The sequence below is a fragment of the Roseovarius aquimarinus genome (assembly GCF_043661195.1).
Classification (GTDB): Bacteria; Pseudomonadota; Alphaproteobacteria; order Rhodobacterales; family Rhodobacteraceae; genus Roseovarius; species Roseovarius aquimarinus.
The window spans coordinates 1445661-1539572 of sequence record NZ_JBIHMM010000001.1; the positions used below are offsets into that span (position 1 = coordinate 1445661).

Annotated in this window: 68 protein-coding genes (1 of these 68 cut by a window edge); 25 read left to right on the forward strand and 43 right to left on the reverse strand. The window is 63.5% G+C overall.

Features of this window, described 5'->3' with window-relative positions; translation table 11 throughout:
• The 4 genes in view from ACGRVM_RS06950 to ACGRVM_RS06965 are tightly spaced (at most 3 nt apart) and all read right to left on the reverse strand, a layout consistent with a single transcriptional unit that may run on beyond the window.
• Positions 1–110, reverse strand: the beginning of a protein-coding gene (locus tag ACGRVM_RS06950) for an LLM class flavin-dependent oxidoreductase (protein ID WP_377172754.1). The gene continues 925 nt to the left of window position 1, outside the view; the window shows 110 of its 1035 coding nt (coding positions 1–110); its start codon is at positions 108–110; its stop codon lies off the left edge, out of view.
• 3 nt (positions 111–113) lie between these two features.
• Positions 114–1040, reverse strand: coding sequence for a flavin reductase family protein (locus tag ACGRVM_RS06955; protein WP_377172753.1), 927 nt, complete (start codon positions 1038–1040; stop codon positions 114–116).
• The gene (locus ACGRVM_RS06960; protein WP_377172752.1) at positions 1037–1816 is read right to left on the reverse strand and encodes an alpha/beta fold hydrolase; all 780 of its coding nucleotides are present in this window, start codon (positions 1814–1816) and stop codon (positions 1037–1039) included. Before ACGRVM_RS06960 ends, ACGRVM_RS06955 begins: the two co-directional genes overlap by 4 nt.
• A complete protein-coding gene (locus tag ACGRVM_RS06965; protein WP_377172751.1) occupies positions 1788–2387 on the reverse strand; it encodes an amino acid synthesis family protein in 600 nt (199 codons plus the stop codon). The genes ACGRVM_RS06960 and ACGRVM_RS06965 overlap by 29 nt, the downstream gene beginning before the upstream one ends.
• A gap of 94 nt (positions 2388–2481) precedes the next feature.
• Here ACGRVM_RS06965 and ACGRVM_RS06970 point away from each other — a divergent pair, with 94 nt between their 5' ends.
• Together ACGRVM_RS06970 and ACGRVM_RS06975 are read left to right on the forward strand one after the other, a co-directional pair.
• Positions 2482–3357, forward strand: a complete 876-nt coding sequence (locus tag ACGRVM_RS06970; RefSeq protein WP_377172750.1) for a LysR family transcriptional regulator — start codon at positions 2482–2484, stop codon at positions 3355–3357.
• Positions 3354–4832: a M81 family metallopeptidase gene (locus tag ACGRVM_RS06975; protein WP_377172749.1), complete on the forward strand. Its 1479-nt coding sequence runs from the start codon at positions 3354–3356 to the stop codon at positions 4830–4832. Before ACGRVM_RS06970 ends, ACGRVM_RS06975 begins: the two co-directional genes overlap by 4 nt.
• Positions 4833–4841: 9 nt before the next feature.
• On the opposite strand, the gene ACGRVM_RS06980 is transcribed toward ACGRVM_RS06975, so the two are convergent.
• A complete protein-coding gene (locus ACGRVM_RS06980) occupies positions 4842–5498 on the reverse strand; it encodes a LuxR C-terminal-related transcriptional regulator (protein WP_377172748.1) in 657 nt (218 codons plus the stop codon).
• A gap of 462 nt (positions 5499–5960) precedes the next feature.
• Between ACGRVM_RS06980 and ACGRVM_RS06985 the strand changes: the two genes are divergently transcribed.
• A complete protein-coding gene (locus ACGRVM_RS06985) occupies positions 5961–7592 on the forward strand; it encodes a hypothetical protein (RefSeq protein ID WP_377172747.1) in 1632 nt (543 codons plus the stop codon).
• Between the two features lie 21 nt (positions 7593–7613).
• On the opposite strand, the gene ACGRVM_RS06990 is transcribed toward ACGRVM_RS06985, so the two are convergent.
• The 3 genes from ACGRVM_RS06990 to ACGRVM_RS07000 all read right to left on the reverse strand — a co-directional run bounded on the left by ACGRVM_RS06990 (position 7614) and on the right by ACGRVM_RS07000 (position 12494).
• Positions 7614–8927, reverse strand: a complete 1314-nt coding sequence (locus ACGRVM_RS06990; RefSeq protein ID WP_377172746.1) for an HlyD family type I secretion periplasmic adaptor subunit — start codon at positions 8925–8927, stop codon at positions 7614–7616.
• A gap of 1 nt (position 8928) precedes the next feature.
• Entirely contained in the window at positions 8929–10653 is a 1725-nt protein-coding gene (locus tag ACGRVM_RS06995) for a type I secretion system permease/ATPase (RefSeq protein WP_377172745.1), read from the reverse strand.
• A gap of 227 nt (positions 10654–10880) precedes the next feature.
• Positions 10881–12494: a GMC family oxidoreductase gene (locus ACGRVM_RS07000; protein WP_377172744.1), complete on the reverse strand. Its 1614-nt coding sequence runs from the start codon at positions 12492–12494 to the stop codon at positions 10881–10883.
• 304 nt (positions 12495–12798) lie between these two features.
• Between ACGRVM_RS07000 and ACGRVM_RS07005 the strand changes: the two genes are divergently transcribed.
• A complete protein-coding gene (locus ACGRVM_RS07005; RefSeq protein ID WP_377172743.1) occupies positions 12799–14418 on the forward strand; it encodes a Hint domain-containing protein in 1620 nt (539 codons plus the stop codon).
• The gene (locus ACGRVM_RS07010) at positions 14415–14609 is read left to right on the forward strand and encodes a hypothetical protein (RefSeq protein WP_377172742.1); all 195 of its coding nucleotides are present in this window, start codon (positions 14415–14417) and stop codon (positions 14607–14609) included. Before ACGRVM_RS07005 ends, ACGRVM_RS07010 begins: the two co-directional genes overlap by 4 nt.
• 115 nt (positions 14610–14724) lie before the next feature.
• Here ACGRVM_RS07010 and ACGRVM_RS07015 read toward each other — a convergent pair whose 3' ends face one another.
• The 6 genes from ACGRVM_RS07015 to ACGRVM_RS07040 all read right to left on the reverse strand — a co-directional run bounded on the left by ACGRVM_RS07015 (position 14725) and on the right by ACGRVM_RS07040 (position 19030).
• Positions 14725–15063 (reverse strand): hypothetical protein, encoded by a 339-nt coding sequence (locus tag ACGRVM_RS07015; RefSeq protein ID WP_377172741.1) that lies wholly within the window; start codon positions 15061–15063, stop codon positions 14725–14727.
• On the reverse strand, positions 15060–15659 hold the full coding sequence (locus tag ACGRVM_RS07020; protein WP_377172740.1) for a sigma-70 family RNA polymerase sigma factor: 600 nt from the start codon (positions 15657–15659) through the stop codon (positions 15060–15062). Before ACGRVM_RS07020 ends, ACGRVM_RS07015 begins: the two co-directional genes overlap by 4 nt.
• Positions 15660–15677: 18 nt before the next feature.
• The gene (locus ACGRVM_RS07025) at positions 15678–15896 is read right to left on the reverse strand and encodes a hypothetical protein (protein ID WP_377172739.1); all 219 of its coding nucleotides are present in this window, start codon (positions 15894–15896) and stop codon (positions 15678–15680) included.
• A gap of 132 nt (positions 15897–16028) precedes the next feature.
• Positions 16029–16838: an ABC transporter permease gene (locus tag ACGRVM_RS07030; RefSeq protein ID WP_377172737.1), complete on the reverse strand. Its 810-nt coding sequence runs from the start codon at positions 16836–16838 to the stop codon at positions 16029–16031.
• Positions 16839–16881: 43 nt separating this feature from the next.
• On the reverse strand, positions 16882–18330 hold the full coding sequence (locus tag ACGRVM_RS07035; RefSeq protein ID WP_377172735.1) for a capsule biosynthesis protein: 1449 nt from the start codon (positions 18328–18330) through the stop codon (positions 16882–16884).
• A complete protein-coding gene (locus ACGRVM_RS07040; protein WP_377172734.1) occupies positions 18320–19030 on the reverse strand; it encodes an ATP-binding cassette domain-containing protein in 711 nt (236 codons plus the stop codon). Before ACGRVM_RS07040 ends, ACGRVM_RS07035 begins: the two co-directional genes overlap by 11 nt.
• A 442-nt stretch (positions 19031–19472) precedes the next feature.
• Between ACGRVM_RS07040 and ACGRVM_RS07045 the strand changes: the two genes are divergently transcribed.
• The 3 genes from ACGRVM_RS07045 (at position 19473) to ACGRVM_RS07055 (ending at position 22469) form a co-directional block, all read left to right on the forward strand.
• Positions 19473–20222: a hypothetical protein gene (locus ACGRVM_RS07045; RefSeq protein ID WP_377172733.1), complete on the forward strand. Its 750-nt coding sequence runs from the start codon at positions 19473–19475 to the stop codon at positions 20220–20222.
• Between the two features lie 336 nt (positions 20223–20558).
• Complete coding sequence (locus ACGRVM_RS07050) at positions 20559–21692, forward strand: collagen-like domain-containing protein (RefSeq protein WP_377172732.1); 1134 nt, start codon at positions 20559–20561, stop codon at positions 21690–21692.
• Positions 21693–21905: 213 nt separating this feature from the next.
• A complete protein-coding gene (locus tag ACGRVM_RS07055) occupies positions 21906–22469 on the forward strand; it encodes a hypothetical protein (RefSeq protein ID WP_377172731.1) in 564 nt (187 codons plus the stop codon).
• 32 nt (positions 22470–22501) lie between these two features.
• On the opposite strand, the gene ACGRVM_RS07060 is transcribed toward ACGRVM_RS07055, so the two are convergent.
• Complete coding sequence (locus ACGRVM_RS07060; protein WP_377172730.1) at positions 22502–22795, reverse strand: MarR family transcriptional regulator; 294 nt, start codon at positions 22793–22795, stop codon at positions 22502–22504.
• A gap of 134 nt (positions 22796–22929) precedes the next feature.
• Positions 22930–23604 carry a cysteine hydrolase family protein gene (locus tag ACGRVM_RS07065; RefSeq protein ID WP_377172729.1) on the reverse strand — a complete coding sequence of 225 codons (675 nt, stop codon included), beginning with the start codon at positions 23602–23604 and terminating at the stop codon, positions 22930–22932.
• A 71-nt stretch (positions 23605–23675) separates the two neighbouring features.
• Here ACGRVM_RS07065 and ACGRVM_RS07070 point away from each other — a divergent pair, with 71 nt between their 5' ends.
• Positions 23676–24533 carry a MurR/RpiR family transcriptional regulator gene (locus ACGRVM_RS07070; RefSeq protein WP_377172728.1) on the forward strand — a complete coding sequence of 286 codons (858 nt, stop codon included), beginning with the start codon at positions 23676–23678 and terminating at the stop codon, positions 24531–24533.
• Between the two features lie 9 nt (positions 24534–24542).
• Here ACGRVM_RS07070 and ACGRVM_RS07075 read toward each other — a convergent pair whose 3' ends face one another.
• From ACGRVM_RS07075 to ACGRVM_RS07090, 4 genes are read right to left on the reverse strand one after another with little or no spacing between them, the layout of a single operon-like run.
• Positions 24543–25430, reverse strand: coding sequence for a branched-chain amino acid ABC transporter permease (locus tag ACGRVM_RS07075; protein ID WP_377172727.1), 888 nt, complete (start codon positions 25428–25430; stop codon positions 24543–24545).
• Between the two features lie 3 nt (positions 25431–25433).
• Positions 25434–26150 (reverse strand): ABC transporter ATP-binding protein, encoded by a 717-nt coding sequence (locus tag ACGRVM_RS07080; RefSeq protein ID WP_377172726.1) that lies wholly within the window; start codon positions 26148–26150, stop codon positions 25434–25436.
• A gap of 6 nt (positions 26151–26156) precedes the next feature.
• A complete protein-coding gene (locus tag ACGRVM_RS07085) occupies positions 26157–27311 on the reverse strand; it encodes an ABC transporter substrate-binding protein (protein ID WP_377172725.1) in 1155 nt (384 codons plus the stop codon).
• A complete protein-coding gene (locus ACGRVM_RS07090; protein ID WP_377172724.1) occupies positions 27308–29194 on the reverse strand; it encodes a branched-chain amino acid ABC transporter ATP-binding protein/permease in 1887 nt (628 codons plus the stop codon). The genes ACGRVM_RS07085 and ACGRVM_RS07090 overlap by 4 nt, the downstream gene beginning before the upstream one ends.
• 140 nt (positions 29195–29334) lie before the next feature.
• Between ACGRVM_RS07090 and ACGRVM_RS07095 the strand changes: the two genes are divergently transcribed.
• Both ACGRVM_RS07095 and ACGRVM_RS07100 read left to right on the forward strand, forming a co-directional pair.
• The gene (locus tag ACGRVM_RS07095; protein ID WP_377172723.1) at positions 29335–30174 is read left to right on the forward strand and encodes an N-formylglutamate amidohydrolase; all 840 of its coding nucleotides are present in this window, start codon (positions 29335–29337) and stop codon (positions 30172–30174) included.
• Positions 30161–31459 carry a type I glutamate--ammonia ligase gene (locus ACGRVM_RS07100; RefSeq protein WP_377172721.1) on the forward strand — a complete coding sequence of 433 codons (1299 nt, stop codon included), beginning with the start codon at positions 30161–30163 and terminating at the stop codon, positions 31457–31459. The genes ACGRVM_RS07095 and ACGRVM_RS07100 overlap by 14 nt, the downstream gene beginning before the upstream one ends.
• Positions 31460–31546: 87 nt before the next feature.
• Here ACGRVM_RS07100 and ACGRVM_RS07105 read toward each other — a convergent pair whose 3' ends face one another.
• Entirely contained in the window at positions 31547–32770 is a 1224-nt protein-coding gene (locus ACGRVM_RS07105; RefSeq protein WP_377172720.1) for a BamA/TamA family outer membrane protein, read from the reverse strand.
• A gap of 84 nt (positions 32771–32854) precedes the next feature.
• Here ACGRVM_RS07105 and ACGRVM_RS07110 point away from each other — a divergent pair, with 84 nt between their 5' ends.
• Positions 32855–33622 carry a hypothetical protein gene (locus tag ACGRVM_RS07110; protein WP_377172719.1) on the forward strand — a complete coding sequence of 256 codons (768 nt, stop codon included), beginning with the start codon at positions 32855–32857 and terminating at the stop codon, positions 33620–33622.
• Here ACGRVM_RS07110 and ACGRVM_RS07115 read toward each other — a convergent pair.
• The 7 genes from ACGRVM_RS07115 to ACGRVM_RS07145 form a co-directional block, all read right to left on the reverse strand.
• Positions 33612–34337, reverse strand: coding sequence for an efflux RND transporter periplasmic adaptor subunit (locus ACGRVM_RS07115; RefSeq protein ID WP_377172718.1), 726 nt, complete (start codon positions 34335–34337; stop codon positions 33612–33614). The two genes, ACGRVM_RS07110 and ACGRVM_RS07115, sit on opposite strands and share 11 nt — an antisense overlap.
• A gap of 9 nt (positions 34338–34346) precedes the next feature.
• Positions 34347–36287, reverse strand: a complete 1941-nt coding sequence (locus ACGRVM_RS07120; protein ID WP_394624031.1) for a preprotein translocase subunit SecA — start codon at positions 36285–36287, stop codon at positions 34347–34349.
• Entirely contained in the window at positions 36284–38401 is a 2118-nt protein-coding gene (locus ACGRVM_RS07125) for a biotin/lipoyl-binding protein (protein ID WP_377172717.1), read from the reverse strand. Before ACGRVM_RS07125 ends, ACGRVM_RS07120 begins: the two co-directional genes overlap by 4 nt.
• Positions 38398–40200 carry an efflux RND transporter periplasmic adaptor subunit gene (locus ACGRVM_RS07130; RefSeq protein WP_377172716.1) on the reverse strand — a complete coding sequence of 601 codons (1803 nt, stop codon included), beginning with the start codon at positions 40198–40200 and terminating at the stop codon, positions 38398–38400. The genes ACGRVM_RS07125 and ACGRVM_RS07130 overlap by 4 nt, the downstream gene beginning before the upstream one ends.
• A gap of 24 nt (positions 40201–40224) precedes the next feature.
• A complete protein-coding gene (locus tag ACGRVM_RS07135) occupies positions 40225–66942 on the reverse strand; it encodes an LEPR-XLL domain-containing protein (protein WP_394624032.1) in 26718 nt (8905 codons plus the stop codon).
• 138 nt (positions 66943–67080) lie between these two features.
• Complete coding sequence (locus tag ACGRVM_RS07140) at positions 67081–67866, reverse strand: SapC family protein (RefSeq protein WP_377172714.1); 786 nt, start codon at positions 67864–67866, stop codon at positions 67081–67083.
• A 97-nt stretch (positions 67867–67963) separates the two neighbouring features.
• Positions 67964–69322, reverse strand: coding sequence for a TolC family protein (locus ACGRVM_RS07145; protein WP_377172713.1), 1359 nt, complete (start codon positions 69320–69322; stop codon positions 67964–67966).
• Between the two features lie 521 nt (positions 69323–69843).
• On the opposite strand from ACGRVM_RS07145, the gene ACGRVM_RS07150 reads away from it, so the two are divergent.
• From ACGRVM_RS07150 to ACGRVM_RS07170, 5 genes are all read left to right on the forward strand, one after another.
• On the forward strand, positions 69844–71142 hold the full coding sequence (locus ACGRVM_RS07150) for a tyrosine-type recombinase/integrase (protein WP_377172712.1): 1299 nt from the start codon (positions 69844–69846) through the stop codon (positions 71140–71142).
• Between the two features lie 179 nt (positions 71143–71321).
• On the forward strand, positions 71322–71912 hold the full coding sequence (locus tag ACGRVM_RS07155) for a hypothetical protein (RefSeq protein ID WP_377172711.1): 591 nt from the start codon (positions 71322–71324) through the stop codon (positions 71910–71912).
• Between the two features lie 84 nt (positions 71913–71996).
• Entirely contained in the window at positions 71997–72281 is a 285-nt protein-coding gene (locus ACGRVM_RS07160; protein ID WP_377172710.1) for a helix-turn-helix transcriptional regulator, read from the forward strand.
• Positions 72278–72655 (forward strand): hypothetical protein, encoded by a 378-nt coding sequence (locus tag ACGRVM_RS07165; RefSeq protein ID WP_377172709.1) that lies wholly within the window; start codon positions 72278–72280, stop codon positions 72653–72655. The genes ACGRVM_RS07160 and ACGRVM_RS07165 overlap by 4 nt, the downstream gene beginning before the upstream one ends.
• 47 nt (positions 72656–72702) lie before the next feature.
• Complete coding sequence (locus ACGRVM_RS07170) at positions 72703–73158, forward strand: GntR family transcriptional regulator (protein ID WP_377172708.1); 456 nt, start codon at positions 72703–72705, stop codon at positions 73156–73158.
• A 188-nt stretch (positions 73159–73346) separates the two neighbouring features.
• On the opposite strand, the gene ACGRVM_RS07175 is transcribed toward ACGRVM_RS07170, so the two are convergent.
• Positions 73347–73580 carry a rhomboid family intramembrane serine protease gene (locus tag ACGRVM_RS07175; protein WP_394624033.1) on the reverse strand — a complete coding sequence of 78 codons (234 nt, stop codon included), beginning with the start codon at positions 73578–73580 and terminating at the stop codon, positions 73347–73349.
• A gap of 145 nt (positions 73581–73725) precedes the next feature.
• Here ACGRVM_RS07175 and ACGRVM_RS07180 point away from each other — a divergent pair, with 145 nt between their 5' ends.
• Entirely contained in the window at positions 73726–73956 is a 231-nt protein-coding gene (locus ACGRVM_RS07180) for an HGGxSTG domain-containing protein (RefSeq protein ID WP_394624037.1), read from the forward strand.
• 184 nt (positions 73957–74140) lie between these two features.
• On the opposite strand, the gene ACGRVM_RS07185 is transcribed toward ACGRVM_RS07180, so the two are convergent.
• From ACGRVM_RS07185 to ACGRVM_RS07235, 11 genes are all read right to left on the reverse strand, one after another.
• The gene (locus ACGRVM_RS07185) at positions 74141–74332 is read right to left on the reverse strand and encodes an HNH endonuclease (RefSeq protein ID WP_377172706.1); all 192 of its coding nucleotides are present in this window, start codon (positions 74330–74332) and stop codon (positions 74141–74143) included.
• Positions 74333–74362: 30 nt separating this feature from the next.
• Positions 74363–75010: an aspartate/glutamate racemase family protein gene (locus ACGRVM_RS07190; protein ID WP_377172705.1), complete on the reverse strand. Its 648-nt coding sequence runs from the start codon at positions 75008–75010 to the stop codon at positions 74363–74365.
• Complete coding sequence (gene hydA / locus ACGRVM_RS07195; protein ID WP_377172704.1) at positions 75007–76458, reverse strand: dihydropyrimidinase; 1452 nt, start codon at positions 76456–76458, stop codon at positions 75007–75009. The genes ACGRVM_RS07190 and hydA overlap by 4 nt, the downstream gene beginning before the upstream one ends.
• Before the next feature lie 20 nt (positions 76459–76478).
• The gene (locus ACGRVM_RS07200) at positions 76479–77780 is read right to left on the reverse strand and encodes an NAD(P)/FAD-dependent oxidoreductase (RefSeq protein ID WP_377172703.1); all 1302 of its coding nucleotides are present in this window, start codon (positions 77778–77780) and stop codon (positions 76479–76481) included.
• 15 nt (positions 77781–77795) lie between these two features.
• The gene (locus ACGRVM_RS07205) at positions 77796–78554 is read right to left on the reverse strand and encodes a DUF1028 domain-containing protein (RefSeq protein ID WP_377172702.1); all 759 of its coding nucleotides are present in this window, start codon (positions 78552–78554) and stop codon (positions 77796–77798) included.
• Complete coding sequence (locus ACGRVM_RS07210; protein WP_377172701.1) at positions 78551–79945, reverse strand: amidohydrolase family protein; 1395 nt, start codon at positions 79943–79945, stop codon at positions 78551–78553. The genes ACGRVM_RS07205 and ACGRVM_RS07210 overlap by 4 nt, the downstream gene beginning before the upstream one ends.
• Position 79946: 1 nt before the next feature.
• Positions 79947–80699, reverse strand: coding sequence for an ABC transporter permease (locus ACGRVM_RS07215; protein WP_394624034.1), 753 nt, complete (start codon positions 80697–80699; stop codon positions 79947–79949).
• Positions 80700–80731: 32 nt separating this feature from the next.
• Positions 80732–81574: an ABC transporter permease gene (locus ACGRVM_RS07220; protein ID WP_377172699.1), complete on the reverse strand. Its 843-nt coding sequence runs from the start codon at positions 81572–81574 to the stop codon at positions 80732–80734.
• 64 nt (positions 81575–81638) lie between these two features.
• Positions 81639–82781 (reverse strand): extracellular solute-binding protein, encoded by a 1143-nt coding sequence (locus ACGRVM_RS07225; RefSeq protein ID WP_377172698.1) that lies wholly within the window; start codon positions 82779–82781, stop codon positions 81639–81641.
• Between the two features lie 101 nt (positions 82782–82882).
• On the reverse strand, positions 82883–83959 hold the full coding sequence (locus ACGRVM_RS07230) for an ABC transporter ATP-binding protein (RefSeq protein ID WP_377172697.1): 1077 nt from the start codon (positions 83957–83959) through the stop codon (positions 82883–82885).
• A 144-nt stretch (positions 83960–84103) separates the two neighbouring features.
• Positions 84104–85006 (reverse strand): LysR family transcriptional regulator, encoded by a 903-nt coding sequence (locus tag ACGRVM_RS07235; protein ID WP_377172696.1) that lies wholly within the window; start codon positions 85004–85006, stop codon positions 84104–84106.
• A 102-nt stretch (positions 85007–85108) separates the two neighbouring features.
• Between ACGRVM_RS07235 and ACGRVM_RS07240 the strand changes: the two genes are divergently transcribed.
• The 7 genes from ACGRVM_RS07240 (at position 85109) to ACGRVM_RS07270 (ending at position 90750) form a co-directional block, all read left to right on the forward strand.
• Entirely contained in the window at positions 85109–86044 is a 936-nt protein-coding gene (locus ACGRVM_RS07240; protein ID WP_377172695.1) for an N-carbamoyl-D-amino-acid hydrolase, read from the forward strand.
• A complete protein-coding gene (locus tag ACGRVM_RS07245) occupies positions 86041–86727 on the forward strand; it encodes a DUF1028 domain-containing protein (RefSeq protein ID WP_377172694.1) in 687 nt (228 codons plus the stop codon). The genes ACGRVM_RS07240 and ACGRVM_RS07245 overlap by 4 nt, the downstream gene beginning before the upstream one ends.
• A gap of 435 nt (positions 86728–87162) precedes the next feature.
• Positions 87163–87339 (forward strand): hypothetical protein, encoded by a 177-nt coding sequence (locus ACGRVM_RS07250; RefSeq protein WP_377172693.1) that lies wholly within the window; start codon positions 87163–87165, stop codon positions 87337–87339.
• Positions 87327–88184, forward strand: a complete 858-nt coding sequence (locus ACGRVM_RS07255; RefSeq protein WP_377172692.1) for an amino acid ABC transporter permease — start codon at positions 87327–87329, stop codon at positions 88182–88184. The genes ACGRVM_RS07250 and ACGRVM_RS07255 overlap by 13 nt, the downstream gene beginning before the upstream one ends.
• Complete coding sequence (locus ACGRVM_RS07260) at positions 88181–88969, forward strand: amino acid ABC transporter ATP-binding protein (protein WP_377172690.1); 789 nt, start codon at positions 88181–88183, stop codon at positions 88967–88969. Before ACGRVM_RS07255 ends, ACGRVM_RS07260 begins: the two co-directional genes overlap by 4 nt.
• A gap of 52 nt (positions 88970–89021) precedes the next feature.
• On the forward strand, positions 89022–89858 hold the full coding sequence (locus ACGRVM_RS07265; protein WP_377172689.1) for an ABC transporter substrate-binding protein: 837 nt from the start codon (positions 89022–89024) through the stop codon (positions 89856–89858).
• 58 nt (positions 89859–89916) lie between these two features.
• The gene (locus tag ACGRVM_RS07270) at positions 89917–90750 is read left to right on the forward strand and encodes a polysaccharide deacetylase family protein (protein ID WP_377172688.1); all 834 of its coding nucleotides are present in this window, start codon (positions 89917–89919) and stop codon (positions 90748–90750) included.
• Positions 90751–91027: 277 nt separating this feature from the next.
• Here the strand turns inward: ACGRVM_RS07270 and ACGRVM_RS07275 are convergent, their stop codons facing one another.
• The 3 genes from ACGRVM_RS07275 to ACGRVM_RS07285 all read right to left on the reverse strand — a co-directional run bounded on the left by ACGRVM_RS07275 (position 91028) and on the right by ACGRVM_RS07285 (position 93816).
• On the reverse strand, positions 91028–91597 hold the full coding sequence (locus ACGRVM_RS07275) for a rhomboid family intramembrane serine protease (protein WP_394624035.1): 570 nt from the start codon (positions 91595–91597) through the stop codon (positions 91028–91030).
• Positions 91598–92289: 692 nt separating this feature from the next.
• Positions 92290–93153: an ASCH domain-containing protein gene (locus ACGRVM_RS07280; protein WP_377172686.1), complete on the reverse strand. Its 864-nt coding sequence runs from the start codon at positions 93151–93153 to the stop codon at positions 92290–92292.
• Positions 93154–93177: 24 nt separating this feature from the next.
• On the reverse strand, positions 93178–93816 hold the full coding sequence (locus ACGRVM_RS07285; RefSeq protein WP_377172685.1) for a helicase-related protein: 639 nt from the start codon (positions 93814–93816) through the stop codon (positions 93178–93180).
• Positions 93817–93912: the final 96 nt, after the last annotated feature.

Consider the following 93912-nt stretch of genomic DNA (forward strand, 5'->3'; position numbering starts at 1 on the left):
ATGCCGCCCTCGTCGGCCATCTGCGCGAGCGAGATGAGCTCGCGCCGGAGCGATGCGTGATCCTGCTCAGGGCCGAGGCGCTCCATATGGGCGAATAGCGAAAAATCCATGGCTCAGACCCTTTCCATCATGTCATGTACCGCCCCATCATCGGCATCGCCGAGATAGAGCCCGAAGCTGCGTGTTCCCGCCTCGAGCGCGAAGCGCGTCATCATCGTGGCGATGGCGGGGCTTGCGTAGCTCTGCGCGGCAAGCTCGGAGACGGGAATGGCGACCAGTCCCTCGGGCAGCGGCGCGCTTTCGTCCTGGCGGGCAAGGAAGTAGCTGTAATGCGTGCCGCTCCTCGCGTCGGTGAAGACGGAATAGGCCCGTCCGATGCGGGCACACAGCCCTAACGCCTCGAGCGCGGTGCGCAGCTGGTCGAGCACGGTGCGCCGGTCGGTCGGCACCATCTGCGGCGGGCGCAGACCGCTCGGCGTCCGCTCGAGCAACACCGCGCCACCCGCTTCGACAATGGCGCCGCACACCGCGCCGCCACCCATATTCGCCAGCGCCTCGCGCTCGGCCCCGAGGCTGAAATAGCGGCCCGCGACATAGCCGAGGCCGCGCGTCTTGGCATGTTCGAACGCATCGACGCGGCCGATGAGGATCGAATGGTCGCCCGCCTCGATGCGCTGATGCAGCGTGCAGGAGAAATGCGCCGCGGCGCCGTAGATCAGCGGATTGCCGTGCAGATCGCTTCGGTGCGCCACTTCGGCGAAGCGGTCACCCTTGAAGCGCGCGAAGATGTTCGAGACATCCTCCTGCCCCTCCGCGAGGATGCTGACCGCGAACCGCGTGCAGGCGGCAAAGCTTTCGTAGCTCGACAGGAACTTGCCCGGACAGACCGACAGAAGCGGCGGGTCGAGCGAGACCGAGGCGAAGGAATTGGCGGTAAAGCCCACAGGCGTGCCATCGGCCTCGCGCGTCGTGACCACCGTCACGCCGGTCATGAAGCTGCCGAACGCGTCGCGGAGCGCGCGGGGATCGGGCGGTGTCATAGGCTGCACTCCTCCAGAAATCGCGCGAGGGCGGCATTCACCGCTGGCGCGTGGGTCATCGGCATCATGTGGGCGGCCCTCTCGATGATCTCGGCGCGGCCCTTGGGCGCGAGATCGGCCATGGCGCGCGACATGTCGGGCGTCGAATTCGGCTCCTCTGCGCCCGTCAGGAAAAGCGCGGGGCAGCGGAGCGCGGCGAGACCCGCATCGCTCGGGCCGTCCTCGCGCGCGAAGACCTGATAGGCGGCCTTGTATCCTGCGGGATCGACCGCGCGCAGCCAGCGCTCGCAGGCATCCCGTGCCGAGGAGGGCGCATCGCCGAACCAGCGCGCGATGGGCTGCGCCGGATCGGCGGGCGTGTGCCCGTCGAGACCGCCAGCGCGGGCCATGACGCTCGCGCGCGCCTCGGGGCTGCGGCGATGGACGGCGTTGAGCGCCGCGACGCCGCGCACGAGGCCAGGATGACGGATCGCGCAATCGAGCGCGATCATTGCGCCGAAGCTGTGACCGATCACCACCGCGCCCTCCCCGAGGCAGGCGGCGACCGCCTCCGAATATTCGGCAAGGCTGGGCGCTCCGGGCAGGGCCGGGCTTTCGCCATGGCCGGGCAGATCGAGCGCGAGACAGCGCGCGCGCGGGCTCAGCGCATCGAGCTGGGCATTCCACGCCTCGGCGCGCAGCCCCACCCCGTGCAGCAGCACGATGGGCGGGCCCTCGCCCGCGGCGATACCCGAAAGCGCGCCCGCCTCAGACCGAGGCCGGGTTGTCCAGGTCATGGCCCAGATCCTTCAGGTCCTGGTAGCGATCCCCGATGCGGTGATGCGGGCGCCCTCCGGTGGCCGCGCCCAGCACGACGACGATCTCGTCATGGCGCGGCGCATCGGGAATGGCGAACTGGATCGTGAGATAATGCGAGCGGCGGCCCGCATCGTTCTTGTCCATCAGCGGCACCATGATGGGCGCATTGGCCCCGCCGCGCGTGTTGGTGAAGGCCAGATAGGACTTCGCGCCCACCGCCTGGCGGTAATGATTGCCGAAGCGCAGCGTGTGGATGAGGCCCGAGGCATGCTCGATCTCGCCGTCGAGGCCGACCACGGCGGCTTTGCCATAGGCCTCGATCGCCTCGCCCGATCCGGCCAGCGCGATCATCCGCTCGGTCATCATCTCGCCGAGCACCGGGCCATAGGCGTGGATTTCCGGCTTGAGATCTTCAACATAGCGGCCGGCCCAGGGATTACGCACGATCGCGGCCACGGCGAACATGCGCCACGGTTTCTCGGCAGCGCGAAAGCCTTCGATGAAGACTTCCTCGTCATAGGTCACGATCTTCCTTATTTCCGGCTGCATCTTGGTCCCCTTTCCGGCTCCGTTCGGGCACATTCCCCGCCACGCCCGAATTTGACAAACGCGGAAATCGTGGTCTTAGGTATTAGCAAAACTGATGGATCGCTTGACCATGGCCAAGGCCCTGCCCCCGCTCACCTGGTTCCGCGCCTTCGAGGCGGCGGCCCGCGCGCTCAGCTTCACCGCCGCCGCCGAGGAGCTGGGCATGACGCAATCGGCGGTCAGCCAGCACGTCAAGGCGCTCGAGACACGGCTTGGCGTGCGTCTCTTCATCCGGCGTCCGCGCGGCCTTGCGCTCACCGATGACGGACGCAAGCTCCTGCCGCAGGTGGGCGCCGCGCTCGACACGCTGGCCGCCGCCGCGCGCGGCTTCGAGACGGGCCCGGCGGAGGATCTTCTGACGATCGCCAGCTCGATCAGCATGGCCGAGTGGGTAATCGCGCCGCATCTATCGGAGTTCAAGGCGCGCGCGCCCGGGCTGCGGATCCGCTTCATCAGCACGATCTGGCCAGACGATTTCCACGCCGTGCGCGCCGATGTCGAGATCGCCTTCGGCTCGGCCAAGCAGGTGGGGCGGAACGCCACCCTGCTCGAGCCGAACCGGCTGATCGCGCTCAAGGCGCCGGGACTCGACGGCGGGCCGGCCGATCTGCCGCTTATCGAGGCGGTCGGCACCTCCGATGGCTGGCACCGCTGGCCCGAAAGCGCGGGCGGCGCGCTGCGCCCCGAAATATTCGTCGATTCCTACGGCGCGGCGCTCACCATGGCGCGGGCCGGAAACGGCGTCGCGCTCGTGACCGAGCTTCTGGCGCATCACGCGCTGGCCGCCGGCACCCTGGTGCGCGCGCATGCCGCGCAACTTCCCTCCGCCGAGGGGTATCATCTGCGCGTCAGCCTCGGCGATACCGCCGCGCAGCTCTTTCGCGATTGGCTCATCGAACGGCTGGACGCAGCGGCGGCGGCGGCGGCATGAGCGGCGGTGCTCCGAGAATTCTCGTGGGGCAGATCTTCCACGAGGCCAACAGCTTCAACGCGCGGCTGACCACCGAAGTCGATTTCGCCATCCATCGCGGCGCGGAACTGATTACCCAGGCGACCGGCACGGGCACCACTCTGGGCGGCATTCTGGACGCGCTCGGCGCCGCAGGCGCGACGATAATCCCCGCCCTTTCGGCCTGCGCCAGCCCCGGCGGGCCGGTGGCCGAACCGCTCTGGCAGGCGATGCTGGCCGAGATGCAGGAGGCCGCGCGGCAGGCGGCGCCCAATGCCATCGTGCTCGATCTGCATGGCGCGATGGTGAGCGAGAAGACGGACGATCCCGAAGGCACGCTCCTCACGGCGCTGCGTGAGATCGTGGGGCCGGACGTGCCGATCGCCGTGGGGCTCGATCTGCATGCGCATGTGACGGATGCGATGTGCGAGAGCGCCGACATTCTCGTCGCGTGCAAGAACAACCCGCATGACGACTATTTCGACGCGGGCCAGCGCGCCGCGCGGCTGTGCCTAGACGCTTTGGCGGGCCGCATCGCACCGGTCCTCACGCGGCTGCGCCTGCCCATGATCCTCTTCGGCAATGACGAGACCACGTCCGGGCCGCTTCGCGATCTGAACGCGGTCGCGCGGCGGCGCGAGGCGGAGGGCGCGCTCGACGTGTCGATCCACACCGTTCAAGCAATGCTGGACGTGCCGGACATGGCGCAGGTCATCACCGTGATGACCGACAGCGCCCCGGACACGGGCGCCGCGATCTGCACCGAGCTGGGCGCGGCGCTTCTCGCACGCGCGGCCGAGTTCCGCACGGATCATCTGCCTCTGGACGCCCTCTGGCCGCTGCTGGGCAGCCCTGAGGCAGGCCCTTATGCCGTGTCGGATTTCGGAGACCGCGTGCTCGCGGGCGCGGCGGGCGACAGCGTGGAGGTTCTGCGCGCCGCGCTCAGGCGCGACGGCATCCGCGCGGCCATTCCCGTGACCGACCCCGCCGCCGCCCGAAGCCTCCGCGCCCATGCGCCCGGCGAGACGGTGCGCCTGTCCCTGGGCGGCGCCTTTTCGGGCGCGGCGCCCCTCGCGCTCGAGGCGAGGGTGCTGCGGCATCACGACGGGCGCTTCACGCTGGCCGGGCCGTGGCTCGGCGGGGCGCGCGGCGATCACGGCAAAACGACGGTGCTCGAGCTCGGCGGGCTACGCGTGATCGTGACCGAGCGGCCCGCCTTATCTCAGGACGTGAATTTCTTTCGCGCGCTCGGCATCGAGATCGAGCCGCTTCACTTCGTGCTCTGCAAGTCGGGCTTTCACTTCAAGCTCTCCTTCGAGGGCATCGCGGCGCCGCTCATCCTCGGCACGAACGGACCGGGACGATATGATCCGGCGCGCAAGGGCCTGCGCCGCGCGCCGCTCTGGCCCGAGGGGCCGGCCTTGCCGCCGCTGGGCGCGCCGCGCCATTTCGGCTGAGCCGCGCGCTCAGATGAGCGCCCTTTCGCGCGCGATCATCACCGCATGCGCCCGGTTGCGCGCCCCGAGCTTCTGGCAGATCGTGCGCATGTACATCTTGACCATCGTCTCGGTCGCGTCGATCTCGGCGCCGATTTCCTTATTCGTCATCCCCTGCGCGATCAGCTTCAGGATGCGGATCTCCCTGTCCTCGATGCCGCTGTCGCTCAGCCCCGCTTGCTGGCGCTCGCCCATGGCATAGCCCGCGGGCAGGAACGGCTCGCCCGTCATCACGTATCGGATCGCGGCCAGCGTCGCCTCGAGCGAGAAGGTCTGCGGAATGAACCCCTGCGCGCCGCGCGCCATCGCCTGCCGGATGAGATCGAAACCCGGATCGCCCGAAAAGAGGATCACCCGCCCCGGCGCGGCGGCGTCGATGACGCGGCCGATGGCGTCCATGTCCCGCATCTCGGGCAGGGCGGCATTGAGCAGGACCAGCGCATAGCCGTGCCCCTCCCCGAGCGCGGCGAGGATGTCGTCGGGCCGCGTCATGATATCGACCTCGACCTCATCCGCGAGCGTCGCGAGGCCGCGCGCCACGGCCTCGGCGATCAAGGACTTCTGGTCGGCGATGAGGATCTTGCCGGGCGCCTCGGCTTGGCCCGGGCCTTGGATGTTGCTCGTCATGTGGTGTTCCAAATCCATATGGGTGAACGCGGCCGGCACGCAGGCCGGAAAGGCCCGCTGCTCCGGGCGATCCGCTGGGGAAATCGGGGGGTGGCGAGGGGCACTGGGCCTTACTGGGCGCCCTTGGGAGGCGCCGCTCGGCCCTCACAGGGGCCCCTCGCCGCTCCGGGCCCCCCTGGGGGACTGGTTCGACCCGAAGCGATCGGGCGCTGCGGGGTATCTTTCGCCGCGCCGTCTCTGTCGAAAGACCTATCGCCCGATTTCGGCCCCCGGAAGGCTCGGGGGGTCACATCGGGGCCTCGTGACAGATACGCGGGGCGCGTTACACGTCACATGCGCGGCGGAGCGGGGCCCGCCCCGCCGAAAAGAGTCACGCTCGCGCAAGGCATGCTGTAGGTTTGCGCGCGAGGGCAGGCAGCGGATGACGGTAGGGCCATTTCGACCGAGACTGACATAGACGCCGTGGCGCGCGAGGTAGCTGCGGCCATCGCCGCCGAGCCTCTGGTGCGCTCGCCCGCGCTGCGCCAGCTGTTGGTCTATCTGGCCAAGCGGTATCCCGAGCGCGAGAGCGCGCCGACGACGGAATACGCCATCGCGCAGGACGTGCTGCAGAAGGGCGCGGGCTTCGATCCGAGCAGCGATCCGGTGGTGCGCATGCGCGTCCGGCGCCTTCGCGCCGCGCTCGATCAGATCTACGCGGATCGCGGCACGGCCCAGCGCCTCGTCATCCCGCCGCGCAGCTACGATCTGGAACTCGCGCCGGGAAATGAGACGGGCGAGAAGACGGGCGCGAGGCGCCCCCCGGCGCGCCGGGGGCTTGCCGCATTGGCCGCGGTGTTCGCGGTCGCGCTCGTAGCACTCGGCTTCGGCTGGGGCTGGCTCGAAAAGCCGCAGCCCGCAGGTTATCCGCTGGTGCGCGTGCTGCCGATCGAGAACCTGACGGGCGATCCGGCCAAGGACATCTTCCAGCGCGGGTTGCAGCGCCAGCTCGCCTCGGATCTGCAACGTTTCAGCATCCTGCGCGCCTATGCCTCGGGCGACGAAGACGAGTCGGACGCGGATTTCACCCTCAAGGGCCAAATTCTCGCCTTCGACGAGGATATCGACCTCACCTTCTCGGTCGAGGCGGGCATGGGCGGCACGGTGATCTATTCGGGGCGAGTGCAGGACAAGGTGATGGGCGGCGACTATTTCGCCGCCATCTCCGAGATCACCGCCCAGATCAGCGGCCGCATCGCCAGCCGGGGCGGCGGCCTGCGCGAGGACGCGGACGCCGTCGCCGAGATCCGCGAGGCGCTGCTTGCGCAGGACGGCATCACGCCCGATGTGTTTCGCTGCGTCGTGCTCGAGGATCGCTTCTTCGCGGACTATCAGCCGGCGCGCTTCACCGAGGCGTTCGAATGTTTCGAGCCGCTTCTGCCCCGGATGCAGGATTACGCCTTCGCCATGTCGAGCTGGGGTACGCTCATTCAGCATTCCGTGCCCGAGTTCGACATGATGCGCACCGAGGGTTTGCCCGAGCGCATGCGCCACACGGCGCCCGAGGCGCTCGCGCTCGCGCAATCCATCGCGGACCGTTTTCCCTATTCGTCCGAAGCCTTCCTGCTGCTCGGCTCGGTGGAAAGCGCGATGGGCCGGTTCGAGCAGGCCGATGTGACCTTGCGGCAGGCCGCGCGGCTCAACCCGGGAGATGCCACGACGCGCGCGGTGCTCTCCTATCTCGTGCTGGCGCAGGACGATTTCGATCCGGCCATCGCGCAGGCCGAGGAGGCGATCGCGCTCAGCGCCAATCCGCCCGGCTACATTTTCCTGCCCATCGTCATCGCGGCACTGGCCGAAGAGGATGCGCCGCGCGCGATGGAGGCGGCTCGGGACTATCTGGCACGGCGCGGCGGTCCCGAGACCGCTCCGATGCGGCTCATCCTCGCCCGTCTCGAGGGCGACGACGAGGCGGTGCGGCGCCTCTCGCCTCAGGTTGCGGCGATGGAGCGCCCGCTGGCCGGCTTCAGCCGCTACGTTCAGGGGCCGAGTGCCTGCAGCGCGCTCGACAGGGTTCTGCCCGAAGCACAGCTCGCCTGCCCGGCGACGCCCTGAGCGCCCGCCTTCGGGCGCGCATCACTCCTCGCGGAAGGCCTGGTTGAGCTGCTCGGTCAGCGGCTTGGTCAGATAGCTGAACACCGTCCGCTTGCCGGTCTGCAAGAACGCCTCGACCGGCATGCCCGGCACAAGCTCCAGCCCGCCGAGGCGCCCGAGCTCCTCGGGCGGGATCGTGACGGTGACGCGGTAGAAGAATTGCCCCGTCGCCTCGTCCTGCACGCTGGTGGGCGAGAGTGCGGTCACCTGCCCCGTCAATTCCGGCGTCGTGCGCTGGTTGAAGGCGGGAAAGCGCATCGTCGCCTCCTGCCCGGGATAGACCTGATCGACATTCGCCGGATCGATGCGAAGCTCGAAGACCATGTCGTCGTCGCGCGGGATGATCTGGAGGATCACCGCCCCCGGCGAGACGACGCCCGCGATGGTGGAGAACTGAAGCTCGTGGATGCGGCCCGCATCGGGGGCGCGGATCTCGACCCGCTCGAGCTGTTTGCGGGTCGAGATGATCTGTTGCGACAGCTCCTGGATCTGCGTGGTCGCATCGCGCAGCTCGGTCACGACACCCTCGCGGAATTGCCGGTCCGATTGGAGAATCTCGAGCTCGGTATCGCGGATCGAATTCTCGATCCGCGCGAGCTCGGACGAATGCTCGGCGATCTGGCCCAGCATGTCCGCCTGCCCGCGCAGCAATCCCAGCAGCTGGTTCTCGCGCGCGAGACCGCGGTCGAGCAGCGTCTGCATCGTGGTGATCTCGGCCTCCATCAGGCGCAACTGCTCGCGCTTGGACGCGACCAGCGCCGTCACGCCTTCGGTCTGGTTGTCGAACTGGAGGATCTTCTCCTCGAGCTGCTCGCGCCGGCCGTCCTGCAACTCCCTGCGCGATGCGTGGATCTCTTCCTCGCCCGAGCGGATGAGGTCCAGATCGATGTCCCCGATATCGAGCGGCGGCGGCGTCCATGTGATCGTCTCGAGCGCCTCCTGCTCGGCGATCAGCCGATCGCGCCGGGCGGAAGTTTCGGCAAGGCGGGTCTGATAAATGTTGAGATTGGCCGCCAGAAGCGTGCTGTCGAGCCGCATGAGCACGTCGCCCGCCTCGACCGTGTCGCCATTGCCGACCAGGATCTCCTCGATGATGCCGCCGTCGAGATGCTGCACGGATTTCGGACGGCTCGCCACCTCGACGCTGCCCATCGCGATGACCGCGCCGTTGATCTCGGTCAGCCACGCCCAGAGCGCGCCGCCTCCGAAGAGCCCGACCGTGGCGAGAACGCCGAGGATGGCCGGCCAGCGAAAGCCGGTCTTGACCTCGGGGGCGCCGCCGGACATCGCGACCATCTCAGGCTCCTTCCCGCGCGACGGGGCGCACCGATTTTTGTAGGACCTCGGACTTGTCGCCGAATCGCGCGACGCGGCCCGCATGCAGGACCAGCACCTTGTTGACGGCGGCGATGGCGCTCGGGCGGTGGGCCATCACGATCACGGTCGAGCCCGCCTCGCGCAGGGCGAGAATGGCGCGGCTCAGCGCCTCGTCGCCGCTCGAGTCGAGATTGGCGTTCGGCTCGTCCAGCACGACATAACGGGGCGTGCGGAAGACCGCGCGGGCGAGGCCGATGCGCTGCACCTGCCCGCCCGAGAGCGGCGACTGGCCGAAGCCCAGCTCGGTCGCGTAGCCTTCGGGAAGGTGCAGGATCATCTCGTGCACCCCGGCAAGCTGCGCCGCGGCGATCACATCCTCGTCCGCGGCCTCGGGATCGAAGCGGGCGATGTTGTCGCGGATCGTCCCGGCGAGCAGTTCGAGATGCTGCGGAAGATACCCGATATGCCGGCCCAACGCCTCGGGCGGCCATTGATCGAGCGTCGCCTCGTCGAGCCGGATCTCGCCCGCCTCGAGGGGCCATGCGCCGACCAGAACGCGCGCGAGGGTGGACTTGCCCGACGCGCTGGGACCGATCACGCCGAGACCGTCGCCCGGCTCGAGCCGGAAGCTGACCTGATCGAGGATCGGCGGCCGGTCGCGGCGCCGCTCGCGCGCGGGCGCGAATTTGGTGGCGCCCATGACCGCGAGATGACCGACCGGATCGGGTAGGTTGATGGGCATGCTCGGGGCGGGGAGCGTGTCGAAGGCGGCCACGAGCCGCTTTTGCGCCTCGCGCGCGCGCACGACGTTGCGCCACGCGCCGATGACCTGATCGACGGGCGCCAGCGCGCGCCCCGCGATGATCGACGCCGCCACGATCATGCCCGCCGTGATCTCCTGCTGGAGCGCGAGATAGCCGCCGAGCCCGAGGATCGCCGATTGCAGCAGCAGGCGGAACGCCTTCGAGGCGGCGGTGAACCCCTCGGACCGGTCGCCGCCGCGCTGGCCGGTGGCCAGCCCGCTCGCATGCATGCTCGACCAGCGCGAGGCGATGGGACGCGCCATGCCGAGCGTCATGATCGTCTCGGCGTTGCGCCGCGATTGCTCGACGAGGAAACTCTCGGCCCCGTCCATACGCATCGCCTCGGCCACGTGCCTTTGCGTGAGCCACTGGTTCGCCAGAGCGAGCACGACGACGACGAGCGTGCCCGCGATCGCCAGAATGCCGAGCCACGGATGCACGATGAAGACGATGGCGAGATAGAAGGGTATCCAGGGCGCGTCGAAAAAACCGAGGATCGCCGGGCTCGACAGAAAGCCGCGTACGACGGCGAGATCCGAGAGCGGCCGCCCGACCGGCCCCGCCCCTTCCATGCCCGAGCGCACCCAGAGATCATAGGCCGCGCCGCCCACCTCGCGGTCGAGCCGGTAAGCGCCGCGCGACAGAACGCGCACCCGCAGGAAATCGTAGATCCCGAGAAAGATGTAGGCCACGACCATGATGATCACGAGACCCTGAAGCGTCGCGACCGAGCTCGAGGACAGCACCCGGTCATAGACCTGAAGCATGAACATCGGCCCGGTGAGCATCAGGATGTTCACCGCCGCGCTGAAGAGCCCCACCATCACGAAGGAGCGCTTGAGCCGCGACAGCGCTCTTCGGTAGAGATTGGCCTTCTGAAACAACCTGGTCCGTGCCTTCACCTATTGGCCGGGGCGGCGCCGCCCCTCAACCAGTTCGGCACCAGGGTAGATCAGCAAAGCTTTCTATTCCGTCAATGCCGGACCGGATCCAATCGCGCGAAGGACCGACGCGGCGCACTGAAGCCATCGAGCGTAGTCCCTAACCGTTTGACGATGCTGGTTTCTGGCTGCTGCTTGGGAATGGATCGGCCTAGGAGTTTGCTCGTGCGCGCAACCTTGGAACGCGCTCACGCCCGCGCGTCGGCCAGGATCATGTCGGCGGCCTTTTCGGCAATCATGATGACCGGCGAGGCGGTGTTGCCGGATACGATGCGCGGCATGATCGACGCGTCGATCACCCTCAGGCCGTCCATGCCGCGCAGCTTGAGATCGGGGGCGACGACCGCGCCCTCGTCCGTGCCCATGCGGCAGGTGCCTGCGGGGTGAAAGATCGTCGTGCCGATATCGCCCGCCGCCGCCGCGAGATCCGCATCCGAGGTCAGGTGCGGGCCGGGCAGATGCTCCTGCGGCGCGTATTTCGCCAGCGCGTCCATCCGCATCAGCTCGCGCGCCTGGCGCATCGCGCGCACGGCCGTGTCGCGGTCTGCCGGAGCGCTCAGATAGCCCGGACGGATATCGGGCGCGCCCTCTTCCGCTCCGGGAACGATATGGGTGCTGCCCCGGCTCTCGGGCCTCAGATTGCAGACCGACACGGTCACCGCCGGGAAGGGATGGAGCGGATCGCCCAGCTTGTCGGTCGACAGCGGCTGGATGTGATATTCGAGATCGGGGGTTTCCAGCCGTGGATCGCTGCGGGTGAAGATGCCGAACTGGCTCGGCGCCATCGAGAGCGGGCCGCGCCGCGTCAGAAGATATTGCAGACCGATGCGCATCTTGCCGAGCGCCGTCCCGGCGAGCTGGTTGAGCGTCACGGCATTCTCGAGCTTGAAGATAAGGCGCAGCTGAAGATGGTCCTGGAGGTTCTCGCCCACCTCGGGGCGATGAGCGAGCGGCGTGATGCCCGCGTCCTTGAGGCGCGCGGCATCCCCGATGCCAGATTTCTCGAGAAGCGCGGGCGAGTGGATGGCGCCCGCGGCCAGCAGCACCTCGGCCCGCGCGGCGGCGTGGCTCTCGCGCCCTTGCCGCCTGAAGGCGACGCCTGTGGCGCGCCCTTCGGTGAAAGTGACGCGCCGCGCCTCCGCGCCTGTCAGCACGCGCAGGTTCGGGCGGCGCTCGGCGGGCTTGAGAAAGGCGCGCGCCGTGCTCCACCGCCATCCGCCGCGCTGGTTCACCTCGAAATAGCCCGAGCCTTCATTGGTGCCGCTGTTGAAATCCTCGCTTCGCGGCACGCCCATCTCGTCGGCGGCGCGCTGAAAATCGTCGAGCAGATCCCATTTCAGACGCTGTTTCGTCACGATCCATTCGCCGCCCTGCCCGTGCAGATCGCTCGCGGGGCCGGCGCGATCCTCGGAACGTTTGAAGTAAGGCAGAACATCGTCCCAGCCCCAGCCGGTATTGCCGAGTTGCCGCCAGCCGTCGTAGTCCGCGGCCTGCCCGCGCATGTAGATCATGCCGTTGATCGAGCTGCACCCGCCCAGAAGCTTGCCGCGCGGATAGGCGAGGCGGCGCCCGTTCAGACCCGGCTCGGTGGCGGTGCGCATCATCCAGTCCGTGCGCGGATTGCCCATGCAATAGAGATAGCCGATCGGCACATGGACCCAGTGATAGCGGTCAGTCCCGCCCGCCTCGAGCAGCAGAACCCGCGTCCCCGGATCGGCCGAAAGCCGATTGGCCAGCACGCATCCCGCCGTGCCGCCCCCGACGATGATGTAATCGAATTGGCCTTCCGAAAGGGTCGTCATGCGCGGGCCTGCATCGAAATTATTGTCACCCGGCCACGGCTCGCGCGCCTTGGCGAAGTGTAGGCCGATCCGGCCGGGCGCCACAAGACGCGGCGCAGGGGAAGATCGAACCACGTCACGCAAAAAAATTCTCATTTTTATAATTTCGCCTGCAACAATTCCCCTGCGTCATCCGTATCTCCCCCGACAGTCGCAGGAGGGAAGATCGCATGCGGATGGGAACGTGGTGGAAGGAATGGAGCACAGGGGCGGAACGGCTCCGTGAGACGGCGTTCGGTCGCGCACGGTTTATGGGTGCAGCGCGATGAGCGTGAGTTTCGGCGCGGGCGCCACCTTCTACGCGTATGGCGGGTCGGCGGAGGATCTGGAGGATGGGCTGGAGACCCGCCTTCTGAGCGGTGCGAGCGGCCCGATCCCGGGGGTCATCACAGACACAGACGGCGTCGTCACCAATGACGAGGAGCCGCCCGCGACCCTCGCGCTCGACGGTGCACCGCCCGAGGATGTCGCCTTTCTCGGATCGGGAACGGCCTTCATTTTGGGCTTCTTGGGCATCCAGCTCTTTCCGCGCGACATCTCGGTCTTTCAATCTCTCGATACCGGCCAGCTCTACATCTATGCCCCGGACGGCCTGCCGCCGCTCTCGGGCGTATCGCTTCAGCTTTCCATCGATCCAAACGCCGAATTCGTTCTTCCGGTGGCCCCCGACGGCAAGGTCGACGGGCGCGATGCAGGCGAGCGGATGGAGTTCGGTTATGCCGACGCGCAGGGCGACCGCATCACGGATGGCGCCGACAGCATCTTCGGCAACGCGGGCGACGACACGATCGACGCGGCGGGCGGCGATGATCGGCTCTCCGGCGGCGCGGGCGACGACGTGTTGCAAGGCGGAGCGGGCGCGGACACGATCGAGGGTGGCGCCGGCGAGGACGTTCTCACCGGAGGCGCGGGCGCGGACCTTTTCCTCGTCGATGGCAGCGCGGACACGATCACGGATTTCGACGCCGGCACGGGTATCGGCAACAATGATCCCTCGGACAACGATGCGGTCGATCTGACGGCCTTCTACAACGCGGACACGCTCGCGGCCTGGAACGCCGCCAACCCGGATTCGCAATTCGCGACCCCCTTGGGTCTACTTAGGGCGGATCAGGCTGATGACGGTGTCCTCGATCTGGCCGGGGGGCTGCGCGTCAATTCAGGCGGCGCGCCCGTCGCGTCCTTCGATCTGAACACCGAGAATACCGGCGTCGTCTGCTTCGCGACGGGTGCGCGGATCATCACGCTGAACGGCACGGTGCCGGTGGAGGATCTCAAGGTGGGCGACCGGGTGCTCACGCATGACCACGGCTTTCAGACGATCCGCTGGATCGGGGTGCGCGAGGTCTCGCAGCGCGAGATCATCAACAACGATCTGCTCAAACCCGTTTGCATCCGCGCCGGCGCCCTCGGCAACGGCCTGCCCGAGCGGGATCTGAAGCTGACGCGCCAGCACCGCGTGCTGGTCAAGTCCAAGGTGGCGGAGCGGATGTTTGGCCAGCGCGAGGTCTTCCTGCCCGCGAAGGATCTGCGCGATCTCGATGGGGTCGAGACGGTCGGCGCGCGCTTCGGGATCGAATACTGGCATATCCTCTTCGACGATCACGAGGTGATCTTCAGCGAGAACACTCCGACCGAGTCCTTCTTCGTCGGACCGCAGGCGATGAACATCCTCGACCGGCAGGCATCGGACGAGATCATCACGCTCTTCCCCGACATTCAGAACATCGAGCGCAGGCTGGCGCGGCCCGAAATTCGCGGACCGAAGGCCCGCAAGCTGGTCACGCGTCTTTGCAAGAACGGCAAGGCCGTCGTGGAGGATAGCGCGGCCCAGGCAGCGCACCTGCCCGAGCCGGAACAGACCAGATGGAGGGTCAACGCATGACGCACCACAGATCGCTCGAGCCGCATGGCAGCACCCGCATCGAAGCCGCGTCCTACCCCGCGAGCGGAAAGGATTTGTTTCTACCAACCCACGACCGAAGCGACGAGAGCGTGGCACCCGGCTGGTGGATCATTCCGGCGGGTCTCGCTGGTGGGATGGTCTGGGCCGTCATCATCGCCGCCTTGTTCTGAGCGGCTGCCTCGCGGAGTTACCGCACCTCTGCCCCTGCGATTCAAGCGTGCCTTCGCGTCGAATCGTGGGTGTCTTCTTTTGTCGCTCCATCCCGCGCGCGACAGGTTGGGCGCTCTACCAGATGCTGAAAATGTCGATCATCACGAGCGCCTTGAGGATGAGTATGGCAAGGAGCGCCATGACGAGGCCGAACGGTCCGACGCCCATCGCCCGCTTGCGCTGCGGGGCGCCGAAAAGGCGGCGTTCGATCGCCGGCAGAAGGTGCGGTGCGCGCCCGGTCCAGTCTACATCGAGCGTGCCCGATACAACATCGATCCAAGCACCTTCCAACGCGGCGAGTTCCGCATCCTGCGCGATGCGGTGGGCGATCTCGGCGGCCTCGGCCTCGGATAGAAGGCCCAGAACATACTCGCCCATCTTCATGTTCGCCGAAAAGCCGTTCGCCCCGGTCATGCGCCCGGCCCACCACGGCCCATGCAGCTTTGCAATTGCAGGAGGCTGCGGCGCAGCCAGCTCTTGACGGTGTTGAGCGGCGCGCCCGTGCGTGCCGCCATGTCCTCATATGTCCGCCCCTCGAGATAGACCTGATGGACGAGCGCGCGCTTGTCCTCGTCCAGCTCTCCCATGCAGGCGCCGAGCGTGATGCGCTCCTCATGTCCCAGCCCGGCCTCGTCCGGATAGACATCCTCGAAGACCGTCTCGCTCTCGTGGCGTCTGCGCGCGCGCAGGCGGTCGATCGCGGCGTTGCGCACGATCATCTTGATCCAGCTCATCGGCGCGGCGCCCGTCCGGCGATAAAGATGCGCCTTGGTCCAGATGCGGATATAGGCTTCCTGAAGCACGTCGCTCGCCTCATCGCGGTCGCGGAGCATCACCATCAGAAGGCCGAAGGACGCGCCATAGGTGCGCTCGTGAACCGCCGCGAAAGCCTCGCGCGAGCCTTGGGCGGTCCACTCGAGGAGGCCGCCGAGATCGTCCGGCAGGGCCTTTCCGCGCCCACCGGCGCGCTGCACCTCGAGGCCGAAGAAGTGGCGCGCGGCGCTACCCATACCTGATGCCGCGCGGGTTTATCTCTGCCATGCTTGACGCGCGGAAGGTCGGCCTGGGCGCGGCAAGGCAATATGAAGTATGACGAGCGTCAGGGCCACCGTGGCGAGCGTCGACGCGAAGGTCAGACCGAGAAGCGCGCGCGCCTGCTCAATCTCCATCACCTTCGTGGCCGCGAAGATCACGACCAACGGAAAATGCGCGGTCAGGCCCGCCGCAAGCATCGTCCAGGCACGCATCTCGGTCTCCTTCTTGCTTGAATCGACGTGCCCCCGCACGACGTGCAACAGCGGGCCCACCCAACCAACTAATTATCGTTTTGATATTTAATTGGGAACGTCCCTCACCGTCAACCCTTGGGTCACCCTCCGCTAGAATTTCGGGCGGCGGCTTTGGGAGTAGCGCTTGCGGCTCAGGTACTCAAACGCGAGGCCGAGAAGCAGGACGACCGCCGAGACCAGCACGGCAAAGACCAGGTTCGAGTTCTGCGGCGCGTAGTTGACGAAGACATGGCCGCGCGCCTGGTCGATCGTATGGAAAAGGGGGTTCCAGTCGAAAAGGACCAGCACCGAGGACGGCAGCGTGTTGGCGACGAACATCTTGCCCGAGGCGATCATGCTGATGCGCGCATAAACCGTCGCGGCCAGCATCGTCGTCGAGGGTGCCCAAGGCTTGCCCGCCAGAAGAACGAGGCCGATGCCGCATCCCGAGAGCCACGCGAGGCCGAGCGCGGCGAGCGCCATCGCGGGCGCATGTATCTCGATCGGCGTGATCGCCAAGTGACAGACCGAGAGGATGACGCCGAGCGCGACGAGCTGCTTGTAGAGCGAGCCGAGGGCGCAGGCAGCGAGCAGGACATGCGCGGTGACGCTGTGGTGGCGCAGCATGGGCGAGGCCGCGCCTTCGCAGGCCACGACGGCGCTCACCGCCTTGGTATGCACCAGAAAGAGGAACACTCCGGTCATGGTGTAGAGCAGGAAATCGCCGCGGATCGCGCCGCCGCCCATGCCCATCAGCATGAAGAGCACCCAGAACGCGCCGATGAGCGCAATGGCCTGAAGCGTCTCCATCACGAGACCGACAAGGACGTTGGAATGCGGCTTGCGCACCTCGCGGGTGGCGAAATGAACGATGGCGCGACCGGTGCGAAACTCTGGCCTCGGCAGGATGGCGCCCGTCATGCGCGCCCTGCCACGATGCTGCGCGTCACGGACGAGGCGTCAATCACGCCGACACCAGTTCGCGCACGATGCTCACCGTGATGGCGCCCATCACATAAAGCCCGCTGAAGATGAGAAAGGCGATCAGCGTGCCTTCGATGACTTTGGGGTAGGCCGCGATTTCGGGCCGCACCGGCTGAACCGCGACGGTCAGATAACGCGCCTGCGCATCCGCCTCGATCCGTGCCGCATCGAGGCGCTCGATGGCGGCCTGAAGCATCCGGTCGCGCGCCTCGAGATCGGCGGTGGCCAGCTGAATCTGCCCGGAAAGCTGCGCGAGCGAGGAGCTGTCCCCGGTCTGGCGGTTGGTCTCGTCCAGAAGCCGGTCCAGCGCATCTTGCATGCGAGCGAGCGCGGCGGTCGAGACATCGACACGCGCCTGCTGCGGTCGCGGATTGTCCAGAAGAGCGGCAAGGCGCAACTCCTCCTGCTGCATCTCGACCTCGAGCGAGGTGATCTGGCTGCGCAGCGACGCGACGCGGCCATCGGGATCGAGCATCTCGCCCGATTGCTGCAATCGCAAAAGCGCGGTCTGCGCGGCCCGGCGCTGCGCTTCGGCGTCCCGGACGGCCGCTTCGGCGCTGGCGACCGCATCCGCGCGCTTTCGGGCCGACAGGCTATCGACCCGCTCCTCCGCATAGGAGATCAGCCGTTCCGCAAAACCCTGGGCGCTGGCCGCATCCGCCGCGCGCACTTCCATGCGGATCACTCCTTCGGTCGGATCGAAGCCGACGGTCACGTTCCGCGCGTAGAGATCGAAGAGATCCTCGAGCGGCGCATCGGGCGCCACGCGGGTGAAATAGTCGAGATCTGGCCGCGAGAAATGCGCGCGGTAGCCGGCATCCGCGTCGAGCCGCAGCATCGCGTCCTTCGACATGAGATAGGATTGCACGGCGATCGCATCCGGGCTGCCGGCAGGCGCGAGCGCGCCGAACATGCCCGAGCCGCCGGCACCGCGGGAGTCGGCGCCGATGATGAGAAACTCGGCATCCGTCGCATAGAGCGGCGTCGCCACATGACCGAGATACCCCCATATCACAAGCGTCGGCAGCAGGATGAACCCGCCGAGGCGTGCGGCGAGGTCGAGGGCGCGGCGCCGCCCTTGCTCGGCCAACTCGCCGCGCAGCATCTCGATCTGCGCCGCATCTTCCGCATCCTCGCTGCGTCCAGTCTGGCCAAGGGCATTCGGCTCCGGTTGGGGGCGGCGCGGCAAGGTCTCTCCAGCAAGCGCGACGGGAGCCGAGGGAGTCTGAGCCTTTTCGCCCGCCGCTTTTGCATCCGGCGCAGGATAGAAGGGGTTGCGCCCGCTGCGGAGCATCACCCTGACGGCTTCGGTGCCTGACTTCACGTCGAAACCCAGACCCCGCGCGCGCTCCAGGACGTCACCTAGGCGGCGCTCGGTCGAGGGGCGGACAGGCGCATTTTCGATGCTGTGCTTCTGCCTAGCGGCCATGAGGGGCCTCCGCTTTGCTCGGAAAGATGCCGGGATGAAACTTGCCCGCCCGCAGAACCGACACGCGCCCGCCGAAGGGCTTCAGCGCCTTGGGCTGCGACGAGATCACGAGCACCGCCGCCTGCGACAGGCGCTCGCGCAGAACGCGCCCCGCCCTCGCGGCGAAGGCCGCATCACGCATCATCGGCAGCCCGTCTTCGAGCAGGTAAAGATCGGCCTCGAGGCCGAGCGTCATGGCGAAGACGAGCTGCGCGCGTTGAGAGGCCGAACAGTTCCGCAATTGCAGATCCATCAGCGGGCCCAGCGCCGAAAGCCATTGGACATATGCCTCGAACCCGTAACGATCGAAGCCGTACATCGCCGCGACATGCCGGCAATTCTCGCGCCCCGTCAGATCGGGGATCACCCCTGCGGCGGAGCCGAGGGGAACGCTCACCCGGCCACGGCGGACGACACGGCCCGCGTCGGGCTGCTCGGCGCCCGCCATGAGATTGAGAAGCGTCGTCTTGCCCGCGCCCGGCGCCGCGAGAATGCAATGGACCTCGCCGGACCGGATCACGAGATCCGCGCGGTCGAGAACGATGTGACGCCCATGCGCATGGTTGAAGCTTTTGCTCACCGCGTCCAGCATGACGAGAGGCGACGCGTCCCGCGCGCCGCCGCTCACCTTCGCCTTCGCCTCGATCCTCCTGAAGAACACCTGCAACTCCTCGCCGCGTCGCGCAGGGCCTCGCACCGCAGCATCGCCAAACCGACACCCATTGTCATTATAGTATCTTAATGAGAATTGAAAGGGTTGCAGGATAATGCATACGCGATGCGGGAGGAGCGTGATGTGAAAACGATAATCGATCGTGGAATACCTTATATTTTTAACATTTTATCAGTTACTTATACTAAATCATGTGATCATGAGATGATTACATCCAATCCAGACGAATTGTCCGCTGGGAACAAATTCTAGCCATAATACTACAATGATACTATATCACTGCAATAATACACCCAAGCGAGACCACATGCCGAATCCCGTCGCAGAACGCCCCTCATCGTCCCGCATCCCTCTGCATCGGCTTCGGGAGGCAGCCTCATGTTACCGGCGGTGCCGCATCTGGCCCTCAGAGAGGGCAGCGCATCTCGCCGTGCGGCATTTCGGCGAAGCGGCGCACTGCTCCGCTACGACACGGGCCTCGGATCTCGCCTGCGCGGTTCTCCTCGATGCGCTCGAAGCGCGTCTGGCGCGTCCGGCCGAATGCGCGGGACTGATCGCCGAGCATGTTTCGCGGATCCGGCTCCTGCGCGACGCGCTGTGCATCGACGCGGACACGCTCGATTGCCTTCTATGGCAGAAAATCGACGCAAGCGCCCTGCCCCATAGCGAGAAACGCGGCATCTCGCGCCTTCTCTTCGATCTCGGCGCTGCCGATCTCTTTGACGAGGTCGCACCGGAACCGCAGAACGCTGGAGCGCGGCCGCCGGCGGACCTCGGCATCGAGCGCCTGGCGCTCGACGTGGATTTCGAGGTGGTCGAGGAAATCGCGACGGCGCTCGAATGCGGCTGGGACGCCTCTGCGCTCTGTGAACGGCGGCTGCTCGAGAACATCGTTTCCGTTCACTGGAGCCTCGGGCGTGTGGGGCCGCGGATCGCCTCTGCGGAAATGAGCCTGCTTTATCGCATCGCCGCGCTCGAACTCGCATGCTCGGGACTGAAGCTCTCCACCGACAGCTTTGTCGAAGCCGTATCGCGCACCTCCGGCCCCGGCGAGCCTGCCTCACGCACGGATCTGATGCAATTCCTCAAGTCCCGATTGACCGACTACGCGCGCGCCAAGGCGCGCGTCGCTTCCGACCTGCGTCTTCTCCGATCGAGCCAGGAACAGAACGCCGCCTGAGCGAGCGGCAGGGTGCGAGAGGGCCGGCGAATCGTCAGATCATCAGGCGGCTGAACGAGATCTATTAAATATCATATTGCCATTACGATTATCACCAATCACACGCATAGCGTGCCATTCGCCACATTGAGGCGAAATGACTAATGATCAAGGAATTCGATAATATATAACTATGACCATAGCTTAGTATGACATTTCGCCTTCGGTCAACACTCGGATTGCATGAAAATCGCTTGAAATGCCGAAACGGGATGTTCGCGACACGATTTTGCCTTAATATCATCATGATATTTAGCATCATGCTTCTACGCATAGCATCATGGAGGAATCAAACAAATGTCTATTGCACCTTTCGCGGTCATCCTGGCCTTTCTCACTCTTTTGTTTACCCGGGACAGCTCGTCCGGCGACAGCCTCGCCTTCGCCGACCCGTCCCCCGAAGACCCCGATGTCGACCCCGGCCCCAACGATCCCCCGACTGCACCGGACCCCAATGATCCCGATGACATGGATCCCCACGATGACGGTTCCATGAATAGAAAGGACGGCGCTGATGGAATGGACGGTGCCGATGGGAAGGACGGCGCCGACGGCAAAGACGGAATGGATGGCGCTGATGGCAAAGATGGCGTCGACGGCATGGATGGTGCTGACGGTGCCGACGGAATGGATGGCGCTGATGGAATGGATGGCGCCAACGGCAAAGACGGCGTCGACGGCACGGACGGTGCTGACGGTGCTGACGGCATGGATGGGGCCGATGGAATGGACGGCGCTGACGGAGCCGATGGACAGGACGGGCAAGACGGTACCGATGGTGCGGATGGCACCGATGGCGATGACGGAGTGCTCGGTTCCGGGGGCCTCCTCGACGAGGTCTTGAACGGCGGCCCGGACGGCGAGGGCGGCGTGCTTGGCGAAAACGGCGTCCTCGACAATGTCGTCGGAGAGGACGGCCTTCTCGATGAGTTGCTAAACGGCGGCTCGGACGGGGAAGGCGGCATCGCCGGTGAGGGCGGCGTGCTCGACACGCTCCTCGGCGGCGGCTCCGAAGGCGGCCTTGTTGGCGGCGGCGAAGACACCGGGCTTCCCGGCGGCACCAACATCATCGATGAGCTGCTGACCGGTGGCGCCGATAACGAGGGCGGTGCGCTCGGCGAGAACGGTGTCGTGGATTCGCTCCTCGGTGGCGGTGAAGACACCGGGCTGTCTGGCGGCACCAACATCATCGACGAGCTGCTGACCGGCGGTGCCGATAACGAGGGCGGTTTGCTCGGCCAGAACGGCGTCGTGGATTCGCTGCTCGGCGGCGGCTCCGAAGGCGGGCTCCTTGGCGGCGACGGCGGACTCTTGTCAGGCCTTTTCGGGCAAGCGGAGGACAGCATGGAGGAGATGCCCGTTCCCGTCGAGTTCGAGCCGCCTGTCGTGGATTTCGCGGAGGACGATCCGCTTCTGGGCGCGCTTATCTGACGGGACTTTCCACGGTTCGCCCATAACGGCGCCTCCTCGGGGGCGCCGTTAGCGTTTCAAGAGGCATACACGGTGACGCGAAATTGACCTAGCGTTCGCCGAGAATTCGTATCAAAAAGGGAACTGTAAGCATCCCAAGGAAATCGGCGCAGCGGCCTAAAACGGCAGCGCGACGCGCCGTTGTACCGAGTTTGATCTTTTATGGTGAATAAAATGAACGATTTCAGTCAGGATAAATACCTCAGCCATTTGAACAGGCTCATGGCGATCTCGGGCGGCATCTGGACCTTGTTGGCCATCTCGGCCATCGACGCGTCGGGCAGTGGGGGCTATTGGCTCGCGCTGATCGTAGCTTTCGCGCTTCTGGTGATGTGCGCTTGGCTCTACGGATGGAAGCTGCCGCTCTATGCCGGGCCGGGCGCGGCGCTACACCTCATGGGCTATCTCGGAAGCGGGGCAGGCACCTGCAACCTCACCCTCGCAACCGTCGCGGCGATTATCGCCGCGCCCTTCGCCTTCACCACGATGCGATGGGCCGGCATCAATCTCGAGGTCGATCCCGCCTCTTCGATCAGGATCTGGCGCGTCATCCTTCTGGCGGGCGTCAAGACATCGATCTTCGCGTTCATCATGGCCGGGGCGGTGGTGCGATACGCCAGCGCGCTCACATTCAGCTATGAATACAGCCTGTCATTCGTGCTCGGCTCGCAGCTTTTCGGGCTCTTCGCCTTCATGACCGCCCTGACATTCGCCTTCTGGGCAACGCAGCAACGCTGAATGCACGGACCCGCGCGCCCGCTGCAAGGGTGTCAGTTGCTCGGCAGCTTGTAGAACTTGGCGCGCGAGTCCTCGGCGTGAAGCACGAGGCCCAAATCGAGCAGCTTGCGCAGCGCCCGGTGGAAGGTCGCGTGCTTCATGCCCGTCACGCGAAGCTGCTGCTTGACCGCGTCGGACGAAATCTCGTCATTGCCGTAGGTCGAGGCGACGTTGTGAAACGCATAGAGCACGTCCCGTTCGCTATGCGACAGGTCCGACAGCCCGAGATCCCGTTCCATCTGAAGCATGGCAGAGCGCAGCCGCGCGATGCTGGACAGGGTGGTCACGAAAATCTCCATTTGCAAAACTTCAAGTCACTATGCCGTGATAATTCGCGGCGCGCAACAAGGTTCCATTGCGTCGGCAGAGGGCCGCGTGCGGACGCCCTCCCGCCCTGCGCGCAGCCGCGCTCAGCAGGCATTCACTTCGTCAAGCGCGCGATTTCGTCGATCATCTGGTCGGTGCTGCGCAGCCGCGCGAAATGGCCGTCCATCGCGCGGATAGAATTCTCGTGGTTCCGCATCGAATAGGTGGCGCAGCAATCCTCGATCTGGGTCACGTAATAGCCCCGGTCGGCGGCGTCGCGGATGCTGCCCTCGACGCATTGATCGGTGCAGACCCCGTACATTATGAGATACTCGATTCCGAGATTGCGCAGAACGTAGTCGAAATTGGTCGAGTTGAAGATGCCCGAAGACGTCTTGGGGATCACGATCTCGTCGCCCTTCGGGCCGACGGCGTCGATCACCTTGGCCTCCCATGACCCCTTGGGAAAGAAGAGGTTCGACATCTTGTGATCGAGACTGATGTCGCGCCCGTCCTGCGTCAGCGCCTCGATGGTGGTGAAGATCACCTCGATTCCGGCGGCACGGGCGGCGTCCTGAAGCCGGGCCTGCGCGGGCAAAAGCACCTCCTCGATGCGGGTCATGAATTCGAGATGGCCTGCGGTCGGCGATCCGGGCTTGCGCGCCTCGGCGATGGCCTCGGGGCTCCACTCGGCATTCTGCATGTCGATCGACAAAAGCGCGGTGCGGGCGGGCACGATCTCCCGCTCGCGATCCTGGGCGGTGAACTGGCTGGGGTAGGTTCTTGTCATGACTGTCTTTCCGTTGTCAGGAGGGCGGTGATATGGGCTAGGGTGGACCCGTGCCCGGGCAAGGAGGCGATATGGCCACGATTTTCGACAAGGTCCGCGCGGCCCGCTCGACCCTGACCCGAAGCGAGAAGCAGGCGGCGGATTTCCTGATCCGCAACTATCCCGTGGTCGGCCTCGAACGCATCACCGATTTCGCGGCGGCGGCAAAGGTCAGCTCGGCCACGATCCAGCGGCTTGTGGGCAAACTGGGCCTGACGGGATATCCCGAGTTGCGGCGCCTTCTGACCGAGGAGTTGATCGAAACGCGGCAGGGGCCGCTGACGCTGAGCCATCGGGTGCAGCCGGGCGAGCAGGACGATCTGATGCGCGCCAACCTGATCGAGACGCTGACGCGCTCGATCGAGGGGCTGCCGCATGACGAATTGGCGACCATCGCGGGGCTTCTGGGCGATCCGCGCGCGCAGGTCTGGCTCTTGGGCGGCGCGTTCACGATGCCGCTGGCCGAGCATCTCGATTTTCACCTGCGGAAGCTGCGCCCCGGCGTGACGCTCCTGCCCCATGACGTGACCCGGCGCACCGATCACATGCTGAATGTGCGCAAGGGCGACGTGCTCGTTCTCTTCGACGTGCGCCGCTATCAGCCCGACCTTGCCGAGACCGCCTCTTTCGTCGCGGGGCGCGGCGGGCGCGTCGTGCTCTTCACCGACGAATGGATGAGCGACATCGCCCATGTCGCGCACCATGTCGTCTCGTGCCGCGTCGATGTTGGCACGCCTTGGGACAGTCTCGTGGGCCTGACGGCGGCGGTGGAGCTGCTGGGCGCGGCGCTCGACAGCCTCTTGTGGAAAAAGCGGGGCGACAGGCTGTCGGTTCTGGAGGCGTTCCGCGAGCGGGCCTTCATTCCGACTTGGCGCAATCGCAGCGACTGACCGCATGGCTCAGCTCCGGTCCGAGCGGGCGGCGGGGATAAGGCCGTTGGGCCGCACCACGAGGATCGCGATCACGACCGACAGGACGATGGCATCGCGGTAGGGCGCGAGGCTATCGGGCAGGAAGGCCTGGCTGAAGACCTCGACCGCGCCGACAACGAACCCGCCGATGACTGCGCCGGGAAGGCTCCCGAGACCGCCGAGAACGGTGGCGATGAAGGCCTTGAGCACCGGGAAAAATCCCATGAGCGGATCGACCGAGCCGCGCTGCGCCGTCCAGACGACCGCCGCGATCCCGGCAAGAAGCCCCGAGAGGGCAAAGGCCGAGGCGACGACCGTGTTGGCGCGCACGCCCAGAAGGCGCAGCATCGTGAAATCCTCCGCCGCCGCGCGCATCGCAAGGCCCATCGTGGTGCGCCGCAGGAACCATGTGATCCCCGACACGGCGACGAGCGTGACGCAGATCGAGATCAGCGGCACGATCCCCACCGTCAGCGGGCCGATATTGAGCGTGCCCGAAAGCGAGGGCGGCAGCGAAATCGGCTTGGGCCGCGCGGAAATGCCGTTCTGGAACAGCACCTTGAGAATCTCACTGACCGCGAAACTGGTGATCAGCAGCGACGTGACGGACGAGCCGCGCATGGGGCGGAAGGCGATCCGCTCCATTCCGACCGCGACGATGATCGACAGCGCGATGCCCATGAGCACGGCGGCGGGGATTGGCACGCCCATGACCAGCCCGGCGAAGATGCCATAGCCGCCCACCGTCATGATCTCGCCATGGGCGAAGTTGATGAGGCGTATGATCGAGAAGACGACGGCGAGGCCCAGCGCCAGAAGCGCGTAGATGCCCCCGAGGCTGAGCGCGTTGATGATCTGTTGCAGCGCGATTTCCATGGCTCAGCCCTCCGCCGCGAGATAGGCGCGCCGGATCGCGTCGCCTTGGGACAGTTCCGATGCCGGTCCGGCCAGCGCGACGCGTCCATTGGCCAGAACCACCGCGTGATCGGCCACCTCCAATGACAGGGGCACGTTCTGCTCGACCAGAAGGATCGTGATGCCGTCCGCCTTCATCTCCTCGATCAGCGCGAAGATCTCATCCACCATTTGCGGCGCGAGACCGAGCGATGGCTCGTCCATCAGCACCATGCGCGGCCCGGTCAGGAGCGCGCGCGCGACGGCCAGCATCTGCTGCTCGCCCCCCGACAGAAGCCCGGCCTTCTGATGCAGACGCTCGGCCAGCACCGGAAAGCGGCCGAGAAGCGCGTCCTTGCGCGCGGCGCTCGCCGCGTCCTGGCCCTTGCCGTGGGCGGCCTCGGCGAGCGAAAGGTTCTCGCCCACGGTGAGCGCGGTGAAGATGCGCCGCCCCTCTGGACAGACGGCGAGGCCGCGGCGCGACAACGCCTCGGGCGTCTCGCCCGCCGTGTCGCGCCCGTCGAAGGTGACGCTGCCGCCCGCGCGGGGCACGACCCCGGCGATGGCCATGAGCGTCGACGACTTGCCCGCGCCGTTCGCCCCCAGAAGCGCGACGAGCTCGCCCGGCTTCACGGAAAGGTCCACGCCCTTCGCGGCGTGGACCGGACCGTAGCGGACATCGAGGGCCTTGACCTCGAGCATGATCGCTCAGGGCGCCGGAACGTCGGCGGCGTCGGGCGTGGTGCGGCGGATGAAGATCTTCTCGCCGTTCTGGATCTCGGCCAGCACGACTGACCGGATCGGCATCCGCTCGGTGCCCTTGAACGTGTAGTCGCTCATGATGCCGTCGCCGTTCTCGATATTGGCGAGCGCATCGCGCACGGCGGCAGGATCGTCGGTGCCCGCCGTCTCGACGGCGGTCTTGATCATGTAGGCGATATCGCAGCCGTTGACGTAATAGTTGTTGTCGGCCACCTGCCCCGTCGCTGCCTCGAACTTGGCGTTGAACTCGGCATGCTGGCTGCCCTCGTCCGCGAAACCGCCGCTGGCGTGGATGACGCCGTCAACGACGCTGCCAAGGCCGCGGATGGTCGGCGTGTCGAGAACGTCGCCGCCGATCACCTGGCTCTCGATGCCCGCGCCGCGCAGCGCCTTGATGAAGGCAGGGAAATCGGGCTCCCAGGCCGAGGTCATGACGACATCGGGCTCGGGATCGATCGACTTGATGTTCGTCACGATGGCCGAGAAGTCGGGCTGGTTCAGCGAATAGAGCGACTCGCCGACGATGGTGCCGCCCTCGTTGGTGAAGACCTCGGCGAAGTATTCCGGCCCGCCCATCGTATAGGCGGCATCGGGCGACTTGACGATGTAGGCGGTCTCATGGCCCAGCTCGCGGGCGTATTGCGCCGTGACCGTGGCTTGCAGGTTGTCGGCGGGATAGCTGCCGAAGACATATTCGCCCACCTGCGTCAGAACCGGCGCGGTGCCCGCGAAGGTCATGGTCGGAATGCCCTCGGCCACGGTCATCTGGCCGACCGCGATGGTCGGGTCGCCGTCGGCGGGCGAGACGATGAAGCGCGCGCCCGCGTCGACCAGCTCCTGCGCCGCCTTGATCGTCTCGGCGGTGTCCGAGCGGGTGTCGCGGATATCGAGGCGGATGGGCGTCGTGCCGCCGATGCCCCCCGCCGCGTTGATCTCGTCCACGCAGAACTGGAAGCCCGCCGAGGAGGGCTGATCGTAAGGCGCAAGATAGCCGGACTGCGCCGACAGGACGCCGATGAAATAATCGTCTGCGGCATGGGCCGGCAGACCGAGCGCCAGCGTGCTGACGCCTGCCATGAGGGCGGTGATGGAACGGGTCATGTGGGTATCTCCCTTGGGTTAGGTTGGATCGTCTCCCGGCCCGCCCTCGCGCGGCCCATATAGGCCTCGATGACAGCCGGATGCCCGCCGATTTCGGCAGGCGTGCCTTCCGCGATCTTCTTGCCGCGGTTGAGAACGATGATGTGCCCGCAAAGCGCGTTCACGAATTCGAGGTCATGCTCGATGAGCAGAAGGCCGATACCGCGCTCCTCTGCGATGCGGCGCAGCTGCGCGCCGAGCTCGCGGGTCTCGTCGGGATTCATCCCGGCGGCGGGCTCGTCCAGCAGAAGGATCGCGGGATCGGTGGCGAGGCAACGCGCGATCTCGACCTTGCGCCGCGCGCCGTAGGAAAGGCTCGAGGCCTCGGCGCTCGCCATCGCGCTCAGCCCCATCGCGGCCAGCTCGCGCAGGGCGACGGCTTCGGCGGCGGCGCCCCGGTGGCCTGCCGCCTGCGCCGCGACCAGCACGTTCTCCCGCACGGTGAGGCGATGGAAGAGGCGGATGTTCTGGAAGGTGCGGGCGATCCCGAGGCCCGCGATGCCATGCGCCGCCACCGCGTTCAGATCGACGCTGCCATAGCGCATGCTGCCCGATGTGGGCGCGTATTGCCCGGTCAGCATGTTGACCAGCGTGCTCTTGCCCGCGCCGTTCGGCCCGATCAGCCCCGTCACATGCCCCGCGCGGATGACGAAGCTGAGATCGTCCGTGGCCGTCAGCCCGACGAAGGTCTTGGTCAGCCCCTCGATCACGAGATCGTCGCCCGCGCGCGCATCCTTCGGCGGCGCGGCCTGACTGTCGGGGGCCGGAAAGACACGGGCAAGGCCGCGCTCGAGCGCGGGAATGCGCAGCTCGCGATTGCCGAAAAGGCCCTCGGGCCTGAAGTAGATCACGGCGAGGATCAAAAGGCCCAGCGCCACCGTCGTCACGCCGAAAAAGGCCGGCACCTCGATGCCGCCGAGCGTGAAACCACCCTCGATCTGGCGGAGGCTGTCCTGAAGCGCGGTGACGACCAGCACGCCGCCCACCGCGCCGCTGACGGTCGTGAGGCCGCCGATCACCAGCATCGCGACCAGAGAGAAGGTCAGCGTGAAATAGAACTCCTTGGGCGAGAACGCCCCAAGCATGTGTCCGTAATAGGCCCCGACGAGCGTTGCGAGCGCGCCCGAGAGCATCCATGCCACGATGCGCGCCCTGCGCGCGTTGATGCCCAGTGTCTCGGCCGCCGTCTCGTCGTCGCGCACGGCGCGCAGCGCGAGGCCCCAGCGGCTCTCGCGGAAGATATAGGCCAGCGCCACGAGGATCATGGCAAGATAGAGCGCAACCTCGAAGGTGGTGATGCGCGGCAGGCCATAGAAGGTCTGGCTGCCCTTGGTGATGTGCCGCGCGCCGATGAGCACGCTGTGCACGATGATGAGAATGCCGAGCGTCGCGATCGTGGCCGATGCATCCTTGAGCCGCAAAAGCGCGAGCCCGGTAAGCGCCGCGAAGCCCAGCCCGACGAGAAGCGCCGCGCCATTGGCCATCGGGATCGACAGCTCCCACCCGGCGAGAGCGGCGGGCAGGTCCGGCAGGAGCGAGCGCTGAATGCCTGCGGGCGAGGTCAAAATACCCGACGTATAGGCGCCGAGTGCCATGAAGGCGGCATGACCGAAGCTGATGATGCCCGAATTGCCGCTGAAGATCGCCAGTGCCGCGATTGCGGCGATGCTCACGCACATCTGCGTCGCGATCCGCTCGCCCGTGCGGCCGAAGAGCGCTTCGAGGCCCAGCGACGCGATCAGCACGACCGAGAGGATCAGCGCCAGCCGAACGGCATGCAGCACGCCGGGACGCGCGCGGCTCTCGGTGCGGGCCTCCTGTCTCGGGGCGGCGGTGTCGGTCACGGCTGGGGTCACTCCCGGTGCGATCAGACTTCAAGGCTGGCGAGCGCGCGCCTTTATGTCAATCATTTTTCAGGAGTAGACAAAAACTACAAACTGTTATCATTCTGACAGATGAGAATTCAGGCGATCAGGAGACGCCGATGAGCGATGGCCGGCTTCAGGCGACGGGACCGAGATGGCAGGGCGGCCTTCTTGCCGAAGGCGAGCCCGATGCGGCGCAGGTGGAGGATCATGGCCTGGAAGGCGCGCTTTCTCCCTTCGTGCTGACCTGCGATCACGCATCGAGCCGCGTGCCCGCCGCGCTCGACGGTCTCGGCGTCGCGCCCGATGACATTCAGCGTCATATCGGCTGGGATATCGGCGCGCTCGATGTCGCGCGGCATATGGCGCGGGCGATGCGCGGCCTCTTGATCCATCAGGCCTATTCGCGGATCGTGATCGACTGCAATCGCCCGCCCCATGTCGCGCAGGCGTTTCCCATCCGCAGCGACGGGACCGACATTCCCGGCAATGCCGCCCTCACCGGCTCAGGCGCCGCCGCGCGTGTGGCCGAGATCTTCCATCCCTATCACGCCGCCATCGCCGCCGCGCTCGACGCGCGGGCGGGCACACCGACGGCGCTGCTCGCGATCCATTCCTACACGCCCCATCACGGCGATTTTCCCGATCCCCGGCCCTGGCCGGTCTCGCTTCTCTTCAATCGGGACAGCCGCTTCTCCGAGGCGATGGCGGCCGAGTTGCGCGCCCGCGACATCGATGTGGGCATGAACCAGCCCTACGTCGTGGACGACGATGGCGACTACGCGATCCCCATTCACGCCGAGCGGCGCGGCATCCCCCACAGCCTGATCGAGGTGCGCCAGGACCTGATCGAGACGGACGAGGGCGCGCGACACTGGGCGGCGATCCTGACAGACTGCGCAGCGGCGGCCTTCGCCGTGATGACACACCGGAAAGGAGCGGAGCATGCCCAAGCTTGATGCGGATGCGACGGGGATGATCGGCAATGTCGATCTGAGCAACGTGATGCGGGGGCGCTCGTTTCCCATCGCGCGTCTGGACGCGATGCTGGCCGGCGGCCTGCCCTGGGTGCCCGCCAACATCACCTTGTCCCCCTGCAATTCCCTGCCCGCCAAAAGCCCCTTCGGCCCAGTGGGCGAGACGCGCCTTATGGCCGTGGATGCGCCGCCTATCGTCTTTCCGGCGCAAGAGGGCCTGCCCACCCTGCAATTCCATCTGGCCGAAATCACGCACCATGACGGAACGCCCTGGCCGGTCTGCCCGCGCAGCGCGCTGCGCGCCGCTCTGACCGCGCTCAAGGAGGAGTTCGGTCTCGATATGAAGGCCGGGTTCGAGCATGAGCTCTATATCGAAGGGCTGGAAGGCGCCCCATCGCCCGCCTTCTCGCTCGAAGGCACGCGCCGGGTCAGCGACATCGCCGCGCGGGTCAACGGTATCCTCGCGCCCGCGGGCGCCGCGCTCGAGCAATGCGTGGCCGAGTTCGGCCACTACCAGTTCGAGATCGCCGGAGCCGTCACGGATGCGCTGAGCGCCGCCGACAACGCCGTCCTGGCGCTCGCCGCGATCCGCGATCAGGCACGCCGGGCGGGCCTGCATGCCACCTTCGCGCCGAAGCCCGATCCGCAGCAGCCGGGCAGCGGCGTGCATGTGCATTTCAGCCTCTGGGAAGCCGGCGCGCCGGTGACGGCGGCGGGCGATGCACTCACCCCGCGCGCGGCCTCCTTCGCGGCGGGCATCTTCGCGGCGCTGCCCTCGGTTCTGGCCTGCTCGATCTCGAACGCCAACTCCTACGCGCGCCTCGCGCCCTCCTCATGGGTCGGGGTCTTTCCCTGCATCGGCACGCGCAACCGCGAAGCCGCGATCCGCATCTGCCCCCGCGCCCAGGGCGCGGGCGGCGTGAACGCGCAGGCCTCGATGGAATACCGCCTCGCGGACGCCACCGCCAATCCGTACCTGATGCTCGCCGCGCTCATCCATGCCGGGATGGACGGGATGCGCGCCGCCCTGCCCAGCCCGCCCGACGTGACCGTCGATCCCGCGACCCTGAGCGACACCGAGCGGCGCGATCTCGGCCTCGACGCGCTGCCATCAAGCCCCGCCCAGACGCTCTCGCGGGCCGATGCGCTGGAAAGATGGTTCGGGCAGACCTTCACCGCCGCCTTCCGCGCCGTGCGCGAGAACGACATCGAAGACGCCGCCCGCCTCGGGGAGGACTACACGCGGGTGATGACGCGGGCGATCTAGAGCGGAGAAGGGTGAGCGAGACCTGAGCGGAACCGAGCACCGAGGTGTCAATGCGTCCACACGTCGCCGATCGGCCTTTGCAGAGTGCTAGAAACTCGTCTGGTACGAAATGCTGAACTCCTGCACCTCGTCATAGCTCTCCTTGAGGATGGGTTGCGCGATGCTCAGCAAGATCGGGCCCATGCCCGTGTCAAGTCGGAAGGTAACGCCACCCGAGGCGCGCAAGTTGAAGCCATCGTCGACACGCTGCCCGCCCGCCACGCCGCCGCGCGTGTCGTCGAGGCCCCAGAGGCTTCCGAAATCCACAAAAACACCGGGCGTGATCCGTTCGGAAACCGCGTCGAACGCATCGCGGAACTGCGCGTCGAACTGCGCGGTCGTCGAGTAATTTCCGCCCAGCGCGGGTTGCGTCGCAACGGAAAGATCGCGCGGGCCGATACCCCCGAAGGCAAAGCCGCGCAGCGACGACTGACCCAGAAATGTCCGGTCTCCGATATGAGAGGTGCCGTCCAGGGATGCGATGGCGGACCCCCTGAGTTGCATTTTGAGCAGGACGTTATCCTCGGCACCGGCCACCCAGCCCGCGCCGTAGCGCGCGGACAGGCTCAGATAGTCATGGCCCATGTCGCTATGGCCCGCTTCGAGACCGAGCCCATAGCTGACGCCGCGGAGCGCGCCGCCCTTGCCGGGCTTGCGCCGTTTCACATCGACACCGATCACCTGCTGCGCACGGGTGCCTACATCCTTCCGGATCAAATTGGACGATCCGGCACGCAGATTGTCGATCTCACCCCAGGAGAAGGTCGCGAACGTGGAGACCGACAGACCTTCGTCAAGTTTCCAGGTCAGACGCGGCTCCACGCCCAAGACATTGCTGTCGAAATCGAAGACGTCACCCCGCTCGACCTGTGCCGCGAACAGGCGAAGTCCGAAGGACGGCTGCTCGCCGAAAAGATCGGGAGCGGCGTATTGGGCGCTGTATCGCAGCGTCTCTTCCGATGCTTCGATCGTAAGGTCGAGAGACTGGTTCCGACCGAATAAGCGGTCGGTTCCCACACGCGCGCCTGCGACGACGCCCAGCTCGGTATTGTAGCCAAGGCTGGCGCCCAGTTCGACCAAGGGTTCGGCGCTTTTTTCCGGCGCGCTCTCGGGGGATTCGTCAGGTGCCACGGCCACATCGTGGAGCGTCTCGGACAGCCCCGGAGCGGCGAGAATACTCAACACCGCGGCCCCTGCAAAAACACTAACTCGTTTCATGAAGGGCGCCCCGACGATGATTACCACACTTGGTCGTTGTGCCACATAATTCATGCTGACTTCCACCAAATCTTGTGAGGTCGTGCCGCCTTGTGACATAGAGGAAACGGATCTGGACGCGGCGAAATGTGAGGCTCGATGAAGCGCGAAGCGAGCATGGACCTTTTGAAAAGCCTGGCTGCTCAGGCCGATGCCGTCGAGCAATCGTGGTCGCTGTCCGCAGGCGAGGTCGAGCGCCGCGTGCTTCTGTTTTTCAATGCTTCGGACGAGGCCGCGCTACATCTGGCCAAGGCGGCGCATGCGCTCGGTGTGCCCGAGACATTGCTCGTCGATTGGACGCGCGCGCTGCCCGGCTGCGATGCGGTCGGCCTTGCGGTGAGAGACGATCTGAAGTCGGTGCGACTCTACACGCAATACTGGAACGCGGTCGTGCAAAAGGTGCGGGGCGGCGCAGACGGGCCCATGCTACTTTACGCCGGCTTCAAGGCGCTGCCGGACTCCACGATCCGGCTTGATCGCTACATCGTTCTGCCGGGGGCCGCACGGTCGGAATTCATGCCGCAGATCACAGACGCGATGATGGATATGGGGATCGACGCAACGCTGGTGGAGCAAGCTTTCACACCGCTAACGCCCGAGGCATGCATCTTCACGCGAACCGAAGATGTGCCCGGCGAACGGCGCTCATGGCTGGCAACGGTGCGACGCGCCGAGTTGAAAAGGGACGACGTTGCGGCGATGCTGGAGCCGCTCGCGCGAGACAGCGCCCGCAGCGAGATAGCTGCCGCTGCCGCTCGGCGGGATCTGCTGCATGTCGCGGGTGGCGAGGACCGCACGAAGGGCAGATTCACGTCGCTCTACTTCGATGCAGGCGGCGTCATCCCGCGCGAGTTTTTCAAGGAATGACGCGGCAGCCGGCTCCAGCAGGCAAGGCGAGATCGCTGTTCTCTATTTCAGCCACCACCGAGAAGGTATTGGAGGAAGCATCGATGAATGGGTCGATGGATGTGACGTGCCCCGTCACCTCGGCCCCGACAAGATCGACGGAGAACCGCACCTCATCGCCCAGCTTCAAAGCGCCGAAGGCCGTATCGACATAGGCCATCTCGGCACGCAGCGTGCTGACGTCGATCAGCTGCACCAGCGGCTCAGCACCGATGAGTTCACCCTCCTCGACCATCACAGCGGCAATGTATCCAGCAAAGGGCGCCCGGATCTGCGCGCGTTCGATGGCGAGCGCGCCGCGCGCCAGATCTGCCTCGGCAACGGCCAGATCCGTGCGAAGCTGCTCGATCTCATCGCGTGGAATAAGATTGCTGCTGGCCAGCCTTTCCGAACGTTGGATCTGTTCCTCGAGGGCGGCGGCGGTGATCTCGGTCACAGCCTGTTCGGCCGCCGCCATCTGCGTGTCGAGACGGATCAGCACATCGTCCTTCTTGACGAATTGTGTGCGCGAGACGGGCGTGTCCACAACGATGCCGCGCAGATCGGTCCCGATTTCGCTGGCCCGCAGGGGCGCAAGGAGGCAGGTCAGGGGTTGCACCGTTTGAGCGGTGAGCGGACCGGCCAAAAAGGCAAAGAGCAAAAGTGACGGTACAGCGCGCAGAATCGAATATGTCATGCCGTGAGCCTATCGGTAACCCAGGTGCCGCGCCAGTTCCTGCTCGCGCAGAAGCGTCTTGCGCCTCAAACCGCGTGCCTGCGCATCGCGAAGCGTCTGCAGCCCCGCAAGCGCCCGGCGCGGCACAAGGCGCAACCGCAACATCGTCAGAAGGGCGAAGCGCGCCAGCCCTTTGGCGCCTTCAGTCAGGCCCCTGTCCTCGAGACTGATGCGGCGGCTGAAACTGCCCGGGTCGCCCTGCCGTCCTGCACGCCCGTAAAGCTGACGCTCGAGCCGGCCGGAGGCCATCACGCTCGCGATGATGACGTGGAGCCCGCCCGCAGCCCGAACATCCTCGTGCAGGGCGATATCCGTGCCGCGCCCCGCAAGATGGGTCGCGATTGTAATTCGACCAGGCTGTCCGGCCTCTGCCACGAGATCGGCCTCGCGCGACTCGGTCAGCGCATCGAGCACAGCGACGTCACGGCCCTCAGCAGCGAACACCTGTTGCAAAGCCTCCGACTCTGCCACGTCATTGATGCCTATAAGCACGGCACGCGTCTGCGCGATCCGGGTCGCCTCGGCCGCTACCGCACGCCATTTCTCGTCTGCCCTCGAAAAAACCGTGAAGCCCATGTCCTTCATGCGCGACTGCGCATGCGGCGCCACGGGCACGACCCCAAGGCCGTAGATCGCCCAAAGCTCGCCTCGGCATTCACGAGCCGTGCCTGTAAGGCCGGCAAGATGGCGGTACTGCCTAAAATAGGTCTGCTGAGTGATCTGGCCGACGGTGCGGTTTTCGGGACTTGGGTCCAAACCCTCCTTCAACTCGATCATCTGCTGCATGCCGTAGCCCCACTTACGGTCATCCATCAATCTGCCAGTCGCCTGATCGATCATGACGATCTCGCCCTCGCGGACAAGGTAGGCCACGCCTTTTCGGAACGAATGCACCGCGCTCAGCGCTGTCTCCGCAAGGCCGATCAAGCCGTCGTCGCGCGCAGAAGGATGCGTCCAGGCCGTGGCGGCGCGTGCGAGCCGGTCGATGCCGCGTGCGGTCAGGCGCCAGTTTCCCTGCGCGTCCTTGCTTCGGTCGCGACCGCGTTCCGTTCCTTGAGCGAAACCGAGAAGATCTTGGAACAAGGTCACATCGGCTTCGGGCGGATCGGCGAAAGGCTCGGACAGGATCATCGGCACGGTGGCGTCGTCAATCAGGACGCTGTCGGCCTCGTCCATGATCGCAAATGCTTGGCCCATCTGGCGCGCGGTCGCGGGATCGCGGCCGAGGCGCTTTTCGCGTCGATCCCGCAAGGCATCGAAAACGAGCGTCTTGTTCGTGGCATAAAGGATGTCGCTATCATAAGCGGCTTGTTTCGCCGGGTCTTCGTCCTTGAGCAAAACGACCGCGCTGCTCAGCCCAAGGTGGCGCGCGACCGGAGCGATGAGGGCATGATCGCGCGATGCGAGATAGTCGTTGACCGTAGCCACATGAACAGACACGCCGCACCGGGCCGCCACGACCGCGGCGAGGCCCGCCGCCAACGTTTTGCCCTCGCCGGTGCGCAACTCGGTGCAGGTTCCGGCGAGGAGCCAGAGCGCGCATTCAATCTGATTGCGGCGGAGCGAAAGCCCGGTCTCGCGGCGCATGACTTCGAGTGCGAGTGCGATATCTAGGCCCGCCTCATCAGGGATCAGCAGACGGGAGGCATGACAGGCTGGTGCTGCGATCCTTTCGGCAAGTCGCGCGACATCGAGCCGTTTCAGCTCGTCCCAAGCGGAGGCGATTCTGTCATGCATTTCATCGAACCGTCCGGCGGCACGGCCGGCTTGCCCCACCCTCCAGCCTATATGCTCCTGCCAGAAAAGCCATGCCCTCGGGAAAGGCGGTGCCTCTTTGGTCACGGGCTTGCGGCGCGACCGCGCAAAAGGCAGAAGATGGCTCCCTCCCTGACCCTGATGCACGCGCATCATAGCCGAACGACCCGGACGAGAAGACGCTGTATCTGGAACCAGGCTTGCCGTGCCAGCGACGCGCCGCCAAGATCGATGCGCACATCGAAGCGCATTCCGGCCTGCGCGCTCAGATCCCGATCCGGATCTGCCCACGCGATCCATGCGGTGTCGAGCGCGTGTCCGGGATTGCCCGGCTGCTCGGGAACGATGCCTCCCGCCGAGGACAAGAGCGCCTCGGGCACTTGCCCGCCGACATCGACGATGCGCTCGCGTCCGAGCGGGTGCAGCAGTCGCGTGCCATCGGCAAGCAAGAAAGCCGCAGCATCCCCCTTGCGCGCAAAGCCGGAATAGGCTGCGGGCAGCGCCATGACCATCTCGAGCGCGTCGGCGGCCACGACATGCCCCACTCGTTCGCCGCGACCGAGAAAAACGCCCGGAATGGGTGCGTGCGCTCCGATCCAGCTCAGTCGTCCATCGATCGGCGCCCTGACGAGAAGCGCCTCCTGACGCTCGAGGGCGTCATCGCGCGCCGCGACCGCAACGAGGCGCTCGCGTTCGAGGCGCTGCCCCTCGACCGGGCCGAGACCGGGCCGCTGCGAGGCTTCGTCGAGAAATGCGAGACTGACGCCGAGCGATTTGAGCCGCGCGTCGAGCTCCGAATTCTCCAGTTGCAGAATGGGCGTCCCCCGCGCCACTGTGGCCCCGTCCGGCACCAACACGCGCGCGACGCTGCCCGACGTGCTGACCTGGATTTGCGCGTCGGGAATGGGCTGGATACGGCCCTCGCCATTCGCGGAAAACGGAAGTGGAACGAGCGTGAGCAGCGCCAGCAATGCAGCCACCGCAGCGATCGTTCTTGTCATCGCAGCTCTCCCCCGATTTTGGTTTCTCGCACGCGTGCAGCCTTTCTTGAGCAGTTTGAAGAATGGCCAGAGCAGTCCCATGATGACCGCCCAAAGCGCAAGCGCCACGCCGATGACAAAGAACCAGTTCGACACGATCAGAGCGATGGTGAGCGTCAGCATCACTCGATAGGCCAGCGACAAAACGCCGTAGATGCCGAGAATTTTCGCCTCGCTCGGGGGCGGATCGTCTTCGGGTCGCAGGCCCGCCACGCGCCACAGCACGCGGTCCGAAAGGTAATCCCCGCTGCGCTGCGCGAGATTGGGCATCTCAAGCCAATCGGCCAGAACGAAATATGCATCGAATTTCAGGAGCGGATTGCCATTGAAAAGCAGTGTCGAAACGGAGCCGATAATGACGAAGTTGAAAACCAGCGCCCGCTCTATCCCCGGCTCCATCATGAGCCAGAGGATGAGCGCGACCGAAGCGATGGCCACTTCGGCGAGGATACCGGCAGCCCCGACCAGCATGCGCGCGCGCTTGTCCGGCAGGGCCGAAGCCTCGGAGGCTTCGACGTAAGGCACCGGGAAAAACACCAAGAGCATGACGCCGCATTCGCGCACCCGCCCGCCGCAAGCCCGCAGCGCGTAGCAGTGCGACAACTCGTGAAGGGCTTTCATCAGAGGATAGGCGAGCGCCAACGACACGAGGCCAAGCTGCGACAAAAGCAATCCATCGAGACTGCCGCGCAATCGCTCGGCGTTCAGGAGCGCCATCAAGAGTGCAGCGCACACGAGAACCGCGACGGTGACCGCTCCACCCCGCGTGAAGACGTGGCGCATCAAGGGCCAGGTCGCACGAATGAACGGATCGGGATCGAACAGCCGCAGCTTGATGGCGAGCGGGCTGGCGGCGCGCTGCTCGATCATGCCGCTGCGCCGTCGCGTCGTTCGCTCGGTCAGATGGCGGGGATCCAGATCGTGATCCGAAAGGACAAGCCCGCTTCCGACCAGATGCAGAAACCATTCGACGAGTTCTGACTGCGTCGGTGCCGAAGCCGGACGGCGTATGAGTTCTGCCCAGATTTCCTGAGCGGTATGCCGGCCATCCAACATGCGCCAAAGATCCTGCGCCCGCGCGCTAAGACGCAGATGCTGGCCCGTCACCGCATCGCTCAGCACAATGTAGGGGACGCCCCGGAAACTTTGCCGGGTGGTGGTCACGGCCGCACGGCGGCGAAACTTCTGTTCGGCGAAGAGGTGCCAATCCGGGTGACGCAGGGCGCTCATGCGCTGTCCTGACCGCCCAAGCCAAGCCGCCAGAGCGCGCGCTTGGACCAGCGCACGAACCCTCGTGTGTAGGCCGCAAGGACCGACCGGCGCTCCAACTCCATCCGCACCACGCCGCGCATGCCGTCGAGAATGGCGACGTCGGGCCGCGCGGCGAAGTCGAACCAGACCGGGAAGGTGTTGGCTCCGTCGCGCATCTGGGGATCGGCCCCGACCGCCACCATTCTCACCGGCATCGGCGTGTCGGGGAAAGCGGTCAACAATACGGTGCCGTCCGAGCCGGGCACAAGATCCGCGATCCAGTCCTCGTCGACGAAGGTCAGCACCCGAAAACTGTTCTCGTCGGCCAATTCCAGCAGCGGCTCGCCGAGACGCACGCGGTCGCCGACACGGCGCCACGCATCTCCGCCCACCACTGTGGCAGGCGCCTCGGCCTCGAAGCGCGACAGCGCCAATTCGCGTTCCATGAGGTCGATCTGCGTGACCGCCTGAAGGCGCTGCGCCTCCAGAAGGCGCACCTGCGCCGCGTCGCGCTGCGCGCGCGCGGTCTGAAGCTCGGCTGTGATCTCGGCTTCCTCCGCACGGGTCTGCGCGAGACGCAGGCGGATATCGCTATCCTCCATCGCGAGCAGCAGAGCGCCCTGATCCACGCGGTCGCCCAGCTGAAAATCAGCCTGCGCGATGAAGCCGTCGAACGGCGCCGAGACGATTTGCCGATCCGCAGCTTCGATCCGGGCGGTGAAGGTCGGACGCAGATTGGACGGCACGAAAGCCGATACGACGATCACAAGCAGGAGCAGCGCAAGCGCCAGTTTCAACTTCCACACCGTACGCCCAAAAATCGTTCCTATTCCGTCAGCAAGCCAAGTCCAGAGCCGTCGACCCAAGCGCGGGTGGGCTCGGCGCTGGATCGTCAACGCCTCGCCAAGGAGCGCCGAAATGACCTCGCCGCCCTCGGCCCTGAGGCCCGCGCCACCATCCGGACCGAAGAGAAGCACCACGGCCGCAGCGGGCTCCTCGCGCTCGTAGACCGGGATCAAAAGCGCACGTGCGCCACCGAGACGCTCGACCATCGCCGCCGCTTCGTCGCTGCGTGCCATGCGGGCCGTGTCATCGGGTGCGCCCTCTTGTGGGCCGACCAGCATCGGCGCACGCTGTGCGATGACAAGTTCGCCCAGCTTTTCGAGTGCGGTGCGGCTTTCTGACGGCTTATCGATCAGCCCACCACCGGAGATGGCACCCAGCCGCGGCGTGCCGTCACGCATCCAGATGACCGAAACCAGACCGGGACCGTATGCCGCCTCAAGTCGCGCGATCCACTGGTCGGCAAGGATCCGCGGGCTGGATGCGTCCGCTGCATCGAGGAGGAGCTTGGCGCCGATCTCGGTGTTCTGCACGCGGCTTTGAGCCGCCCCGTGACGATCCTTGAGCGCGGCGACCATGAGCCACCCTGCCTTACCCTCGATGGCCCCGAGCCGCGCCTCGAGCTGCGCAGGCTCAAGTTGCGCAAGCGTCAGGATCAGGACCAAGTCCAGCCCCGGACCGCCCGCCATGTAGACGGCGCGCCAACCGGGCCGGTCGCTCAACGGCTCCACCGTGCCACCTGCATCGGGGCGGAAGGATGCGAGGACCGACCGGTGGGCATCCGCTTGAATGGTGCCGAGACGGCAGATTTCGGTCCACTCACCGCTGTCGCCGATGAACGCCTGAAGGCCGCGAACGCCGTCCACATCATCAGCCAATCGGCGCAGAGAGCGCTCGAGCAAAGGTGCCGTGGTGGTGGCAGTCGAAATCGTCATTCGCGCGTCATCCCCGGCACGACATCATGCTGCCGAGGTAAAGACACGCCAACCTTTCAACGTCCAGCCGCGCGCATTCGCCTCGGCTTCCGCTGGCGGAGCTTCTGCAATCTCGGGCCGCTCTTCTTCTATATCGTTCTGCGGTTCGGCCTCGTCCTCGCTCTGACCTTCCTCGACGAGGATGTCGCTATCGCCCAAGAGCCGGAAGCCGGCAAGGCCCGGAAGCTCGGCATCATCTTCGGCCGTTCCACTGTCCATCGCGCCGAACCGCGCGCGGCCGTCATCCGCCGTGTCGCCGCCGAAGACCACATCAAAGCGCAGCTTTCCGAGGCTGCTCAGATCGGCAACCGTGGCCATGGGAACCTCGTCGATGCTCGAGCGTACCGAGGCCGCGTTGACCCCGAGCGTGAGCTGGGCCAGGAGATCGAGATCTCGCACGGCGGGCGTGAGGAAGGACGTCACAAGATCGGTGCTGCCCAGCCTTGGCTGAAGCCGGATCCGCGCGAATTCGCCGACCACGATATCGCGCCCAAGATCGACATCGAACGTATCGTTGTCGATACCGCCGAAGAGCGCGTCGAAGCCGTTCCCGTCTCCGCCAATCAAGGTGTCCGCCCCGCCAAAGCGGATGTCGCGGCTCTCGAAGGTGATCTGGCCGCCACCACCGCCGAGACCGGGATTGCGCTGGATGAGCGCCCCGTCACCGGACAGAAGGTCGTCGCCTGCTCGCCCATCGAGATAATCGTTCCCGGCACCGCCGATCTGAACGTCGCGGCCCGTTCCTCCGAACATGATGTCGTTGCCGCCGATCGCGGGCTGCGTGCTTTCCGCTTGCAGATAAACGCCGTTCGCATCTCCACGCACATAGCCCGCATCGCCGATGACGATGTTCAACCCGCCCCGATGCGTCGCTTCGTCATCACCCTCCCCGAGAATGACCCATGTATCACCGATTCCGACACTGACCGTGTCACTGCCGCCAAGGGCTGGGATTAGGATCGGCGAAACGAAGATCGCACGCGCACCCGCCACGAAGTCGAGGCGGCCCATGTCGCCCCCCACCACATGGTCGCCATCGCCGAGCGTGATGGTATCGCCGTCCCGGCCGCCGAACACTGCACTCGCGCCCTGACCGCCCGCGATCACATCCGCGCCGCCGACCGCATGGTCGGTGACCTCGATCCGCACGAGGTCCGCGCCCGACATCTCGATCTCGCCCTTGTCGCCGAGCGCGATGCCGCCGCCATCGCCGAAGCGCAGCGCATCCGCGCCGTCTCCGCCGATCGCCCAGACCGATCCATCGCCGAGCGTGATCGTGTCGTCACCGCCCACATCCGGCGTCGTGTCGTCCGACGTGAAGATCGCGCGCACACCCGCCGCGAAGTCGAGACGGCCCATGTCGCCCGCCACCACATGGTCGCCATCGCCGAGCGTGATGGTATCGCCGTCCCGGCCGCCGAACACGGCACTCGCGCCCTGACCGCCCGCGATCACGTCCGCGCCGCCGACCGCATGGTCGGTGACCTCGATCCGCACGAGGTCCGCGCCCGACATCTCGATCTCGCCCTTGTCGCCGAGCGCGATGCCGCCGCCATCGCCGAAGCGCAGCGCATCCGCGCCGTCTCCGCCGATCGCCCAGACCGATCCATCGCCGAGCGTGATCGTGTCGTCACCGCCCACATCCGGCGTCGTGTCGTCCGACGTGAAGATCGCGCGCACACCCGCCGCGAAGTCGAGACGGCCCATGTCGCCCGCCACCACATGGTCGCCATCGCCGAGCGTGATTGTATCGCCGTCCCGGCCGCCGAACACGGCACTCGCGCCTTGACCGCCCGCGATCACGTCCGCGCCGCCGACCGCATGGTCGGTGACCTCGATCCGCACGAGGTCCGCGCCCGACATCTCGATCTCGCCCTTGTCGCCGAGCGCGATGTTGCCGCCATCGCCGAAGCGCAGCGAATCCGCGCCGTCTCCGCCGATCGCCCAGACCGATCCATCGCCGAGCGTGATCGTGTCGTCACCGCCCACATCCGGCGTCGTGTCGTCCGATGTGAAGATCGCGCGCACACCCGCCGCGAAGTCGAGACGGCCCATGTCGCCCGCGACCACATGGTCGCCATCGCCGAGCGTGATGGTATCGCCGTCCCGGCCGCCGAACACGGCACTCGCGCCTTGACCGCCCGCGATCACGTCCGCGCCGCCGACCGCGTGGTCGGTGACCTCGATCCGCACGAGCAGCCCGGCCCCATCGCCGGTGATCCGTCCAAGATCGCCCAGAACCGTAGTGGCGCCATCACCGAAGGTGATGCTGTCGGCATCCGCGCCGCCGATTACCCAAGAATCCCCATTATCGAGCAATATGGAATCTGCAGCGCCCGTGGTGGGGCTCTGAGTAGAACTCGACAGGACGGTGCGCTGGGCGCCGCCCGTCACGGTCAGTTGCCCGACATCGGCCAGCACGACATCGTCGCCGCCCGTGCTCGCTACGACGTCGATGCCTGCGCCCGCAAAGATCCAGTCATCGCCCGTGCCGGTCGTGATCGTGTCGGCGCCGCCCTCCGTCTCGCGCACGGTTTCGATGCGCAGGATGCTGCCTGTGTCGAAGGCACGGTTGGTATTCGCGGCCTGATGCACCGCTCCGAAATCGCTCAGGATAAGATTCGCCCCTGCGCCCGAGATGCTGTCTGCGCCGGCGCTGGCGAGGGCATCGCCCGTGCGCGCATCGAAATCAGCGGCCGAGATGTCCTGCTCATCGACGATGGTAATGAGCTGCGATTGCTGGTCACTTCGTACGGACAGATCGATGCGCAAGCCGTTGTCGCCATAGACATGGTCGCGACCAAGTCCGGCAACGAGCGAGTCGTCACCCGAGCCACCCAAGATGTGATCGTCGAAATCGCTGCCGATGATGCTGTCATTGCCGATTCCGCCATAGGCCAGCACAAAGCCGGACGCGGCTGAGGCGTCGATCACATCATTGCCGCCGTTTGCGAAGATGCGCCCGGTGCCGTCGAGATCGGCGGTTGTGCTGCCGTAACGCACGCCGTCTTGCGTGGTGTCTCCAAAGAGGGCGAGAACGCGGTCGGCGCCGCCGGCTTGTGCCTTGGCCTGGCCCGCAATGGGAGCGAGAGTAATCGTGTCGCTTCCGCCGCCGCCATGCACGGCGGTTATGGCGCCCTGAGCCGAGCTTTCGATGGTCAGGGTATCGTCACCCGAGCCGAGTAGCAAATCGACGATTTCCATCTCGCCGTAAGTGATGCCGGCGTTGAAGGTCTGATTGAGCGGATCGGCGATAGTGCCGACATTGAGCGTCAGATCGGCGCTGCGCATGCCGAAGCCGGTCAGGCGATTTTCGGTCAATGTGCCGGATTGGCCCGTCACGTCACCGGCGTTGAAGAAGACGAGCCGATCAGTCTGCTCGTTCTCGTCCGTGGGCGATTCAACGGCTGGCAGAGCCACATCGCTCTCGCTGGGGAGCTTCACACCGACATTAAGTGCGCGGTCAGCGCCCGGCCCCGGACCGCCGAAGACGTACAGCGGACCGCGGATCGCGTCGAGGCGCTGCGGCTGTGCGCCGACCTTGAGGGTGGGCTGCGCACTTGTCGTCACCGTGCCGAGTGCAAGATCGATCGTGACCGGAATGTTCCAATTCGTGCTGTCGAACGTCACTGTCTTGGTGACAGCGTCGAAATTCGCGGCGCTGCTGGACGCGACCAACTGCCCGTCGGTCAGAACGGAGACGACCACATCGGCAGTCGGCTCCTTTGTGAGGACCATATCGTAACTGTCGCTCTGACCCGGGCTGACGATCGTGCCGTTGCCCGACTGAGTGATCAGAACCTCACCCTTGTCGTTGTCGGCGATCTCAACATCGACCTCCCGAACGCCGCCAAGGTTGGCATCCGCATACACCGCACCATTCGATGCGAGGTTGAGTTTCAGCGTCACGCGCTCGCGGTTCTCGATCGCCCCGTCGTCGAGCGCCGTCAGGGTAAGCGTCTGAACCTGGTTCCAGTTCGCTGCAGTGAATTGAAGCGATGCCGACGACAACGCAAGATCGCCGGTCGACGCCAGAGCCGGAGTGATCGTCACAGTCTCTCCCGCAGCGGGCGCGCGCGAGAGACGCAGATCGAGGGTCGCGCCAGCGCCGCCCTCTGCCACGCTGACCGATGACGGGTTGCCACCGATCAGAAGGGCCGGGAGATCATCGTCATAGACGGTCGCCTCGACATTGGCGATGCGCGCTTCGACCGCTTCGGGTGTGCCGCGCGCCGCGTGGCTTAGCACCACGTCGCGTGTGCCTTCGGCGGCATCGTCCTGCGGTGCCTGCACATAGACTGTCTGCCATGCCGTGCTGTTGGTGAAAGTCAAAACCTGCGCCGAGCGATAGTCACCGCCGACGCTCGTGGCGACGAGGGCAGATTGCGCCTTGATGGCTCCGGCGAGCGCGCGATCCTCCGAGGAGGAGCGTGCTGCCGAGACGGTCAGGTAGACGGACGCGCTCAGCGCCTGCGTCATGCGAATACGGTAGCTGGCTACGCTGCCGCCCTCGTCGAGCACGGCAAGACCGGAGCTGTCGATCTCGAAGAGCGCTGTATCGCCCGTGGCAACGTTGGTGCGCAGCCCTTCTACGAAGATCTCGTTGAAGCTGGGATCGGCCGACGCTACGGCATGGTTGACCACGCTCGAGCTTCCCTCGACTTCGAGCGAGACGATCTCGCTGGTCACATCGCCCGCGACATTGATGGTGTCGGAGCCAAGGCCCCCGATCACCGTCACCACCATGTTGGCGGCCGTCGAGGCGATGTAGAAGGTATCGTCCCCTTCGAGCCCGTCGAGTTCCGCATTCTCAACACCCGCGAAGCTGACATTCAGTCCCGCGCCATAGATCCCGCCCTCGGTCACGAGGAAGCTGTCCGCCACTTCGGTGCCCAAAACAACGATCGTGTCGACGCCCGCGCCGCCATCGATCGAAAGCGGGGCATTGATATTGTAGAGGATCTTGTCGTCACCCTCTCCACCGAACACCTCGGTGTCGCCGCCGCCCGCTTGACTGCCCGGATCGGCGGCCAGTACGAAAGCCCGCACCACGAAGATATCGTTGCCACCCTCGCCGAAGAGCTTGGCCACGGCCTTGTTCGAGTAAACGTTGAACACGTCCTCACCCGCGCCGCCGTAGATCAGGAGCGGGGCGCTGTTGCCGACGGAGAGGAAGCCTTGGGTGGTCTCGCTCGTCTCGATCTCGTCGTTGGCGGCGACATTTGGCGCGACGCGGTCGGCGCCGAAAAGCTGTCCGATCTGGAACTCGTCCGCGCCTTCGCCGCCATCGAGGGTGAAGATCGTGCCGGTATCATCCGAATAGAACTTGTCGTCACCGCCGAGCGTGTTCACTCGGATGCGGCCATTCATGTCGGCGCCGTAGTTCACGCGCTCGAGCTTATCGATCTGGGAGCCGGTGGCATCGCTGTTGAGTAGCGCCACGAAATTGCGGCGGATCAGAACCTCGTCCGCCGTCGCGCGGCCATTTATCGTCAAGATGTCCGCACCATCCGCCGGCGCACCACTATCGGCGAAATCGACGGTATAGGTCACGGCGGCATCGTTGCGGTTGAGAATATAGCTGTCCGCACCGCCCTGCCCGTCAATGACAAAGCTGTCCTCGGGCGCGCGGTCGTTGAGCGCGGTCAGGACCAGCGTGTCCTCGCCGTCGCCACTACGCAATGTGATATCGCCATCGATGCGTTGCGGCGCGAGATCGATCAGATCCGCGTCGCCATGCGTGGTCACAAGGATGCTCTGGGCTTCCCAGGAGCCGCGCAAACTGATCGTGCCGCCTGCCGCATCCGCCGGAAAGCCAGCGGAATCCGCATCGATGGCCAGGCTACCGGTTGCCGTGATCTTGCTGTCCTTCGCGAATGCGAGCCGGTTTCCGGCGGCAAGGTTCACAGTTCCGGCGATAATGTCAGCATCGCCATCCGCAAACACGAGCGCGTCTTGTGCCACAATGGTAGCGCTCTGACCGACCGCCGAGATCCCTGCTTCAACGGTGATGCTGCCCCCCGAGCGAAGGTCGACCGCCCCGGCATGGTTCAGCGCCAGACCATCGTAGAAAGCCTCGTCGATGACCAGATCGTCGATCTCGCGCAGATTGGCCGCGCCTTGCGTCGACTGCATGGCCAAGGCCGTCACCTCGGTAACCAGTGCCTTGCCGGATGCCCCGATCGCCGCCCCCTTGAGCCGCGCACGCTCGGTAACGACGTTTGCCAGTGCATCGCCGCGCGCGTTTTGCACCGCGCCCGACACGGACAAGGCAACGACCTGCGCCGCCGCGAGGCGATTCACGGGAAGCGCTGCCGCACTCGTGATCCAGATATCGTTCACGGCTGTGGCCGTCAGCGCTCCGGCGCCGATCAGCACGTCGAACCCTTGGACCGCGCTGCCGATATTGCCGGTCAAGCTCCGCAGCGTCAGATCGCGCGCGGCGAGATGCGCGCCACCCGCGCCCGCTGCAGAGTTACGGGAAATGATGTCCGCATTGCCCGTGACGTCCAGATCGTTTCCGGTATCGAGGCTGAAGATACCGAAATCGCTCAGCATGAGCATTCCGCCGACCGTACCGGAAAGGCCTGCCGAAAGATCGATTTCGAGACGGTTGGATGCCGAACCGACCGAACCCGCCACGTCGAGCGTGACCCCCGCTGCCGTCAGATCGAGGCTCGGATCGGCGTCGTCATCCGCGGAATCGGTTACGTTCCCGCCGACGATCAGCGCCGCATTGCCAACCACATCGACGTCGCCGAGTGCGAGGTTCGCTGGGGTCTTCAACTCGAGATTGCCTCCGATCAGCGCACGGCCGACCAGAAGATTGCCGCCCTTCTGCTCGATGAAGGTATCGCCGAAGGATTGCAGCAGAAGCGTCGAGCCCGAGGTGACATTGACCCGGAAAGCCTGCGACGCCGTGCCGATCGCGCCGTCTGAGATGAGGCTGATATAGCCTGCCGCGCTGGCGGCGAAGGGTCCGGTCGCCACGTCGTAAATTGAGCCCGTGGCGACGATCCGCAGGAAGCCGCCGGAATGTGCGCCCCCCACGTTAAGCGTGTCGCCGTCGAAGCCAATGCCGGCCATGCCGGCCGATTGCATCGTCAGATGGACCGGCGTTGCGACATCGGGTGCGCGCAGGTTCACGTCCGCAAACGGCCGGGCCGACACGCGCAGGACCGTCCAGATATCTGCAAAGACGTCACCGGTCGCGACCGTCACGGCCTGCGGACGCTCGGCAAAAGATTTGGGTTCAGACAATTCCGCCCACGCGGTGCCCGCCGCATTCCAGTTGACCGCGTCGAGTGTGACGGTCTGGACTGCGCCGCTGACATTCTGGAAGAGGCGATATGTGCGTTGGGGCTCGGCTTGGCCCGGCTTGGGCCACGCGGCCCAGATCGCGAGGACGTCGCCGTCCTGAACGCTGGTCGACATGGCGTTGTCCAGATCGGCGAAGACGATGGACAGCTTTTCCCATCCAGCCTCGCCGCTCAGAGCGCCCTGCCCGGGCTGCTGCGTCAATGTCTGAGTTCCGCCGGTGCGGATGTAGAGATCATGGACGATATCGACCACGTCCTGCGCCTGAAGAGACCGGCGCAGGTTTTCCTGCTCCAACTTCTCGCTCTCGGCCAGACTTTCCAGGTCGAGAGTGAAGTCGATATCGACAGGCTCGGTCAGCGTGCCGATGCGCCCTTCGCCCGTCGCCTGATCGCCTGACGCGCTCAGTACGACATCTGGCGCGATGATGTTGGCGTTCTCGCTCGCCGCGCCTGCGGCGCCAGTGATCGCGCCGATCTCGAGCAGCGGGAAGAGCTTCGAGGCCACGCCGGCGGGAAGGGCCGCATAGATCGAACCCTGCTGGGCCAGACGCGCGTCGATGGCCGCCTCGCGGTCAGCACCTGTCAGGAGAAGCGTCTCGACATAGGTCGGCTTCTGGGCTGCGTTCCCCAGTTGCTCGTAAAGCCCGGAGAATTGATAGGTCAGATCCGCCATAACGGCCGCGCGGGTGGCGGCAGCATCGTATGTGGGCAAGACCGCCTCGTAATCGGCTTCCGACGAGGAGGTGGACGCGCGCATCTGCGCCGCGGCATCGAGATAGCCATTGGCGTCCGAGTCCCCCTCGGCCTGCGAGCCCGCGCGCACCACATTGATGTAATCGCTGAGCACATCGGGATCGTATGCCCAGAGCTGATCAAATATCGCGGCGAATTCCGCCTTCTGCGCATCGGTCGGCGTGTTAGCGACCTGATAGTCGATCCACGATTGCTGCAGCTCGAAATCCGGCTTGCCAAGCGCAGGGTCGGCGTTGCGGGTGTGAATTTCCTCAATATAGATCCGAACCGCTTCACCCTGGCCCACGTCAGAGCCTGCAAGCACCGCGTGGAGCGCACCGAAGCGGCTCAGGATGCCTGAGGTCTTGGTCCCCTCTACCTGACGTGCAAGTTCTTTCTCAAAACCGGAGAGCGAAGACAGGGGTGCCGCAGGATCGGTGAATTCCGAAGCCGCGGTTTCGTCCACAATCACTTGGTAGTAGCGATCATAGAGCACGGTATCGGTCTGCGGCTTGTCGTGCCATTCGGTGTGGATGTCCGAGAAGCGGTCGACCAGATAGCTGCGTGCGGCGTTCGTATCGGGCAGATCGGGGTTGGACGCCGCGATCCGCGCGGCCAGGTCGTTGAAGCCCGTGACGCTGGTCAGGTCGGCGGGCGCAGCGCCCGGGCCGCCGGGCGCGCGCACCAAGGCCCAGTATTCGGTATAAAGCGCTTGCTCGGCTCGAACGGCGTTGTCGAGTTGTTCGCCGATGACGGTGCGGTTTCCATCACTCAGGCCCAACCGATCCTGATAGGCGGCCAGCCGCGCGGCAGTCAGGGCACCGCCGGTCTCGAAATTGTAATCGAAAATCGAACCGTTTTCGGCGCTCAGCTTGACCGTGCCCTGCAGCGATCCAACGGAAATCGGGCCCGCATCGGAGGGGCGCACAAATCCGGTGTTAATGTTCTCGGGCTGCACAAGATGCAGATCGCCCGAGATCTGCGACACGTTCAGGCCGAATTTCGCGGCGCCGGCGAAACCTCCCGCAAAATCCGTGTGATCCGACACGATGCGGATGGCCTGCGCGTCGGTTCCGACACGGCCCTTGGAGGCCTGAAGCTCAATCCGGTTACCTTCGACCGTTGCCGAGGATTGTGCGTAAACGCCTTGCGCGGCTCGGATCGTTACGTCGCCGGCATCAGAAATCACGCTCTTAATCAGAGCAGAGCCGTTGGCATTGGTGTTCGACCCGACGCGGATATCGATATCCCCGCCTGCTTTGATGTCCAGCACGCGCGCATCGGCGTAGGGCGTCTGCGCGCCTTCTTCGGGCAGCGCGGGCGTGCCGGAGACGAGGTTGACCAGCGTCAGACGGACATCGCCATTGGTATCGACGCGCTGAAGCTTGCCGCTGACGCTTGCACCGTCGCCCGTGACGACGGAGCCGCCGCGCACCGCGCCGTCGAATTGCGGATTAAGCCAGACTTCGGCATGTTCGGGTGTGCGGATGTCGCCCGCGATCACGACATCTCCAACGCTCTCGACGCGCACGGTGGGGGTCGCGGCGCCGGCGGCGAAATCGATGGCGATCCCCTTGTCGGCGCGCAGGCCGATATCCCAGTATTTCTTAAGGCCGATAACGGTCGTCACCTCATTGTACTGGGTCTTCTTCTTCATGTAGCCGCCGCCTTCGGTCCATTCGCGGCGCGTCTGGGTGAAGTTCTCGAAATTCGAGAGATATTGGCCGAGATCGCGGTTGCTGTCGGCAAAGCTGACACCGGATTTGGCAGAGAAAGACCCGGCCAGATCATCCTTGACGCTATTGTCGGACTTGAAGATGTCCGCCACGATGATCTGCAGCGGGCTCGTCGCGGTGTATTCGAAGTAGGCGCCGGTCGTGATGTTTTTCACGATATCGCCGTTCTTCAACTCGACTGCGGGATTGCTGACATTCTTGAAGCGCACGAAGACTTCGGTCCCCGCGCCGGGGCTGCCGGAAGTCCAGCCACCAAGGCCTTGGAGGCTCGCCAGATTATCGAGGCCCTGGCTTTCGACCAGAGGACTGTCGTCAAGCGCGGTGACCTCCTTGCTCAGAAGATTGCCGGACCCTGCAGGGAAGTTGGCGATGAAGTTGAACGTCTTCACAAATCGCGTCTCTATCGTCTGCTCGACAGTCCGCTGGCCCTCGGTCCAGACGTAGAAGATATCGGACTTCGGCGCGAAGCTCGTGGTCGAGGTCGGCCCACCCGCGAACGGATTGAAGCGTAGGCCTTGGAAATTGCCTTGAGCGTCGCGCAGGATCTCACCATGGAAATTCTCGCGTGTGACGCCTTCGGACGTGCGCTCGAACACCGAGCGCACGGCGGCGACCGGACTGTTCGGCACATTCAATGTATCGGTGATCTGGATCACACCCTTGCGGTCGCGGCTGGTGTCGATCCCGTCGAGGATGAGCTTGTAGTCCGAGTTGTTTCGAACCGACACGCTGGCATAGCCCGACGCGACCACAAGCCGGCCATTTCCAGTGCTCATCACCTGTCCGGTGATCTCGATCCGGCCACCCGCGAAATTCATTTCGTCAAGCACGATCGCCTTCTCGCCGGCGTCCCAGCGCCCGGTGATCGGCACGGGCGTGCCGTTGACGTCGCCGAAGGTGATCCCTTGGATGCCCGCGTTGCCACGGCCCACGATCGACGTGGTGAAGGCTGGCGGGCGGAAGTCCGACGCGACGGTGATTTTCGCCTCTGTTACGCCGGACTGGATCAGTCCGTTCACGTTGACGAAATTGGCGACGATGGACACAAGGCCATTGGCGACCACTGCCGACCGACCTGCCTGAGCGTTACGCAACGCATTGAAATTGTTCAGACCGCTGTTCCCGGCGGACAAGGTGCCAGTCGCGGTAGCGCCGCGCGCGGAGTTGCCGTTGTTCGGCTCGATCCCGCCAACGAAGCCCGAAAGCCCACCATAGGTACGCGGGTTGGCCCCTGCGTGATACCAGTCGGTGGTGACGGTGAAGTCGCCGCCGGTACTGATATCGACTTCCTCAGCGAGTATCTGCCCGCTGACGCGGATGGCGGCAGTCGCGTTCGACAGCGTGACCTTGCCCAGATCGTTCACGATGGAGCCTAGCACATACATGTCGGGCGGCAGGTTCGGCACGGTCGCGCCGTTCTTCGCGAACTCGGCCTCGATCCCGGAGATATAGTCGTACTGGCTCCGGCTCAGCGTGCTGAGCGAAATGCCGATGCTCGCCGCTGTCTCGGAATTTTCGTCACCATCGCCGGAGATGCGGATGTCGTTGACGTAGATATTACCCGGATAGAACTCGGTATAGTCACCCGTGAATTCGCTGAACCGCGCGACCTTGGTGTTCTCGATCACCACGTCGCCGACCCGGTGCATCATGAAGACATCCGAAAAAAGATCGATCGAAACGTCCCGGTGCGCCTTGAGGGTCAGGTTCCCGTTCTGCGTCAGCGCCTGATAGCTCGCCGCCGAATTACCGGACTCGATAAAAATCGAACCGGGTGCCGCGTTGATGTCGGGAATCTGGATGAAAAGCGTCTCGAGCGATTCCTCCACAGCAACGACTTTGCCCGAAGCATCGGTCTGCGGCTCGATTCCCAGCTCGCGCATCTGATCGACGATCTGGTCGAGCTGCGCCTGATAGCGCACCAGTGCCTCAGCATTTGTGTTATGCTGCGCGATCCATTCTTGGACCTGCCGGTATTGCGACGCGAGAAGCGATGCCAGCTGGCCGACGCTGACGATGGGCATACCCGCCGTGTCCGGACGGATCACGAGGATCTGGTCCTCGAGGATCGGACGCAGGAACGCGCCGCCATCGGAGGTATAGGCCTCGACTTCCTGTTGCGCGGTCGGCGCGATCCGCTGCCAAAGGCTGGTATCGGTATAGTCGGCATTCTGCATCGCGATCGCCACGGGACCGCCGGCCTCACCGCCGATGAACCGGTAATAGGCACCGACCGTACCCGTTGCCGTGTCGCTGTTCGCCGAGACGAATTGGACGACATCCCCGAAATAGAGATCCGTCGCCAGATCGGCAGAATCCCAGTACCCGATGGTGTATTCTTGCGTTCCGGTCAGTCCGAAATGGTCGCGCTCGGCCTGAGTCAACGCTCGCTCGCCGCCCGGGGGTACCGGCGAGGCCCACGTGCTTTTCAGATAGTCCTCTGCATAGCGAACATTGTAAACGGTCTGATAATTCACGCCCGCACGCAGTTGCGCCGTCGCGTCGATATCAACGCTGCGCGTGACCGAATGACCGCCCGAATTGCCGACATTGTAGCCGTAAGGCGGCAACGCGAGGACGAGAACAAGGCCATCATTGCTGCTTTGCATGAGGCCGTCCTCGGCCTCGAGGAAAAGGTTGCCGGCGCTCAGAAGCTGGGACGTCCCGGTGATGTTGACGTCACTGACCCGGGTCGAACTGTTCGTCTGAAGCGCGACGCCCAAAGAGATGCCGAGCGACACGAGCGTTCCGTTCGCGGCGGTGCGAGACACGAGGCTGTTTACGGTACCGTTCGCCTTGCCCGCGGTCACGCCGATGCGTTTGCCCTCGATCCGGCTGTTGGCGACGGTGATTACGGTGTCCGAATTGGTGATCGCCTGAACGTTTATTCCCATATTGGCGCTCAGCGCGCCCGATTGGAAAATCGCGGCGTCGGCCGTGTTGCGCAGATTCGCGCGGGTTTCGATGTCCACGCGGCCCGACATGTTCAGGATGCTCGCACCATCCATCACGATATTGGTGTCGGCATTGATCTTCTGGATGCCGGTCGCGACGGCAATGCCCGCTACGCCCGACACCGCCGTCACCTCGATGGCGTCTGCGGCCGAATGGTCAGTGATCGACCGCAAAGTCACGCTGGACGGGTTCTGGAAGGACCCAAGGCCGACAATGGTTGAGTGGCCCAGATCGATGCGCGATTGCGAAGCATCCGAATCGGTGCCGATATTCGCACGCGTGCCCAGAACGGCGAGACCGAGCGCCGAGGCGGCGCCTGTCGTCACGTTGTTCTCGGCTTTTTTCGGCGCACCGTTTTTCGAGACGATGGCTTCTTTCTGAACCTGGTTGAAGGTCACGATCGAAATCGCCTGCCCCGTCAGGGTGCTACGGGCGCTGGCATCGCTCGGGTTTGCGACGAAGGACACCGTCGCGTCGCCCGTAGCATCGAGATAGAGATAGGCTCCCGTACCCGCTGCGATGGCGAAAGCCTTGGCATCAGCGACGCCGTCGATGCTGCGCTGACCGCTCGCGCTGATGTTGATACCGGCGGCGCGCAAGTTGGTGCCATCCTCGATCGCGACATGCGCGGTCGTCTCATCGAAGAGCTTCGACTCTGCGCCGAGCGCGGCGATGGCGCCACCGCCACCTGCACGGGTGCGGGCGAACGCATCGGTCATGACTTCAGCCGCGATGCCGATCTGCTCAGACGCGATTTTGCTCTTGCCGGTGATTGAGACCGAGGCATCGGCCCCATGGGTCTGACCGGCTTCGATCCGCGATGTCATCGAGCCGAAGGCGCCCATGCCGGCCGACACGCCCAGAGTGGAGGCGCGCAGCAGGGTGTCGTAGCCGGCGCGCAGCGCGACGGACTCGCCGGCTGTGAGGGTGGCATTGTCGATCGTCGTGCCGACCGAACCTTCCGCCTGCGCTTTCGACACGTTCACGACGGCCGCGATCAGGCCGACGCTGACACCGGTCGAATCGACGCGGGTGATGTCCAGATCGGATTTCGATCCGACTTCGATTGCCCGCGCGGTGACGGTGGCGTTCGCGATACCGGCGGTCACCGTAGAGCCGTGGCGGCTGCTCATGACGGCGGCGCCGATGGCCAGACCGATGGGGGCCGCCGCAATTGCGATATTGGCGATATCGGATGCCATGGTGACGGCTTCACTCGCGTCAACCTTCACAAGGCCGCCCCGGGCTTCGACCTGACGCGCGCGATCCTCGAGATCGATCCGAGCAGCGACGTCGTTCGCGACATCGAGCGAAATCTCAAGCCCGCCGCCCGTCGCGGCATAGCCGCCGGCAGCCAGCGCCACGCCTACGCCGGTCAGATCGACAAGCCTTGTCGTCGCATCCGCATCGACTGTGATATCGCCTCCGGCACCGACAAGAATACCATCCCCCGCTCCGCCGACGATCTCGGCACGCGACGCGTTGGCAATATCAACCTTGAGAATGGAAGCGTTGATCGCCACGCTGATCGCACCGACCGAGGTCACGGTCCCGATCATCGCAGCAGGAGCCATGCCCGGAACGATCTCATCCACGGTGGTGTCGGACTTCGTCCAGAGCGTGATGTCGCCGCCCGCATCCAGCGTGGAGTTGACGGTCTGCGCTTCGACGGTCGAGAAGTTTCTGACCGTCAGCCCGATCCCGGCAGAGGCCACGTTCCCGCCGACGCCGATTGCCACGGCGACCGAATTCGCAGTGACGGCGACATGGTGACGCTCCTTGGCCGAGGCCGTCATGATGATGTCGCCAGAGGCCTTCAGACCGGATCCTTCAACCCGCACACGGGTCACGTGATCGCGGTCCGACAGCGCATCGCCGCCGATGTAGCTCTTGCCGATGCTGACACCGATCGAGCCGGCTCCCGCACCGATGGCGCCTGAGACCGCCGCCGCCGCCGAGGCGACCGCGCTTGTCGAATTGGTTTCGGACTTTGCGTCGAACGTGATGTCGCCCGCCTTCGCATCCGCGCCGGTGCCGAGGGTCTGCAATCGCGCACGGGTCACCACGACTTCACTGACATTGCCGATGACGTTGGTCGAATTCGCGCCCGCACCTGACACTGCGATCGCGACGCTGGCCGAGAAAGCGGCGGCGATGGAGGCCGCGACGGTGCGCGCCGTGGCCGTCGCCGTGTTGGAAGCAGTCGCCTCGATGAAGCCTGCCGCGCCGAGGCTGCCGGCCTTGATGAGGGGCGAGGCGCCTAGCGCCGAGTCAGTGATCTTCGTGTGTGCGCCGCTTTGGATTTCATTACGTGCCAGCGCGACCCCGATCGATACGGCCCCACCGAAATAGGCGCCGCCGACAGCCACGGCCACCGCCGCGCCGACGGCGACCGCCTCGGCGCTGGAAGTGTCGATCGACGCGAGCCGGAGCGATCCCACTTCGAGGAAGCTGTCGCGCGCCGTCACGGCGGCGGTTCGCTCGATCTCGGCGGATGTCTTGGAGTACACGTAATTTCGCACGTCAGCACCGGCACCCGATGCCGATAGGGCGACGTCCGACGAGACCGACACCGCCGCGCTCACCGCATTCGCGTTGCCGAAGACCGACGACGTGTTCGTCGCCGAAATGTCGGCGGCGCCGGTAATGCTGAGGGCGGCATCCTTGAGACGTGCCGTGACGTCGAAACTGTCATCTTCGGCGCCCACCCGGTTCGACACGAAGGTCGCACCGATGGCAGCCGCACCGGCGCCTCCGCCCGTGCTCACACCGACACCAGCGCCGACCGCAACCACCACCGCAGTTATCTTGGAGTCGTTGAGGGCCGTCACCGTCAAGCTGTTCGCGCTGCCCGACCGGGTACTGGTGATCTCGGCGAGCGTCTCGCCGGTTATGACATTGCGCGCATCCGCGCCCGCGCCCGCAATCCCGACTGCGGTCGCGCCCGAGACGCCCACCGCGACCGAAGCCGCGACGGAGACGGCCGTGATCTCGAGCTTGCGGGTGCCGTCCTTGGTAAGAGCGGCGACGCGCATGTCACCGCTGACGGCAACCTGACTTGCGCCCGGAAACCCGGTGATGCGCGCGGTCGTGCGCGCATCGATCCGGTTGTTCGACACACCCGCCGCGATGGAAAGCGCCAAGCCCGAGCCTCCGGCCGCCGCGACCGCGACGGCCGCACTGCCAAGCCCGGCTGTAATCTTGGCAAGATTCACCGCTTCCACATCGACCGAGCCCGCATGGAGCTTGTGCTGGGTGCTGAGGCCCTCGATCTCGGCCAGAACGCGCGCTTGGCCTTGGTTTATTGCAACGGACCCGGCACCGGCGGCACTGAGACTGAATCCGCCGGTTCCGGCGACCGCGACGGATGCCGCGTAGACATGCGCCGTGATATCCTGCGTGGACCTCGCGTTTACCGCGACGGCGCCATCGACGTCGAGGACAGAGTGCCGGACCTTCGCGGCTACTATGAAGCCGGCGTCATCCGCAAAGAACCTGTTCACGTAGCGGGCATCACCATGAAACACACCCGTCGTCTTGTTCACCGACACAGCGATGCCGAGGGCCCCCGCACCGCCCCCGCCGCTGTTGACCGCTGCGCTTACGGCGAGCCCCAGCACGACTGATGTGATCTTGGCATCACTGCGCGCCAGCACATTGAGATCGTCGAGGCCCGTCACGGTGGCGTTAGCGACAGTGGCCAGCGTGGCACCCCGGATCGTGTTGCCCGCGCCTGCACCGCCCCCGGCGAACCCGATCGATCCTCCGGTACCCGCGACCGCCGCCGCGATAGAAACAGCCACGATTTCGGTGTCGTTTACCGCAAGGACATGCGCATCGTTGTCGCCGGTATTGCCTGCGGCAGCGGTCACCGTGGCCGAGAGGATGGCAACGGTTTCGCTTGATATCTCGTTCGCCCCGGCCGAGAAGCCGACCGCACCCGCGCCCGTCGTGCCGCCCAGCGCCGCAGCGGCACCGAGCCCGACCGCGACAATCTTTGCGTCATTGAGCGCGACGACGCCGATATCTGCCTCGTTCGAAAGGGTAATCGTCACGTTGTCGACCACGGCCCCTATCGCGGTGTCGATTTCCGTTACGGCGACGCTTCCCGCCACCGCGATTGCGACAGGCGAGCTCATGTTGACCGCTGCTGCCGCGCCGACCGCGACGCTTACGATTCCGCTCGCATCGTCGGCCGCTACGGTGAGGCCCGGTGTCTGGCCTGTTCGCGCGTCCGCCGCTGACGTGGCGGAGCTGCTGAGATTTAGCGTGGCGCCGCCAGTCAGCTTGGCCTCGATTTCGCGCTCGACGATGGTGACGGCAGTGTTGATCCCAATGCCCACGATCTTGGAGCCGGCCACGGCGAAGGCGATGTTGACCGATTGCGACTTTAGATCAGACGTCGCCAGCGCGCCTTGATCGAAAGCGTCTGTCGGCAGGCCCGCTATGGCGTCATCAAGGAAGGAGCCGCCTTCGGGGTTGCCCGAGGGCGAACGCGCCCCCGCTGTGACCGCAACATTTCCGGTGGAATTGATCGTGACAGCGCCATCCACGAGCGCGTTCACCGACCGCTTGTTCGTGACGACCCCCACCGCGAGACCCACACCGCCATAGCCGAGACCGACGCTGACCGCGCCCGCGAGGGAGGTGATCGAGCTGCTCTCGGAGGCACTGATCGCGAGGTTCCCGACATCCCATGTCTTGCCCGGCGCGCGCACGGTCGCGGTCACGTCGCCGCGCATCACGGTCGTCGCTACGGATCCACCGAAGGCGAAGCCACCCGAGCCTGCGCCGCCGGCCGCGATCGTCACCAGATCCTGATCGTTGCGCGCAATGAGCGAGGCATCACCCGTCGCATCGATCTCGCCACTCACGGTCAGGCTGACGGGCGTGTCGGCGATGTTCACCGCGATGCCCGCGCCTCCCGCACCGCCGCTGCCCGACGGGTTCAGCGCGAAGCCGCCGCCGATGGCGACAAGATTGGTCGTGTCGGCCGCATCCGCCACGAACGTGCCGCCGCTCGCGACGCGGCTGCCTGCGTCTACGGTGATCGCGGTGTTGATGTCGGTACGGTTGACGCCCGCACTGCCTGCCAACGCCACATTCTTGGCTGCTGCGGCACCGACCGCGACGGCGACGAGGCGCATGTCCGTCAGCGCGCGAAGTACGATTGGCGCGGCGCCGGTCGTCAGCACGCTGTCGGTGATCGAGATTTCCGTGCCGCGCGCCACGCCGGCGCCGTTCTCGGCCTTGTCGACGATGTTCACGGCGACCGCCACGCCCACGGCAGCCTTGCCGGTCGAGATCGCGGCGCCGCCCGCGCCGGCGCCGACATACCCGGTGTTGAGCGCGTTGATGAGGATGCCCGCCCCGCCGCTTTGCACCGTAAGGTTCGTTCCCATGACATCCGCCGTGGTCGCGGCGCGATGGTGGTTGATCACCACCATGCCGACACCCGCGCCACCAGCCGAGCCACCGGCGGACACCGCAGCGCCGAAAGCGAGGCTGTCAATCCGCCCGGTGTTCAGGGCCTTCATGTCCAGACGCTGAGCATCTTCGCCATTCGCGCTACTCGTGTTCGCAAGCACGGTTCCGACCGCTGCTTCGGACACGGCAACGACGATGGCGACTCCGACACCGGCCTTGCCGCCGAACGCACCTGCGCCCGCGATCTGCAGCCATTGCGCGTCATTGCGCGCGGCGATCGCCAGGGAGGGCGATCCTTGTAGAAGGATCCGCCCTGCCGATGTGCCGGACAAACCCGCATCCACTTCGGTGCGCGAGACTGTGATGATGATGGACCCGGCCACGCCGACGCCCTTGGCCCCTGTCGCGACTGCGACACCGGCCGCGAAGTTGAAATATCCGGCGTTGTCCAACGCATCCACGGAGATCGCGCCCGCACCTAACATCAGGCCGGATGCGGCAGCGCGGATATGCGCGTCGATATCCTTCTGGCTGTCGACGACCACGATGGCGCCGGCAACGCCCACAGCCGTCTGCCCGCCGCCCTTTGAAAGCGAGCCCGCGCCCGCGATCAAAACGCGCGTCGTCTGATCCTCCGCCGAGACATCGACGGCATTCGCCGTAATGGTGCCAAGGCCATTGATTTCTGCACGCAGGGTCACGTCTTCCTCGAAACCGATGGCCGAACCCGAGACCGCGAAGCCGCCCTTGGATTTGGCCGAAGACTTGCTGGTGCCTTCGGGAAGCTTGTCGAGCGCGCCCGAACTTTTCGCCGTATCCGATGTGGACTTGCCGCCGCCGGCACCGTTGCTCGGGGCGGGCGGAGCCTCGGCGGCGACCGCCGCCGCGATCGCACCCATAATGATCGCGCCGTTCGATGAGGCGTCAAAGCCGATATCGCCCTGTGCTACGATGCTGCCCGGAAGGGCGCTGCCCCGCGGTGCGACCTCGGCGATCGCAACGCGGTCGCTTAAGACGGTAACACCCGACAGCCCGACCGACACGCCTTTGGAGACCGATACGGCGCCCGCGAATTTCAGGAGTGTGACTGTTTCCTTGGCGTCGACGTCCAAGTTGCCCGAGAGAGTGACATTGCTCGCCGCGCCCATTGTGGCCTTCGCGGTCGTGTTGACAGTGGTGTGAGTCCACGCGCCGTTCAGCGACAGCTTGCCCGCCTTGCCGCCCGCCGTCGAAAGCGATGCGCCGAAATGTCCGGTCTCACCGGCGAGAACGAGATCGTTGGCCTTGATGGTGACGTTGCCAAGCTCGACGATGCCCTCGGTCGTCTCGAAAATGGTCGTGACCGAGCCGCCTACGGCACCTTCCGTCTCGCCCCCGCCTAGCGGGTTCTGAACGGGTTTGCTCTTTTTTATGCTGTCTTTGAAGTTGCCATAATAGGACTTGAAGGCAGCAAAGGCCCCCTGATCGACCGTTGGATCCTTGACCTTGGCCAGCTTGGGCCCGAAAGGCGCGAAGTTTCCGCCAGCCGTTATCGTATCGCTACGCGCGGTCGAAGTGACACGCACATCATGGCCGGCGCCGGAGGTGCCGCTGGCAAGCCCGGTGTCAGTCACGGTGATCGTCGCACCGTCCCCGATCGAGGATTTCGCCTTATAGTCGAGATCGAGAACATGGACAGTCACCGCGATGCCGGCCTTCTCGCCCCGGCCAAAGCTCTGGCCCCAGACGCCGAAGAGATTGCCCGCAAGTCCGAGGTTGTCGTTCGCGTAGCGCCCGACGCGCTCGATCATCGTACCGACGAGTCCGCCTCCGGTCATTGCCTCCCAGCTTTCGGGCGAGGCCTCGAAGTTGACTTGGCCGAGATCGAGATTGGTCGCGCTCAGCTTGGCGCGCCAGCGCGTACCTTCGGAGTCCTCGACGATGTTGCCCGCAACAATATCGACGGTCCCATCGGCGACCGTGAAATCGGGCGCGCGTCCGGCCTCGATGAGCGGCTGGACGAGGTTGACGCCCCAGAGGCCCAAGGGATCGATCCGGTTAAGTGACGCGGAATTCACCGTGACTGCGTCCTTAGCCGAGACATCTGCGTTGCCTTCGATCCGCGCGTTCGCTGTCGCCTGATAGATGCCGACATTCACTGCCATCGCGCCGCCGCCCTTGGACGCGCCTGTATCGCTGCCCTCGTTGCTCGAGAAGGCAATGGCGCTCATGCGGGGCCGCACCGAGGCGCGCGCATCGACAGTCACTTCGCCGCCGGAGACGATCTTGCTGGCGCGCCCGTCCGCATATCCGAGGAAGGCCGAGGTCCGGTCATTGTCGATCAGAATGCTGAACGCACCGCTGAGCTGGATCTTGGGTTGGGTCGTGGAGTCGTCGAGAATCTTCTCGCCGAGCCATTGGAAGATTTTACGCTTTGAGTTGCTGAGATCGTTGCCGAGCGAGTTCTTGACGAGACCTGTAATGGGAGCGATCGGCAGCGCTGCGTTGGCGGCATCCTCCACCGCGTTGCCGATCTGCAGCGTGCCGCTCGTCGCGGCGGCACTGATTCCGGAGGCCGTTGCGCTCGGTACGGCGAGCGCAAAGAACTTGCTCACCTCGCCCTTGTAGGACTCGGCTGTGACCGTGACGTCTCCGCCGACACTCAGATCGCTCGATGCGAGGCGCGCGGTAGTGATGTTGTTGCCGACCTCGACCGCCACGGCCAGCGCGAAGACCCCGTCCTGACCGCTCTTCGCATTGGCCGTGGTGGCGATCCGCTCGATCGTCGTGGCGCTCAACCTCAAATCGCCATCGACGGTGCTGCCGGAGCGTGCATCGACGGTGACCTCGTTCTCGAGAATCTGGATCGACACCGCGATACCCACTCCGATGCCGGCGATCCCGTCTCCGCTGTCGCCGGTGACCGTGTTGGACACATCCACGACGGATTGCACATCCATGTCGCCAGCAATCTCGAGCTTGCTGCTGATGCGAACGTCGTGATCGACCTGCACAAGACCAAAGCCTATTCCGGCGAGAATGCCGATTGGCTTGGCTTTGTTGATGCCTTCCGTGATCACGCGGATCACCAGATCGCCGTCCGCGCCAGTGCCGGTCGTTTTGAAGACGCTATTTTCGGTCGCATTCAATGTGACGTTCGAGATGATGCGCGAATTGGCCGAGACGAGCGACAGGCTCTCCAGCACGCCGAGAATGCTGTCGATCCCGGAATTCACGGTGTCCCCGAAAGACGAAGCCCCCGCTTCGGAGCCGGTGCTGATCTCTTCCGCCGGAAGCTTTCCGGATCGCAGATCAATCCGGATGTTGCGCCCCTGAACGACGGAGGCCGCGCCAGTCATGCCGGCGCCGAAGACATAATCAATGTCGAGCGCCTGGATCTGATAGAAACCGGATGTCCAGCGAAGATCCTCTGCCCTAGCGATGAAGAAGATGTCTTCCGAGCTCGAGATGGTCGTGCCACGGTTCTGCACGAAGTCGAGCGTTTCGAAGGTGAGAGTTCCACTGCCGGTTTTGGCGATATTCGCGGCAACTGTGATCTTCTCGGCGGCAAAGCGTATGTTTCCAGCGGTGAAGCTCAGCGCGCTGTCCAGCACGAGGCCGGAATTGCGCGAGCTATCGACGCGGGTGGTCTGGAGCGCGTCGATCCTCGCCGGAGAGGCGCCGATGACGATATTGGCATCGGCGGCGACACTTGCCGCACGATTGTCGAGCACCGCGACATGTGCGCTCGTCACGCTGCCGTTGAGATCGAAATGCACGACATCCTGCCTGTTGGCCGCGTTCGCGGCCGGCTCTACCGAGGTCACGGTGACGGCATTCGCCAAGAGCGCGGCTGCACCTTCGATGACGATAGTGTCCGCGCCCAGCCCCTTCTTGATCGTGTCCGCGCCGCCGCCAGTGCGGTAGAGGAAATCGCCGGCGTAGGCGCTGGCGTCGATGATCTGCGCGCCCGACGCGCCGCGCAGTTCGACCGTTTCGACCCCGGTCGCCGTGAACCCATCCGCGAAGCTCGGCGGGGTGCCGCCGCCGCCCGAGCCCGCGGGGACCGCTGGGCGGGTGAGTCTGTGTTCGCCGCCTATGGTGGCAAGCACCAAATCGCCCGCAAAGCCTGTGCGCGCCGCGAGAACCGTGTCGCGCCCCGCGCCGCCTACGATGACATCACTGCCCATGCCCGCGATGATGAGATCGTCACCTGCCGATCCGGTAAGCGTGTCGTCACCGGCCTGACCGTCGATCAACACGCGCGCCCCGCCCGACAGACCGGCGACGACCGTGTCTCCAGCGAAGTCGATGCCGGACAGTCCCAGGGCTTCGAGCAGACTGTCGTCGATACGGCCGTCGCCCTGCTGCTCGGGGTCCGTGACTTCGACGCCTTCGAAGCGCAGCGCCCCGGCGCCCGCCTTGGTTGACGTGATGGTCAAAGCTCCGTTGACGAGCGCTGCGCTCAGCCCGTCCACCGCGCTGAATGCGTCGAGCACGTCCTGCATGGTGGAGGCATCGCGCGGCAGATCGACATAGGCGACATCGCCGTTGCCGTGGATCACTTTCAGATCGTAGTAGCGCGCGCCTGTGTCAAAATCGACGAGGTCCGTCACGTCGGGGTCAGGGTTCTGATCGACGCGCATCGTCTCTTGCTCGCTCGAGCGGACGGGAAGGCCGAAGCCACCATTGAGGCTGGAGATGAGCGTATCGGCGCGAAGCGCAGCGCCAAGGAGGCCCGACGCATCCAGCGTGTCGGCTCCCGCAGTGCCGATAAGCATGAAATCCTCGAAGCCTTCATGCGACACCGCCGTTCCGGCCGCGAACGTCAATGTTCCATCGGTCAGGGTTTGGCTACTTTGGCCGCTGCCGATAAGCCGGTCAAATCCCGCGCCGCCCTTGATCGTGACGGACGAGGCGGCGGGGCCCGCGGCAGTGACGGTGATGAAATCGTCCCCAGCGCCCAGGTCTGCTGTATGGTTCGCGCCCAGAATGACCGTGTCGCTACGGTCGGAACCCGTGATCTTGACCGCGCCGGTGTAGCCCGAGACGTCGGCCCACCCAGGCAGGTTCGACTGGAAACTCAGATCAACGGCTTCGATTCCGTTCAGTGCCTCGCGTGTGTTGCCACGCATGCCGGCCGTTGCGTTGGCGGTGGCCGTGAATTGCGTGGGCGCGCCGCCCGAAGGCGTTTGCGTTCCGCTCGCGACAAGGCCGATCCGCAGATCACGGCCACCGAAGGCATCAATGAATGATAGCTTGATCCCGTCGATCGTGCCGGTGCCGGTATCCCGGCTGACCTCGATCTGGAGGGCTCCCGCATCGACGACGCGCATCGCCCGAATGGCCGCCTCGACCGCACCGTCATCGGCGTCAAACGCGATCTGACCCGAGGTGATCTCGATCCCATCCGCCCGCACAAGGGTGAGTCGGAACACATCTTCGGGGCCGGTCGCCGCAGGCAGCGCAAGATCGAGGATGTAAGCTGTATCGGCGCCATCGTCGTGCAACAGACCCGCCGAGGTCAGATCGTAAGCGCGCGCGCCAATCTCGACAAGCGTATCCGTGCCGGAACCACCGTCGAAGCTGTCCGAGCCCGACCCGCCCGAGAGCGTGTCATCGCCCGCGCCGCCCTTGACCGTGTCGTTACCTCCTCCACCAACGAGCACCGCATTGACGGCACTCAGGCCGCTGGCATCAAGAAGGTTGTCACCCGAACCGCCCAAAATGCGCACCTCGGACAGGCTCCCGGTCACGGTATCCGACACAGCGCCGGATTTGGACACGGTGACGGATGCTGCCGTGCCACTGACGATCCAGTCACCGGTCACGCCGCGGGCATAGGGCTGGTTCGCGGCGCGCCTTTCGGTATCGATCTCGGATTGCGTCGGAAGCGCGTAGACACCGCGCGCGAAATAGATGTCCGCGCCGCCCGACGTCGTCATGGCATCCTCACCACCCGACGCGAAGAAGATGTCATCCTGTGCCGAGCCGATTAGCGTGTCGTCCCCGTCACCGCCACCAAGGCTGACGCCACCCAGCGTGAAGGCAGACGCGTCGATGTTGAGGGCCGCCGAGTGACCGGCTTCGGCAACGACTACCGCGCCCTCCATCCCGCTATGGGTTAGGCTGTCCGTACCATCGCTCAAGGCCGTATCGGTTAGCTCCATTGCGCCCGATGCCCGCGCGTAGCCCAGCTTATCGAGGCCCGCACCGCCCTCAAGCGTGACACTTGCAAGCGCGTTGGCGGTCAACAGGTCGTCGCCTCCAAGGCCCCGGATCAGCATGGTCTCGGCACCGCCGGTCAGCGCATCCGCCTTGTCGGACCCGATCAGCGTCACAACCGGGCCGATGAAGTTGCCAAAGCCAGCAGCGAGATCCGCATCAAGATCGACGATGACGTCCCCTGAGAAGGCGCCGACCGATCCGCCGTCACCCGCGTAGCTGAGGGTCAACTTGCGCTCGGCGGGGCTCGCATTGATGCCGCGGGAAACCCCGGAGTAAGCCAAAGATGCACCCGCTGCCGTGATGACACCGGAATAGATTTCTGTCACGTTCCAGACCGCGCTGCCGGCGCCGGTGATCGCCAGTTCGATCGTATCTGGATCGCTCGAGCCGCCCTGCCCCTCGATCCGCTCTATCCCGGCGAATGTGGCGGTAGCGCCCTGCACCGCGCCGGACGCAAGACGCGTCGTCACGGTTCCACTTGCGCCACCCGTCCCCATCGCGTCGATGCGGAAATAGCTGCTGAGGGCATCGGTCGTCTGCAAGCCCGGGGTCGCATCGTCGAGATCGTCCGGTACAGCGTCGAACGCGGCGTAGACAGTGGTATCGGTATAGATGTCCGACTGCGCGTTCTGATCGCCCTTAAGAAGGTCGGAGCCGGCGCCCGCGTCGATCGTCCCGCCCGCCACAAAGCGCGTGATAGTGATCGTATCGGCCCCGGCCCCTGTGCGGATGCTGCGCGTATCGGCAGCCGCGATCACCTGATCGTCACCCGCCCCCGTCACAACCGCGTTAAAGCCTTCGTGACGGTCAAGACCCGTCGTGAGCCCCTGTTCGAAATCGACCGATATCGCATCACTCCAAGCAGTGAAATCGAGCGTCTTCAGCCCCGTGCCGGTCGCGCGCAATTCCTCGATACCGCGCACCGTCAGCGCCGCGCCGCCGGCCGCGTTCGTCACGTCGATCACGGGTTTGTCCACATCGCCAGAGAACGCCGCGGTGACGGCGCCCGCATGATCGACGATCAGGCGATCCGCCGCGTCCCCGCCTGAAATTTGATCGACACCCCAGAGGCGCGACTTCGTGGTTCCGATCCGCTCCCATTCCGAGGCGGCGTCCGCAGAAGCGGGATCTGCCGGCACGCGGTAGTAATCGACCGTAACGGTCGCTTCGGGCACGCCTGACATGCTACGCGCACCGACCGTCCATTCCAGCAGATCATCGGTCCCGGTGACGACATCCGCGCCGCCAGAAAGATTGAAATCGACATCCTGGCCGAGGCGCACATTGTCCTGACCGCCTGTGCCTGTGAATTGCGTGATCCCGCGAGTGTCGATGGCAAGCAGCGGGTTAAGCCGGTCCGTATCGGCAGCCGCGAAGAGACGCAACTCGCCCCCCTCGGCATTGAAATTCGCGCCTGCCTGCGCCGCGCTACGCGCTTCGGCAGACAGATTGAGATGCGTCTCGCCCGTACCCTTGAACGCTTCAACCCCCGAGATGCTGAGCACCGTGCCGCGCCCCGGGGAGGCATCGGAGGTGGCCGAAACGGTCTGGCCGACGTCGTAGCGCTCGAACGTCGCGCCGTCCGAATCCCATGTGACACTCCATTCGGCAGTGCCCATCGTCGTGATGCGGTCCACCAGAACATCGCGCGATGCCGCCAACTCGAAATTTTCGACCCCGGCGAAGGTAATGAAATGATCCCGCCCACCCGCGTAGGAAATGCGGGTATCGAGCGTGCGGTCGCCCGCGCGAGGATCATCGAGATCACCGGTCGGTTGAAGCACCGATATCTCGCCAGAGGCCGCTCCACCCGAGATCGCGTCAAGCGACCAGACCAGACCCTCGGACTTCGCGGGTCCGGTCAGACGGTCCTCCCCGCCTCCCATGTCGACCCGCACCTCGAGAATCTCCGCGAGGCTGAGCATCGACTGGTCGAAAACAATATGGTCCGCGCCCGTGCTGCCGCTGACATCGATGAAACTGATTTCGGGGTTCGCCGACGCGTTCCAGTCGCCCAGAACCACACGTTTCTTACCGTCAATCTCGACGATGCGGCGCTCCGCGATGACATGCGCGGAGTCGCCCGCGTTAATACCTTGAACGAGCTGGACACGCAGTTCCTTCTGACGATCCGGGTTGTCTTCGGTCCCACGGTTATAGCTGACCTCGACGACCTTGAGCGTCGCATCGCCCGCAGCGGCAAAAGCAGCGCTGACCGGATCGCCGGACAAAAGCAACCGCGGCTCCAGCGCTTCGATCGCCTTGCGGCGCTTGGGTAGACGCGCCCGTTCAGGCCGAACGAGCCTGCGCGCGATATGCCCCAGCAACTCGGCAAGATTCGGCCATCTCGTTTCCGCAGGCGGCGGAAGGCAGGGCGCAGGTTCGGCCTTCGTCAGATCCCGGTCTGAAAAATGCTTACTCATTACCTGCTTACCCTGAAACTCAACAAAACGACCCGGACCCTATCAGTTCAGGCCCATCTCTTCGGCTTTCCCGACTTCGATACCGTCCTCGGCACCCGCGGCCTCGTCGCCTTCGATCGACTTCGATACCAGCAGCTCGGCATTGTGCATCGACAGCAAATGCAATTGGATGAGGTCGAGATCGCCAGAGCGGAACATCGCCGCAATCTTGTCATCCGGAAGGGCGCGCAACTTCTCGTTCGACACGCGCAGGAAGCCGGTCACACCACCGGCCTTGCCGTCGGAAAGACGGTAATCGATGCGCGCCTCCTCGAGCAGGTCGAGCTCCTGAAGCCTGTCGCAGAACTGCTGCGTGCGATTGTAGGTCGCCTGATATTCTTCCATGAAGTTGAGGACAGTCGACAGATACGTCGTTTCGGTGCCTTCGGAATCGAAGAGCCGTTCGCCGAGATTGTCTTCGTTAAGGCCTGAAAAGCTGTCGTCGACGCAGAGCGTCATACGCTTGCCCTCTTCCTCGACCGCGAAAACGAACGGATAGCGACGTAGGAACGCGGGCACGTAGCGCCCGGTCCAGGTGCCGTCCTTCGCAACGAAAGCATTGCGGTTCTCGGATGCCCCCAGCAGCGCCAGCGACACAACGCCGGTGTCCGTCTTGGCGAAAACGATGGGCATTTCGAGCGCGATGCGTGCAAATTCCGCATCCACGATGGGAAGGGAATTTAGATCCCGGGCGAAATCGAACGAAGTCGTCCGCTTGACCGAAACGTCGCGGTGGGTCTGCCGATTGACCGGAACCACTTTGTCATAGATCAGAAGCTGCTTTGTCATTCTTTCCGTCTCTTTCTTCTTCCGCGTCGCGGACTTTAAACTTCAAATGTGTAAAGGGCGCGTTGCGCCCCTTTGCCACGGCGATGCCACACGTCGGTCACCCGCCCGCGAAATCCCGTGACAGCGTTTCGATATCCAGCGCGCCGAAAAGCGCGTAGAGTTCCGCCTGAAGCTGCACCGCGCGGATGCGGGCGCCTTCGGCCTGTATTCCCATCGTATCGCGGCGCAGCTTGGCCTCGAGCACCTGCTCGAGCGCACGACGACCCGCACCGACCTGCTGCTCGGCGGCGGCCACGCGCTGCACGGCAACCCGGCGATCGCGTTCCGTTGCCGCAACGACGTCGAGCGACTTCTCCAAAGCAGATACGAGCGAGCGATAGCGGCGAACCGCCAGATCCTGCGTCTGTTTGATCCGCAACTGAGCGATCTCCAGGCGACGTTCGGCCTCCCTGACCTGCGAGCGGCGCACACCACCCTCATAGATCGACCAGTTCATCTGAAGCCCCGCCTCGGCGGACTGGATTTCAGAGCCGCCTCCGAAAAGCGAGCCGTCCGTCTGCTCATTCTCGAGTTCGAGCGTCAGATCGACGGTTGGCTGAAACGCGGCACGAACGCGATGCAGGCGCCGCGCAGCCACCGCGGCTTCGGCGCGTGCAATCTGAATCTGGGGATTGAGATCACCGAGGCGCGCTTCGTTGAAGGTTTGCAGGAAGGACCGCAGTTCGGCGACGCCGACCCCGCCGCGATAGCTCACGCCTCCGATGTCGGGGCCGGTGAAACGATGCAGTTCGAAAAGCGCCTCGGACAGGTCGAGTTCGGCGTCGGAGACATCGGCCTCGGCGGCGAACACGTCACCCTCGGCGCGCAACTGACGCTCGGCATCCGCGCGCCCGGCCGAAACGAGCTGAGCCAGATCCCGCACGAGATTTTGACGCGCGCTCATGATCGCCCGCGCCTGATCGACGCGCAGTTGCGCCCGGGCGACACCGAGGAAGGACGAGACGAGCAACCCCGAAAGCTCGGTGCGCGCGGCCTCGGCCTGCATCGAGACCAATTCCTGTTCGGCGCGGGCGAGCGGTAGCGCTCGAAAGCGGACCTGATCGTAGAGGGGCTGAGTTGCCGCGAGCGTCACCGTGGTCGTGGGATAGCTCGAGGTGCCTTCCTGGAAGGTGGTGTTGTCCTGATTGACGATGTCCTGATACGTCTGGATGTATGAGACGCTGAGGCGCACGCGGGGGAGTCGCTCACCGAAAGCCTGGCGCACGATTTCGTCCGAGACGTCCTGTTCGAGATCGAGAATTTCGAATTGCACTTCATTTGTGCGCATCAGATCCGCGGCCTGCGCCAGGGTCACGGATTGCGCCGAGGCGCCTGCGGGAACGCTGAAAAGAAGGCAAACCGCAACGGTAAGCTTCCAAAAAGAGCAGGATGGACGCTTCTCAACTTTTTTGCCCATGCGCTGCACCCTCGACACACCATCAATGCGCCGGTCGTCTCGAAAGCGTGCCGGCTTCCCTTTTGATACCCTCCCGCACTCTCGCCTGGCAAGGTTTTTTCCGTCTTTCTCGAGTAACGCGGCTCTCTGGACACAGCGCTTAAATGCCTGAAGATTTAGCGCCACGACAGCGCTCGAGATGGACTGATGACCGACGTCCAAGCACGATAAACTTCAACTGAATTCTACCAATTTCGAATGATTGACGCGTCAAGACGCCAAGGTGCAGCGGAGGATTGCGGCCGCAAATTATGTTGCTATGTGAGAAGTCCGAGATGTGCTTGCGCCCGTGCAGGCTCTAGCAGTCACAGCGTCATGAAATATGGCGGAGACGATGCCCGCCATTAGGAAGTAACTCCCCGACGCAACCAGTCTCAATATCCCTTGTTTATAATGGCCAACTGCGATTTCCTTATCGCAACCCATTGCATCACGTCGCATACATGTTCACAGTTATTGGCGGGTAAGATGATGGGTGTGCTATGCCGCGTTTGGCTAGGGAACTTTCCGCGCTTGATGTGAAGAGGCTGCAGCATCCGGGCACCGGACGCAATGTCACCTTTGCGGTTGGAGGGGTGTCTGGGCTTCTCATGCAGATAACCCCCAACGGCGGCCGCACCTGGTTGCTAAAGACGACGGTCGGAAACAAGCGAAGAGAAATCGGGCTTGGTGGGTTTCCCGACGTGACACTGGCCCAGGCGCGCGAGCGAGCACGTGAAGCAAAGCATCAGATCCGGCAAGGTATCGATCCCATCGAAGAGCGTAGAGCAGCAAAGGCAGCGCTGACAACCGCCCAAAGACGTGGTTTGAGCTTCGCAGAGGCGGTGGACAAGTGCCTTGCTGCCAAACTGGAAGCTTTCAAGAACCCTAAGCACCGCGATCAATGGCGCAATACCCTAGAGACTTACGCCTTGCCCGAGCTTGGCGCGATGCTGGTAAATGAAATCTCGGTTCAGGATGTGTTGCGAGTCTTGGAGCCGATCTGGCAAACGAAGACCGAAACGGCGTCGCGCGTTCGAGGTCGCATCGAGGCGGTTCTGTCTTGGGCCACGGTGTCCGGGCATCGCATTGGTGACAACCCGGCACGCTGGGCCGGCAACCTAAAGGAATTACTGCCGGCTGCATCAAAGGTTGCGAAAAAGGGGAACCATCCTGCGGTTCAGATAGGTGACGCGCCTCGTTGGTTCGCATTGCTTCGCGCGCGGGATGGAATGGGCGCGCGCGCTCTGGAGTTCACGGCGCTGACCGCTGTCAGATCACAAGAAGTGCGCGGCGCGCTCTGGGACGAAATTGATCTTAAGACGGGTATCTGGGTGATCCCAGCACATCGCATAAAGATGGATCGTGAACATCGTATTCCGCTATCGCCACACGCGGTGGACCTCCTCAAAGCGGTCCCTCGCTTTGAGTCAAACCCCCTAATATTCCCCGCTCCTCGTGGCGGAAAAATGTCTGACATGACGCTAAGTGCAGCAATGAAAAGGTTGCATGTTGCTAACTTGGCAGCGGGCGGGTCCGGCTTTGTAGATCGCGTCAGCAAGCGTCCGGCTGTGCCACATGGCTTACGAAGCACATTCCGAGATTGGGTTGCAGAGCGCACACACTTTCCTGGAGACATGGCTGAGGTGGCTTTGGCTCATAGGATTAGCAATGCTGTTGAAGCGTCATACAGGCGCGGCGACATAGTGGAGAAGCGCCGCAAAATGATGATCTCATGGAGCGACTTTCTGGCCGGAAGGCCAACATCAAATGCTTCAGATGTAATGAGCTTGGTTGGCTGATGAGACACTTCACTCCATGCAACTGCGACCGCCCTTACGAAAAATGCTATCGGTGCGCTGTGGAAATTGTCCTCCGGGAGCTTGGTTGGGACCCAGCTTGTCAGTGCCTCGGCCGAGATAGGTCTTCTTGTTTGAATGAATGTGGTCCAATCCGAACGGATTGGACTACCGCCTTCGCGATGGCCAAAACTACAAGCAGTGAACTTGCGCTCCAACGGTTAAACAGTCGTGGCATGACGCTTCGGAGGTTTATTATCTCCGACGGCGAGGAGCATTCGGAATTTACAAATGAAATATTGGCTGGGGCCCGCCCTGATCCTGATAAAGGTCACACTGCAATCTTCGCGCACGATGTTGAGAAAGCAGCCATTGAACTTGCTAGTGAAATTGCTTCGGAACCGCTCAGCTTTGATGCCGCTATTCTCCTTGTGTCTAAACAGATCAGACTTAACCGCCCCATTCCGGACGTCCTGCGAGAATGGGCCGCGGACGCACTAGAGGGTCGCATCAAACGGCCTAAGGGAAGGGGGAAGCATCAAGGCGCCACAAAATTCCGAGATCGGCTGATAGCGAGACTGATCAGGGATGTCGTTGATATGACTAACTTGGCCGCGTCTAGTAATGCGCGCGAAGATGGCTCAAGTGCCTGCAACGCTGTTGCTGAAGGGTTTAGACTTTTGAGGCTTCAACCTGACAGCTACGAGTCAATGATAAAAATATGGAGACGCCGCCACGATCTGTTGGAGGTTTCGTTTCCCGAGCGTGTGTAAAAACGCTCAACACATACTACAAACGACCGCAAAAAACCTCCGTTTTACGTTGGCTCCAGTCGCAACCCATTGGAGCCAAATGCAATGCCCGTCAATGATCCGAAGGTAACGTTCAACAATACCCCGACCGGCATGCCGGGCGAGGGCTCAACCGGCTTGCCCTGCCAACACCCGATCGAGGTCCGGGGCAAGTATTTGTCGGACGTCCAGCTCGCTGCACGCTACGGCGTTCATCGGTCGACCCCGTGGCGCTGGACCAAGGCCGACGAGACTTTTCCCAAGCCGGTCAAGCTATCGCCGCAGTGCTCGCGCTGGAAGCTGTCTGACATCGAGGCATGGGAAGCCGCCAAGGCGGCGGCCCTAGTATGATGGATTTTTTGTGCCGGGATGCGGGAGTGGAGGGCAGCGGAGTTTATCAGGCGATGAGCTCCCTTTGGAAAAGTGTCGAGCAGCTCGGACACGGCAACTACGTCCCGGTAGGATGCCGAGAGCTGGAACTGAGTCAAACCAAACTCAAAAAGTATTGCCTGCCGGCGCTCACGGCCAAGCAAAAAAACGAAGTTTGGCAACGCGGGCCGGATGAATACGCATCTGAGTTGGATGCGTTACTGCCCGAAACTCATCACCCGATGGTGCGAAGGGTTATCGATGGTCGTCTGCCCGCGTATGAGCTGGAGCGCCTGAAAGAGATTGAGCGCATCGAGCACGAATGTCGTCTGCAAGCTATCGGAAGGACTTCGTAATGGGGCGAGACAAGAGGAATGAAGACCGAGTCGAGCATTTCACAAAGATGGTTCGCAAAACGATGGAAACGCCGGCATGGCGCGCGCTGGGTCCCAACGCGCAGGCGCTTTATCCTTGGCTCAAACTGGAGTGGCGGGGAGCGGAAAATAACAACAACGGCAAGATACGTCTGAGCGTTCGGCAAGCAGCTGAAAGGTTGGGTGTCGGCATCAACACGGCAGCTCGAGCGTTTCACGATCTTCAGGCGAAAGGCTTCATCGTCGTGACCAAGCACGCGCGCCTTGGCGTTGTAGGGCAAGCGACCTCCCCAACTTTTGAGTTGACGGAGATCGCAGTACCTCACGGTGACCGACGCGACGGGCGCAATCTCTTCAAGGACTGGAAAAAGGGCGCGGATTACCCTGTGCAAAAGGCAGCCGTGCACAACGCGGACGGCCGTCGTGGAAAGCAAAACCCTGTCATCAAATTGGCGACGGCGCGTCACCAAAATGGTGACGCCTGAATGTCGAACGTCACCAAATCAGAGACAGAACGTCTTTAAAGTGGTGACGAAAAGAGCAGTTTCGCTTGGGTCGGCGTCACTAAATCGGTGACATCCTTACCTACCATCTACAGAGGGCGAACGGGGCGGGGATCGAGTCGCTAACCGAGCAATGCTTCGGCAGGAGGCGGTTTAACAAGCTACAGCCTTCAATGGCGCGCAAAGCTCTGGCCGGCGAGCCACCCAGCCAGCCATCCACCCAGATGCGCTTCCCAAGCCAGCCCGCCCGAGAAGATCACGAAGAGTGCGATGTTGGCCGCGACCAGACCCAGGATCGCCATGGAGAGTGGCTGCAAGGGACGGCCTGACCGTCGCCGCTTTCGGTAATCTGCCGCTTGCCGAACTCCAATCAGACCGAAGACCGCACCCGACGCGCCCATCATCGGCGCGCTGCTCGAAGGGCCAGCAGAAGGTGACGGCTAAGCATGTCCATATTCACGCGGGCGGCTAGGCTGTTGTCGGGACCATCGAACGACCGGGGGGATCAGACAAAAATGGAGTAACAACCCCATGCAAAACAGATTGATAATGCACCTGAGCCCTCGCTGTGGCGCGAAGACGCGGGCCAAGACGCCGTGCCTGTCCCCCGCGATGGCGAACGGCCGCTGCAGAATGCACGGGGGAAAGTCTCCGGGCGCACCGCCCCATAATTCCAATGCGCGTAAGCATGGCCTCTATACCGCCGACGCCATCGCCGAGCGGCGAGAGGTGGCACAACTACTCCGTTCCATGCGTGGGCTGATCAAAGAGGCGGACTGATAAGTCGCTTTTCGAAAGCGCGGCTAATGCTTCCTTCCATTCCTGAGAAGGGATCTCCCCACGAAACCGCGGGATCGACCACCTAAAGTTCGCAGTTTGAAGTGGGCGATGCCCGACCGCAGTAAGGGCGCTGTTTTTTTGAAGTTCTCGAAGTGAAAGCTGAGGCTATTGAATGAGACTTAATCTAAGAGGGTTCTGTCGCTGAGGCTCTGGTAATCGGGTGATGCCATTTGTTTTGAAGCTTCGATAGCCTTTGTTCCGGGTCGATCGAAATCAGGTGCGACTCAAAAAGCTCGTGAAGATCGCTCATCAACATAAGACCGTTGTTCGCCAGAATTGTGTGGTTCCTGTAGGGGTACGTGCACGCTTCAACCAAGTGTAACTCGGTTCATAAATCCGCGAAGTATCACAAGGTGGCCGCAAGAGCCATACTGCCCGCAGCTTGAACCGGGTCGATCACGGCCATCTGAAGTCGGGCCTCCAGATCTCCCCGGCGGGGCGCGAATCCAGCGCAACCCAGCACCAGCGCGCCGGCTCCGCGAGACTTGAGGTTCTGGCCGAGCCGCACGACATCATCGAAAACCGCGTCCGAATGGCCTACTTCCTCGGCTGAGGCATTGTCGAGCGGCAACTCGTCCACCATCCGCGCCAGCACGCCCATCTGCCGAAGTCTGAGCTTGTGCCGGGCTACCGAGCGCGGACCCAGCGCAATAATGCCGAAGAGATCGGCGCGCGACATCGCTGTAAGAACGCCCGCCTCCTGCAACCCCAGAACCGGTTGCGGCAGGGTGGCGCGCAGCACGTCGATACCCGGATCGGAAAAGCAGGCGACGACATAGGCGCTGCAATCCGGGCGGCTGCGCGCCATGTCCAGCACATCAATCGCCGCCCGTGCCGCATCCTCGGCGCTGGCGATAGTGGCGGGCCCATGCGGCACGCCAACGGCTTCGAAGGCTGGGCCGCGTGCGAGCCGTAGCGGCGCGAGCGCCGCCGTGATGCCATCCGTCACCGCGTCAGAAGAGTTGGGGTTAATGAAAAGGATGGGGCCGGTCATCTTGGCGCCTCGTCGGCACGCATCAACGCGACCTCCTTGATGGGTCGAGCAGTGCGGCCCGTCAGATCAGTGCGCTCGCGGGCAAAGAAGCGCCCCTGCCCCTTTGCCCCGTGCAATTCGCCATGCTCGACAATCACTTCACCGCGAGTGATCACGACCTCTGGCACGCCTGTCAGTTCCAGCCCCTCAAACGGGGTGTAGTCCATATTGTCATGCTGATCCCCCAGCGTAACACGGCGCACGGTCTCGGGATTCCAGATGGCAATATCGGCGTCCATACCAGGCGCGATTCGGCCCTTTTTTGCCACGCCGAAGATACGCGCGGCATTCGTGGCGCTGAGCGCGACGAACTCCTCGGGGCGCAGCCGTCCCTTGATCACCCCTTCGGAAAACAGCCAAGGCAGGCGTGCGGCAACACCCGGCATGCCATTGGCGATCTTGGGATAGGGAGCGTCCTCGCCGTTCATCAGCTTGCCCGTCTTGTCATAGCGGTACGGCGCGTGATCCGAGCTGACGCTATCGAAGGTGCCTGTCTGGACGTGACGCCAGAGTGCCTCTTGCGTTGCCTCATCGCGGACCGGGGGCGAGCAAATGTATTTTGCGCCCTCCATGCCCGGACGGTCCAGATCGGCCCGCGTCAGTTCGAGATATTGCGGGCAGGTCTCGGCAAAGATTGGAGCGCCCTCCGCGCGGGCGCGTTGGACGCGCCGCGCGCCCCCGTCGGTCGAGACATGCACTATGAAGAGCGGCGCACCGGCCAGCTGGGCCAGCGTGATGGCGCGGTTAATCGCCTCTTCCTCGGCCAGTTCGGGGCGCGACAGAGCGTGATACTTGGGCGCGGTCTTGCCGCGAGCAGCCAGCTCGCGGTTCATCCAAGCAATCATCGCCTGGTTTTCCGCATGCACCATCGTCAGCGCGCCGTGATCGCGCGCCACGCCAAGAATATCCAACATGCCGACATCGCCGATATTCAGCAGATCATAGGTTGTGAATACCTTAAGCGAGGTGATCCCGCGCGCGAATGCGCGGGGCAAACCGGCGGTCAGCACGTCCTCGGTCGGGTCCGAGACGATCAGATGGTAGGAATAATCTATCACCGAAGGCCTAGCCCGCGCGTCATAGGTGGCGATCACGTCATCGATGCTCTGCCCGCGATGCTGCGCGGCGAAGGGGATGAAGGACGAATTGCCGCCGAACGCGGCCGAGATCGAGCCCGACAGATAATCATCCGCCGTCATGATGCCCGACGCGCTTTCCTGTGCGATATGAGCATGTGTCTCGATTCCGCCAGGCATGACGAGCCGCCCACCCGCGTCGATCCGGCGCGTGCCACCGGGCAGGCGCTCAGCCACGGCAGAGATACGGCCCTGCGATATGCCCAGATCGCCCCGGTATTGCTCGGTCGCGGTGACGATTGTGCCGCCGTGAATGACTGTGTCGAAGTCCATTATACTGCCCCTTCATTGCGCTAGCCGCGCGCCGCCCTCAGATCTCGGTTGTCCTTCATCTGGTGCCAGCGCACCAACATTCCCGCGCCCCAAGGGGCGAAGGGGCGGAACGGCACCGAATTGAAGGGCAGCGCATCGAACGCCGTCTCGCTATCTGATTGGCCCAGCATCCGGCGCGCCAGCTTGGTGCCGAAATAGATGGCCCGTGTTACGCCCGAACCGCAATAGCCACCCGCCAGCCAGACACCGTCGACCTGCCCCAGATGGGGCGAATGATCGGCGGTATATGCGATCTGGCCTGACCAAACATGCGACAGCGGCGCGTCGGCAAGTTGTGGAAAAACGCGCGTGATCGACCGGCGGAACGCGGCCTCGCGCGCGGCGAGGCTGGCCCCACCCGCGCCGAAGCGCCCGCCGAAGATGAAAGATCGGCCATCGGGCGTCGGGCGATACCACATGAAAATGCGGCCTGTCTCGCCATGCATTCGGGCCTTCGGGGTCAGCTCGGCCATCTGCTCTGGCGTCAGCGGGCCGACGGCGCAGGCCCCTGTCTCGATCGGGACGACCCGGCAATTCAGCACAGCGCTGCGCCGGTCCGAATAGCCGTTGGTTGCCAGCACGACCTCGCGCGCATTCAGCACGCCCTGATCCGTCTGGACCTCTGTGCCGCCCAAGCCGCGCCGCAGGCCTGTGACGGCGCAGGGGGCGAGGATGCGCACGCCGGCCTCGAACGCCTTATCCACAAGCGCCAGAAGCAGCTTGCGCGGATGCACCCCGCCGTCGCGGACATAGACGACGCCGCCATGATAGAAATCGCTGCCAATTTCGGCTCGCTGCTCGGCTTTTGGGACATTATACGAGGGCAGCCCGATCTTAGCCCGCAACCAGTCACATTCGCGCGCCGACGCCCCGTAATGGGCAGGCGTACGGGCTCCGCGAAACCGGCCCGCCAACGTAAGATCGCACTCGATTCGCTCTTCTTCCAGGAACGTCTGTAGGTGATCGAGCGCGCGTAGGCCCTCGCCCAGAATGGCGATGGCGCGCGCCTCGCCATAGGTGTTGACCAACCCGGTGATGCCCAGCTTATGCAACCCTGGACCGACCATGCCACCGTTGCGCGACGAGGCGCCATGACCCACCGCGACCGCATCAAAAACCACCACGTTTCGTCCAGCGCGGGCGAGGTGCAGCGCGGCGGTCAGGCCGGTGTACCCCGCGCCCACGACCGCGACGTCGACCTTGGCAGGCAAATTCTGTGGCGCAGCCTCGGGGCGCGCCTGATCGTCGTTCAGCCAGTAAATGCGCTCGCCGGAAAACGGCATGGCCTTCTCCCAAGCCTATTTCAGGGTCCATTTGTCGGCATCGCGGGCTGCCGGAAATCGCTTTTCAAGACCAAGCTCGGCAATCCGGGCGACACTGGCGTCGAAGAGGACACGCGACACTGGGACCATATCGGGTGATAGCGCAACCTGACGGAGACGCTCTTCGCGGTCCTTGTAAGCCGTCAAAAGGGAGCGCAGCTCTGCCACGGCATCCTGCGGAGCGATGTCGATGCGTAGGTCATAGGCGTCAATCCCATGCTCGCCCGACACGCGCAAGGCTGCCGATTGCAATTGGCCCATGACCTCGCCGCCCGCATCACGCCCTGCCTCGAGCGCTGCCATCAGCCGCGCCGCCAAGGGGGCTTCCGCCTGCGTCTCGAATGCGTCGGCCATCGCGTTGGTCACGCCGTCATTGTCCAGAATATTGCCTAGCGCCAAGCAGTTGTGCCGTGCGCTGTGGGTGTAGATCGAATACATACGCCGCCCGTGATAGGCGGCGGCGCGGCCTGCTGCATCCAGCACGCCAACCTGCCGCCATTCGATACTATCGCTCGACGCGCAGATGCGCCCCAGCACATCGTTCGCCTCTAGGCCGTCGCGCAGAAGGGCGATTCCCACATCCCCCAGCCGGCTGTCGGTGCGGTGCTGCGATAGGACCGCGCCCTTGCCATGCGCCAGCCGCACGCAGCGCGCGCCAACGGCAAGGTCCGAGGTGGTGATGGCCGCGCCGAACGCGCCGGTGACCTCGCATTTGCCTATGATGGAAAATGTCATGGCCGGGCTCCCTTTGGGCTGAATGGGGCATCGCGCGCGGGCATGGGCGCGTCCCCACCATTGGCTGCAAAGCGGGCCCACATGGCATCCGTCGCCGCCTGCGCCTCGTCTATCGCCGCGCCTTCGTCCACCGTGGTCAGGCGGCGGTCGCGCATCAGGAAGCGGCCCGCCACCATCGTGTCCGTCACGATACCCGGATGCCCGTAATGTACGAGGTTCGAGATAGCCGAGAGGCGCGGTGCCATGACCGGCGTACGCATGTCGATCACGGCCAGATCAGCACATTTTCCCACAGCGATGCTGCCAATGCCATCATGACCCAGCGCTTCGGCCCCGTTCAGCGTGGCATAGTTGAATATATCGTTCGGCATCGGTGATACCGAGCGGCCATAGGCCCCGCGATGCAGCGTCAGTGCGGATTTCATCGACTGGAACATATCCTCGGTCATGTTGTCGGTGCCGATGGCGATTTTGACGCCCGCATCCAGAATCGCCTTCATCGGCAGCGGATGTGGCCCCTTGGCAGACATCGAGGCGGGACTATGGATCAGGCGCGTGTCGGTCTGGGCCAGTGTCTCGACATCGCTTTTGGTGCAGAAGGTCCAATGCACGGCCAAGAGATCCTCGCCCAAAAAGTCGTTGGCGGCGAGGTATTCAGTCGAGGTGCAGCCGTGCAGCTTTGCCACCTGCTCCTTCTCGCTGATGATTTGGCTGAGATGAATCGTGCGGCGCAGCCCGTGCTTGCGCGCCAGTTCGGTCACCTGCCGCAGCATCCATGGGCTGCAATTGTCGGGCGCATGGGCGGCCATGATGACGCGCACGCGGTCGTCCTCGCTGCCGTGAAACCGCTCGATTAACTGCTGCGTGCGGATCAGGAACGTCTCGCCGAAATCGCGGTCAAAGCGGTAGGTGCCGCTGCCGACCTCGGTCGTGACCGCGTCGGCGCAGCTTTCTGCAAGCCACAGCCGCATCCCCGTGTCGATCATCGCAGGAGCATAATCGGCCACATGGCGCAGCGGATCGACCATGGTCGTGGTACCGCAACGTATCGCCTCGGCGCAGGCGAGCCGCGCGATGGCCGCGCGCTCGGCAGGCTCCAGGAGATATGAGGCCGGCACCATGTATTGGTAGACGAGATTGCCCTCAATATCCTCAACCGTGCCGCGGAGGACCAAGAGTACAGCGTGAGTGTGGCTGTTTATCAGTCCGGGAATGATCAGGCGACCGCTCATGTCGATGGGCTCGAACCCCTCGAACTCAGTACCACTCAGATCATCGCGGATTGCGGCGATGCGGCCACCTTCAATGGCAACAAAGCCTTGGCGCAGCACCGGAACGCGCCCTTCATGCGCAACATGCAGCCCATTCTTTAAAATATAGCGACCAGTCACTTCAAGACGCCTCACGGTTGCGCCAGATAGTGATAATCGTCACCAAAATCGTAAGGAGCACCAACATGGTGGCAACAGATGCGATAGTCGGGTCTATGCTCTCTTGGATACCCTCCCAAATCATCTTGGGCAGGGTCGAAACATTGCGCACGGTAATGAAGAGAACGCCAACGATTTCGTCAAAGCTGACGATGAAGGCAAAGATCGCCCCGGTCAGCATGCCTGGCATCGCAGCGGGCAGCACGACCGCGCGTACTGTCTGCCAAACCGACGCGCCCAGACTGCGCGCCGCTTGCGGAATGCGCGGATCAAGGTTGGCCAATGCGGCAAAGACCGAAATCGATACGTAAGGCAGTGCCAGCAGCGTATGCGCTAGAATGACCCCGCCATGCGTGTCGATCAGGCCCAGCGTCACCCAGAAGCGATAGAAGCCTAGCGATTGCACGACCGGCGGCACGAGGATGGGGGTGATTAGGATCCAGCGCGCGACGGTTGAAGCGCGGTTCGACAGAAACCAGCAGCCGATGGCGAAGGCCGTACCCAGAACCGTGGCGCAGATGGCGACGACAATGCCTATCCAGACGCTGGTCCATGTCGCGGAGAGCCAGCGAGGATCGTTGAAATAGGCCACGTAGTGCTGCAGCGACAGCTCCTCCTTGGGTAGGCCGATATAGCTGGTATCGGTAAGCGAAACCGGGATCACAACAAGGATCGGCAGCAGAAGGAATGCCAGGACCATCCATGCGCCGGTCATGAAGAATATGCGAAATCCACTGGTTCTGCGCATCACTTCCGCTCCAGAAGGGCGCTTCGCAGATTCACGAAACGCGCGGCAATCGCGATAACCATCGCTGTTGCCACGAGAAGTGCAACAGACAGTGCCGAACCGAGACCCCAGTTCAGAAACTCTTGGATCTGATAAGTGATGTACTCTGAGAGCATCAGCACACGCCCTCCGCCCAAAAGGGCTGGCGTGATGAAAAAGCCAAGAGACAGGACGAACACTAGCAGCGCTCCCGACATGACGCCGGGCATCGTTTGCGGGAAGAAGACCTTGCGGAACGCGGTAAGTTCACTCGCGCCAAGGCCGCGTGCGGCATCCACATAAGCGCCTGATATGCCGCGCATGTTGGCCATCATCGGCAGAACAGCGAACGGTAGCATGACGTGGATCATCGCGAGTACAACGCCAAATTCATTGTGCATGAGGCGCAGGGGGCTCTCAATAACACCCGCCCCGATTAGCGTGTCGTTGACGATGCCTGAGCGGCCCAGAAGTACGATCCATGAAAAAGAGCGGATTAGCACCGATACCCAAAAGGGCAACAGCACCAGCGCAACCATCAGCGGCTTCACTCGGCGCGCGTAATTGCTGATCACATACGCCACGATATAGCCCAGGATCAGGCAACCGATCGTTGTCTTGATGGCGATGCGGAAGGTCAGGATGAAACTGGTGGTGACCGCGCTGGAATCGAACATGCGGGTGTAGTTGTCGATGCCTGCGGTCGGCTCGGTCAGCGAAATCTGCCAGATGCCCAGCAGTGGCCAGATGTAGAAAACGATCATGATCATCAGCGCCGGAAGCACCAAAAACCAGTATCTGTAGCTGTCTGAGAGGCGCAGCATGATTTCCTCGCTGGCGGAAAACTTCGTGGGATGGAGGGGCGCGGCAGGCGCGCCCCAAGCTTGATCAGTTGATCAGCGCATCGATGTATTTCTCTTCGGCTGCGACCTGGTTCTTGCCGTACCATTCGTCGTTGTAGAAGATCTGCTGCGCGAGGTTCTCTGGGCTTGAGGGGTTCCACTTTTGAAGGTCTTCAGGAACCAGCGGCGCCGCTGCCGGGTTCGCCGGGCCAGACCCTAGCATTTCCAGCCATTGCACTTGCAATTCTGGCGTCTGCGCGTGCCTGATGAACTTCATCACTTCGTCGCTGCCGGCGGGATTGTTATTCGGAACGACCCACATGCCGGGTGCCAGCACGCCGCCATCAAACGTCGCCGTAAAGGCGCCTTCGGGCATCTGATCCTTTAGCAGGTGTGCTCGTGTCGACCAAATGTTCCCGATCGCGACCTCCTCCTGCAGAAAGAGGTTCTGGCTTTCACTGCCTGATCCCCAGACGATTATATTCTCACGCAGTTGGCGGAACTTGTCGATTGCGGCGTCTATCCCATCCTCGGAACTCAGCGCATCATAAACTTCGTTTGTGGGCACACCCATTGCCATGGTCGCGGATTCCAACATGCCGCGCACCGATTTGCGGAATGTCCGCATTCCCGGGAAATCGGCAACGTTCCATACATCCTCCCAGTTCTGGGGCACGTTGCCATCCAGCAGCTTGGGGTTGGCGGCCAGCACGTATGAATACACGTAGTTGCCGACAGCATGACTGTAGGCGGCTTCTTCGAGCACGGCATAGCGATCGACGATGTCATAATTGATTGGCTGGATAACACCCTGCTCTTCGAGGATGATCGCCGTGCCCATGCCGCTGTCGCACAGATCCCAGACGACCGCGCCAGACTCGACCATTGCGCGAATTTTGCCGCCCGAAGGGCCCGAGCCGTCGACGATCACAGGGATCCCCGTCTCGGCGGTGTAGGTGTCGCACATCACCTCCTGAAGAACTTCGGATGCGCGGCCGCCCCAATTGACCACGACGATTTCCTTGGTTTGCGCCATGGCCTTGCCGCTGAGCGCTGGCAGAGCGCCTAACACCATCATGGACGAGATGAACCCGCGCCGTGTAAGCAGGCCTTCCCGATACTTGTAGGCTGCGATCTCGATCAAGTCCGCCTTGACCTCGTGATCGGTTGTGTCGTTGAAATCAGTCATTCTGTTTCACTCCTTGTTAGGGCCACGGTCGGCGACGCCTCCGCGCTCTGTTTTATTTCTCCTTCAACCAGCGCCTGTGGTCGCGCCGTTCTTCTGATCGGTCAGGCCGCTTCGCCCGTCAAAATGACAGGGGCATCTGCGTCCCAACCAAAACTGATCGGCAAGCCCGCTCTGGGGGTGACGCCCGCCTTCCATGTCGGCTGCGAGATCATCAGTGTGCCCGCCTCTTCATGCTCAATCATCACCAGGCACCGCTCGCCAAGGTAGCTTACTTGCCGAACCGTACCGTCCAACATCTCGGCGCCCGGCTCTGCAAGTCGGATCCTCTCTGGGCGCAGAGCGACCTGCAGAATATCTACCGAAGGCACGTCGCCGGGGGCTTTCACCGCGAAGTCCGTGCCTCCAATGGCACAGGTGAGGGCATCGCCCTCTCGCGCCTTCACAGACAGCTGGAGAAAATTCGACTTGCCGAGAAAATCTGCGACGAAGCGGTTGCGCGGAGAATTGTAGAGCGTGTCCGGCTCGCCCTCCTGCTGGATACGACCATCTTTCAGAATCACCACCCGGTCCGACATAGACAGCGCCTCGTCCTGATCGTGCGTCACGTAGATGAAGGTCACTCCCAGACTGTCATGAAGCGACTTCAACTCCCATTGCAGGTCAGCGCGTAGCTTTTTGTCGAGCGCAGACAGCGGCTCGTCCAAAAGCAGCACCTGCGGTTCAAATGAGAGCGCCCGTGCCAGCGCGATGCGTTGCTGCTGCCCGCCGGAAAGCTGGGTAGGCATCCGGTCCGCGAAATCCTCCATCTGCACCAAGCCGAGGCAATATTCGACGCGCTGTTTTACCTCTGCTGCTGGTCTTTTGCGCACCTTCAGAGGAAACGCGATGTTGTCGCGCACCGTCATCGTCGGGAAAAGAGCATAGCCCTGAAATACCATGCCGAAGTCACGGTGCTCGGGCGGCTCATGAGTGATGTCGCGCCCGCGCAGCTCGATCCGCCCTTCACTGAGTGGGGCGAATCCTGCGATTGCGGACAAGAGCGTTGTCTTGCCGGAGCCCGATGGGCCAAGCAACGTCAGAAACTCGCCTTCTTCGACATCAAGCGTCACATGGTCGAGCGCAAGAACCGAGCCATAGCGCTTGGTCGCATCTGCGATGGTTAGGATCGTGTCTGACATGATTTGAACGCGCCGTCCTTTCTGTCGGGCAGCCAAGCAGCAGCCTTCATTGACCAACCAAAGCACAGCAATCAACAACCTGGAAATTAAAAAAACTACCCCAGTTATAATCGGGAATTATATTTATCCCTACGGCGGCCGTTATCACTTCAAGATTTTGAGATGGTGGGCTACATATTCACGGAAGAAGTTCTGAAATTGCAGGGCGACATGGGAGGTCGGAAAGAGCTTGGACGTCGCCGAATGGGCGCGTAATTCCAGCACCGGATCAATCGGACGCAGCACCACCCCCGGCACTTCACGCCCCGCCACGGCAAAGCTGTCGACCAGCGCGACACCTACCCCGTTCGCAACGAGCTCGAGCGCTGCCATTGTATGCCGGACCTCAAAGAAGTACCGCCGCTCAAGACCTCGGCTGGAGAATGCGGCGTCAATGAGCTGACCCAACGGTGTATCGCTTGAATACGAGATGTGGCGTGCATGGTTCAGCGCTTCGAGGCGCACTCTGCCTGACAGAGCCAGCTCATGTCCTTCGGGGCAAGCGCAGAGCAACTGAGCCTCGGCGATTGGCCGCACAATCAAGGCGGAATGGCGCGGCTGGCTTATCGATAGGCCTAACTCGGTTTGACCGCTGACTAATCGGTTCGCGATCTGGTCAGTATGACCCAAGTCTAGCGAGACATTCAGTTTGGGTCGTGTCTTGAGAAACTCAGAGATGATCGGGGGAAGGATCCGTTGACCAATAGACGGGGTAGCGACAATGCTGAGCCGTCCAGTCGTACCGCCCCGCAACTCTTCGATGATGGAAGCGACACGACGTTGCTGCGTAAAGAGGTGCTGGGCCTCTTGTGCAATGTGGCGGGCCTCGGGTGTAGGGATCAGGCGCCCTCGCTCGCGCTCGAACAAGGGAAAACCGGCAAGCGTTTCGATATGGCGGATCATATTGCTAACCGCCGGCTGGCTAACGGCCAGAAGTTCGGCGGCCTTGGCAGTTGTTCCCAACTCAATCACAGCGCAGAGCACTTCCAGTTGGCGCGCATTAATCACATCAATAACCTCGAATTATCATCTGCCTTATAAAATTTATTTCACACTGATGCCCTCCCTGTCTAGCAAAGGTATAACAGTCATCGCCCTAAGGAGAGCCGCATGTCGCGCAGCGAGGTTTTTGCAGTTGCTCAGATGGGGCCGGTTCATTTGGCCGATACCAAGGCCGCCGTCGTGTCCCGCCTAATTGACATGCTGCGCGAGGCGCATGGACGCGGCGCCACTTGGGTCACCTTTCCCGAACTGGCACTCACTACGTTTTTCCCACGCTATATCTACGACACTCCCGAGCAATACGATGTATTCTTCGAGGAGGGCCTGCCCTCGCCCGCGATGGTCCCACTGTTCGATGTCGCGCGGAATCTGGGTGTCGGGTTTTACCTCGGCTACGCGGAGAAAGTGCGAGAGGGCGGTCAGATGCGCCGCTTCAACACCTCGGTCCTTGTCGGCCCAAATGGCGATGTCCTGGGCAAATATCGCAAGATTCACCTGCCCGGCACTGTCGACCCAATAGGGGATCTCGAATTTGAGCATCTGGAAAAGCGCTATTTCGAAGTTGGCAATTTGGGCTTCCCAACCTTCTCAACGTCCTCGGGTCGGTTCGGCATGTGCATATGCAACGACCGACGTTGGCCGGAGACCTTCCGCGTCATGGCCTTGCGCGGCGCCGAGGTATTCATGCTGGGCTACAACACGCCTACACGCAATATTCACCACCACGAGCCTGCATACTTACGTGAATTTCATCACCGTCTCAGCATGGAATCGGCGGCCTATCAGAATGGTGCATGGGTAATGGCGGCGGCAAAATGCGGCTCCGAGGACGGATTTGCCATGATCGGCGGCTCGATGATTGTCGCCCCCACTGGCGAGGTCGTCACGCGCGCAGCCAGCGAGGATGACGAGGTGATCACCCACAAATGCGATCTTGACATGGGCGCTTATATCCGCCGCTCAGTCTTTGATTTCGCACGGCATCGCCGTATCGAGCATTACAAACCGATAACTGAACAGACGGGGGTGGAGATTCCAGAATGACCTTCTCCTTAGCGGGGCGGTGCCGTGAGAGTGGGCAGATTGGCTATGTCGTAGCCACATCTTCGGTTTGCGTGGGCGCGCGTGTTGGGGCAATCGCCGATGGGGTGGTGGTTTTCTCGCAGGCGCGCACCGATCCCCGCCTTCATGCTGTGGGCCTCAGCGCGTGGCGACAGTCGCCCGGCGACGCGGAGGGCGCGCTGAACGCCATGCACAGTGCGGCAGTGGCACCCCATTGGCGACAGTTGGGTGTATTTCCGATGGACGGCACGCCAGCGCATCACACTGGCGCATCCTGCCTCGATCATTGCGGCGGCGTGAATGGCCCACATTCGATGGCAATCGGAAATTTTCTGGGAACAGCTAAAGTGTTGCCGGCTATGATCGAAAGCTTCGAAAGTGCCACGGGCCCTCTCGCCCGCCGCCTTCTGACCGCGATCCGCGCCGGAGAAGCGGCAGGTAGCGAGCGGGAGCCGCTGCAATCCGCATCGCTTGTGGTTCTAGGCGCGGATGATCTCAAGGACGTGGATCTGCGCGTCGATTTCGCACAGGCCCCTTTGGCCGCAATGGTCAGGCTTCTGGATGACTGGCTTCCCAAGGCGAGCGCCTACCGCATCCGTGCGCTGGATCCGGACAAAGCACCCGCGTCGGCAGATGTGGAAGGCAGGGACCGGCCTCTCGGATAGGGAAACCCGAATCTCCGATGGCACGACACAGTCCCCCCAAACGGTTCTCTTGCAAAGAACCGGCTTAGATGGTTTGCAGCTGAAGAATGTGAGCACGTGCATTTTGCGCTTCCAGATGGTGCGAAACGCGGGAGTGGCGCACCGGATGCGATATGCCACTGTAGAAAATCCCTCATTTCAAGCACTATCCGCTTTTGGGCTTTCACTCCGGAGTGAGCTCCGACCGATTGCACCACCGCTAGCGCGTTCTTCAAGACGCCTGGAACCGAGACCACAAGCCGAATTTAAACGCTGAGAACTGCCCCGGGACCGCCTTTCCAAACGACCAAAGATTCCACTATCTATAATTTATTATTATTCAGGCACCCTCATATTTTATTTCTCAGTGAGGGGCTGACTCCCTAGCGTCTGATCAAGGACCCAACGGAGCATATCATGAGCCTTATGGATTTTTTTGCGGTCGAACCGATGACGCCCTGTGGTCTTGTGCTCAACAAGCATTCGGTCGGCACGTTGGGAAGGGAAACGCAAAACCTTGTTTTTTCCTACTGTGTCGTTCCCCTAGCATTTGCCAGCCCGGCCGTGAGCGGAGGTGTTCCATGCGTGCGGTGAAGCATGAGACCAGTGACCTTTCGACCATCGCAAAGATGGTCCTTGTGCGCCGACGACCTTGGGGGCGGATGATCTCAGCTGCCTTGGTGGCATTGGCGGTCGCGATGGTGATCCGAGCGTTCGCCTTGGGCGATGTCGAGTGGGACTATGTCGCCCGGTACCTGACGGCGAAGTCCATCTTGACCGGCATCGTCAATACCGCAGTAATGTCAGTTTGCGCTATGGCGCTAGGGATCGTTTTGGGGATTATCGTCGCGCTGATGCGCATGTCTGAGAACCCGGTTCTGACGGTCGTGGCTTCCGGATATGTCTGGCTGTTTCGCGGCGCGCCTGCGCTTCTTCAACTTTTGCTATGGTACAACCTTGCCCTCATCTTTCCCACCATCGGCATTCCTGGCCTATGGGAGGTCCAGACTGTGGATGTCATGACACCTTTTGTGGCAACGTTGTTGGGGCTCGGCATCGCTCAGGGAGCGTACACGTCTGAGGTTGTGCGTGGTGGATTGATGGCTGTCGACAGCGGTCAGTTCGAGGCCGCTAAGGCGATTGGTATGCCGCCGATGGCCATGATGCGCCGGATAGTGATGCCGCAGGCAATGCGCGTCATTCTTCCTCCGATCGGAAATGAATTTATCGGCATGGTCAAACTGACTTCACTGGCCAGCGTTATTCAATTCAGCGAAGTCCTTCACTCGGCCCAGACAATCTATTACGCGAATGCGCGGGTCATAGAACTGTTGATCGTCGCAAGCATTTGGTACTTGGTCGTGGTGACCGTGCTGACCATCGGACAAGGCTTCATTGAACGACGGTTTGGCCGCGGCGCGCAGGCGGGTCGGCTATGACCAGTCCTACAAACCCACAACCAAACTTACCCATCGTGTCGGCGGTCAATGTCGTCAAGACCTATGGCAGCATTCGCGCGCTCGACAACGTATCTCTCGATGTTGAGAGTGGCACGGTAACCTGCGTTATTGGTCCGTCAGGCTCGGGAAAGAGCACTTTCCTGCGGTGCATAAATCAGCTCGAGACGCCCGACGGCGGCGCGATCCGAGTGAATGGGGAATTGGCAGGACACCGTGTCGTTGGAGGTTGCCTGCATCCACTTACAAGCCGAGAGATCGCGCGGCAACGCAGCAGGATCGGTATGGTGTTTCAGCGGTTCAACCTCTTTCCGCACATGACCGTACTTCAAAACGTCACTGAAGGCCCAAGACAGGTCTTGGGTCACCCCGGCAGGCAGTGTCGTGAAACGGCTGCCCGCGTACTGGAGCAGGTCGGGCTCTCGCACAAACTGGACGCGTATCCGAGCGAGTTGTCCGGCGGACAGCAACAGCGTGTCGCCATAGCGCGAGCATTGGCGATGGACCCCGCCGTCATGCTTTTTGACGAGCCGACATCGGCGCTGGACCCGGAACTGGTGGGCGAGGTTCTGAAGGTTATGAAGGATCTTGCGATGTCAGGCACCACCATGATCGTCGTCACACACGAGTTAGCATTTGCCAGCGATGTGGCCGATTCCGTCGCCTTCATGGCGGAAGGCCGATTAGTCGAAATCGGCTCAGCCGACCAAATCCTGACGGATCCCAAGGAAGAAAGAACGCGGGCTTTCATTTCGGCCGTCAGATAGCGACCGCGCGCAAAAACAGCGAAAATATAACCAGCAACAGTGGAGATTACAGATGGACTTATTCAAAACAACTGCAGGCGCACTCATAGCAAGCGTCGCACTCTGCGCGCCCGTGGCCGCCCAAGAGCTTCCGGCGGACATCGAGAAGGCGGGCGAAATCAAGATCGCGCTTTTCCCAGCCTTCCCCCCTTTGGCTTATCGCGATACCGAAACCGATGAGTTGACAGGCCTTGACGTGAAACTGGCCGAAGAGATCGCTCAGGATCTGGGCGTCAGCATCAACTGGCAGGAAGTCAGCTATGACGCCGCTGTACCCGCTTTGGCGACCGGGCGAGTCGATCTGGCGTTTTCGATGGTGAACCGCCCCGAAAGCCAGGAAGTGCTGGATTTCGTCGACTATATCCGCTCGGGCGCGCAGCTTTACTCCAAAGCGGCCGATGCGGAAGAATTTACCCAGATGACCGATCTCTGCGGCAAGACAGTGGGCGGAAGCCGGCGAACGGCCTACCCCGCAGATGCCGAAGCATGGAGTGAGGCAAACTGTGTCGCCGCTGGCCTGCCTCCGATGGAGGTGATTGGCACCGAAGGATCGGCCGACGCACGTGTTCAGCTTAAGCAGGGGCGCATTGACGCCGTCGTACAAAGCAGTGAATCCGTGCCGTGGATCATGAGCCAGGAAGAGGGCGAATATCACCTGATCGGCGAGCCTTTCGCGAACTCCTTCATTTCTATCGCCTTTACCAAGGACTCGACCGAGCTGCGCGATGCGATCATGTCGTCTCTCCGTACGCTTTACGAAGATGGACGGTATCAGCAAATCCTCGCTGACACCGGATTGCAGGTGAATGAGATCGAGGCGATCTCGATCAACGGCACACCTGTCGAATAAAAAAAGAGGCTTGCAGCTTCCAAGGCTGCAAGCTCTTCGCCGCGAAGGAGGTGCTACCATGGCCCATCTGGTCTGCATCACAGTCGATGTCGACAACACATCCGCCATGCTGGCACGCGGCTATGACGGCCGCGCGATGTTGTCCCGAGGGGAATTTGGCGTCGTTGGCACCTCAAGGCTCCTCAAGCTTTTTGCCAAGCACGAGATGAAATGCACCTGGTTCGTCCCGGGGCAGACGCTTGTCAGTTTCCCCGATTCGATGGCGCCTGTCGTCGCAGACGGCCATGAGTTGGCAGTGCACGGCTGGACCCACCGCCAGCCCATCGCGATGAGCGAAGCCGAGGAAGAAGACGAGCTTATACGCGCGGGAGACGAAATTGCGAAATTTCAGGGTAAGCGTCCGATCGGGTACCGCGCTCCATCGTGGGAGCCGAGTTGGGCGACCACGAGGTTGCTGGCAGCGAATGGGTTTGTCTATGACAGCAGCCTCATGGCCGATGATTATACACCCTACTATCCACGCGAGGGCGACGTTCATCCGGTCGACGGTCCTTTGCAGAGAGGGCTGCCGGGGAGCGTTCTCGAGATCCCCGTCAGCCCCACACTCGACGATTTTTCTGCGTTCGAGATAATGCGCGGCCCTGATGGCAGCGTGCTGCCGGGTCTTCGATCGGGGCGCGATGTGCTCGAAAATTGGCTCAATGATTTTCTTTGGATGCGGCAAGAGCTCGCCAAGGGAGTTATGACGCTGGTGGTTCATCCGCATGTGATAGGTCGCGGCCACCGGATGATTTTCCTCGAAACATTGATCCTGAAAATGAAAGAAGCCGGGGCGTTGTTTTCAACGATGGCGGAGGCAGCCGAAAGGTTTTCGCCTCGGGTAGACGGCTAGGCTCTGGACTTCGGTAACCGTCCTATTTTCTGTGACGCGAAACCCTAAGATCTAAGATCAGCGAAACGGCGTCACAAAAACCCGGATACATATACATCTAACCATAGGCTGTCGTTTTTTAGAGATCCATTGGCAGGGAAGCGGGGCCGAAGCACTATTGTCGAACTAAGAGCAACGCGTGGCGTCGAGTTTAATGCTAGTCGAGTCATATCCTCGGCTTGCCAAGCCCGAGCCTAACGTTGATCGGGCGTGGTGCGTTCTGGGTATGCGGCAGGCGTCAGTGCCGCGCAAAGCTCTGGCCAGCGAGCCAACCAGCCAGCCATCCACCCAGATGCGCCTCCCAGGCGAGTCCGCCCGAGAAGATCACGAAGAGAGCGATGTTGGCCGCGACCAAACCCAGGATCGCCATAACGAGCGGTTGCATAGGAAGCCCTGACCGCCGCCGCTTTCGGTAATCGGCCGCTTGCCATACCCCAATCAGACCGAAGACCGCACCCGACGCGCCGATCATCGGCGCCGCGGTTGAAGCCAGCAACCCGAAACAAGCCCCGCCCGCTACGGCCGATACGAATAGCACCAGCAATGTTCTGGCCGCGCCAATATTGGACGAGACGAACTTTCCTAGAGAAAGAAGAACGACACCGTTCATGGCAAAATGCGCGATCCCACCATGCAAAAAAGCGTGGGTTACGAACATCAGGGCGCTCTGGCCCGGATAGACCGGCTGCGCCGTGCCCCAAAGGACCGGCTGCCAGAATGCCCCGAGCACGAACGCCGACCAGCGAAGGTTCTGAGTTCCGAAGAAGCCAAAAGAGGAAAGGGTCAGGATGAGCTCGATTGCGGTCATGACACTGACGAGTATCCAAAGAAACGTCGGCGCGCCGGGCTGAGACGCCAGGCGCATGGGGTGCTGATCTCTTCGCGATTTGAGTTCCATGACTGGGAGATAATACCTGATCGATGCCAAACCAAACTCGAGCGTCAGATCAGGTTAGATCGATGCGGAGCCGTAAGCGAAGTTTCACTGCGGGTAGACGGATGAGGAAGGTTGCCCGTAAGGAGTGACGCGTAACAAAAGAGAGGTGATACTACCTGCAACAGTTAAGAAATGTTAAGGTCTAGGTCGAAAATCGAGATCACATAAATCGCCCAAAAAAGACAAGCGACGCAAGCTGCAACACCCGCTGTTGCCGACGGCAATGTTTGTAAAGGTTGGTGTCGCTGTCGAAAATTTTGGCCACATGAAACATCGAAAATGGCATGTGATCCACGCGGCAACACCACGTGACACAACCAGCAACTTAACAAAACTTAGCCGAAAGAAGGCAGTAGTGCGTAACGAAAGCGGCGTGACGCAACCTGCAACAGTTCGTAAAGGTTCGTCCCGAGGCTAGGAATCGCAGACACCAAAAGTCGCGAATTTTGCCGTTATCGATGCAGCTGTTTTACGTGCGCGAACAGCCGCGTTCCAGACAAGTGGAGTGAGCACGACCCGCGAGCTCACCATCCTATCTGAAGCAGAGCTTGGCGTTTTTTGCGTCACATCGTCGATTTGCTAGGCTGAAGGCGCACGCTGATCCTGTATGGTGCGGTCTCAGTGAAGACGACAGTATCATGCTCATGTGCACCTGCTGCCGCGAAGAAACGTCGAACCCATCCTCTGGCCCGAAAGATCGACTTCGTACCGTCGATGTCGGTTTTGGCTGTTTCAGGCCCACCCCAGTCAATTTCCAGGCGCCGGGGTGCTGCCTCCGCTTTATTGGATCCGCCGATCACGTCTCGGGGAAATGCGCTCATGAGTGATGCCAGTTTTATATGGTTGTTTCGGATATTGCCCCCGCTCAGGACACTCCGACCGAGGACCTTTCGGCAACCGTCAGGCAAGGGAGGCATCGGTTCTCGATCCCGCATATTTTGTTTGTCATTGCTTGTAGCATCTTCGGGTGTGGCCGCCAGAGCCGACACTTTATCGACCGTTCGGGCTGGAACGATTTCGGCTACAGAAGGCTTACGATCAAGGTATCGTGTCAGCTGTCTGCGAACATAAGGTTCCAATGTGACCCAAATCACCGCGCCGGCTTTGTGCTCATAGGGCACAGGCCGGTCGAGGGGGATGATGTCGGAAAGCTCCCACGGCACCACCCATTTTGCAACTTCACCTCGACGGATCATGTCTTCCGGAATCCGATGGTGATCATGATTGGCGATCATTTGAGCTTGATTCAACGCTTTTCTGCATTGCGCTAGGTAAGCGAGCCCGACGACGGTTCCGCTGCCCTTCCGGATCAGACCAATCCAGCCGCGAACCGAAGTAGCCTGCGAACGCATCTCCCAATCTTTACGGCCGTTGAGAATGTGTTCAATCCATGGATCGGCGATGATTAGGCCGCGTGTTACTGTCATTTATTTACCTTTTACAAGCTTTGCTCAGATGAGTTCATAGGAGCCGTCCGGCGCGGGTGAGACGGTAGGCAGCTGGTCGCGCCGGAACAGTTCCGTCATGCTGTCGGCGAGCATCGCGTGCTTGCCTCGAGCCGGCTGCGCAACCGCGTGTGTCAGCCCCGAAACGTCCGAGGAATTGTCGCCCATTGGCCAGAGCGCCTGTTCGGCAAGCCTCCGCTTGCGCTGCATGAGGCTTTGCAGGAGGCAGTCGAAGCTCTGGGCGCCCAGTTCCGGGTGCAGCGCCATCGGGATATGCACCGAAACCGGCCGCGTCTGCCCGATACGATGTACACGGTCGTTGCATTGCTCTTCCACCGCAGGGTTCCACCAGCGCGAAAGGTGAATGACATGCGTGGCGGCCGTAAGGGTGAGGCCGGTACCTGCGGCCTTTGGCCCGAGAATCAACATGTCAAACCCGCCGTCTACGCTAAGGTGACGCTGAAAACGGTTTACGATCTCCTGCCGCCTCGGGATTGGCGTGTCGCCATTGATAACATCTATCCGTTGTAGACCGAACATGTGGCGCACGATCTCGGCAAAGCGAAACTGCATTTCACGATGTTTGATGAAAACCAGCACTCGCTCATCGACCGATTTGATTCGACGAAGAATGCTGCGTAGCAAGACAACTGCGCTTGACACCCTCGCATTATATCGGTATTTCTCGATATATGGATAATAACTCCGCTCTTGAGGCCTTCGCTGCCCTAAGCCAGCCGA

Bases quoted from the DNA above. Each gene is read 5' to 3' on its own strand.
- ACGRVM_RS06955 (WP_377172753.1), bottom strand. From the start codon at position 1,040: ATGACACCGCCCGATCCCCGCGCGCTCCGCGACGCGTTCGGCAGCTTC.
- ACGRVM_RS06960 (WP_377172752.1), bottom strand. From the start codon at position 1,816: ATGACCTGGACAACCCGGCCTCGGTCTGAGGCGGGCGCGCTTTCGGGT.
- ACGRVM_RS06965 (WP_377172751.1), bottom strand. From the start codon at position 2,387: ATGCAGCCGGAAATAAGGAAGATCGTGACCTATGACGAGGAAGTCTTC.
- ACGRVM_RS06970 (WP_377172750.1), top strand. From the start codon at position 2,482: ATGGATCGCTTGACCATGGCCAAGGCCCTGCCCCCGCTCACCTGGTTC.
- ACGRVM_RS06975 (WP_377172749.1), top strand. From the start codon at position 3,354: ATGAGCGGCGGTGCTCCGAGAATTCTCGTGGGGCAGATCTTCCACGAG.
- ACGRVM_RS06980 (WP_377172748.1), bottom strand. From the start codon at position 5,498: ATGACGAGCAACATCCAAGGCCCGGGCCAAGCCGAGGCGCCCGGCAAG.
- ACGRVM_RS06990 (WP_377172746.1), bottom strand. From the start codon at position 8,927: ATGGTCGCGATGTCCGGCGGCGCCCCCGAGGTCAAGACCGGCTTTCGC.
- ACGRVM_RS07000 (WP_377172744.1), bottom strand. From the start codon at position 12,494: ATGACGACCCTTTCGGAAGGCCAATTCGATTACATCATCGTCGGGGGC.
- ACGRVM_RS07005 (WP_377172743.1), top strand. From the start codon at position 12,799: ATGAGCGTGAGTTTCGGCGCGGGCGCCACCTTCTACGCGTATGGCGGG.
- ACGRVM_RS07010 (WP_377172742.1), top strand. From the start codon at position 14,415: ATGACGCACCACAGATCGCTCGAGCCGCATGGCAGCACCCGCATCGAA.
- ACGRVM_RS07015 (WP_377172741.1), bottom strand. From the start codon at position 15,063: ATGACCGGGGCGAACGGCTTTTCGGCGAACATGAAGATGGGCGAGTAT.
- ACGRVM_RS07020 (WP_377172740.1), bottom strand. From the start codon at position 15,659: ATGGGTAGCGCCGCGCGCCACTTCTTCGGCCTCGAGGTGCAGCGCGCC.
- ACGRVM_RS07025 (WP_377172739.1), bottom strand. From the start codon at position 15,896: ATGCGTGCCTGGACGATGCTTGCGGCGGGCCTGACCGCGCATTTTCCG.
- ACGRVM_RS07030 (WP_377172737.1), bottom strand. From the start codon at position 16,838: ATGACGGGCGCCATCCTGCCGAGGCCAGAGTTTCGCACCGGTCGCGCC.
- ACGRVM_RS07035 (WP_377172735.1), bottom strand. From the start codon at position 18,330: ATGGCCGCTAGGCAGAAGCACAGCATCGAAAATGCGCCTGTCCGCCCC.
- ACGRVM_RS07050 (WP_377172732.1), top strand. From the start codon at position 20,559: ATGTCTATTGCACCTTTCGCGGTCATCCTGGCCTTTCTCACTCTTTTG.
- ACGRVM_RS07055 (WP_377172731.1), top strand. From the start codon at position 21,906: ATGAACGATTTCAGTCAGGATAAATACCTCAGCCATTTGAACAGGCTC.
- ACGRVM_RS07065 (WP_377172729.1), bottom strand. From the start codon at position 23,604: ATGACAAGAACCTACCCCAGCCAGTTCACCGCCCAGGATCGCGAGCGG.
- ACGRVM_RS07070 (WP_377172728.1), top strand. From the start codon at position 23,676: ATGGCCACGATTTTCGACAAGGTCCGCGCGGCCCGCTCGACCCTGACC.
- ACGRVM_RS07075 (WP_377172727.1), bottom strand. From the start codon at position 25,430: ATGGAAATCGCGCTGCAACAGATCATCAACGCGCTCAGCCTCGGGGGC.
- ACGRVM_RS07080 (WP_377172726.1), bottom strand. From the start codon at position 26,150: ATGCTCGAGGTCAAGGCCCTCGATGTCCGCTACGGTCCGGTCCACGCC.
- ACGRVM_RS07085 (WP_377172725.1), bottom strand. From the start codon at position 27,311: ATGACCCGTTCCATCACCGCCCTCATGGCAGGCGTCAGCACGCTGGCG.
- ACGRVM_RS07095 (WP_377172723.1), top strand. From the start codon at position 29,335: ATGAGCGATGGCCGGCTTCAGGCGACGGGACCGAGATGGCAGGGCGGC.
- ACGRVM_RS07100 (WP_377172721.1), top strand. From the start codon at position 30,161: ATGCCCAAGCTTGATGCGGATGCGACGGGGATGATCGGCAATGTCGAT.
- ACGRVM_RS07105 (WP_377172720.1), bottom strand. From the start codon at position 32,770: ATGAATTATGTGGCACAACGACCAAGTGTGGTAATCATCGTCGGGGCG.
- ACGRVM_RS07110 (WP_377172719.1), top strand. From the start codon at position 32,855: ATGAAGCGCGAAGCGAGCATGGACCTTTTGAAAAGCCTGGCTGCTCAG.
- ACGRVM_RS07115 (WP_377172718.1), bottom strand. From the start codon at position 34,337: ATGACATATTCGATTCTGCGCGCTGTACCGTCACTTTTGCTCTTTGCC.
- ACGRVM_RS07120 (WP_394624031.1), bottom strand. From the start codon at position 36,287: ATGATGCGCGTGCATCAGGGTCAGGGAGGGAGCCATCTTCTGCCTTTT.
- ACGRVM_RS07125 (WP_377172717.1), bottom strand. From the start codon at position 38,401: ATGAGCGCCCTGCGTCACCCGGATTGGCACCTCTTCGCCGAACAGAAG.
- ACGRVM_RS07130 (WP_377172716.1), bottom strand. From the start codon at position 40,200: ATGACGATTTCGACTGCCACCACCACGGCACCTTTGCTCGAGCGCTCT.
- ACGRVM_RS07140 (WP_377172714.1), bottom strand. From the start codon at position 67,866: ATGACAAAGCAGCTTCTGATCTATGACAAAGTGGTTCCGGTCAATCGG.
- ACGRVM_RS07145 (WP_377172713.1), bottom strand. From the start codon at position 69,322: ATGGGCAAAAAAGTTGAGAAGCGTCCATCCTGCTCTTTTTGGAAGCTT.
- ACGRVM_RS07150 (WP_377172712.1), top strand. From the start codon at position 69,844: ATGCCGCGTTTGGCTAGGGAACTTTCCGCGCTTGATGTGAAGAGGCTG.
- ACGRVM_RS07155 (WP_377172711.1), top strand. From the start codon at position 71,322: ATGGCCAAAACTACAAGCAGTGAACTTGCGCTCCAACGGTTAAACAGT.
- ACGRVM_RS07160 (WP_377172710.1), top strand. From the start codon at position 71,997: ATGCCCGTCAATGATCCGAAGGTAACGTTCAACAATACCCCGACCGGC.
- ACGRVM_RS07165 (WP_377172709.1), top strand. From the start codon at position 72,278: ATGATGGATTTTTTGTGCCGGGATGCGGGAGTGGAGGGCAGCGGAGTT.
- ACGRVM_RS07170 (WP_377172708.1), top strand. From the start codon at position 72,703: ATGGTTCGCAAAACGATGGAAACGCCGGCATGGCGCGCGCTGGGTCCC.
- ACGRVM_RS07175 (WP_394624033.1), bottom strand. From the start codon at position 73,580: ATGATGGGCGCGTCGGGTGCGGTCTTCGGTCTGATTGGAGTTCGGCAA.
- ACGRVM_RS07180 (WP_394624037.1), top strand. From the start codon at position 73,726: ATGCACCTGAGCCCTCGCTGTGGCGCGAAGACGCGGGCCAAGACGCCG.
- ACGRVM_RS07190 (WP_377172705.1), bottom strand. From the start codon at position 75,010: ATGACCGGCCCCATCCTTTTCATTAACCCCAACTCTTCTGACGCGGTG.
- hydA (WP_377172704.1), bottom strand. From the start codon at position 76,458: ATGGACTTCGACACAGTCATTCACGGCGGCACAATCGTCACCGCGACC.
- ACGRVM_RS07200 (WP_377172703.1), bottom strand. From the start codon at position 77,780: ATGCCGTTTTCCGGCGAGCGCATTTACTGGCTGAACGACGATCAGGCG.
- ACGRVM_RS07205 (WP_377172702.1), bottom strand. From the start codon at position 78,554: ATGACATTTTCCATCATAGGCAAATGCGAGGTCACCGGCGCGTTCGGC.
- ACGRVM_RS07215 (WP_394624034.1), bottom strand. From the start codon at position 80,699: ATGACCGGCGCATGGATGGTCCTGGCATTCCTTCTGCTGCCGATCCTT.
- ACGRVM_RS07220 (WP_377172699.1), bottom strand. From the start codon at position 81,574: ATGCTGCGCCTCTCAGACAGCTACAGATACTGGTTTTTGGTGCTTCCG.
- ACGRVM_RS07225 (WP_377172698.1), bottom strand. From the start codon at position 82,781: ATGACTGATTTCAACGACACAACCGATCACGAGGTCAAGGCGGACTTG.
- ACGRVM_RS07230 (WP_377172697.1), bottom strand. From the start codon at position 83,959: ATGTCAGACACGATCCTAACCATCGCAGATGCGACCAAGCGCTATGGC.
- ACGRVM_RS07240 (WP_377172695.1), top strand. From the start codon at position 85,109: ATGTCGCGCAGCGAGGTTTTTGCAGTTGCTCAGATGGGGCCGGTTCAT.
- ACGRVM_RS07245 (WP_377172694.1), top strand. From the start codon at position 86,041: ATGACCTTCTCCTTAGCGGGGCGGTGCCGTGAGAGTGGGCAGATTGGC.
- ACGRVM_RS07250 (WP_377172693.1), top strand. From the start codon at position 87,163: ATGAGCCTTATGGATTTTTTTGCGGTCGAACCGATGACGCCCTGTGGT.
- ACGRVM_RS07255 (WP_377172692.1), top strand. From the start codon at position 87,327: ATGCGTGCGGTGAAGCATGAGACCAGTGACCTTTCGACCATCGCAAAG.
- ACGRVM_RS07260 (WP_377172690.1), top strand. From the start codon at position 88,181: ATGACCAGTCCTACAAACCCACAACCAAACTTACCCATCGTGTCGGCG.
- ACGRVM_RS07265 (WP_377172689.1), top strand. From the start codon at position 89,022: ATGGACTTATTCAAAACAACTGCAGGCGCACTCATAGCAAGCGTCGCA.
- ACGRVM_RS07270 (WP_377172688.1), top strand. From the start codon at position 89,917: ATGGCCCATCTGGTCTGCATCACAGTCGATGTCGACAACACATCCGCC.
- ACGRVM_RS07275 (WP_394624035.1), bottom strand. From the start codon at position 91,597: ATGACCGCAATCGAGCTCATCCTGACCCTTTCCTCTTTTGGCTTCTTC.
- ACGRVM_RS07280 (WP_377172686.1), bottom strand. From the start codon at position 93,153: ATGACAGTAACACGCGGCCTAATCATCGCCGATCCATGGATTGAACAC.